The organism is Paraburkholderia sediminicola (assembly GCF_046026855.1).
Lineage (GTDB): Bacteria > Pseudomonadota > Gammaproteobacteria > Burkholderiales > Burkholderiaceae > Paraburkholderia > Paraburkholderia sediminicola_A.
In genome coordinates this window covers 1-84,284 of sequence record NZ_JAQQET010000044.1, presented here as the reverse complement: position 1 = coordinate 84,284, position 84,284 = coordinate 1, and the positions used below count along the sequence as shown (strand labels likewise).

Annotated in this window: 80 protein-coding genes and 3 pseudogenes; 44 read left to right on the top strand and 39 right to left on the bottom strand. The window is 60.7% G+C overall.

The genetic code is table 11. The features are described from left to right. Positions 1 to 26: 26 nt before the first annotated feature. From PQR40_RS34745 to PQR40_RS34730, 4 genes are all read right to left on the bottom strand, one after another. Complete coding sequence (locus PQR40_RS34745) at positions 27 to 1,736, bottom strand: J domain-containing protein (RefSeq protein ID WP_408510836.1); 1,710 nt, start codon at positions 1,734 to 1,736, stop codon at positions 27 to 29. Positions 1,737 to 1,742: 6 nt separating this feature from the next. Further along, entirely contained in the window at positions 1,743 to 3,452 is a 1,710-nt protein-coding gene (locus PQR40_RS34740; RefSeq protein WP_408388454.1) for an Hsp70 family protein, read from the bottom strand. Positions 3,453 to 3,720: 268 nt separating this feature from the next. Then, positions 3,721 to 4,182: a GNAT family N-acetyltransferase gene (locus PQR40_RS34735; RefSeq protein WP_408337881.1), complete on the bottom strand. Its 462-nt coding sequence runs from the start codon at positions 4,180 to 4,182 to the stop codon at positions 3,721 to 3,723. Between the two features lie 50 nt (positions 4,183 to 4,232). Beyond that, positions 4,233 to 4,526 (bottom strand): hypothetical protein, encoded by a 294-nt coding sequence (locus tag PQR40_RS34730; RefSeq protein ID WP_408510835.1) that lies wholly within the window; start codon positions 4,524 to 4,526, stop codon positions 4,233 to 4,235. Positions 4,527 to 4,612: 86 nt separating this feature from the next. Here PQR40_RS34730 and pdxR (PQR40_RS34725) point away from each other — a divergent pair, with 86 nt between their 5' ends. Then, on the top strand, positions 4,613 to 6,118 hold the full coding sequence (pdxR, locus tag PQR40_RS34725; RefSeq protein ID WP_408388450.1) for a MocR-like pyridoxine biosynthesis transcription factor PdxR: 1,506 nt from the start codon (positions 4,613 to 4,615) through the stop codon (positions 6,116 to 6,118). On the opposite strand, the gene PQR40_RS34720 is transcribed toward pdxR (PQR40_RS34725), so the two are convergent. From PQR40_RS34720 to PQR40_RS34710, 3 genes and pseudogenes are all read right to left on the bottom strand, one after another. After that, entirely contained in the window at positions 6,115 to 7,218 is a 1,104-nt protein-coding gene (locus PQR40_RS34720; protein ID WP_408510834.1) for an NAD(P)/FAD-dependent oxidoreductase, read from the bottom strand. The genes pdxR (PQR40_RS34725) and PQR40_RS34720 overlap by 4 nt on opposite strands. Before the next feature lie 147 nt (positions 7,219 to 7,365). Then, a complete protein-coding gene (locus tag PQR40_RS34715) occupies positions 7,366 to 7,569 on the bottom strand; it encodes a DUF3562 domain-containing protein (RefSeq protein WP_408233836.1) in 204 nt (67 codons plus the stop codon). Between the two features lie 308 nt (positions 7,570 to 7,877). Next, positions 7,878 to 8,051: pseudogene (locus PQR40_RS34710) on the bottom strand (EamA family transporter); the annotation flags it as partial. A gap of 163 nt (positions 8,052 to 8,214) precedes the next feature. Between PQR40_RS34710 and PQR40_RS34705 the strand changes: the two are divergent. The 8 genes from PQR40_RS34705 (at position 8,215) to PQR40_RS34670 (ending at position 16,426) form a co-directional block, all read left to right on the top strand. Then, entirely contained in the window at positions 8,215 to 8,991 is a 777-nt protein-coding gene (locus PQR40_RS34705; protein WP_408388446.1) for a DUF1295 domain-containing protein, read from the top strand. Between the two features lie 65 nt (positions 8,992 to 9,056). Then, positions 9,057 to 10,160: an SAM-dependent methyltransferase gene (locus PQR40_RS34700; RefSeq protein ID WP_408388444.1), complete on the top strand. Its 1,104-nt coding sequence runs from the start codon at positions 9,057 to 9,059 to the stop codon at positions 10,158 to 10,160. A 25-nt stretch (positions 10,161 to 10,185) separates the two neighbouring features. Then, positions 10,186 to 10,785, top strand: a complete 600-nt coding sequence (locus PQR40_RS34695; protein ID WP_408233845.1) for a uracil-DNA glycosylase family protein — start codon at positions 10,186 to 10,188, stop codon at positions 10,783 to 10,785. Positions 10,786 to 10,961: 176 nt separating this feature from the next. After that, the gene (locus PQR40_RS34690) at positions 10,962 to 11,561 is read left to right on the top strand and encodes a cytochrome b (RefSeq protein WP_408233848.1); all 600 of its coding nucleotides are present in this window, start codon (positions 10,962 to 10,964) and stop codon (positions 11,559 to 11,561) included. 58 nt (positions 11,562 to 11,619) lie between these two features. Beyond that, positions 11,620 to 13,071 carry a glycosyltransferase family 2 protein gene (locus PQR40_RS34685; protein WP_408233851.1) on the top strand — a complete coding sequence of 484 codons (1,452 nt, stop codon included), beginning with the start codon at positions 11,620 to 11,622 and terminating at the stop codon, positions 13,069 to 13,071. Positions 13,072 to 13,259: 188 nt separating this feature from the next. Beyond that, the gene (locus tag PQR40_RS34680) at positions 13,260 to 14,498 is read left to right on the top strand and encodes a Rieske 2Fe-2S domain-containing protein (RefSeq protein ID WP_408233854.1); all 1,239 of its coding nucleotides are present in this window, start codon (positions 13,260 to 13,262) and stop codon (positions 14,496 to 14,498) included. Between the two features lie 158 nt (positions 14,499 to 14,656). Then, positions 14,657 to 15,646 (top strand): alpha/beta hydrolase, encoded by a 990-nt coding sequence (locus PQR40_RS34675; protein ID WP_408233857.1) that lies wholly within the window; start codon positions 14,657 to 14,659, stop codon positions 15,644 to 15,646. 363 nt (positions 15,647 to 16,009) lie between these two features. Beyond that, positions 16,010 to 16,426, top strand: coding sequence for a rubredoxin (locus tag PQR40_RS34670; RefSeq protein ID WP_408388434.1), 417 nt, complete (start codon positions 16,010 to 16,012; stop codon positions 16,424 to 16,426). Here the strand turns inward: PQR40_RS34670 and PQR40_RS34665 are convergent. Then, a complete protein-coding gene (locus PQR40_RS34665; protein WP_408337873.1) occupies positions 16,423 to 17,268 on the bottom strand; it encodes an oxidoreductase in 846 nt (281 codons plus the stop codon). The genes PQR40_RS34670 and PQR40_RS34665 overlap by 4 nt on opposite strands. 57 nt (positions 17,269 to 17,325) lie before the next feature. Next, complete coding sequence (locus tag PQR40_RS34660) at positions 17,326 to 18,255, bottom strand: LysR family transcriptional regulator (protein ID WP_408233866.1); 930 nt, start codon at positions 18,253 to 18,255, stop codon at positions 17,326 to 17,328. 112 nt (positions 18,256 to 18,367) lie between these two features. On the opposite strand from PQR40_RS34660, the gene lysA reads away from it, so the two are divergent. After that, positions 18,368 to 19,609 carry a diaminopimelate decarboxylase gene (gene lysA, locus PQR40_RS34655; protein ID WP_408510833.1) on the top strand — a complete coding sequence of 414 codons (1,242 nt, stop codon included), beginning with the start codon at positions 18,368 to 18,370 and terminating at the stop codon, positions 19,607 to 19,609. A gap of 225 nt (positions 19,610 to 19,834) precedes the next feature. On the opposite strand, the gene PQR40_RS34650 is transcribed toward lysA, so the two are convergent. Then, positions 19,835 to 20,755: a LysR substrate-binding domain-containing protein gene (locus PQR40_RS34650; protein ID WP_408337867.1), complete on the bottom strand. Its 921-nt coding sequence runs from the start codon at positions 20,753 to 20,755 to the stop codon at positions 19,835 to 19,837. A 116-nt stretch (positions 20,756 to 20,871) separates the two neighbouring features. Here PQR40_RS34650 and PQR40_RS34645 point away from each other — a divergent pair, with 116 nt between their 5' ends. Together PQR40_RS34645 and PQR40_RS34640 are read left to right on the top strand one after the other, a co-directional pair. After that, positions 20,872 to 21,639 (top strand): transporter substrate-binding domain-containing protein, encoded by a 768-nt coding sequence (locus tag PQR40_RS34645; RefSeq protein WP_408510832.1) that lies wholly within the window; start codon positions 20,872 to 20,874, stop codon positions 21,637 to 21,639. Between the two features lie 39 nt (positions 21,640 to 21,678). Next, positions 21,679 to 22,797, top strand: coding sequence for a succinylglutamate desuccinylase/aspartoacylase family protein (locus tag PQR40_RS34640; protein ID WP_408510831.1), 1,119 nt, complete (start codon positions 21,679 to 21,681; stop codon positions 22,795 to 22,797). A gap of 29 nt (positions 22,798 to 22,826) precedes the next feature. Here the strand turns inward: PQR40_RS34640 and PQR40_RS34635 are convergent, their stop codons facing one another. The 4 genes from PQR40_RS34635 to PQR40_RS34620 all read right to left on the bottom strand — a co-directional run bounded on the left by PQR40_RS34635 (position 22,827) and on the right by PQR40_RS34620 (position 27,021). Next, positions 22,827 to 23,261, bottom strand: a complete 435-nt coding sequence (locus PQR40_RS34635; RefSeq protein ID WP_408510830.1) for a hypothetical protein — start codon at positions 23,259 to 23,261, stop codon at positions 22,827 to 22,829. Between the two features lie 228 nt (positions 23,262 to 23,489). Next, entirely contained in the window at positions 23,490 to 24,206 is a 717-nt protein-coding gene (locus tag PQR40_RS34630; protein WP_408510829.1) for a hypothetical protein, read from the bottom strand. Further along, complete coding sequence (locus PQR40_RS34625) at positions 24,203 to 26,590, bottom strand: hypothetical protein (RefSeq protein WP_408510828.1); 2,388 nt, start codon at positions 26,588 to 26,590, stop codon at positions 24,203 to 24,205. The genes PQR40_RS34630 and PQR40_RS34625 overlap by 4 nt, the downstream gene beginning before the upstream one ends. Positions 26,591 to 26,595: 5 nt before the next feature. Next, positions 26,596 to 27,021: a hypothetical protein gene (locus PQR40_RS34620; RefSeq protein WP_408388418.1), complete on the bottom strand. Its 426-nt coding sequence runs from the start codon at positions 27,019 to 27,021 to the stop codon at positions 26,596 to 26,598. Positions 27,022 to 27,295: 274 nt separating this feature from the next. On the opposite strand from PQR40_RS34620, the gene PQR40_RS34615 reads away from it, so the two are divergent. Then, positions 27,296 to 27,775, top strand: coding sequence for an immunity 8 family protein (locus PQR40_RS34615; protein ID WP_408388416.1), 480 nt, complete (start codon positions 27,296 to 27,298; stop codon positions 27,773 to 27,775). A 25-nt stretch (positions 27,776 to 27,800) separates the two neighbouring features. On the opposite strand, the gene PQR40_RS34610 is transcribed toward PQR40_RS34615, so the two are convergent. The 4 genes from PQR40_RS34610 to PQR40_RS34595 all read right to left on the bottom strand — a co-directional run bounded on the left by PQR40_RS34610 (position 27,801) and on the right by PQR40_RS34595 (position 31,487). Continuing rightward, entirely contained in the window at positions 27,801 to 28,067 is a 267-nt protein-coding gene (locus tag PQR40_RS34610; RefSeq protein WP_408388414.1) for a cupin domain-containing protein, read from the bottom strand. A gap of 76 nt (positions 28,068 to 28,143) precedes the next feature. Then, the gene (locus PQR40_RS34605) at positions 28,144 to 28,539 is read right to left on the bottom strand and encodes a hypothetical protein (protein WP_408388412.1); all 396 of its coding nucleotides are present in this window, start codon (positions 28,537 to 28,539) and stop codon (positions 28,144 to 28,146) included. Positions 28,540 to 28,961: 422 nt separating this feature from the next. Next, a complete protein-coding gene (locus tag PQR40_RS34600; protein ID WP_408510827.1) occupies positions 28,962 to 31,115 on the bottom strand; it encodes a phosphocholine-specific phospholipase C in 2,154 nt (717 codons plus the stop codon). Between the two features lie 63 nt (positions 31,116 to 31,178). Next, entirely contained in the window at positions 31,179 to 31,487 is a 309-nt protein-coding gene (locus PQR40_RS34595) for a hypothetical protein (RefSeq protein ID WP_408510826.1), read from the bottom strand. A gap of 211 nt (positions 31,488 to 31,698) precedes the next feature. Here PQR40_RS34595 and PQR40_RS34590 point away from each other — a divergent pair, with 211 nt between their 5' ends. The 5 genes from PQR40_RS34590 (at position 31,699) to PQR40_RS34570 (ending at position 39,959) form a co-directional block, all read left to right on the top strand. Next, positions 31,699 to 33,798, top strand: coding sequence for an amylo-alpha-1,6-glucosidase (locus tag PQR40_RS34590; protein WP_408510825.1), 2,100 nt, complete (start codon positions 31,699 to 31,701; stop codon positions 33,796 to 33,798). A gap of 51 nt (positions 33,799 to 33,849) precedes the next feature. Continuing rightward, positions 33,850 to 36,645, top strand: coding sequence for an MGH1-like glycoside hydrolase domain-containing protein (locus tag PQR40_RS34585; protein WP_408510824.1), 2,796 nt, complete (start codon positions 33,850 to 33,852; stop codon positions 36,643 to 36,645). A 165-nt stretch (positions 36,646 to 36,810) separates the two neighbouring features. Continuing rightward, a complete protein-coding gene (gene zwf / locus PQR40_RS34580; protein ID WP_408337855.1) occupies positions 36,811 to 38,412 on the top strand; it encodes a glucose-6-phosphate dehydrogenase in 1,602 nt (533 codons plus the stop codon). Positions 38,413 to 38,447: 35 nt separating this feature from the next. Continuing rightward, positions 38,448 to 39,248 carry an ROK family protein gene (locus PQR40_RS34575; RefSeq protein ID WP_408388405.1) on the top strand — a complete coding sequence of 267 codons (801 nt, stop codon included), beginning with the start codon at positions 38,448 to 38,450 and terminating at the stop codon, positions 39,246 to 39,248. Positions 39,249 to 39,389: 141 nt separating this feature from the next. Then, positions 39,390 to 39,959: a YbhB/YbcL family Raf kinase inhibitor-like protein gene (locus PQR40_RS34570; protein WP_408337853.1), complete on the top strand. Its 570-nt coding sequence runs from the start codon at positions 39,390 to 39,392 to the stop codon at positions 39,957 to 39,959. Between the two features lie 85 nt (positions 39,960 to 40,044). Here the strand turns inward: PQR40_RS34570 and PQR40_RS34565 are convergent, their stop codons facing one another. Continuing rightward, on the bottom strand, positions 40,045 to 41,040 hold the full coding sequence (locus PQR40_RS34565; RefSeq protein ID WP_408233911.1) for an aldo/keto reductase: 996 nt from the start codon (positions 41,038 to 41,040) through the stop codon (positions 40,045 to 40,047). Between the two features lie 590 nt (positions 41,041 to 41,630). Between PQR40_RS34565 and PQR40_RS34560 the strand changes: the two genes are divergently transcribed. The 5 genes from PQR40_RS34560 (at position 41,631) to PQR40_RS34540 (ending at position 46,404) form a co-directional block, all read left to right on the top strand. Continuing rightward, positions 41,631 to 43,823 carry a TonB-dependent receptor gene (locus PQR40_RS34560; protein WP_408233914.1) on the top strand — a complete coding sequence of 731 codons (2,193 nt, stop codon included), beginning with the start codon at positions 41,631 to 41,633 and terminating at the stop codon, positions 43,821 to 43,823. A 52-nt stretch (positions 43,824 to 43,875) separates the two neighbouring features. Beyond that, on the top strand, positions 43,876 to 44,559 hold the full coding sequence (locus PQR40_RS34555) for a Fe2+-dependent dioxygenase (protein WP_408510823.1): 684 nt from the start codon (positions 43,876 to 43,878) through the stop codon (positions 44,557 to 44,559). Continuing rightward, positions 44,556 to 45,278, top strand: a complete 723-nt coding sequence (locus tag PQR40_RS34550) for a PepSY-associated TM helix domain-containing protein (RefSeq protein WP_408510822.1) — start codon at positions 44,556 to 44,558, stop codon at positions 45,276 to 45,278. The genes PQR40_RS34555 and PQR40_RS34550 overlap by 4 nt, the downstream gene beginning before the upstream one ends. A 92-nt stretch (positions 45,279 to 45,370) precedes the next feature. Then, positions 45,371 to 46,060 (top strand): nitroreductase, encoded by a 690-nt coding sequence (locus PQR40_RS34545; RefSeq protein ID WP_408510821.1) that lies wholly within the window; start codon positions 45,371 to 45,373, stop codon positions 46,058 to 46,060. 29 nt (positions 46,061 to 46,089) lie between these two features. Further along, positions 46,090 to 46,404 (top strand): high-potential iron-sulfur protein, encoded by a 315-nt coding sequence (locus PQR40_RS34540; protein ID WP_408233926.1) that lies wholly within the window; start codon positions 46,090 to 46,092, stop codon positions 46,402 to 46,404. 29 nt (positions 46,405 to 46,433) lie between these two features. On the opposite strand, the gene PQR40_RS34535 is transcribed toward PQR40_RS34540, so the two are convergent. Continuing rightward, on the bottom strand, positions 46,434 to 46,784 hold the full coding sequence (locus PQR40_RS34535) for a DOPA 4,5-dioxygenase family protein (protein WP_408510820.1): 351 nt from the start codon (positions 46,782 to 46,784) through the stop codon (positions 46,434 to 46,436). Positions 46,785 to 46,830: 46 nt separating this feature from the next. Then, positions 46,831 to 47,304 carry a GNAT family N-acetyltransferase gene (locus PQR40_RS34530; RefSeq protein ID WP_408510819.1) on the bottom strand — a complete coding sequence of 158 codons (474 nt, stop codon included), beginning with the start codon at positions 47,302 to 47,304 and terminating at the stop codon, positions 46,831 to 46,833. Between the two features lie 929 nt (positions 47,305 to 48,233). On the opposite strand from PQR40_RS34530, the gene PQR40_RS34525 reads away from it, so the two are divergent. Next, complete coding sequence (locus PQR40_RS34525; RefSeq protein WP_408510818.1) at positions 48,234 to 48,707, top strand: hypothetical protein; 474 nt, start codon at positions 48,234 to 48,236, stop codon at positions 48,705 to 48,707. Positions 48,708 to 48,810: 103 nt separating this feature from the next. On the opposite strand, the gene PQR40_RS34520 is transcribed toward PQR40_RS34525, so the two are convergent. Then, on the bottom strand, positions 48,811 to 49,704 hold the full coding sequence (locus PQR40_RS34520) for a glutamate/aspartate ABC transporter substrate-binding protein (protein ID WP_408510817.1): 894 nt from the start codon (positions 49,702 to 49,704) through the stop codon (positions 48,811 to 48,813). Positions 49,705 to 49,968: 264 nt separating this feature from the next. On the opposite strand from PQR40_RS34520, the gene PQR40_RS34515 reads away from it, so the two are divergent. After that, complete coding sequence (locus PQR40_RS34515) at positions 49,969 to 50,244, top strand: hypothetical protein (RefSeq protein ID WP_408510816.1); 276 nt, start codon at positions 49,969 to 49,971, stop codon at positions 50,242 to 50,244. Continuing rightward, positions 50,241 to 50,693: a type II toxin-antitoxin system RatA family toxin gene (locus tag PQR40_RS34510; RefSeq protein ID WP_408510815.1), complete on the top strand. Its 453-nt coding sequence runs from the start codon at positions 50,241 to 50,243 to the stop codon at positions 50,691 to 50,693. Before PQR40_RS34515 ends, PQR40_RS34510 begins: the two co-directional genes overlap by 4 nt. A gap of 228 nt (positions 50,694 to 50,921) precedes the next feature. On the opposite strand, the gene PQR40_RS34505 is transcribed toward PQR40_RS34510, so the two are convergent. The 5 genes and pseudogenes from PQR40_RS34505 to PQR40_RS34485 all read right to left on the bottom strand — a co-directional run bounded on the left by PQR40_RS34505 (position 50,922) and on the right by PQR40_RS34485 (position 56,444). Continuing rightward, complete coding sequence (locus tag PQR40_RS34505) at positions 50,922 to 52,001, bottom strand: Imm72 family immunity protein (protein ID WP_408233945.1); 1,080 nt, start codon at positions 51,999 to 52,001, stop codon at positions 50,922 to 50,924. Positions 52,002 to 52,085: 84 nt separating this feature from the next. Beyond that, positions 52,086 to 52,736: pseudogene (locus tag PQR40_RS34500) on the bottom strand (contractile injection system protein, VgrG/Pvc8 family); the annotation flags it as partial. A gap of 145 nt (positions 52,737 to 52,881) precedes the next feature. After that, on the bottom strand, positions 52,882 to 53,910 hold the full coding sequence (gene trpS, locus PQR40_RS34495; RefSeq protein ID WP_408510814.1) for a tryptophan--tRNA ligase: 1,029 nt from the start codon (positions 53,908 to 53,910) through the stop codon (positions 52,882 to 52,884). A 203-nt stretch (positions 53,911 to 54,113) separates the two neighbouring features. After that, entirely contained in the window at positions 54,114 to 56,075 is a 1,962-nt protein-coding gene (locus PQR40_RS34490) for a hypothetical protein (protein ID WP_408510813.1), read from the bottom strand. A gap of 213 nt (positions 56,076 to 56,288) precedes the next feature. Next, positions 56,289 to 56,444, bottom strand: a complete 156-nt coding sequence (locus PQR40_RS34485; RefSeq protein ID WP_408234139.1) for a glycine zipper 2TM domain-containing protein — start codon at positions 56,442 to 56,444, stop codon at positions 56,289 to 56,291. Between the two features lie 264 nt (positions 56,445 to 56,708). Here PQR40_RS34485 and PQR40_RS34480 point away from each other — a divergent pair, with 264 nt between their 5' ends. The 5 genes from PQR40_RS34480 (at position 56,709) to PQR40_RS34460 (ending at position 59,992) form a co-directional block, all read left to right on the top strand. Further along, positions 56,709 to 57,062, top strand: coding sequence for a YciI family protein (locus tag PQR40_RS34480; RefSeq protein ID WP_408233954.1), 354 nt, complete (start codon positions 56,709 to 56,711; stop codon positions 57,060 to 57,062). Between the two features lie 153 nt (positions 57,063 to 57,215). Beyond that, positions 57,216 to 57,629, top strand: a complete 414-nt coding sequence (locus PQR40_RS34475) for a YciI family protein (protein WP_408337837.1) — start codon at positions 57,216 to 57,218, stop codon at positions 57,627 to 57,629. A gap of 61 nt (positions 57,630 to 57,690) precedes the next feature. After that, positions 57,691 to 58,218: an SRPBCC family protein gene (locus PQR40_RS34470; RefSeq protein WP_408388385.1), complete on the top strand. Its 528-nt coding sequence runs from the start codon at positions 57,691 to 57,693 to the stop codon at positions 58,216 to 58,218. An 84-nt stretch (positions 58,219 to 58,302) separates the two neighbouring features. Beyond that, the gene (locus PQR40_RS34465) at positions 58,303 to 58,710 is read left to right on the top strand and encodes a VOC family protein (RefSeq protein ID WP_408233963.1); all 408 of its coding nucleotides are present in this window, start codon (positions 58,303 to 58,305) and stop codon (positions 58,708 to 58,710) included. Between the two features lie 4 nt (positions 58,711 to 58,714). Then, positions 58,715 to 59,992: an RNA polymerase sigma factor gene (locus PQR40_RS34460; RefSeq protein WP_408510812.1), complete on the top strand. Its 1,278-nt coding sequence runs from the start codon at positions 58,715 to 58,717 to the stop codon at positions 59,990 to 59,992. A 12-nt stretch (positions 59,993 to 60,004) separates the two neighbouring features. Here the strand turns inward: PQR40_RS34460 and PQR40_RS34455 are convergent. The 6 genes and pseudogenes from PQR40_RS34455 to PQR40_RS34430 all read right to left on the bottom strand — a co-directional run. Next, positions 60,005 to 60,091, bottom strand: a pseudogene (locus PQR40_RS34455) (LysE family translocator); the annotation flags it as partial. Next, on the bottom strand, positions 60,092 to 60,670 hold the full coding sequence (locus PQR40_RS34450; protein WP_408233969.1) for a DUF4337 domain-containing protein: 579 nt from the start codon (positions 60,668 to 60,670) through the stop codon (positions 60,092 to 60,094). A gap of 157 nt (positions 60,671 to 60,827) precedes the next feature. Next, entirely contained in the window at positions 60,828 to 61,013 is a 186-nt protein-coding gene (locus PQR40_RS34445) for a DUF1427 family protein (RefSeq protein ID WP_408233972.1), read from the bottom strand. A 46-nt stretch (positions 61,014 to 61,059) separates the two neighbouring features. After that, entirely contained in the window at positions 61,060 to 62,025 is a 966-nt protein-coding gene (locus tag PQR40_RS34440) for a quinone oxidoreductase family protein (protein ID WP_408510811.1), read from the bottom strand. Between the two features lie 166 nt (positions 62,026 to 62,191). Next, positions 62,192 to 63,031 (bottom strand): AraC family transcriptional regulator, encoded by an 840-nt coding sequence (locus PQR40_RS34435; protein ID WP_408233978.1) that lies wholly within the window; start codon positions 63,029 to 63,031, stop codon positions 62,192 to 62,194. A 205-nt stretch (positions 63,032 to 63,236) separates the two neighbouring features. Continuing rightward, positions 63,237 to 64,181 carry an AEC family transporter gene (locus PQR40_RS34430; RefSeq protein WP_408510810.1) on the bottom strand — a complete coding sequence of 315 codons (945 nt, stop codon included), beginning with the start codon at positions 64,179 to 64,181 and terminating at the stop codon, positions 63,237 to 63,239. A 125-nt stretch (positions 64,182 to 64,306) separates the two neighbouring features. On the opposite strand from PQR40_RS34430, the gene PQR40_RS34425 reads away from it, so the two are divergent. Together PQR40_RS34425 and PQR40_RS34420 are read left to right on the top strand one after the other, a co-directional pair. Then, positions 64,307 to 65,173 carry a LysR family transcriptional regulator gene (locus PQR40_RS34425; protein WP_408510809.1) on the top strand — a complete coding sequence of 289 codons (867 nt, stop codon included), beginning with the start codon at positions 64,307 to 64,309 and terminating at the stop codon, positions 65,171 to 65,173. A gap of 152 nt (positions 65,174 to 65,325) precedes the next feature. Further along, on the top strand, positions 65,326 to 65,862 hold the full coding sequence (locus PQR40_RS34420; protein WP_408510808.1) for a GNAT family N-acetyltransferase: 537 nt from the start codon (positions 65,326 to 65,328) through the stop codon (positions 65,860 to 65,862). A gap of 117 nt (positions 65,863 to 65,979) precedes the next feature. Here the strand turns inward: PQR40_RS34420 and PQR40_RS34415 are convergent, their stop codons facing one another. Then, positions 65,980 to 66,720, bottom strand: coding sequence for a GNAT family N-acetyltransferase (locus tag PQR40_RS34415; RefSeq protein WP_408337825.1), 741 nt, complete (start codon positions 66,718 to 66,720; stop codon positions 65,980 to 65,982). A gap of 108 nt (positions 66,721 to 66,828) precedes the next feature. On the opposite strand from PQR40_RS34415, the gene pdxR (PQR40_RS34410) reads away from it, so the two are divergent. The 3 genes from pdxR (PQR40_RS34410) to PQR40_RS34400 all read left to right on the top strand — a co-directional run bounded on the left by pdxR (PQR40_RS34410) (position 66,829) and on the right by PQR40_RS34400 (position 69,728). Then, a complete protein-coding gene (gene pdxR, locus PQR40_RS34410) occupies positions 66,829 to 68,322 on the top strand; it encodes a MocR-like pyridoxine biosynthesis transcription factor PdxR (RefSeq protein WP_408510807.1) in 1,494 nt (497 codons plus the stop codon). A gap of 253 nt (positions 68,323 to 68,575) precedes the next feature. Continuing rightward, positions 68,576 to 68,908, top strand: a complete 333-nt coding sequence (locus tag PQR40_RS34405) for a hypothetical protein (RefSeq protein WP_408233996.1) — start codon at positions 68,576 to 68,578, stop codon at positions 68,906 to 68,908. A gap of 145 nt (positions 68,909 to 69,053) precedes the next feature. Then, positions 69,054 to 69,728: a flavin reductase family protein gene (locus tag PQR40_RS34400; RefSeq protein ID WP_408510806.1), complete on the top strand. Its 675-nt coding sequence runs from the start codon at positions 69,054 to 69,056 to the stop codon at positions 69,726 to 69,728. Positions 69,729 to 69,734: 6 nt separating this feature from the next. On the opposite strand, the gene PQR40_RS34395 is transcribed toward PQR40_RS34400, so the two are convergent. Next, positions 69,735 to 70,220, bottom strand: a complete 486-nt coding sequence (locus tag PQR40_RS34395) for a GNAT family N-acetyltransferase (protein WP_408510805.1) — start codon at positions 70,218 to 70,220, stop codon at positions 69,735 to 69,737. A 116-nt stretch (positions 70,221 to 70,336) separates the two neighbouring features. Further along, positions 70,337 to 71,239, bottom strand: coding sequence for a DNA-binding transcriptional activator PunR (gene punR / locus PQR40_RS34390; protein ID WP_408234005.1), 903 nt, complete (start codon positions 71,237 to 71,239; stop codon positions 70,337 to 70,339). Between the two features lie 202 nt (positions 71,240 to 71,441). Between punR and PQR40_RS34385 the strand changes: the two genes are divergently transcribed. The 6 genes from PQR40_RS34385 to thrS all read left to right on the top strand — a co-directional run bounded on the left by PQR40_RS34385 (position 71,442) and on the right by thrS (position 77,225). Then, entirely contained in the window at positions 71,442 to 71,882 is a 441-nt protein-coding gene (locus PQR40_RS34385) for a DMT family transporter (protein ID WP_408234142.1), read from the top strand. Between the two features lie 199 nt (positions 71,883 to 72,081). After that, a complete protein-coding gene (locus PQR40_RS34380) occupies positions 72,082 to 72,711 on the top strand; it encodes a phosphoribosyltransferase family protein (protein ID WP_408234008.1) in 630 nt (209 codons plus the stop codon). 1 nt (position 72,712) lies between these two features. Next, a complete protein-coding gene (gene guaA, locus PQR40_RS34375; protein ID WP_408234011.1) occupies positions 72,713 to 74,257 on the top strand; it encodes a glutamine-hydrolyzing GMP synthase in 1,545 nt (514 codons plus the stop codon). An 88-nt stretch (positions 74,258 to 74,345) separates the two neighbouring features. Further along, positions 74,346 to 74,837 carry a putative molybdenum carrier protein gene (locus PQR40_RS34370; RefSeq protein WP_408234014.1) on the top strand — a complete coding sequence of 164 codons (492 nt, stop codon included), beginning with the start codon at positions 74,346 to 74,348 and terminating at the stop codon, positions 74,835 to 74,837. 5 nt (positions 74,838 to 74,842) lie between these two features. Further along, entirely contained in the window at positions 74,843 to 75,730 is an 888-nt protein-coding gene (locus PQR40_RS34365; protein WP_408510804.1) for a DMT family transporter, read from the top strand. A 280-nt stretch (positions 75,731 to 76,010) separates the two neighbouring features. Beyond that, entirely contained in the window at positions 76,011 to 77,225 is a 1,215-nt protein-coding gene (gene thrS, locus PQR40_RS34360; protein WP_408510803.1) for a threonine--tRNA ligase, read from the top strand. 43 nt (positions 77,226 to 77,268) lie between these two features. Here thrS and PQR40_RS34355 read toward each other — a convergent pair whose 3' ends face one another. From PQR40_RS34355 to PQR40_RS34345, 3 genes are all read right to left on the bottom strand, one after another. After that, positions 77,269 to 78,069 (bottom strand): SDR family NAD(P)-dependent oxidoreductase, encoded by an 801-nt coding sequence (locus tag PQR40_RS34355; RefSeq protein ID WP_408234023.1) that lies wholly within the window; start codon positions 78,067 to 78,069, stop codon positions 77,269 to 77,271. 80 nt (positions 78,070 to 78,149) lie between these two features. Then, positions 78,150 to 80,030 carry a TRAP transporter large permease gene (locus tag PQR40_RS34350; RefSeq protein ID WP_408234026.1) on the bottom strand — a complete coding sequence of 627 codons (1,881 nt, stop codon included), beginning with the start codon at positions 80,028 to 80,030 and terminating at the stop codon, positions 78,150 to 78,152. A gap of 6 nt (positions 80,031 to 80,036) precedes the next feature. Continuing rightward, positions 80,037 to 81,056, bottom strand: a complete 1,020-nt coding sequence (locus PQR40_RS34345; protein ID WP_408234029.1) for a TRAP transporter substrate-binding protein — start codon at positions 81,054 to 81,056, stop codon at positions 80,037 to 80,039. Between the two features lie 378 nt (positions 81,057 to 81,434). Between PQR40_RS34345 and PQR40_RS34340 the strand changes: the two genes are divergently transcribed. Beyond that, entirely contained in the window at positions 81,435 to 82,601 is a 1,167-nt protein-coding gene (locus tag PQR40_RS34340) for an acetyl-CoA acetyltransferase (protein ID WP_408510802.1), read from the top strand. Positions 82,602 to 82,668: 67 nt separating this feature from the next. Next, positions 82,669 to 84,270: an acyl-CoA synthetase gene (locus PQR40_RS34335; protein WP_408510801.1), complete on the top strand. Its 1,602-nt coding sequence runs from the start codon at positions 82,669 to 82,671 to the stop codon at positions 84,268 to 84,270. The last annotated feature ends 14 nt before the right edge of the window (positions 84,271 to 84,284 follow it).

Below are 84,284 nucleotides of genomic sequence, written 5' to 3'. Positions count from 1 at the left end.
TGTTGACGGTATCTTTAGATGCGACCTTACGGCGCCGTTCGCGGCGATAGCCGACGTTGCTTCAGCTCTTCGATAATCCAGACACTCATCAGCCCCGCGCTCACGCAAGCGATGATGTCCGGCTTGGAGAGTGCGAACGCGAACCAGGCGAGATGGACATAGCCACGGAAAAACCCCGGCACAGCCCGGCGCAGATCATTCCAACGCGTCGTCGCCAATACACCGCCCGCCGCGGCCATGACCGTAAAGAGCGCCCATGCGAATTGCGTCGAACGCTCGTCCCGCTGCAGCAGCAGAACGATCAACGCGGCGAAACCCGCAAACCACATCGCTGCCCCAAAGCGCGCGAGGTGCGGCCGACGTGCGAGCCAGCCGCGCCACTCCCGTTGCGCAAAAGAGAAGAAGAAAGCGAACAGCATGCCGTGCGCGAACGGCATCGGCCATGCGCGAGGATCGGTGGCGAGCCAATGGCCGGCGAAACCAAATCCGATCGCACCGACGGCGGCCAGTATTACGAACTGCTTAATACGCGGCCATCCGTAGATCAACGCGGCCCACATCGTGCAGATGCCGAGCGTGTCCATTGCGATCGAGGTCAAGCGTCCGCTGCCGTCGTCGCACAACGAAGCGGCAGTCGCGCCAAGCCAAACCGGAACCCAGCCATAACGCAGCCAGCCCATCGAGCGTAGCGCCCGCAGTCGCTGTTGCTGCGGTTCGGACAGCAGGACAGTTGTCGCGGCGCTGGCGACCAGCGTCACCATCAGCGTGGCCAGAAGCACGGCCCACTGAACGGGCGTCCATTGATCGAACCACTGATCGCGATTGAGGCCCATCGAAGCGTTCGCGAACAGCAACCCGCACCAGGCGCTTAGCGTGAGCGCTGGGCCGAACAGTCGGCCTGCGCCAATCCGGAACGTCAGGCAGCGGGTCCAGAATTCGACCTTCTCGCTGTCGAGCCGCAGGCGCACGACATTCGGATGATAGCGATTGAGCGCAGTCAGCAACTGTTCCATCCCGGTACGCACGCCTGCGCGAAGCAGAGCGTGTGCACCGGTCGCCAACGGCGGCTGCGGCCCTTCGAGCAGGACCATGGCATTCGTGTAGCGCAGGCGCAGCGCGTTGTAGTCCTCGTCGGCGAATACACGGTCCAGTGCGAGGGTCGCGATGGCCGCGTTGCGGCGATGCAGATGGGCGGCATTGTCCCGCCATCCCAGGACCGCGCTCAGGTTCATGCGTAGCGTGGCCGGCGCATCCTCGTTCAGGCAATGAATCAGCGCTTGCCATTCGAGCTCGTCGCGCGTCTGAATGTTAACGACGTCGGCGAACAGATCCTGCAGGGAACGGCGCGACTCGAGTTGGTCTGGTTGCGCGACGAAGTTCTGCCACAACTGCACAGCGCGTTCGAAGGCATCGGGTTCGCGAGAGTGCGCTTCGGACTCGGGCTGCGCTGGTGTAAAGCTGGATGGTTGTGACGTCTGTTGCGTTGCAAGTGTCGCACGCGAAGCCTGCATCGTTTCTGCGCTTGGCAAGGGTTCGACGGCGGCCTCGGTGCTCGCGCTCGCCATCTGCAAAGCCGACTCATACGCATACCGCAGCCGCTGAAATGCCTCGGCGTCTTCATCCGGGCGTTGCTGTTTCAGGAGACGCGCATAAGCGCGGCGCACGCTGCGTTCGTCGGCGTTCGCGGCAATGCCGAGCACATTCCACGGCCAGTGATAGGCAGAAGTCGTATCCATGGCCGATCAGTAAGTCACATGCACGTCGAAGCGATCCAGCAGCACGCTCAGTTCGCTGCGCACATGCGCGATTTCCTCGGCGTTCTGCCGCTCGAGCAACGACTGGAACCGCGAGATATATGCGGCCAGATACTGCCGATGGTCGCCGAGCGTTTCCTCATAGACACGATCCGCGCGCGTGAGCAGCGTGCGATTCTCCAGTTGGTCGCGCGGATGGATCTTCAGCGCAGCCAATGTGGCGAGCCGTGCGCTGATTTCCGCCGGTGTCAGCACGCCAGGATTTTCTTCGATCACCATCGCCCGTTTCACACCACCGGGAAAGGCCGTGGCTTCCACTTCCAGCACGCCGTTGATGTCGTAGGTAAACCGGACATCCGCGCCTGCCTGCCCTGCCGGCTTGACAGGCACGTCGAGCGTGAATTCGCCGAGCGGCACGTTGTCAACGGTCAAACGTGCTTCGCCCTGGAACACCTTGATGCTCAGCATCTGCTGACGCTCGCTCACGGTGAAAATGCGCTGCATGCGGCTTACCGGCACAATCGTGTTGCGCTCGATGATCGGCAGAAAGTGCCCCGGCACATATTGACTGGCACCAAGCGGCATCGCGGTATCGATGCCGAGGCTATATGGCGCGACGTCGGTCAGCACCATTTCCTCGAGGCCGGCGTCCCGCGTGACGAGCCCTGCCTGGACGGCGGCGCCGAGGGCCACGACTTCGTCCGGGTTCAGATTGACGGCGGGCAAGCGGCCGAACATCTTCGAGACCAGCTTGCGTACCATCGGCATACGCGAGGCGCCGCCGACGAGGATGATTTCTTCGAGCGCATCGACGGCGATCTTCGAATCGCGCAACGCACGCTCGACGGGTTTGCGCAGCCGTTGCAACAGGTGCTCGCAGGTTTGTTCTGCGGTGGCCGCGTCGAGTTCGAGGATGTGCTCTGCGTCGCCGACCGTGAGCTTGAGCGTGACGCTCCCAGCACCGTTTTGCGTGAGCAGACGTTTTGCACGTTCAGCCTGCTGATGCAGACGTTGCGCGGCAATCGGCGTGAGCGATTTGATTCGAAGGCTATTACGCTGGCAGAACAACTCGACGAGCGCTTCGGTGAAATCTTCGCCGCCCAGAAAATTGTCGCCAGTGCTGGCGCGCACTTCCATCACACCTTCGAAGAAGTCGAGCACCGAGACGTCAAATGTGCCGCCGCCCAGATCGAAGATCAGGAATTTGCGTTCGCTATCGCGTTGATGCACGCCGTACGCGAGCGACGCCGCGGTCGGTTCGTTGACGAGGCGCAGCACATTGAGGCCGGCCAGTTCGCCGGCGATGCGGGTGGCCTTGCGTTGCGCGTCGCTGAAATAGGCCGGCACGGCGATCACGACGTCGCGTACCGCTTCGCCGAGAAACGCCTCCGCATCGGCTTTCAACGATTTGAGCACCAACGAGGACAGTTCTTCCGGACGCAGTGTCCGCACGCCGAGCGACACGTTCCGATTCGTGCCCATGTAGCGTTTGAAGTTCGCGGCGGTGCGTTCGGGATGCGTATGCAAGCGATCGTGAGCGGGCCGGCCGACGAGAATTGAGCCGTCGTCGTCGATAGAGACACACGACGGCGTCAGCACGTCGCCCAATGCATTTGGGATGAGGACAGCCTTGTTGTCATGCCAGAGCGCGGCAAGACTATGCGTGGTTCCAAGATCGATGCCGATGATCGAAGGCATGTACAGTTTCCGATTCGTTTTGCGGCCCTCCGTGAGGAGATCGCCCAAGGTCGCGTGGGAGCCAGATGGTGCTCCGTCCAATGGCGATAACGGCAGGTTGCATGCAAACTTGAGCGGTGAGGGCGTGGCTGCGAACCGAATCGGTGCAAGAGATGCGACTCACATGGCGGCCGGACAAGGGGCCGGGCATGCGAATGCTGCGCGCCGCCCATGGCGGGCGGCGCGAGGAGGGGGTCGAACGCCTTCTATGCGAGCGCGTAATTCGACGTTACAACGCCTTGCGGTACACCACGAAACCGGAGTGCTCCGCGACCTTGTCGTACAGCTTCATCGCCGTGTGATTCGTCTCATGCGTTTGCCAGTAGACCCGTTGCAAACCGTCGGCCTTGGCTCGGGCATACACCGCTTCGATCAGTGCACGGCCGACGCCTTTGCCGCGTTCCGACTCCAGCGTGTAGAGATCTTGCAGATAGCACGTTGGCGCGATCATGGTGGTGTGACGGTGGTACAGGAAGTGCACGAGGCCGAGCAACTGGCCGTTGCGGTCGGCGACCATCGCGTGCATCGGCTCGTAGCCGTCGAAAAAACGCCCCCACGTAACCTGCGTGATCTCGCGCGGCAATGCCGTTTCGCCGGAACGGCCGTAGAACGCGTTGTAGGCGTCCCACAGCGGCAGCCAGGCGTTGAAGTCGGCCGGCGTGACGGGGCGGATTTGAATCGAATCGGACATGAGTGTGGCTCCTTGTCTGGTTATGGTTGACGGCGAGCGGATCGCCACCGCTAGGGCTGCGTCGAGCAAGCGTAGAGGGCGGCGCTGAATGCCTGCTCACGATCTTCCTCGCTGGCGGTTGTTGCGGTAGCGGCGCCGGCCGTGCTACCGCGTTGCCCGAGAGTTTCGTTTACGCAGGCGTCCAGCCTTGCTCGCGCGGTTGCTGTGGGGTCGAGCGCGCCATAGGCATAGGCCATGCAAGCCAGCGCCACACACCCCTTCACTGCGGCGCCGTAGCTTAGGCGTGAGGTTACGGTGCGGCGTGCATGCGTGTTCATGGCATCGGCCCCTCTCGTGATATTCATGGGTGGCGACTCTGGAACCGTTAGCATAGGAAATTTGTGGCACCATTGTTAGCTCCACAATGCGACCAGAATTTGGAGCCACGAATTTGGACTACGGCCTGTTGATGTCGAATGTCGAGCGTGCGATGGGCGGGCGCAAGCTCACGCAGCAGGACTTGCTCTACGAGAGTTTGCGCCGCGCGATTCTCGATGGCGATATCCGCCACGGCAGCCGCCTTCTCGCCACGCGAGCGCTCGCCGAACAATTGGGCATTGCGCGCAACTCAGTGCTCTACGCATACGAACGGCTCACCGAAGAGGGCTTCATCACGGCGAGCCGGCATGGTTCCGTCGTCAGTATGGTGAGCGGTTCGGGCGCTTCGATTTCCACAGCGAGCGGCGGCGTGCAGGCGCCCGAAAACCGCCTGTCGCGCCGCGTCGCTGATCTGCCGCGCGAACGCGCGAGCCCCGACGACCCTACGCCGTTTCGTCCCGGTGTGCCCGCACTCGATGAATTCCCGCTCGCGCAATGGCGTGCCTCGATGGAGCGCGCATGGCGTTCGGTCGAGCCGAGCGAACTCGGCTACGGCAATAACGCCGGGCACCCCGCATTGCGCCGCTCGATTGCGGAATACGTGCGCGTGTCGCGCGGCGTGCGCTGTTCGGCGGGGCAGGTGTTCGTCACCTCGGGCACGCAGGCGAGTCTCGATCTATGCGCCTGTATGCTGGCCGACCCCGGCGACAGCGTCTGGGTCGAGGATCCCGGCTATCACGGCGCGAAGGCTGCGTTTCAGGCAGCCGGTTTGCAACTGGTGCCGATTCCCGTCGATGCCGCCGGCATGGCGCCGACGCCCGATCACTGGGAGCAGACGCCGCCACGCCTGATGTACATCACGCCCTCGCATCAATATCCGCTTGGCAGCGTGCTGAGTCTGGAACGGCGCTGGTCGATCATCGAGAATGCGGTGGCGCGCGGCGCATGGATTATCGAGGACGACTACGACAGCGAACTGCGCCACAGCGGTCCGCCGTTGCCGTCGATCCAGGGTCTCGCGGCCGACACGCCGGTGATTTACCTCGGCACCTTCAGCAAGACGATGTTTCCTGCGCTGCGTATGGGCTTCATGGTCGTGCCGGCGCATCTCGTCGCCGATATCGACGAGGCGCTCAGCGAGATCGCACGGCAAGGGCGCGTGGCGGAACAGATCGCCTTGGCGGATTTCATCGACAGCGGAAAGTATGCGCGGCATCTGCGGCGCATGCGGCGTCTTTATCAGCAGCGTCGCACCGCGTTGGTAAACGCGATTGGGCGGCATATGGGCGACCTGGTGACGGTCTCGTCCGACGGCGGCGGCATGCATCTGACGGTGCGGCTCGATGTGCCGCTGCGCGACCAGGACGTGAGCGCAGCGACGCGAGAGCACGGTTTGCGTATCGCTGCGTTAAGCGCTTTTTGTCAGGCACCCGCTAAAGACGCCGCGCGCTACAACGGCTTCATGCTTGGCTACGCGGGTATCAAACCGCACGAAGCCGACGCGCTGGTGACGCGACTCGCCGCCGTGGTGCGTGGGCTGGACCGCGAACGTCTTATTGCCATGAAGAAAGAAAGCTAAACCGTTTCCGCCCTGAGCCAACGCGCGAGCATGGCGTCGTCATCGGTATCCAGCGCTTGCGCGACCCGGCGTCCGATCGCGGCGCCGAATTTATAGCCGTGGCCTGAGCATGCCGACACAACCAGCGTGTTGCCGATGCGCTTCGAAAAAAAGCGTTTGTCCGCCGTGAACGTGTAGGCGCAGGTTTTGACTTCGGTCACCGTATATTCGTCGATACGGCCGAACGGCGGTGAAAACAACCGGCGCAGACTGTCGCCTTCTCCGGGCGCCGCGACGCGATTGGCGTCAGGATCAGGCGCACTGGATCTGTGCACACCGGCGCCGAACTTCAGGCCGACACCTTCGACCGGCGGCAGCACATAACCGTCGCTATCGCCACCGATATCGACGATAGCGGGCGCATTCGACCATGCGTCCTCCAGATCCGCAGGCGGCTCCATATACGCGACCGCATTGCGATAAGTCATCAGGTTTTCGGCGAGCGCGGGGAACAGTTGCAGCGTCCATGCACCGGCGGTGACCACGAGCCGGTCGGCGGCAATGAGGGTGTCGTCTTCGAGCCGCACGGAGGCGGTGCGCGCATCGACCGCGAGTACCTTGGTATGCGTGCGAATCTCGGCGCCGCGCATCTTGAGCCACGCTTTCATGTCGCGTGCAATGCGTTCGCTAAATAGAGCGCCGCCATCATGATCGAGGTAGGCATAGCGAAACGTGGCGGGGTCGAGAAATGGATAGCGCTCGGCCGCTTCGCGCGGATCGAGTTGTTCATATTCGAATTTCATCCGGTCGAGGCCGGCGCGGAATAGCTCGGCGCCATCGCCAGCGCGCTGCGAAATACCGAGCACGCCGCAGTTCGCATAGTGGGATACACCCAGGTCATTCCACAGCAGATCCCAACTATCGAACGCCTCGGCGATGGTGCGTGCGTAGCCGTCGGCATCACCATACGCACGACGGATCATTCGATGCCGGTCGCCGGAGGCGGCGAGTGGATTCGGAATCGAGCCCTGCTCGATCAGCGTGATGTCGTGTCCGAGCTTTGCGAGCCACCACGCGGTGCTCAAGCCGGCAATGCCCGCGCCTACGATTGTCACCCGCATGCCATCTTCCCCCGAGTCGATGTATCCGGGTCAAAGTCTAGCAGTGGGAAAAATAAACCGGTACGTGTTCTGGCGAATCGCCACGCGAGCCAGCGGGGTCGATTCATCGTGCTGCCAGGCAGGCGGTGGTCTCCGCGCGCCGCCGTATCAATGTTGTTGCTTCGACGGATGGCGCAGCTTGTCGCGTACTTTCTTCGCGGCGAACAGCGGCACGTAATCGAACACACGCGCTTCGTGCCGGTAGTCGGCGAGTGTGTCTGCATACATCTTCGAGACCGTTTCCGTGGGCGTGTCGGTTTCCTCTGCGATGCTTCTCACCACTTCGTCGACGTTAGGCTCGGGTTGGGACATGGATTTCTCCGGGGAAAGCGGGGTGGGTAGGGGAATTGCAAGGAACAGGCACGCACGACAGGAGTTTCATTACAGGATGCGATTGGCCGCGATACCAATTGAATCGATCTATCGCGTGAGTCGTCCCACAGAGATTTTTGTCTTGCACTGCCGCAAACGCCCGCAGTGCGCGGTGCCGGGAGAAATCAATGCGTATGCCGGTGATGAATATCGGGGAAATGCGCGTGCGCATGCGTGACCGGCGCATGGGAATGCGGATGCGTGTGCGGCTCGTCGCCGTCCCAAGCGAAATCGTGCGCGTGGCCTTTCAGGCGGCGCGCCAGAATCACAGCGGCAAGGCCGACACCGCTGCCGAGGTAGAACAGGCCGGCGAGCAGAAACGACGACAGCGAGCCGAGCAGCGCCTTGGCGAGCGGGGTGGTCGCGCCGAACAGGGCGGCGGCGAGCAGCGCGGTGAACGCTGCGTTGAAGCGGGTAGGCATGAGCGGGAAATTCGGTGGAGGCGGGCGTTGCCGACACGATACCGCTATCGGGCCGCGGACGCCTAACGCCGTGGAGCAGGTGTTTGGACCGGAAATCCCGCTCGCGCGCATCCGATCGCGCCCTTACAGCGTATAACTCGCATCGCCATTGAACGGGGGTCCCATGCCGCCACTTGCCGCCGCCGCGATTGCCCTGATCGGGCTCGTCGTGATTTTCAGCGCCGTCTGGGCATGGCAGTTGAAGACTGCGAACGCCGGCATGGTCGACCCAGTCTGGGCCTATTCGCTTGGCCTGGTCGCGGTGCTCTACGCCGTGCTCGGCACCGGCGACCCAGTGTCGCGCGCACTGACTGCGCTGGGTGGTCTGGTGTGGGGCGTGCGGCTCGGCACGCATCTGTGGAAACGCAACTACGGCAAGCCTGAAGACGCACGCTATCGCCGCTTCCGTGAAGAATGGGGCAACAAGGCCGCCAGCAAGATATTCTGGTTTTTTCAGGCGCAAGTCGCGGTGTCGATGCTGCTGTCGATCGCATTTCTGGTGCCGTCGTACCGGGGCAGTCCGCCGGCTATCGGATGGATCGCGCTGGCGTCCGTGCTGTGGATCGTCTCGGTAGCCGGCGAAGGTATCGCGGACCGGCAACTAAAACGCTTCACGCAGGATCCGGCCAATCACGACAGCGTGTGCCGCGTCGGCTTGTGGCGTTATTCAAGGCATCCGAACTACTTCTTTGAATGTGTGCATTGGGTGGCTTACATCGCGCTGTCGATCGGCACACCCTGGGGTTGGTTGACGTTGTTGCCGCCGGTGCTGATGGCGTTTCTGCTGCTGAAGCTTTCCGGCATCCCGCTGCTCGAAGAAAGCATGGCGAAAAGGCGTGCCGGTTACGCCGATTACATGCGCACGACCAGCGCGCTGATTCCGTGGCCGCCGCGGCGTTGAAATGAGTCAGCTACGACGTGAGTGAATGTTCAGAAAGTCCAGAAAAACGATAGGGAGTCAGTCTCATGAGCCTTTCCACTACCGACCATACGATGCCGCCATCGTCGCCAACTGAGCATGGTGACGGCTGGCTGATCCAGAGCTGCGAACGCGGCTGGCTGCCCGACAGTCTGATCCGTTTCGGCATGCGTCAACTGATGCGCCAGCGTTTGCGCGACGAAGCGATCGGCAACGGCGAGTTGCGCGCGCAACGGCTCAACCGTCTGCTGGACGACTTGCGCGCGAGTCCGATCGCCATCGAAACACAGGCCGCCAACACGCAGCATTACGAGGTGCCGGCGTCGTTTTTCCATGCGCATCTCGGACCGCATCTGAAGTATTCATGCTGCTTGTACCCGAGCGGCAACGAGACGCTCGCACAAGCCGAAGTGGCGATGCTCGAACGCTACGCCGAACGTGCGGAACTGGCCGACGGTCAGCGGATTCTCGATCTCGGCTGCGGGTGGGGTTCGCTGTCGTTGTGGCTGGCGGCGCGTTATCCGCGTGCGCAGATCGTCGCGCTATCGAATTCGCACGGGCAGCGCGCGTTTATCGAAGCGCGTGCGGTGGAGTCCGGTTTGCGCAATCTCTCGGTAGTCACGGGCAATGTCGTCGATTTCGAATTCGATGAAGCGCAGCTTGGCGGTGGTTTCGATCGCGTGGTGTCGATCGAGATGTTCGAGCATATGAAGAACTATGGACTGTTGCTTGCCAGGATTTCGCACTGGATGCGCGATGAAGCGAAGCTGTTTGTGCATATCTTCGTGCATCGCACGCTTGCGTATCACTTTCAGGTGCAGGACGGCAGCGACTGGATGTCGAAGTATTTTTTCACGGGTGGCACGATGCCGTCCGAGGCGCTCCTGCTGAACTTCCAGGACGATCTGCGCATGGAGCGCCAGTGGTGGGTGAGCGGCACGCATTACGAACACACGGCGAATCAGTGGCTCGCCGCCCTCGATGCGGCGCGTGATCGCGTGATGCCGATGCTCGTCGACACATATGGCGCGCGCGATGTGGCTGTGTGGCTGCAGCGGTGGCGAATGTTTTACATGGCCGTGGCCGAGTTGTTCGGCTACGCGAACGGGAATGAGTGGGGCGTGGGACACTATCGGTTTGTGAAGCACTAAACTGAATCCTGACCCGCGCCATGGCATGAACGTAAGGAAACCCATTTTACTGACCACGCTATTGCACGACATTCGCGCCTGTACGGTGTGCGCGCCGGTACTGCCGCATGCACCGAGGCCGGTCGTGGTGGCGTCTGCTGACTCGCGCATTCTGATCATCGGCCAGGCACCCGGTGCGCGCGTGCATGCTTCGGGCATTCCATGGAGCGATGCGAGCGGTGCACGTTTGCGCAAGTGGCTCGAGGTTTCCGACGAGACCTTCTACGACGCCTCGAAATTTGCCGTCGTGCCGATGGGTTTCTGTTTTCCGGGCAAAGGCGCGAGTGGCGATCTGCCGCCACGCCCCGAATGCGCCGCGCACTGGCATCAGGCCTTGCTCGCCCAGTTGCGCGAGGTGCGCCTCACGTTGCTGATTGGTCAATACGCGCAGCGTTTTGGTCTCGGTGATGCATTCGGGCCGACGCTGACCGATACGCTACTGCGCTGGCAGGAATATGGCCCCAACGTGATGCCGCTTCCGCATCCATCGCCGCGCAATATTGCCTGGTTCAAACGCAATCCGTGGTTCGAAGCGGAGGTGTTGCCGACTTTGCGAACCCGGGTTGCCGCGGCTCTCCGGACGTGAATCCACCGCGCCACGTGCCGTCGAAATAATCTGAAACACATCGCTCAGCGCCCGGTGGAATAAAACGTCACACTAATGCGTTTGCCTCATACCGTCGGCGCGAGCAGATATCGCGGCGGTAGGGCTGCATTTTCAAACAGCTTTCGCAAGAAACCCATTTGCAGACGGAACGACCGATGAACACTCACGCCGACTCCCTGTCCGATTCGACCGGTGCGCCGCTGCTGTCGCGCTATACCCGCACGGCGATGACGCTGCACTGGCTGATCGCGCTGCTCATGATCGTCAACGTTGTGCTCGGGCTGACTGCCGAATCATGGCCGGACGACTGGGTGCGTCCGGTGGTCGATACCCATAAGTCGATCGGCATCACGGTGCTCGGTCTCGCGCTGATGCGCATCTTGTGGCGCGTCTCGCACAAGCCGCCGCCGTTGCCGCGCGAGTTTCCGTCGTGGGAGAAGATCGTCGCGCATGTCGCCCATTTCCTGCTGTATCTGCTGATGATTGCGCTGCCGTTGTCCGGCTGGTTGCACGATTCCGCGTGGAAAGATGCGGCCACGCATCCGATGCGGCTGTTCAATCTGTTCCCCTGGCCGCGCATCGGCTATGTGATGAATCTCGATCCGGCGCTCAAGGAGACCTTGCACGACCGCTTCGGCGCCTTGCATACATGGCTCGGCTACGCGCTGTATGCGTTGCTGGCAATGCATATTGGCGGCGCGTTGAAGCATCAATGGATCGACCGCAAGTCGGTTCTGAAACGCATGGTGCCGTAAGCACCGTCACGCTACTTTCCATCTAACAACCGCACACTCGACGGACTCAGCAGTCATTTTGAAGAAAACTCTGGAACACGCGCTCGCCCTTGCATCCCCGCGCATTCTGCCGCGTCCCACTACGCTTCTGAGCACGCTGATCCATTTGAGCGTCGTCGTGTTGTGGTTGCTGCTGTTCGCCCGCGCATTCTTTCTCCAAGGCGTGGTGGCGTGGTCGACGGGTCTTGCCTATGTCGTGTATGACACGTTGCTGCTTGCCTTCGTCACGTGGAAAACGCTGCCGCTGATGCGGCCCACACCGCCGCTCGAACCTGATTTCGATGCGCGGCGCTTGCCAGACATGGGTGTGATCGTTGCGTCGCATAACGAGGCGGCGGTGTTGCCGGTCACGCTCGCGGCGCTGCTACGTCAGACGCATGGCCCGGCGCAGATTGTGATCGCCGACGACGGTTCCACCGATGCCACCCACGCGCTGCTCACTGAACGCTTCGGCCTGGTTGCCGCAGCCGACGGGGTGCTGAGCGCGCCGAGTTCGCTCTATCCGAATCTGTACTGGCTGCGCGTGCCGCACGGCGGCAAGGCCCGCGCGCTGAACGCAGCCATCACGATCATGACCACCGAGACCGTCATGACCGTCGACGCTGACACGCTGCTCGACGACGACGCCACCTACGCGATGCGCGCCGCCTTCGCGAGCGAGCCGAAGCTGGTCGCGGCGGCCGGCATTCTGGTGCCCGTGTGCGGCAAATCGGTGTCGGGCCGCGTGTTCCAGTGGTTCCAGACCTACGAGTACATGCGCAACTTCATTGCCCGCTTTGCGTGGATGCGTGCCGATAGTCTGCTGCTGATTTCAGGCGCCTTCGCGTCGTTCAAACGCGACGCACTGGTGGACGTGGGCGGCTTCGATCCGCAGTGTCTGGTCGAAGACTACGAATTGATTCATCGGCTGCGCCGCTATTCGGTCGACCACGGTCTCGGCTGGGACGTGCGCGTGGTGGGCAATGCCCATGCGCATACCGATGCACCGGACAACCTCGGCAGTTTCTTGCGGCAGCGCCGCCGCTGGTTCGCGGGTTTCCTGCAAACCCAATACTGGAACCGCGACATGACCGGCAACCCGCGTTACGGCACGATGGGCATGCTGATGCTGCCGGTCAAGGCCATCGATACGATGCAACCGATCTACGGACTGACCGCCTTCGCGCTGCTGCTCGGTTTTCTGTTCGGCGGGCATGGCGCGATCGTCGTGTCGATTTTCAGCGTGATCGGCCTCAAAACGGCGATCGATCTCGCGTTTTATCTCTGGTGTATTCATCTGTACCGCCGCTGGACCGGCGAGCGTACCCGCGCCAGTTTGTGGATGGCGATGCTCGCGGCGATCGCCGAGCCGTTTACGTTCCAGTTGGTGCGTCATGTCGGCGCACTGCTTGGCTGGCTGCATTTCCTGCGTGGTGGACGCTCGTGGGGCGTGCAACGCCGCTCCGGGCTCGTGACGCACGACGAAAACTAGCAGCCGGCGCCTTATTTGACGAGCAGGGTGTCAGGCCGACGCGATTGCGCCCAGGGGCGGCGCAACGGGGAATGGCGTGCGGCGGATGGAACCATGCCGCTGCAGGTTCGAGTAGACTGTGCAACGATGTCGGCCTGCGAAATGCAGGGCGCCAACCTTCTATCCGCTCGTGCACGGAGGCTCCACCTATGCATGCTGTTCCCCCGCTCGAACAAGACACCGTCGATGCGCCGGTCGATACCTCGCCTGCTCATGCAGCCGCGCAAACCCACGCCCCAACAGCCGCGCATGCACACGCGCCGGATCAGGCCGTCAGCGGCGCCCCGGTGCGCGATCTGCGCCGCGTCGGTATTCACCCTGACTACTGGTATCCGCTGGCGTGGTCGCATGAAGTGAAGCGGGGCAAGACGCATGGTGTGACGTTCGCAGGCGACCCGATCGTGCTGGCGCGTACGGAGTCCGGCAAGGTGTTCGCGCTCGAAGATCGGTGCGCGCATCGTCAGGTGCCGTTGCATCAGGGCGTGGTGGACGGCGAGTCGATCCGTTGCGGCTATCACGGCTGGACCTACGACTGTTCGGGCACGTGTATCGACGTGCCGTATCTGGGCCGCGATCGTCTGCCGAACGGCGTGCGTTCTTATCCGTGCCGCGAAGTCGAAGGCCTGATTTTCGTGTTTCCCGGCGATGCCGCTTTGGCGGAAGAACGGCCGCTGCCCGCGTTCGGTTCCGTAGCCGACAAGAAGTACAAGACGCGCCGTTTCGGCCGCCCGGTGAATTGCCATTATTCGTTCATGCACGAGAACCTGATGGATATGAACCATCAGTTCCTGCATCGCCGGCAGATGGGTCAGATGCGTGCGCGATCGCTGGGACGGCGCCGCGGCGAAGGCTGGGTCGAAGTCGATTACACGTTTGCGCGCATGGCCGGCCAGCAGCCGATCGGCGAAGCCATCGTGTTCGGCCAGAGCCGCAAGACCGGTGGCGACAACGACAAGGACGTGATGACGATCCGCACCGAGTATCCGTATCAGACGCTGCAGATCCGCACGTCCGAGCAGACGCTGGTGATGGATTTGTGGATTGTCTACGTGCCGCTCGATCGCGAGCAGCGCACCAACCGCACGTTTGGCTTGCTGTCGATTCGCAAACCGGGTATTCCGGGCGTGCTGAATCTCGCCTGGCCGCTGCTCGTGTGGTTCACCGAACGCATCTTCAAGGAAGACCGCGAGATCGTCGAAGCTGAACAACGCGCGCACGATTCGCAGGGCGCGGACTGGAATCACGAGGTGTTTCCGGTCATCAACGAACTACGCGCCCTGCTGCGCGAGAGTGGTGCGCCGGATCAGGTGGTGGGTGCCGGCACTGGTGGCGGCGCGGTGATCCGTTTCTGGGATTCGCGCCACGGCAACCCCTTGTCGAATACTTGATATTCGAGTTTTTTGGCGCCACGCAGGACCGTACAATCGCCGGCGACGATGAGCGGCGAGCCGGCGGCGCCTATAAAAATACGCATAAGGTGCATGAAACGCAGGCTCATCGATCGGGAAATCCAAAATCATAATTAATCGCCTGAGGGGTCCATTCGATGAGTACCGAACTGCATGCAGTGATGCCGGTTGTCGTGTTCTGTGTGGGCCTCGCCATCATGGCAGTGGCGCTGGTGAAGGGCGGCCCCAAACAGCCGCCGCCGCTTGCGTCGATCAATGAGCCTTTCAAGTCGGTCGATACTTCCGATTTACCTCCAATTGAACGCTACACCGCGCGCGATAACACAGCGCTCGCATATCGGTGTTATGCGAGCCGGATAACGGGAGTGCGAGGCAGCGCTGTGCTGATTCACGGCTCGTCGGCGAGTGGCGTGAGCCTGCATACCCTGGCGAAAGCGCTTGCCGAGGCCGGTTACGACATCTACGTGCCCGACATGCGTGGACATGGCGAATCGGGCAAGAAAGGCATGATCGCGTATATCGGCCAGCTTGAAGATGATCTGAGCGACTTCCTCGAGGCGGTTCAGCCGGCTGGGCCGCGCACGTTGGCAGGTTTCTCGGCGGGCGGCGGCTTCGCGCTGCGGTTCGCGGGGGATGTCCGGCAAATGGCATTCGACCGCTATGTGCTGCTTGCGCCGTTCATTCATCAGGACGCACCGACCACGCCGCCTGCCGTCGGCGGGTGGGTGAATGTCGGGTTGCCACGCGTGATCGTGCTGGTGATCCTCAACAAGCTGCGCATCACGCTTTTCAATCATTTGCCGACTGTGGCCTACGCGTTGTCGCCTGAGGCGGCGGCCAAGCTCACGCCGCAGTACTCGTACAACCTGATGCAGAACTTTCGTCCGCATGAGGATTACCGCGCGGATATCCGGGCGACGCGGCAGCCCGTTGAAGTACTGGTCGGTGCGGACGATGAGGCGTTTCACGCCGGGAAATTTGCCGAGGTCTTTGCGGAAGCAGGGCGTGCGGTGCCGGTCACGATCGTGCCTGGCGTGGCGCATATTGCGTTGACGCTCGATGCTGCGGCCGTTGCCGCGATTGTGGGGGCAGTGTCTGAGCAGGCCAGCGAGGTGGCTTTTTCGTAGGCAGGCTTTCCGGCCGGTGGGGAATGAATCCATCTCCACCTGGTAGGGAATCCAGACCGGTCGAGCAGCGATAATGGCATCTAACACACGCAGGTTTGCGCCAATCGAGATGCGCCGGCCTCACTCCCGTGTACCATTTCGCTTTTTCCGACATTTAAGAACGCCCGTGACTACGCAACACATCCCCTCCGCATCCCGTAAATCCCTGACTCTGCTGCAATTGCTGGGCCTCATTGGCGCCGCCGGACTGATCGCCGCCATCGTGCTGAACCAGTTCGCCTAACCCCGCCACGAAGCCCGCGCTTCAAGCATCCGACCCTATGCCGGCGCTCGCTGCCGGCTTTATCGATATTCCGATTTGCCATGTACAAGAAGGGCGTAGCCGTAGAAATCCAGTTTTCTCCTGAGCGGCTCAACGACGGCGCCGGCGATCCGTACTGGATCGATTTGACGCAGGTCGAGGCGCAACGGTTGTTGGAAAGCCTGCAGGCACGCCTTGCTGAAAGCAGTGTGGGTACGGCCGCACCCTTGGTGGTGAGCCTCGACGACACGCCCGCCACGCAAGCGGTCGCTGCACCGCATGCAGCACTGCAAAGCACCACGTCTGCGGACGACTTCAAACAATGGGTCTGCGTAATCTGCGGCTGGATCTACGACGAAGCCGCCGGATTGCCGGAAGAAGGCATTGCGCCGGGCACCCGCTGGGCAGATGTCCCGGCCGACTGGCGCTGCCCACTGTGCGACGTGGGCAAGGAAGATTTTGCGCTGGTCGAGTTTTAAGCCGGAAAATCCGCTCCGACCGTCGTGGCTTCCCAGCCATCGAAGTCGCCGCGCATGAAGTCCAGCTTCTTGCGCGCCAGTTCGAGCGCAGCCTTGCCGAGTAGCAAACGCAGCGGCGGCTGGTCCGACAGCGCCGCGTCGATGATGGCTTGCGCGGCGCGCACCGGATCACCCGCTTGCTTGCCGCTACGCGCTTCGGTCTGCTTGCGGCGCTCACCGGCCGTGCCCGCATAGTCATCGATCACCGTTGCCGATTGCTTGATCGACGGACCTGCCCAGTTCGTGCGGAACGGGCCGGGCTCGACGATCAATACGTCGATGCCGAGCGGCTTCACCTCTAGGGCGAGCGATTCGGACAAGCCTTCCACCGCGTATTTGGTGGCGTGGTAGTAGCCGGTTGCGGCGAAACTGGCAATGCCGCCAATCGACGACACATTCACGATCAAGCCGTTGTGCTGCTCACGCATGATCGGCAGCACCGCCTTCGTTATGTCGACCAGGCCGAACACGTTGGTCTCGAACATGGCGCGGACTTCGTCGTCCTCGCCTTCTTCGATCGCGGCCAGATAGCCGTAACCCGCGTTGTTGACGAGCGCGTCGATGCGCCCGAAACGCTGTTTGGCTTGCGTGACGACGTCTTCGATCTGCTTGCGGTTCGTCACATCGAGCGGCAGAACCAGTGCGCGATCGCCGTGCGCTTCGGCGATATCTTTCACTTTCGACGGATCGCGTGCGGTGACCACCGCGCGCCAGCCTCGCTCCAGCACCAGCTTCGCCAGTTCGCGGCCGAAGCCGGTGGAACAGCCTGTAATCAGCCAGACGGGGTTGTCTCGATTCATCATTTGGGAAACTCCTGTTGATGGGCCAACGTGGCGCGGACTGATCGTCGAACAGCGCCCTTAATTCTGCTTACGTCTTGTGTGGGTTTTTAATTGTAGTCGTAGCGCGTCGGCTTCGCTTTGCAGCGCTTCAACGAACGCGCCGGCCAGCGGATGGCTCGGACGATGCTCCGGATGAACCACGCTCACCCGAAACGGCAGTGACACGCCGAGCGGCCGGATATGGAGATTGCGGCCCGCGAAATCGAGTGCGGTAAGCGGATTGACGATGGCCACGCCGAGGCCTTGCCGCACGAAACTGCAAACGGAGACGGCGGTGGGCGTCTCGATGATCTGGCGGCGCGCGATGCCCGCTTGCGTGAAGGCTTCGTCGATCTGAATCCGATACGGATCGTTCGACGACAGGCTGATGAACGGCTGATTCGCGAAATCCTTCAACTCGATCACGCGCTTTGCGAGCAACGGATGCTCATCGGGCAGCACGCAGACTTCGTCCACTTCAAGCAAAGGCGTGAGACGTGTTCCAGCAGGCGGCGCGCCGTGTTCGGTCAGGCCGAGGTCATAGCGCTGCGCGGTCAGCCATTCTTCGAGAAACGGCGATTCTTGCGTCGCGATCGAAAGGCTTACGCCGGGCTGCGCATCATGAAAGCGTTTCGATGCACCTGGCAGGATCGAGTGCGAAAACGCGGGCAACGCGATGATGGAAAGCTGGCCGCCCTGGAATTCGCGCAGGCTTGCTGCCGTGGACGCTACCCGTTCGAGTCCGACATACGCGCGCTTGATTTCATCGAACAGCGTCAACGCGGACATGGTTGGACGCAATCGGCCCTGCACACGTTCGAACAAGGCAAAACCGATGCTCTGTTCCATACGCGCAAGTTCGCGGCTTACCGTGGGCTGCGAGGTGAAGAGCATCTCGGCCGCTTTGGTGACGCTGCCTGCCGTCATCAGCGCGCGGAAGACTTCGATATGTCGATGAGTGAGCGCCATGATGCCTATATCAGGAATGAATGGATTGGCAAAGAATAGGTATTTTACTGAATGAGCGGTTTTCAGCATTATGTGGTTCACACCTATGCCTCGATATAGAGAACCGCGAATCGTGACCACTTTCAATCCACGACAACTCGTCGAACTCGCGCAACAGCACGGCACGCCCCTTTGGGTCTACGACGCCGACGTGATCCGCCAGCGTATCGCCGAACTGCGCAGCTTCGACGTGATTCGCTATGCGCAGAAGGCGTGTTCGAACGTGCATATCCTGAAGTTGATGCGCGACGAAGGGGCGATGGTCGATGCCGTGTCTTTGGGCGAAATCGCGCGCAGTCTCGCGGCGGGTTTCACGCCGGATGGCGATCCAGAGGGCGTGGTTTTTACCGCTGACCTCGTCGATCACGCGACGCTCGCCACGGTGCTCGAGCATCGCATCACGGTCAACGCCGGTTCGCTCGATATGCTTGAACGCGTGGGGCAGCATGCGCCTGAAGGTCACCGCGTGTGGCTGCGGATCAATCCCGGTTTCGGCCACGGACACAGCAACAAGACCAACACGGGCGGCGAGCATAGCAAGCACGGCATCTGGCTCGATGACGTGCCGCTGGCGATAGCCATAGTGCGCCGTTATGGCCTGAAGCTGGTCGGCTTGCACATGCATATCGGCTCTGGCGTCGACTACACGCATCTGTCGCGCGTGTGCGATGCGATGGTCGAAGCCGTGCAAGGCCTGGGCCACGATATCGAAGCGATTTCGGCTGGTGGAGGTCTATCGGTGCCATACAGCGAAGGCGAACCGCGGATTGACGTTGAGCATTATTTTCGTCTTTGGGACGCGGCGCGGAGGCAGATCGAAGCGCATCTCGGACATCGCGTGAGACTGGAGATCGAGCCGGGGCGTTTTCTGGTTGCGGAAGCCGGTGTGCTGGTTGCCGAGGTGCACGCACTGAACCGGCGGCCGAATCGCCAGTTCGCCCTGGTTGATGCGGGTTTCAACGATCTGGTGAGGCCGTCGTTTTACGGCAGCCATCATGAGATGACGGTGGTGAAAGGTAATGGCATGCCGAGCGAAGCGCCGCGTGGTGCTTTCGCGGTGGCCGGGCCGTTGTGCGAAGCGGGCGATGTGTTCACTCAAGCGGCGGGTGGGGTCGTCACGAGCCGTTCCATGCAGGCGCCGGAAGTGGGGGACTTCATTGTTTTTCATGACGCGGGGGCGTACGGCGCGTCGATGTCATCGAACTACAACAGCCGGCCGTTGGCGCCGGAGGTGTTGGTGGAAAACGGCGCACCGCGGTTGATTCGGCGCAGGCAGACCATCGAGGAGTTGATCGCGCTCGAAACGCTGGACTGAGCACGCCGATAGCCACATTGCTGGAATTGCGGCATTAAGCCGATGGTCGCCTCAACTCGGTCGTCGCGCCGTCCGGCCCAGCCACGCACAAGATCAAAGCGCCTGCGTGCGGCCCCGCGCTAACGGTCTGCGGCGAGCCTTGCGCGTGCCGGCCGTACTGCGCGAGATAGGGCAGTGCGGCGTGCAGGTCGTCGACGTTCAACGCCACGTAGCATCAATCTGGCCTTATCGCGCCCGCACCGTGCGCGTGTACGACGCAATCATCGTCGCGAGTTCCTGTGCCGCGGGCGTGACGGGAATCGCCGCGCGCTGCAGCAGACACACGTTCTGTTCGACCGCTCGCTCGCGCACATTGATCGACGCAAGCGTGCTCGCAAACGGCCCGCGCTTCGCGACGATCGATGCCTCCAGTGACAGGCAGTCCGTCGCGCCGACCAGATGCAGCGTCTCGTACAGGCCTTCTACTGTCGCGATGATTTTCGGCGGCGGCAAACCGTGGCTCTCGAACAGATGGTTCAGACGGTTGAGTTGCGGATCGTCGGTGAGATTCGGCGAGCGCGTCGCCACCCAGGTGCAGTCGACGAGTTCGGCCAGCGAGGTCGCGCCGGCTTTCGGATGGCCACGACGGCAGACGATCACGGGATCGGACGGATAGAGCGGCGTCACGGACAGATCGGCCGTGTCAGTATGCTTCGATACCAGCGCGACCGCAAAATCGAGTGTGCCTTCGCGAATCCACGAAATCATCATCCGCGAGGTGCCGGTGCGCAAATGCACTGCGACTCGCTCAAAGCGCGCGCGGAATTCCATCAGCACTGGCGCGAAGGCGTCGACGAGCGGCTCGGTGGTCATGCCGAACGTGACCTCGCCCGCGTAATCGCCACGCAGTTGCCGCACTTCCTGCTCGGCCCGTTCGCATTCCCCGAGAATTGCGCCGGCGCGCTGCAACAGGCGCTGGCCGAGCGCGGTCAGCGCGATTCCGCGGTTCGTGCGAGTGAATAAGGTCGCGCCCAGCATCGATTCGAGGTTCTGCAACTGCTGCGTGATACCGCTCTGGGCGATGCCGAGCGCCCGCGACGCCGCACGGAGGCTACCGTGCTCGGCAATGGCCGTGAACGCGCGTAACTGGGAGATCGTCAACGCCATGGAGAATCTCAGTGATCGGTAAAAGTGATCATGATATTACTTTCGAGACTTCTTTGAGGCGCGGAGGCGGCATAGGATCGCTCTGTAGTAATCCGCCCAACTCACACCCGTCTCCCATGAAAATCCCGCTGATGATCTTGAGCGCCACGCTGGCTTTCAGCAGTGGTGCGTTTGCCGCCGACCCCGCCACGTTGCGCCTCGGTATCGATCCGAGCTATCCGCCGATGGACGCCAAAGCGCCCGACGGCAGCTTCAAAGGTTTCGATGTCGATCTCGGCAACGAAATCTGCCGGCGCATTCATGCGCGTTGCCAGTGGGTCGAACTCGAGTTCTCGGGAATGATTCCCGCGCTGCAGGCGCGCAAGATCGACGCGATTCTTTCGTCGATGGCGATCACGGAGAAGCGTGAGCAACAGATCCTGTTTTCGTCGAAGCTGTTCCAGTTCAAATCGCGGCTGATCGCGCGTCAAGGTTCGGCGCTCGCGGGCGGTATGAATGCGTTGGCTGACAAGCAGATCGGCGTGCAGTCGGGGACGCAGTTCGAGGGGTACGCGTTGAAGAATTGGGCGCCGATTGGCGTGCATGTGGTTGCGTACAAGAGTCAGGATGAGGTCTTCGCTGACTTGCAGAATGGCCGTCTTGATGGGGCATTGCTCGGTTCCGTTGAAGCCGACTACGGATTTTTGCGCACGCGAGCGGGGAAGGGATTTGCGTTTGTCGGCGAGCCACTTTCGATGGGTGACCGTGGCGTAGGTATCGGTTTGCGCAAGGATGAGACTGCGGTACAGGCGTCCATTAATGGGGCGATTGCTTCGATGCTCAAGGACGGTACCTACGCGCAGATCGCGAAGAAGTATTTTGACTTCGATCCGTACGGCAATTGATTTTCCGTTTTACTTCTCTTTTACAGACCTCTCGCTCTCATGAACAAGCAATCGATTCCGCTCTTATCGCCAGCTATCGGCACGCACCGCGAACTGGTGTCGTTTCATTTTGGCCCTGTGGATAGTGGACAGAAGATTTATATCCAGTCGTCGCTGCATGCTGATGAAACGCCGGCGATGTTGACGACGGTTTTGCTTAAGCGTCGATTGCTGGAACTGGAGAAGCGGGGCGCGCTGAATGCTGAGATTGTGCTGGTGCCGGTGGCGAATCCTGTTGGGCTTGGGCAGTACGTGCTCGGGCAGTTTCTTGGGCGCTTCGATCTGGGTAGTGGCAAGAACTTCAATCGACATTTCATGCAGTTTTCTAAGTTGGTGGCACGGGCTAAGGAGGCTTTGGGTTCTGATGCTGACGAGAATCGGCAGATTGTTCGTGAGTTGATTGCTGGTGAGTTGGCGGAACAGAGACCGTTGACTGAGTTCGAGTCTTTGCAGTTAGCGTTGCTGAAGCTTTCCTTCGATGCAGATGTCGTGATCGATCTGCATTGTTCTTTGGAAGCGGCAATGCATCTGTATACCAGTGAGGCTGCGTGGCCTGAGTTTGAGCCTTTGTCACGGTATTTGGGTGCGCAGGCTTCGTTGCTTGCTACTAACTCGGGCGGTGAGGCGTTTGATGAGACGCACAGTTTGTTGTGGTGGAAGTTGCAGCAGGAAATACCTGCAGATAAGCCGGTGCCCAATGGGACGATTGCTGTGACGGTGGAGTGTCGTGGGCAGCGGGATGTTTCTTATGAAGTCGCGCAGGAGGATGCTGACGCGATCGTGGATTATCTTGGTTGGCGGAAGGCGATTCGGGTTGATGCTGTTAAGCCGTTGCCTGAGTTGTTGTCGCCCGCGACGCCGCTTGCTGGGAGTGAACAATTCTATGCGCCTGTTAGCGGAATTCTGATTCATCGCGCCAAGATCGGGGAAACGATTCGTGTCGGGCAGGCTTTGTTCGATATCGTCGACCCGTTGACTGATGAGACGACTACGCTCGTTAGCAACACCGAAGGGGTGTTGTATATGCGGCGCGCGATTCGGTTTGTGACGGCTGGGGCGCCGTTGGGGCGGGTGACCGGGAAGAAGGCGTTTAGGACTGGGGTTTTGTTGGGGGCGTAGTTTTTTGCCTTGGCACACTTCGCCTCCGATCATCGGCTCGGAGGCGCTGCGCTGGTTGCAGCACTGGCACTTGTCGGCAGCGGTGTATCGACAAACTCGACCGATTCGAGGATCGCCTTGATCTTCCACAACTGATTGCGTTTAGGCTTGGCAAGCCATACAACAGGCGTGTACCCACACAATGCGTGCGCGTTGTGTATCAGGCAAAAGTAAAAAAGGCGTGCCCGGCGCTTCTCGTCGCCAGTTGTGTCATCTGTGGTGTACGCTCTTCCAATCCAATTTTTGCCGTTTAGATGGATCGTCTGGAAGTGGGCTCGTTTATCAAAATGAATGAATTCGGGGCCATTCACTGGTCCGTAAGTTAGCCAGCGACCGTCGACATACTTTGCATTCAGCGCGATAGTTAATCGCTCTTCGGTAGCATCGGTACAGAGAAGACTAAAGCCGTCATTGAGCGCCGCCATTGGACCTGTTAGCGGGAGATAATATCCCCCACTTGAGGTGGTGGGGCGGCTGGGTACGCTACGTCTAGATGTCCGCCGAACATGTCAGCGATTTTGAAACGGCATGAACCCACTGAATACTCCAATTACGCATCACGAAATGCTCGGAAGAATTCATATCGAGCAAGCCGTTTGTGGCACGATCGGCGTCTTTCGGCGCGCCTCTACCGCGGATGGCATTTCGTACATTCATTCTTCGTTGAAGCGGATAGACTTGATCATTTGCATGAAAAAGTCATAGCTAAAACCTTCATCAAGATTGGTGGTTTTCTTACGAAGCAGGCATGCGCCGGTAAGTTCTACAGACATTTTTTTGTTGCCTACGAGCAGGTGCACGCAGCGGTTCTTTGGCGCATATATCCTGCAATAGTCGTTGTTGCCTCGATTACTCGCCTTCCCATAGACTTCTTCAGCAATCCAACCGTGCCAGTTAGATCCGGAAATTGGTTTTATCAAGGTTCGAAGGAGGTTATGACACTCATTGCCGAAGCTGTACTTGGGTAGAAGCCGAACTCCGTTGCTCGTCTGCTCGAACGCAGCATCATGCTCTTTGTCAGCGGCAAGCCAATCATCGATTCCCACGGGATTTATCTCCATGGAGATAAATCTGCTTGTCCGTTCTGGGTCGTTTGGATAGCGTGAATAATCGATGCCCAAGGAGGTGCCGTGGGCCTCTTTGTAGGAGCCTATACAATTAAGCGCTATGTCTTCATCGTACGAATTCTTTAGTGCGGGATAGGACAAGGTTAGTCCACAGTTTTTAACGTTACTGCTCGCCAATGGCTTCATTGGCGGCGTAGCGCCGTCCGGGAATGCGGAGGGCATAGACGATGCGCCGGTGGGGATGGCGAGAAGCGCCGCCAAGGCCCAGTGTCTAAGTGTTGGGTGAAATCTCATCGCAATCATTCTTCCTTCTGTCTCGTTAGCGTCGGGACGGCGGGCATATCCGGGGCATCGCCCAAAATGAAGTTGACATAGCGAAAAAATTCCTTGCGTTCGAGAAGACCAGTGCTACCGCCATTTACTGGGGTTGTGATTGCTGAAACGTTGATATCACCAACGCCGACGTCGGTGCGGCGATTGATATTCATGCCACTACGTAATGCACCGGTATTGGGCGACTGCATCACTTTGCTGACCCAGAAATACCCTGCTGAGTCGGCAGCCGCAGAGGAGTCGGTGGAGAGTTGTTGCGGGGCCGGGTCCGTGATGAAGTCGAGACGGCGATAGCACCCGTAGGCGTTATAGCTGCTTCGACCAGTAAGATGGATCAAACCACGGCCACGAAATCTCGGCCCGTCTCCAGGTTGCGTGTTTCCGAGCGCAAGTGCTTTTTGGGTGATCTCGCCGGGATGTTGTGCAATATAGGTTGGACGGTCCCGGCCTTTAAGAAAACCCATATTCTGCAACCAGGCGAAGTTGTGGTCGAAATCCTGTCCAGCTTCCTGAGGGGTTAGCACTTCGTACATGGTGCGGAAATACCGCATTTCATTGTTCCCGCCTATTTCAACAGTCGCCCGAAGGGCTCCCGTCTCCACAAAGATTTGCGCCAGGAAATGACCTCGCCGTTGAGGCGTGTTAAACCCGTATTTTGCCCACATGCGATTGATTGTCGTGTGCATGTTGGATGGCATAACGCCATAGCTGTCGTTGTTGCCTCCCTGCCAGCGTCTTCCCGCTTCCAACCATTGAATGGTTCCTCCGGCATTGATGGATGAGCGCCGTGGCAACGTTTGCGTTAGCTCTCGGAGACTGTGCCACCCACATCTCCTAAAATGCCGAATAAACGCAGCCGGATGAAAGAACCAAAGCTTCTCGCCACTAGGCAATCCTGTGTGGTCCCAGAACTGAAATGACTTCAGCAGGTTGAGAAATTTCGTGTATCCCGCATCGTTGCCATCGTAGAACTCACCCGGGTCTTTCAACTTCCGGTAACGATCCTCGTTGTGCGTGCTGTCCCATTCACTCGGCGCTTCACATACGAATCCACGCAATTGCTCGCGCGCACCATCGGTCGTCTTCACATAGCGAACGAGCACATCTTCTTTCTGATACTCCTCAGTCAGCGCTGCTTCGTGCGGCGTCTCATGTTCCTTCGCGTCCTTCAGGATTTTCTTCAAGGTGTCGATATCGCACAGTCCGTCTGCATTGAATGGTCCGTTACCCTCGCTGATTTTCTTCCAGCCCTTGAAGAACGGAAAATCCGCATCGGACAACTTCAGCACGGTGCGATTGTTAATGTCGATGTAGCCCTTCCGGCCCGTAGCAAAGGCAACCTGCGCCCAGGTAGTACGCGCCGCTTCCGTCAGCGTGGTCGGTGTACCGAGAATTCGTCCGAAGCGCAGCAGTTCATACCCGTCGCTCGGACAGGTCGCATACAGCGCGGTTGCACGTTTGTAGAGGTCGTATTCGTAGTTTGGTTCGCGGAGCGGCTGCTCAGTTAGCAATTCGAGCCGACCACCGCCCGCATCGCGCCAGACCTTTGTGAACTTTGCCCCTTTGTGAAACCAGACCTCGACGTACAGCGTGTCGGTATTTTGTCCCGCGTCCAGTTGCTCGAAGGGGATGCCGTGAAGCTTCTTATTCGCGTCCGTGCCCGGCGGCAGTGGTAGAAACTGCTGCTGTGGCGGAATGATGTAGTAACTGCTGCCCCAGTAGTCGGTCGTGGCAGGTGTGACGACCTGTTCGTGGCCCAGTTGGGTAGCACCAAAATACGCGTCGAAATCCGGCTTCGTCATGAAGATTTCGAAGTGCAGGTGCAACTGGCCGTGGCATCGCCCGGCCAGGCCGAGGATATCTTTCCGATAGATCTTTCGACCGCCGCCGGCCTGAGCTGAAGCGACAGCCGGCGGATGCATATTGGGTCCAGGTGACGCTGTTCGCAGGAACGACGGCAACACGTCCGTGTGAAAACCATGGTCGTTATAGCCATCGAGTTCCAGCAAATGCATGTAGAGCGAATAGAACGTCAGCTTGCGTCCTTCGCCTGTATCGGTCGTGTGTTTGAGCAGCACAAAGCCGGCATTGCTGTCCGGCACGCCGCCGCCGCTGTCGAAGGCGTGCTGGCACACCCGATAGGCTACGACTTCGCCGTCCGCAATCGCGCGAACTTTCTCATTCTGCAATCTCGGTGCCAGATGCATGCCGGGATGCCAGCGGCGATCGAACGCTATGGGATAAATACCGTGGGCCAATTCAAATTTGTCGACCGCATCCATCATCGGATCGATCGCGTCCGGATCGTTGGACGCGAGAGCCGCTTCGGGCAGGAAAGGAGGGCTGATAATCATCGTTATTAGCGTGTGAAGCTGTAAAAATCCGTTGCCTTGAAGTCGCTCTGCGGCAGAACCGGCATTGGAGCATTAAGACTTTGGAGACCCTCGGAATCTGAATGACGCCTTCTCTTGGTCTTCGAGAAGCGGATAATGCAGCCGGAGTACTTTCTCGGCGCAGCGTCCTCGTGGACGATCGAAAACACCGCGTCCTTGCTGAGGTCGTCTGATCTTGACAACCTGTCCGAGTGCGCAAGGATGATCGTGATCCGGTGCGGCTCGCCCATGCGCTCGGTTGCCTCTAATGACACAACCGACAGGTCCTTTGAGTTCGCCGTGCCCGCCACGTCGACGAAGTACGACTGCCGTCTGGTCATCGCCTTACTCTGATTTGCGTACATTCCGACTTGCCTCGGCAGCTCCGCCATCGTCTCATTTTCGGTTTTCATCGCAACCGACCGGACGAACGTGCGGTTCGCCTATATCGATTCAGTGCGTGTGTTTGGGGTCAGAAAGGTAAACATTTTTCGCAGTCCTGTGAACTACCTTCAATGCTTTTGTCGAATTTTGACAAAAACCATATTTTTCCTACACGCAAATCCACAGATCTCGTGATATCAATTGCGTCTTATCGTGATTGATGACGCGCATTGTGGAGAAGTCTCTGCGCGATGTTGATACAGGAAAGCCAACTTCCCCTACTCAACGCATGAATAATTTTTTATGAAATTGGAAATCAAGAATATCTATTCTTCAGATTTTGACGCAGATATCGCCGAGTGTCGGCCCGAAGAGTTGGATAACTTTGGTCTGTGGTTTTGTATTTCAATAGGGCCAGCCGGCACGGAAGCGGCAGATAACTACCAGCTACTCGTATGTACGCCGACGTGGCTATCCGCGTATGTCGAACACGAGAAAGACTTCGCGGCGTGGGGTCGTCACATGCTTATTGTGTCCGAATTCAACGCAGACCGAATACGAGCGAGCATCGAGCGACTCCTCAGTCGATGCTGCGGCGCTGATTGGCAGACTATTGCGTTGAAGTTCAGCCGCTTCGCCGCCTGGGAATTTGAAGACTATCAGGAACGAGCTATCACGCATGCTGAGGCTGTAAGTCCCCCGTCGCTGTGCTGCCGACTCAAGAAAATAGTTTTAAAGGGCGGCTGGTTAACGCAAAAGCGGAGCGGCCGAAAGCATGATTGACGACAAGGCGTTAGCCTCGGAAGGCCTACTTCCTTCCCACCAAATACGTCACACCGTTCGGCCCGTAGCGCTCTGAATGCGGTTTGTTTGCAGGCAAGTGGAAGACGTCGCCGACTTTATACGCCTGCTCGGATTCGCCTACGCGTATGTGCAACTCGCCTTCCAGAATCAACGCTTTCGCTTCGAATGAATGCTCATGCAAATCCATCTCGATGTTCGCCTCCCGCGTCACAACGACGGCCTCAGGGAATCCATCTTTCGTCAGGCTTTCAGTGAATGCTTCGCGCTCCATGGCGTCTCCATCGGTAAGCAGTTGCGGAGATTCACTGTAACGCTATTCGTCAGTTCGTGCAGAGCGCAGCCGCGTGTCATGCCGGTGCTGTTACGCCAGCGTCGACCTTCCTGCGCGTTCTCGTGGCTGGCGCCACTGATTCACCCATCCCTTTCCTGCGGCGCATAGCATTCGATTCCGCTTCTTCCGCATCGGCCATCACGACCGACATCTTTCCTCGCTCGATGTTCGCCTCGGTTTCGTACTGATGCGCCGTCCGTTCCAACAACTCCGCAAGTAACATCTGGTCGCGGCGATCGCAATGGTTCATCGCGATACCTTTGCGCAGCATCCTGGCTAGCATAGCCAGCGATGAAAGCCGTTCCACATACGTGCGGGTTGCTTCCAATACCTCTCCGGCAAGTCGCTTATATTCAGCGGGTTTCACCGAAAGACGAGGGTTCATAAATGGAGCTTCAGCGGGTTTTCTCATGGCGCGATTTCCGGTTGATTCTCGAAATCGCCCGACACTCGCTGCGAACGGGTGGGCGGGCATGTAACGAGGTTGACAGGCCGGCGCTAATTCCAAAACCGGCGAACCTTGCGGTTCCCTCGCCACGGCCCGCCCATTAGAAAGGCGTGCAGAAGCTCGCGCATGGCCTGCGGAAAGGTTGCGCGGGAATTAGTATTCAGGCTGTCAAACCCGGCCGTCGAAATTGCTTCAACAGCAGCCAAAATTATAAGTGCGCCACTTTCTTAAAATTAATTTTGTTAGGCAAACTATCTAACTTTGGCCATTCGGCCTAGGGCTGATCCAACATTCCCTCAGCACAACGACATCGCACCTCTGAGCTTCGATCAAGCACCCCAAATAAAGCAGCTGCCCAACCGAAGCCCATCCCTTTTCGCCAGCCCTTAATTCACCACCAACACCGGAGCCACAGCCGCCGGATCACTAATACTCGGCCGTCCATTCTCAACGTGTCCAGCCAAACGACGCGAGAAGCTGGCGTCATCATTACTCGTCACCGTCAAGTCATACCAGTGATGGCTCGACGCCAGCACCCAGGCCTCTTCGATATGCGACTCCGCCGGCACCAGCACCGGACGCGTCCGCGCACCATACGCGTTATCCGTCACCGTCAACCGCGCCACACCACCGCCCTTGTTGCTGAACTTCAAAAACACATTCCCGTTAGCAACATCGTATTGCACCTTGATCTCCGGCAGCGCGGGCGTATCGTGACCATGCCAACCCGCAGCCTGCGTCGTCTGCGCACTCGCCGGCTGCGTATTCCCCGCAAACTTACGCACGAAACCATTCGGCCCAAACACTTCGAACGCATACACGCCGTTCGTCGACGTCAGATCGAACGTCTCACGAAGTGACTTACCCGCCTCGACGGTATAACGCCACGGACCATCCGTGCGATTCGTCGAGTACACGTAGAAATGCGCACCCTGATCGCCGCTGTCGGCAAGCACGATCTCGAATGTGTTCTTCTTCACATCCGCGTGACCGTTCACATGAAGCTCATACGGCAACGCGCGCGCAAAACGAATACCGCTTTCCTGCGGATCGATCGCGCCCGGTATTGCGGGCACAGTCGGTTTCGGCTGCGTCGCGCACTGGTTGTCGGCGATGCTCTTGTAGTTGCTCGTGTCCGGCAGCGGCGGCACCTTCGAATCCGGCGTGCGGAAGTCGAACGCCGTGGTCAAGTCGCCGCACACCGCACGACGCCATTGCGTGATGTTCGGCTCATGCACGCCAAAGCGTGTTTCGATAAAGCGAATCACCGACGTGTGATCGAACACTTGTGAGCACACGAAACCGCCCTTGGTCCACGGCGACACGACGGTCATCGGTACGCGCGGGCCGAGGCCGTACGGCAAGCCGTCCGCGGTGTAACTGCCGCCGCGCGCCGGATTCACCACATTGTGAATTTCGCCGTCGGTGCTGACCGTCGACTGGCCTTGCGCCGGCGTTGTCGCTGGTTGCGGCGGCACGAGGTGATCGAAGAAGCCGTCGTTCTCGTCGTACATGATGAACAGGACGGTCTTGCTCCACACTTCAGGATTCGACGTCAACGCATCGAGAATCTGCGATGTGTATTCCGCGCCGTATGCGGGCGTATAGCTCGGGTGCTCGGAGTACGCAGCCGGCGGGCACAACCACGACACTTGCGGCAACTTGTTGGCCAGCACGTCGGCCTTCAGGTCGTCGATAGTGCGCACGGTTTGCGCGCGCTCGTACAACGGCGAACCCGGCTGCGCGTTGATGAAGTTCGTGAAGTTCTGCAGGACGTTGGTGCCGTAGTTGCCGTTCAACGGATCGGCGCCGGTCAGCCCCTGCTGATACACCTGCCACGAAATCCCCGCAGCTTGCAGACGTTCCGGGTACGTGGTCCACGAGAGCAACTGATAATTCGGCGGACCGTCGCCGTCGACGAAATCGTTGTTGTCGAGCAGCGGACCACCCAGCGTACCGCTCGGATCGACCATGCCGGTCATCAGATACGAACGGTTCGGGTGCGTCGGTCCCGGCAGCGAGCAGAAGTAGGCGTCGCAGATGGTGAATGCATCGGCCAGCGCGTAATGGAACGGAATGTCGCTGCGCAGGTGATAGCCCATCGTCATGTCGGTCTTGTTCGCGGGCCACTGGTCGTAGCGGCCGCCGTCGATCGCGGCATGGGTCTTGTACCAGGTATGGTCAAGATCGCCGACGCATTGCGCGCTGGTCGTCGCCGTGTTCAGATGGAACGGCAGCACCGGCTGGGTCGGGTCTTCCTTCGACGGTTGATACCACACCGGCTTGCCGCCCGGCAGCGGAATCGGGAAGCGGTCGTTATAGCCACGCACGCCGCGCAGATGGCCGAAGTAGTGGTCGAACGAACGGTTCTCCTGCATGAACACGACGATGTGCTCGACATCGTTGATCGTGCCGGTGCGCGAAAACGCGGGCACGGCAAGCGCATTGCGAATGGACTCGGGCAGTGCGGTCAGCGCGGCAGCAGCGCCGGCGGATGAAGCCACGGTCTGCAGGAAACGGCGACGGCTATTTGATGTCATCGAATATCACCTTCTGCGGGTGGGGAAAGAATAGCGCGCCTCGCGCGCGCCGGTGGAATCAAGTTAGTTGCTATTGGCGTTGTCGCCCGGTGCGTAATGCATCACGGGCGCGATTTGCTGGTTGTCGGCGGCGAGGCTGGCTTGCATGTTTTGTGCGATCGCGTCGGACGCTGCGGCAGGGCCAGCTGCGAGTGGCGTTGATGCGTTAAGCATGTCGGGCGCGGGTTTGATGACCGGGGTTTGCGAGGTATCGTTATTGGCCGCGCTCGGCGATGGAGATATTGACGCGGAGTCGTCCGCGCCACAGCCGCTTAGCGTGAAAGTTGCGAGTGCAACAAAAACGAGGGTAGCCAGGCGTGTATCTCTTCTCATGTCCGCATCCAGTTTCGTGATGGCGGATGCAGTCTCCAGTCCTTTCAAGAAATAATTGTGAAACGTTTGCGAGTGTTTAAACTTGCGTCGCAATGTTAGTTATTCGAAAGGAAATGGAAAGCAATAAGCAGGAGAATGGTCATGTCAGTGCCATACGGTTGAAGCCCAGGCACACCGAAAGATTTGCGGCTTTGCATACTGCGGTAAGTTCATGACACGCATCGAAAGACCTTTCGACATCACGCGTCTCGAAGACGAATGGCTCGAAGCAGACGGCTTTGGCGGTTTCGCATCGGGAACCGTCGGCACGCTGCGCACGCGCCGCTATCACGCGTTGCTGCTCACCGCCACGCGCGCGCCTGGCGGGCGTGTAGTGCTCGTCAACGGCATCGAAGCCTGGCTCGAGGCGGACGGCAAGCGTTATCCATTGAGCATGCAGCAGTACATGCCGGACGTGATCTATCCGGATCTGACAGCGAGTCTTCTCGAGTTCACCACGGAGCCGTGGCCGACGTGGCGCCTCCAACTCGATGCGCAGAAGTCCCTGACGGCCGATGTGTTCGTGAACAAGGCGACGCGCGAAACGGTTCTGCGTTGGCGGCTGGAAGGTTCAGAAGCGGCATTTGGCGCGGGCGCGTTCATCCTGAAGGTGAGGCCCTTGCTTTCCGGTCGCGACTATCACGCGCTGCACCACGAAAACCCCGCGTTCAACTTCAACGCGCAGACAAGCGGCGACCAGGCCTGTGTGAGCTGGCAGCCCTATGGCGACTTGCCGGTCATCAATGCGGCGACCAATGGCGTCTACACGCACGCACCTGATTGGTATCGGAACTTCTGCTACGTTCGCGAGCGCGAGCGTGGCCTCGATTTCAGCGAAGACCTCGCCACGCCCGGTGTGTTTAGCTTCAATCTCGCCGATGGCGAAGCGGTGATGATCCTCAGTGCGTCGATCGCATCCTCAGCGTCGGCGTCGGCGAGGGACCCGGCCGGAACGAAGACAGCCTCCTATGCAGCGGACTCAGTTGGCACCGCCGCCCTTGCAACGAAACCGGCAGGTGTGAACATCGCAACGGCTCGGGCAATGGACTCGGCAAGCGCAAACCCCATCGTCGCCCACGCAACCGAACTCGCGCGCATCGAACAGCAACGCCGCAGCGCACTCGGCTCGCGCCTGCAGCGTTCCGCCGATGCCTACGTCGCAGTACGTAACGAAGGCCGCACGATCCTCGCCGGCTTTCCTTGGTTCACCGATTGGGGCCGCGATACGTTCATCGCCATGCGCGGCTTGCTGATCGCCACGCGCCGCCTCGCCGAAGCCGAAGCGATTCTGCTTGAATGGTCGGGTACGTTGTCCGAAGGCATGCTGCCGAATCGTTTCCCCGACTATGGCGACACGCCGGAATACAACTCCGTCGATGCATCGTTATGGTTCGTCATCGCCGTCCACGACTATCTGGCGACGAACCACGCGAAGGCCGACACCCGAACACGCTTGCAGCAGGCAGTCGAAACCATCCTCACGGGCTACACGAACGGCACGCGCTTCAATATCAAGGCATCCACCGACGATGGCCTCCTGAGCGCCGGTACCCCCGGCGTGCAACTTACGTGGATGGATGCAAAGGTCGGCGACTGGGTGGTCACGCCGCGCATCGGCAAGCCTGTGGAAGTGCAGGCGCTCTGGATCAACGCTTTGCGCATTGCAGCAACGTGGAATCCGCAGTGGCAACCGCCTGCGGAACGCGCGTTGCAAGCGTTTCATGACCGCTTTACCGATCCATCGACGCAAGCGCTTGCCGACAACGTCGACGTGGATTTCGTCAAAGGTAAAGTGGACCGTTCGATCCGCCCGAATCAGATCTTCGCCGTAGGCGGACTGCCGTTTTCGCTACTCGAAGGCGAGGCGGAGCGCGCAGTGGTCGATCAGGTCGAAGCGCAGTTGCTCACACCTCTCGGCCTCCGAACGCTCGCCCCGTCTGATCCGGCCTACCGCGGGCACTATGGCGGTTCGCCGCTGGAGCGCGATGGCGCCTATCATCAGGGTACGGTCTGGCCATGGCTGTTAGGACCGTTCGTCGAAGCATGGCTGCGGGTTCACGGCGCCGAAGCGGATGCCCGTGCACAAGCCAAAACGCGCTTCCTCGACCCTCTGTACGCGCATCTCGATCACGCCGGCCTCGACCATCTCCCTGAGATCGCCGATGGCGATGCGCCGCACACACCCGCCGGTACGCCGTTTCAGGCGTGGTCGCTGGGGGAGTTGCTACGCATTGAACACCTGCTTGCCCGGTTGGAGTCCGTCGCCGCTTAAACCGCGCTACGATGTGAGTCCCGCCGCCAGGCCCGACGCAAGGACGTAGTCATGCCACCGCTGCGCGCTGCAAATCTGCTCGCCACTATTGAAGGTTCACGCCTGCACTCCGCCGATTGTGCCCATTGGCAGCGCTGGGGGCCGTATCTCAGCGAGCGTCAGTGGGGTACGGTGCGCGAGGATTACAGCCCGGACGGCACGGCCTGGGACAACTTCCCGCACGACCATGCGCGCAGCCGCGCCTACCGCTGGGGCGAAGACGGCATTGCCGGTTTCGGCGACGACAAACTCAGCTGGTGCGTGTCGCTCGCGCTGTGGAACCGCAAAGACGCGATCCTGAAGGAACGCCTGTTCGGCCTCACCAACGCGCAGGGTAATCATGGTGAGGACGTGAAGGAGTTGTACTTCTACGTCGACGGTACACCTACACATTCGTACATGCGGATGCTCTACAAGTACCCGCATGCCGCCTTTCCATACGACGACCTGGTGCAGGAAAACGCGCGACGTGGCGGCGACATGCCCGAGTACGAGATCCTCGACACCGGCGTATTCGACGATTTGCGTTACTTCGACGTGCAGGTCGAATACGCGAAACATGCGCCCGACGACATCCTGATGCGCGTGACCATCGAGAATCGCGCGGATCAGGCGGCCTCGCTCGATGTGCTGCCGCAGATCTGGGCGCGCAATTCCTGGTCGTGGAAGGAGAACAAGGACAAGCCGTCGCTCGTCGCCAGCAAAGACCACAACGGTGAAGCCCAGGTGGTCGGGCGGCAACATGGCCACGAGCCGATCGTCGTGACAGCGTGGTCGAAAGACGCGCCGCAGATGGCGTGGCTATTTTGCGAAAACGACACCAACGTCAAGCGCCTGTTCAACATGGACGGCACCGGGCCGTTCAAGGACGGCTTTAACGATTACCTCGTGCACGGCGAGGAACAGGCGGTACGCCGCGACGCCGGCACCAAGGCGGCCGCGCACGCGGCGATAGAACTCGGCCCGCAGGGCCGCGCTGTGCTGTACATGCGCTGGCGTCCACAGTCGAGCCCCGATGACGCGCAACTCGACGCCGAGGCGGTGTTCGCTCACCGTATTGCCGAGGCCGATGAATTCTATGGCGCGCTGCAACACGAGATCGTCGATCCCGACGCACGCCTGGTACAGCGCCAGGCGCTCGCCGGCATGCTGTGGTCCAAGCAGTATTACCAGTACGACGTGCAGCGCTGGCTCGAAGGCGATCCGCTGCAACCCAAGCCGCCTGAGTCCCGCAAACGCGGCCGCAATTCGGAGTGGCGGCATCTGTGCAACGCGGACATCGTGTCGATGCCCGACAAGTGGGAATACCCGTGGTACGCGTCGTGGGACCTGGCGTTTCACGCGACTGCGTTCGCGCTGATCGACCCAACGTTTGCCAAACGTCAATTGCTGCTATTGGTGAAGGACCGCTATCAGCATCCCAACGGCCAACTCCCGGCCTATGAATGGGCGCTTGGCGACGCGAACCCGCCTGTGCATGCCTGGGCCGCGTGGCGCGTCTATGAAATCGACCGTGCGCTCACCGGCAAAGCGGATCGTGATTTTCTGGAACTCGTCTTCCACAAGCTGTTGCTGAATTTCACGTGGTGGGTGAACCGCAAGGATGCCGACGGCCGCAACGTTTTTCAGGGTGGCTTTCTCGGGCTGGACAACGTCGGCATCTTCGACCGCTCGTCGCCGCTGCCGACCGGCGGTCATATCGATCAGGCCGACGGTACCGCATGGATGGCCGCGTACGCGCTCGACCTGATGCGGATCGCGCTCGAACTCGCGTATGCAAACCACGTGTTCGTGGATATCGGCGTGAAGTTTTTCGAGCACTTCCTGTATATCGCCGAGGCGGTGAGTTGCGACGACGATTGCGATACCGGTCTGTGGGACACGGAAGACGAGTTCTTCTACGACAAACTGCGCCTGCCCGACGGCAGCAATATTCCGATGCGCCTGCGCTCGATCGTCGGCCTGATTCCGCTGTTCGCCGTGCACGTTCTCGAAGAACGGTTGCATGGTAGCTTGCCCGGTTTGCGCGAGCGGCTCGTCTGGTTCCTCGAACATCGCCCCGATCTGGCGAAGCTGGTGTCGCGCTGGAATGAGCCCGGCAAGGGCAATGCGCTCCTGCTCTCGCTGTTGCGTGGGCATCGGATGAAAGCGTTGCTGCGCCGTGCGCTCGACGAAAGCGAATTTCTCTCCGATCACGGCGTGCGGGCGCTGTCACGATTCCATCGCGACAATCCGTTCGTGTTCAACCACAACGACACCAGCGTTACCGTCAAGTATTTGCCGGCCGAATCCGACACGCGCGTGTTCGGCGGCAATTCGAACTGGCGCGGTCCGGTGTGGATGCCGGTGAACTATCTGCTGATCGAATCGTTGTACGAATTTCATCGCTATTACGGCGACGATTTCCGCGTCGAATATCCGACCGGCTCAGGGCAGAAGTTGTCGCTCAGCGAAATCGGCGACGACCTGGCGCGCCGGGCAACCACCCTGTTCCTGAAGGACAAAAACGGCGAACGTCCGGTGATGGGTGCGTATCCGCTATTGCAGGCCGACCCGCGTTCGCGCGATCTCGTGCTGTTTCATGAGTATTTTCATGGCGACAACGGGCGTGGCGTGGGCGCGTCGCATCAAACCGGCTGGACCGGGCTGGTGGCGTTGCTCCTCCAACCGAGGGCGATGGCCGCGTCCGGTAATGTGCCGCTGGCAGGCGAGCCGGACCGGGCGCCTATGCCCGCGTCGACTTCCGCGCCAGCGCCCGCATGCCCGCCCGGATCCACGCCTGAACCTGCACCGGCGGTGACCAAGTAGCGAGCGGTGACCAGGTAGCGAGTAGCGACCCAACCGCGCGAGGTTACATAAGCCCTACGGCGCGCGGGGCGGCCAGGTTTAGTGCTTGTTTTTGAACTGTGTGGGTTCAAGCGTGGTCTTTCATGTACCGCCACGTCCGTTCCATTGGCTTCTTAAGCGAATCCCATGTCGACTACTCCGAACACCCCAACTTCCACCACCCGCGAACCCAGTTGCAAAGTCAGCGCGAGCCCGCATGATGCGCCGCCGTCGCCGGCCGGCAAGCGGCCTGCGCCGCCGTGCACACTGGTGATCTTCGGTGCGGGTGGCGACCTGACTAAACGGCTGCTGATGCCGGCGCTCTACAACCTTGCCGTGGATGGCCTGCTCGACGGTGGCATGAAGATCGTCGGCGTGAATCACGGCGAGCGCGAGACGAGCGAATGGCGTGACGACTTGCACAAGTCGCTGCAACAGTTCGCCGCCGACAAAGCCAGCACCTTCCACGCCGGCAAGCTCGACGACAAAGCGTGGGACTGGGTCGCACAGCGGCTCGAATATATGGCCGGCGAGTTCGAAACCGACGACACCTTCACGAAGCTCAAGCAAAAGCTCGATCAATCGCCGGGCGGCAACGTCATTTTTTATCTGGCGGTCAGTTCGCATTTTTTCAAACCGATCGTTGAGCATCTCGGCAAGGCGGGTTTGCTGAAAGAAGGCGAGGGCGGCAGCGGCGGCTTTCGCCGCATCGTGATCGAGAAGCCGTTCGGCACCGATCTCGCGTCGGCGCGCGATCTGAACGCGCACATTCTGTCGTACGCGGACGAGTCGCAGGTGTATCGCATCGATCACTTCCTCGGTAAGGACACCGTGCAGAGCATTCTCGCGGTGCGTTTCGCGAATGCCTTGTTCGAACCGATCTGGCGGCGCGAATATATCGATAGCGTGCAGATCACCGCGGCCGAAACGATCGGCGTCGAGGGGCGCGGCAAGTTCTACGAGCAGACCGGCGCGTTCCGCGACATGCTGCCGAACCACCTGTTCCAGTTGCTCGGCATGGTCGCGATGGAGCCGCCCAATTCGTTCGATGCCGAAGCCGTGCGCGACAAAAAGGCTGAAATCTTCGACGCGATCCAGCCGCTGACTGCCGACGACGTCGTCTTCGGTCAATACGAAAAGGGTCCGGCGGGCGTCGGTTATCGCGAGGAACCGGACGTCGCACCAGGCAGCACGACCGAAACCTACGCCGCTGCACGCGTATATGTCGAGAACTGGCGGTGGGCGGGCGTGCCGTTCTATCTGCGCACCGGTAAGCGGCTCGCTGCGCGCCGCACGGAAATCTCGGTGCAACTGAAGCCGGTGCCGTTCCGTCTGTTTCGCGATACGCCCGTCGACGCGCTGACGCCCAATGTGCTGACCTTGCGTATCGATCCCGCGCATGGCACGAGTTTCGACTTCAATGTAAAAACACCGGGGCCGGTGATGCAGATCGGCGCGGTGCAATCGTCGTTCGACTATGCGGACTTCTTCGCGGAACAGGCCAACGTTGGCTACGAGACTTTGCTGTACGACTGCATGCTCGGTGACGAGACACTGTTCCAGCGGGCCGACAGCATTGAAACGAGCTGGGCCGCGGTAGACGACGTGCTGCACCCGAAGACCGGTGGCGCGATGCCGGTACGCGGCTACGCCGCCGGCAGCGAAGGCCCTGCGGAAGCGGATGCGCTGCTCGCACGCAACGGCCACGCGTGGCGGCCTTTGCAAAAGAATGCCATCGAAAAGAAGTAACTCCATGAGATGCACCAACACAATCGGGGGACACCGTGGCCACACGTAAGACGAAAGTAAAAAGCAGTACCGAGCGGATTCTGGCGATCGATGTCGGCGGCACTGGCTTGAAAGCCGCAATCATCGATGCAGACGGGCAGATGAAAACCGAGCGTTTGCGCGTGGCGACGCCGCATCCGTGCACACCGGATCAACTGGTGGATGCATTGGTGAAGCTGGTCGAGCCGCTTGTCGAAAAGGAGCCGCCCACGCTGATGTCGATTGGTTTTCCTGGCGTGGTGCGCAACAACCGCATACTGACGGCGCCGCACTTTGGCGTTGAAGGCTGGCACGACATTCCGCTAGCGGATTCACTGGCGCAGCGCCTCGGCGGTCTGCCGGTGCGAATGATCAACGACGCGGAGATGCAGGGCTTTGCCGCAATCGAAGGTCATGGGATCGAGCTCGTGCTGACGCTCGGCACGGGCGCGGGCACGGCGCTGTTCCGCGATGGCGAGTTGATGCCTCATCTCGAGCTTGCGCATCATCCGGTCAGCAAGAAGGGCGTGGCATACGACGAGTACATTGGCGACGCGGCACGCGACAAGGCAGGAAATAAGCGCTGGAATCGCCGGGTCCAGAAAGTGATCGAGATTCTTGATTCGCTGGTGAACTACGACAAGCTGTGGATTGGCGGTGGCAACGCGGCGCGGCTGACGATCAAGTTGCCCGCGAACGTCGCGACGGTATCGAACGATGCAGGGATCGAAGGTGGCGCACGCCTGTGGCATCCGAAGTCTTTGCGTGAGACGCGGCAGTTGCCGGAAGCCAATAAGCGGACCGGCCCGTTCAAGTGATAGGGGATTGGCTGACGGATTCGTTGCGCGTCGGCGGAATAAAGCACTCGGTCAATACGTTTGGCATCAATGGTCGTGGCGCGCCTTTGCTGCGCTACGGCCCTTTTCAGGTTGGCTAACTTTTACCGGGGACGACCTACGATGATTCGAAGCGAAAACACTGGCGTTGCACGACGCCTGTTATTTTCCGGCTTGTGTGCTGTGCTGATTTTTTCTGCGACCGCTGCCCGCGCGGCGGATGCATTCGCGCTGTCGTCGCCGGGATTGGCCGACGGCGGCACGCTGGATTCGAGCCACGCGGCGAGCGCGAATAATTGTGGTGGCGGGAATGTGTCGCCCGCTCTGCAATGGCGAAATACGCCTGCCGGCACGAAGAGTTATGCGATTACTATTTTCGATCCGGACGGCGCCAAGGGATTGGGAATCGTGCACTGGGTGCTATATGGCGTCGCGCCTTCGGCCACCGGGCTGGGTGCCGGTGCCGCGCCGCCAGCCGGTAGCGTGGCGGGAACGAACCGGACTGGCGGCCCCGGATATTACGGGCCGTGTCCACCGGTCGGCGAGGTTCCGCATCATTATGTCGCGCAGGTTTATGCGCTTGATTTATTGCCCGACGCATTGCCGGCAGGACTGACACGGGACGCGTTGCTGGCAGCGATGAAGGATCATGTGCTGGCTGCCACCAGTACGGTGCTTCGATATGGGCGGTGAGATTTTCTGCCTTTGCGGCGGCGGCCGGGTAAATGCAGCCGCCGTCAAAGGCAACACTCGAAGGCGGCACTCGAAGTGCTGCACATTATCTGGCCGCGTCACCCCATCGATATTCAAAACTCACTTCATCAAGCTGCGCCTTGACTTGCGCATCGAGCACAAGCTCCGAAGCCGCGAGCGTATCGCTCAACTGCTCTGCGCGACTGGCGCCGATAATCGCCGACGTAATCAGCGGATTAGCCAACACCCACGCAAGAGAAACCCGAGTCAAAGACTCGCCGGTCGGCGCAGCGATCGCCTTCAGCTTCTCGATCGTTTCGAATTCGCGCTTATGCCAGTACCGCTCCTGGTACATCGCCCCGGCCTTCCCGACGACATCGGTAAACCGCCCGGACGCCGGCGCGGCATCCATCCGATGCTTACCCGTCAGCAAGCCACCTGCCAGCGGGTTATAAGGCATCACGGCTAAATGCTCTTCGGCCGCCAAGGGCAACAATTCCCTCTCGATCTGCCTGAACAACAAGTTGTAGCGCGGCTGCACGGATACGAACCGCGACACGCGCAAAACGTCAGCGCGACCCAACGCCCGCGCCAGCCGATAGGCGAGGAAATTCGACACGCCGATATAGCGTGCCTTCCCGGATCGTACGATCGCGTCCAGCGCCTCTAGCGTCTCATCGAGCGGGGTATTCGCATCGTCGGAATGGAGTTGGTACAGGTCCACGTAATCCGTGCCGAGCCGCCTTAGCGATGCATCGACCGCATCCAGTAGATGCTTGCGCGATGCGCCTTGATCCCATGCTGCCGGCCCCATCTTGCCCACGGCCTTCGTCGCCAGAATGAAGCGGTCGCGTTTGCCCTTCAGCCACCGTCCGACGATCTCCTCCGTGCGGCCGGCAATACTCTCGCCGCCACCGAGCGGATAAACATTGGCGGTATCGATGAAATTCACGCCGGCGTCCGCTGCCGTATCGAGAATGCGATGCGAAACGTCTTCTTCAGTCTGCAGGCCGAAGGTCATCGTCCCAAGACACAGGCGCGAAACGGTCAGGCCGGTGCGGCCGAATTTGCGGTATTGCATGGTCAACTCCGAAGATGGGCGGAACAGTTGCGGTATGCGGTGTTGCAAAAAGGATAAACGGTGTGGCGATTTCGTGTTCGGCCGCCGACGCTTTCTGGTTTGACAAATCGTCAGGATTTAGAAAGTTTGTCGTGCTGTTCAATTTATCGGCGCGAGTGGAAACGCCCTTGCCGCTGAGGCACATTACTTGGGGCGTGGCGTCGGCTCCGTCATCAATTGGCAGAAGTTGACGCGCTTATCCCTGATATACGCCCGCTTACATATTCATCTAACGAATAGCTAAAACCGTCTTGTAGTGGGCCACTGAATATTACAGATACGTAATACATAACTCATGACGAGGCATTGAAAATTACATATCCCATACGTTAGTAAAAAACGGAAATAATCCGATTACGCCCGGTAAGGTTTAGCGCGATTGATGCGTCTTTATGCATGTGGAATGATAGCGATTCTCATTTAACCACCAGCCAGCCATCCCGTCGTCTTCGCTTCGAGCAGGAGACAGGCAGCCAGCCAAATTGCGACTTTGTCATTGATCCCATGTCGAGCATGCGGAGCTGGCAAGCGCACTTCCGACGGGATTTCCCATGTTCAATCACACGCCGCTTGCGACTGCGTTAGCGTTAGCTTTTGCCGTTCCATTCGCCACGCCCGCCGTAGCGCAGACCGCTCCGCAAACCGCGTCGCAGCCGTCGGCTCAAAACGCGGCGCCGAGCGCAGCAACCGATAACGCGACCTTGCCGACCATCGGCGTCGCGGGGCAAGCCGAACAACAGGATTTCCAGGCGGAACGCTCGAGCGTCGGCGCGAAGACGCCCACGGCGTTGCGCGACATTCCGCAGACCGTCACCGTTATCAACAAATCCGTGCTGGCCTCACAAGGCGCCACGTCGTTCCAGGACGCGTTGCGCAATGCGCCGGGCGTGACGATCGGCGCGGCCGAAGGCGGTCAGATCGGCAACAACATCAACCTGCGCGGCTTTACCGCACAGAATGACATCTATCTGGACGGCTTCCGCGATCGCAATCAGTACTATCGCGATACCTTCGACCTCGAGGAACTCGAAGTGCTGTACGGCCCGTCGTCGATGTTGTTCGGCCGTGGCTCGACTGGCGGCGTGATCAACCAGGTGAGCAAGAAAGCGAACCTGAAAGATTCAGCGGAAGTCACGACCATGGTGGGTACCGACGATCGCTATCGCACCACTGTCGACGTGAACCATAAGCTGACGGATACCTCGGCGATTCGCCTGAACGCATTCGGCCAAAGTCTGGGTTCGACGCGCGATGTGATGAAGAACAAGGACTACGGCATCGCACCGGAAGTGCGCTTCGGCATCGGCACGCCGACCGAAGTGACGATCTCCGCGCTGATCCAGCACAACTACGACATGCCCGACTACGGCGTGCAGGCGTTGAACGGGCATCCTTCGCCCGTGCCCAAGAACACCTTTTACGGTCTGACCACTGACCGCACGATCCAGGACGTGCAAACCTTCACCGCCGCGATCAAGCACAAGTTCTCCGACAGTCTCACGCTGAGCAACCAGACGCAGTTTTCGCATTCACTGACCGACGCGCGCGAAACCGCGCCGCAGTCCGTGTTGACGGGCCCGCTGGCCAGCAGCACGGCGCTCACTAACGGCAATTACACGACGCTGTCGCCGTCGCAACTGTTTATCAAGTTGCAGAGCCACGACCGTGTCATCGAAAACCATTCGCTGTACAACGACACGATGCTCGAATACAAGTTCGACACCGGCCCGGTCAAGCATGACCTGATCGCCGGCATCGAACTCGGCCACGACAGTTATTCGAACCAGGCGTACACGCGCAACAATTTGCCGGTTGTATCGATGGTGAATCCGGCGTATCTGTCGTCGCCCGCGGGTGTGACTACGACAGTCGGCAATTACGCCGATTCCGGGTCGAATGAAATCGCGGCCTACCTCAACGACACCGTATCGCTCGGTCAACACTGGAAGGTGATCGGCGGTTTGCGTTGGGACCGCTTCCAGGCGCAGATCCACAACTCGATCACCCTGCCGAATTACGCGAGTCAAACCAACTTCTTTACCAGTGTGCGCGCCGGCGTGATTTACCAGCCGACCGACTGGCAGTCGTACTACGTGTCGTATGGCACCTCGTTTGATCCTTCGCTTGAGGCGTTGACGGTGACCAACCTGACGCAGAACCTCGCACCGGAGTCGACCCGGTCGTATGAAGTAGGCGGCAAGTGGGACCTGTTGGGCGGCAATATTTCGGTAAACTCCGCGTTCTTCCGCGAGGAGATGACCAACGCCCGCACGCAAGTTTCGCCGACCGAATATGAACTCGACGGCGACGTGCGCGTCGACGGATTCCAGGCGGGTGTCACCGGACACATCACCGACAAGTGGCAGGTGTTCGGCGGCTATACGTATATGGACGCCGTCATCCTGAAGGCGCTCGACGGAACCCAAGGGCACGTGCCGGCCAACACGCCGCGCAACACGCTGACGCTCTGGACCACCTACGCGATCACACCGCACTGGGAAATCGGCGGCGGCCCGACCTATATGTCACCGCGCTACGCGTCGAATACGAACTACGTGCAGGTGCCGGGCTACACCCGCTGGGACGCGACTGCCGCGTATCACGCGAAGCAATACGACGTCCGTCTGAATCTGCTGAACCTCACCAACAAGCAGTATTACGACGCGCTGATTCCCTCGGATGGTGGCCGTTCAGTGCCGGGCATTGGACGCACGCTGCTGGCGACACTCGACTACCGCTTCTGATGTCGCGTTCGACCGGACGCCGCGCACAGGAAGCACGCAAAGGAAACCCAACATGCTGCTGCACATTCCAAATGTACTGAACGCCGAGCAGTTGCGCTTCGTGCGCGAGCGGCTCGACAGCGCCGGCGACGCATGGGTCGATGGCCGGGCGACCGCTGGTTACCAGGGCGCGCCGGTCAAGCGCAATCAGCAGATCGCCGAGCATTCGCCGCTCGCGCGAGAGATCGGCGACGTGATCCTCGCGTCGATCGAGCGCAACCCGTTATTCATCAGCGCGGTGTTGCCGAATCAGGTGTACCCACCGCTCTTCAATCGTTACGAAGGCGGCATGGAGTTCGGCAGTCACGTCGACGGTGCGGTGCGTGTGCTGCCCAACGGCGTGAAGCTGCGCACGGATGTCTCGGTGACGCTGTTCATTTCCGAGCCGGGCGAATACGACGGTGGCGAACTCGTTGTCGAAGACACCTACGGCGTACAGCAGGTCAAGCTGCCGGCGGGCGACATGATCGTCTATCCGGCCACCAGTTTGCATCAGGTCACGCCGGTCACACGCGGCGCCCGTCTTGCCAGTTTCTTCTGGGTGCAAAGCCTCGTGCGCAGCGACACGCAGCGCGCTTTGCTATTCGATATGGACACGGCGATTCAACGTTTGAACGCCACGCATGCCGACGATGCTGCGCGCCGCAGTCTGGTCGGCTGCTATCACAACCTGTTGCGTACCTGGAGCGAAACGTGAGCGTACCCGAGGTTATTGAATTCCAACCCGCCGAGGTCGTCGACGTCGCGGCGAGCGAACCGCGGCGGCCAGGCCGCGGCGAACTGAAAGCACGGCAGCAGCGCTCGCGCCGCGCGACCTTCGTCAAATGGCTGCGCAAAGTACATGGCTGGATCGGCTTGTGGGGCGCGGCGTTGGGTTTGCTGTTCGGCACCACGGGCTTTTTCCTGAATCATCGGGGCGGGCCACTCAAAGTGTCGACCGGCGAGCCGCAGGTGTCGGTCGTGCAGGTGCCGCTGCCGCAACCGGCGCCGCAGACGCCGCGTGAACTTGGCAAGTGGCTCAAACATGAACTCAACCTGACCGGCAACCCTGGACGCGCACAGAAAGAGCCCGCCCATCCGGTCGCGTGGGGCGAACGCAGCGTGATCCAACCCGAGCACTGGCAGCTCAGCTTCGCGTCGCCGCATGAAAACACGTCGGCCGAGTATTGGGTCGGCAACGGTTACGTGACCGTCAAGCGCAGCGAAAACTCGTTTCTCGCGACGCTGACGAATCTGCACAAGGGCGTCGGCTTGAGCGTCGGCTGGGTGCTGCTGATCGATACCCTGGCGGGCAGCATCATTCTGCTGTCACTTACAGGTGTCCTGCTTTGGACAGAGCTGAACAAACGCAAAACGGTTGGCGCAGTGCTGGTGATGGGATCAATCGTCGCCGCCGTCTGCATGGGGTTGATTTAAAAACGTGCTGCAAGCCTGCAAGCGGAAAACCCGCTGCTCGCGCTAGAATCTTCGCAGACCGCCAAACTGTTGGCCCTGCCGGGATTCCGCTGATGACCACACCTGCCAACCAAGTCGACGCCGCACTGATGTCGCGGCGTTCGATCCGCGCCTTTCTGCCCACGCCGGTTGCGCGCACCGATATCGAAGCGATTCTCGAAGCCGCCAGCCGGGCGCCCTCCGGCACCAATACCCAGCCGTGGAAAGTGTACGTGGTGACGGGTGAGTCGCTGGCGCGCCTGTCGCAGGCTTTGGTCGCAGCGTATGACGATCCTCAGCGCGACGCGCTGTATCAGGAAGAATATCGCTACTACCCGCATGAATGGGTGTCGCCCTATATCGACCGCCGCCGCAAGATCGGCTGGGATCTGTACGGCCTGTTGGGCATCCAGAAAGGCGACAAGGCGCGCATGCACGAACAGCATGCGCAGAACTACCGGTTCTTCGGCGCACCGGTCGGCTTGTTCTTCACGATCGAACGGGTGATGGAGCGCGGCAGCTGGCTCGACTACGGCATGTTCCTGCAAGCGATCATGACGGCGGCGCGCGGCCGTGGCCTCGACACCTGTCCGCAGGCTGCGTTCACGCCGTTTCATCGGGTGATTGCCGAGCATCTCGGACTGCCGGCCGAGGAGCAACTGGTGTGCGGCATGTCGCTCGGTTTTGCCGACGAAAACGCACAGGTCAATACGCTGCGGACCAACCGGGAACCAGTTGAACGGTTCACGCAGTTTCTCGATTGACGAGCGTCACTTCTCCCCATCGGACCACCATGAAAACTTCGCGCCGCAATTTCCTGATGCTGAGCGTGGGTGTGAGCTCATCGCTCCTGCTGTCTCGCGTCGCGTTCGCCGACGACACCGCAAACAAACTGAGCGAAGCCGATCCGAAGGCGCAAGCCGTTGGCTACACAGAGGACGCATCCAGGGTCGACAAGGCGAAATTCCCCGACTACGCCGCCGGACAAACCTGCGGCAACTGCTCGCTGTTCCAGGGTAAGACCACCGACGCCTACGGCGGCTGCACGCTGTTCGGCGACAAGCAGGTCGCCGCGCGCGGCTGGTGTAGTTCGTATTCGAATATCTGACCGGGCACGCGGCCGCGCGCCGGTATGGGTCAGTTCAAGGCGCTCAGCACCAGCTCGTGCGAGTGACCGATCCACACCGCTGCATCACGGTGGTCGCGCAAGGCATCGCCGGTATTCGGATGCAGAAAAATATCGAGTGCGTCGTGATTCAGCGTGAGCCAGCCGACCAGTTCGGCGAACTGCTCCTGCGTGAATGCGAGCTGATACGACCACATCGGATGCGGCCCGACGGGGCGCTCGTGAAAGCGGCCCATTTGCAGCTTGCCGTTCCAGTGCGCCTCGATTTGCTCGCGAAAGGACCACGCGGCGTCGCGGCTGCCTGAATCGAAATAAACGTGAGCGTGCCAGCTTTCGATCGCCGAGGTGTCGCGAAAGGTCATAACAGGGTCCATTGCGTGTCGCTCTGTATAAGCGGTTATCAGACACTCATTCTGCTTGAGTTTCCGCCGACGCGCTCGGCGCGCGTCTCATGTGGAACTGTATTTCATCTTCGCCGACGATCTCGAAGCCGAGGCGTTCGTACAGGCGCCTTGCGGGATTGCCTTTGAGCACCTTGAGCGAAACTGGCAACGCGTCGCCCTGTGCGGCCAGCAAGACCGTCCGCAGCGCCCCCGCGCCGATACCGCGCCCTTGATGCGCCGGCGCGATCTGCAATTGCACGACGACCCATTCGCTCTCGGTACGATGCGCTTTCAGCAAACCGGCTGGCGCACCGTCGATGCAAATCACCTGTGCCGCGTCGTAACGGTGCAGCAGACGCGCGCGATGTCCGGCATCGTCAGCGGGTTCGCCGGCACGCGTCAGGTGCTCCGTCATGGTGGCCTTGCGCAAGTCGAACAGAAAGGGCTCGTCCGCCGCTAGCGCCGGACGCAGGGTGAGCGAAGGTTCTTGAGCAGACATGCTGGTAACGTTTCCAGTGTGCGGGTGGCTAGTAAGAATGGTCGTGAATTGTCGCGCCTGCAGCGTTTTTTTACCACGCTTCCCACGCCCCTATGTACCGGCCGCTCAACTTCATCGCCCGACGCACGCGCGGGTGCTGGCAGTTGGAGTAATCGGGCCGGATGATGTGTCGCCGTACGCGTCTTTTTTCTGGCTCACATCTGACGAAATCGCCCCGCTGCGCCGATTCAGCGAACTAGCCTGCCAATTCCCCTCCTTTCGCGCAATTGCACTCGGGCGTGCTCACATAAACTGTTTTCCATGGAGCGACAAGTCACCGCGCCCATCGACGCGGTCTTCCCCCGCGTTGTTTTGAACCGTACCGTTGATGGCAGTTTGCCGCGGTTGTCTGACGTGGCAGGGCAGTAAAGCAGTAGGAAGTCGAAGCAATGCAGCAGCGCGCAATCAAAGCAACTATGCGCGCGAATCAGCAGGGGGTTGCAGCGAGGTGAGGTTGAATACGAGGGGCCGAGCTGTAACGCAGTAGCAGTTCAGGTAGCAACAGCTTTATTAGTTTGTGATGGTTATAAGGCCGGCAAGCATCCACGCGCCTGTACGGCTCTTCCATCCTGTCTGACCCTGTTCCCTCGCGGGAACGGGGTTTTTTTTCGTTAGTGCGGCCAATGCGACTTGTATTTAGCCGGTCCGAACTTATATGGCAGCGTTGCATGTCGGGTGCACCGTAGCGGAAAATCTGCTCGGGCATGGCGAGATGCCACGCAATCGAGATTTTGGTTTGTTTAAGTCTGTCTTAATAGTTGCTTGCCATGATGGTTATACAGACTCACGTTAGGGGCCTGTCAAGCCGCCGGCACATCGGCGGCGTTTGCCACCGGAGAGCACAGCATTCGGCGGCAAAGCCGAGAGTTAGCGAAGGAGGTTGAATCGATATGTCCAGTAAATCGCGAGTCCGCAAGCACACCCAGCCGGCCATGTCCCCGCTATTGCGGGCGCTGACCTTTAGCCGTACCGCCCACGAGCCGGTCACCGCAGCCATGCTCCTGCAGTGCTACACCGCCCTCGATGCATTCCGGCGCGGCCAGGGCTCGCGGGATTTGCACCTGACCCTGAGCCGGCATCTGCTGGTGTCGCAGGAGTTGGCGCGTCTTGGTCTTGGCGAAGACGTTATTGCCGATATCGAAAGCGCTCATGCGGCGATGGTGCAGCTCGACGCGCGTGAGCATCACGACGGCGCCTGGATTCTCGATGACAGCGAATACGCCCGCCTTTGCACAGGGCTGGCGATTCTGGACGGGCAACTGTCCGTCGCGTCGTTGAGCGAGATCGCGAGCGCGGAAGCGAAGATGATCGAGGGACTGATGAGATCTGCCCACACGAAAGCGATCGTCGAAGCGGTGGTTTAAAACCCACGTCTGTTTTTTAGGCCGAGAACGCGCAAATCTACGCGAGCACGCTGAAACGAAAACGCCCCGCATGGGGCGTTTTGCTATTTCAGCGTTCATTTCCTTAATCGAAAGCCTTGTCGTTCGGTGACGCATAGAGCTTGTGCATCGCGTCACTCATCGGGAAATCGAAGTTGATGTTTTTCGGCGGCACCGGCTTCATAAACCACTTGTCGTACATGGTTTTGATCTCGCCGCTCTTCATCGCGGCAGTCATTGCGTCGTCAACCAGCTTTTTGAACTCGGGGTCATTCTTGCGAAGCATGAAACCGTACGCTTCCGAGGATTGAGGCGTCCCCACGATAACCCAGTCGGCCGGCTGGGCGGTCAGCGAACGTGCACCGGCAAGCAGAACGTCGTCCATCATGTAGGCGACGGCGCGTCCCGTTTCGAGCGTGACACGGCCTTCACCGTAGTCTTTCGCGCTAATGATCTGCATGTTCATCTTCTTCTCCTCGTTCATTTTCCTGAGGAGGCGTTCAGACGTTGTGCCCTGATTGGTCACCACGGTTTTTCCGGCAAGGTCGGAGAAATCCTCGATTCCGGAGTCTTTGCGCGTCAGCAGTCGTGTCGTGGCAACAAAGAACGTATCGGAAAACGTGACCTGATTTTGCCGTGAAGTCAGGTTGGTGGTGACGCCGCACTCAAGGTCGACGGTTCCGTTCTGAACCAGCGGAATCCGGTTTTGCGAGGTGACAGGTATGAAGCGGACGCGTAGGTCTGGGTGTCCCGTCTTTGCCTTGACCGCGTCGATAATCTTGTTGCACAAGTCTTGCGAGAACCCGATGACCTGGTTATTGGCATCGACATAGGAGAACGGCACAGACGTCTCCCTGTGACCGATTGCAATCAGGTTCACGCTCTGAACCTTCGCCAAGGTCGGTTGTGCATCCTGGGCCGGGACGGCTTGCGAAAAAATCGCAAAAGCTGCGAGAGCCAGTAGCGACGCGTATTTCATGACAATCTCCTATCGGTTTCAGCAGAACTATAGATCGAATCGACGCCCCGCCTGATACATATGTTGCCACATAAAAATTATCAACAACATATGTTAACTACCAATATGAGACTTCGACCGCCTGTCGTGCGCGAGCATCGAGCATCGTCAACCGGCCGAACCGCATGCCTTTAGCGCCCGCGCTCCGCGTCTCTGGCGCTGTCAAAGACCTGCGCTAAACTCCAGAAACATTCGGCGACGACGATTTATAAGGAGGTTGATGTCATGGCGCCCTCTGATTTTCTTGTGGCCACTCGACAACTGGCCGCCGCCGCCGAGCTTCTGGCCAAGGCCGGTCCGCAGGACCGCCGGTTCGATGCGTTCGAAATGCTCGCGTTCTTTCGCCGATACGACCAGGTTGGTTTCGGTTTGGAGGCGGTCGTGGTGTCGAATGACGAGCTGTTCGCTCTTACTGCGCAGGCCGCGCTTACCATGGCGGGGCGTAACGAATTTCTGGCGTCGCACGCGCTTCTTGAACAGGCCCGGTCGCTTTTGCAATGAAATTTTCCGTCAGCACAGTGGTGTCAGGAAGCGCCGATTGGCTCTTCGCGCTCTCTCAGGACTACTCCCGCCGACGAGAGTGGGACCCGTTTGCATCTCGCTCTGAATTACTCAATGGGGCGGCGGTGCCTGCGGTCGGTGTCGAGGAATACATCGAAAGTGCCGGTGGCCTGGTTATGGTGTCGCGCTATGTGTCGTTCCAGCCACCGCACGTGGCGGCGGTCTCGATGATTGAAGGACCACGTCTGCTGGCCCGCTTCAGCGGGGGATGGAAATTCCGGCAGATATCTCCCATGCACTGCCGTGTAACGTTCACATACAACTTCAGGACGTCGCCGATTTGGCTTCGCTGGGTGATGGAACCGATTGCCGGCCTCTGGTATCAGAGACAGACACGCGCACGGCTGAATTGTTTCAAGGCGTGGGCCGAGGCCGACTCTACCGAATAAACGAATAGCAGAGTCAGCACCGAAATGGGATACGACGTTTCTTTGCGCAAATCCTAAAAGCCTATGAGAACAACCTAAAAGCCTATGAGAACAACACAGATGCGCAAAGGATTTGTAGTTGGCTAGTCCGTTTCTCTGGCAAGATGGCCTCGTGGACACACGTCGCATAGGTGCGGCCGCGATGCGCGGCGTCAGGAGCGAAGCTTCGAGAAAACCACCAGGATATTGTCACGTTCTCTTGACCAGGTGCCAGGTCACCCAATGCATTTTCTTCTCACCCAGGTTATCCGTGACCATCAGGTCTGGCATCACCGCTCCTGCAGCTATTTGAATAGACGAATCGTCGTATTTTTCCGCCCGCCACACTCCGGAAACTGGACAGATGTCTCCCGTCTTGAGATCTGGAGCATCAGCCAGTTCGGCGGTCGCTTCTTCGGGCCTTGCGTCCAGGAAGTATTGTGACTCGTCCGGAACGACCCCGTCTTCATATCGCGTGTCCTCCCACAAAAGGCGCCAGGCGGTGCCGTCGACTGTGGCTCGGGAAGTGGTCGCATCGAAGCCTTTCAGATTTGGAGCAGTTGTCTTCGCAACGAGATAGTTGAAGCAGCCATTGTTTGAGAATGTTTTGGCACCGATGGGAAGAACTCCAAGCATTTTGCTTTGCTCGACGATAACTGGCTCCCAGATACCGTCGCAAGATACCTCCTGGCCAGAAAATATAATCGGGCCGGGTGCCTTCGGCAATTCGGGGAGCGTTTCAGGAAAGTTCGGGTAGCTCAACTCATAAAACTGATATCTATATCGGTCGACGTCGAGGAGGAGCGCTGCGGAACGCAGTTGGGCAAGGTCGTCATTGGACTGCGCGATTTCCAAGGGAGCATGCTCCATCTGAAATTCGGAAGCACGCATCAATTTTGCGAGCACGTCGACCTTGGCTGGGTAGGGTGCTACCTGTGCGCCCCGGTCCCAACAGGCCCAATCCGTGTAGAAGTTCTTCGTTAGATGGTCATATCTGTCGAGTGCACGATTGAATGGTTCCCCGTCCCTCCAGATAAACCGGTACCCACGTGCGAGTTCAATCAAGCCTTTGTCATAAAGGCCCAGAACCTCATAAATGGTCGCCAGGTTGTCCGCCGGCATCTGCTCCGGCTGAGTGGCGGGCCAGGTCTTCACTGCAGTTTCATATGCCGCTGCAAACACAGCAAAGGCCTCACGCTTTGTCTGCCAAAGGGTGAAGCTTGTTAGCCTCTGCAGCAACCAGAAAACTTTGCGCCGCGTGATGTCGTCCTTCATGTCGTACTGATTCATCGTTTCCGTCGCTAATTCGTGTGAGGTAAGTGTCCACCAGTACTGTCGCTGGATTGCTCCAGCCTGCTACTTTTTCTGCACTTCCTCTTCACCGACTCTCGGTACGTGAACACCACCATAGGAACCACCCGTGTCGGAGTAGGCGACACGGACCCAACAGGACGCCGTTTCATTTCCACCGTTTAAGCGGTCCCAGTGGAAATGCAGCTTGATGCGATTCAGCTCATCCGTGTAGACCTCGGCATTGGCCGGTCCCGCGACGGTAGCCGTCTGCAGGTTCATCAACGGTTTGACGTGCTCGAACGGGCTGCGGAACGGAACCGTTCGACGCTGAGTTTCGACCTCAACGAGATAAAAACCTTCGCTCCCGTCGACATGGGACACAGCGAACGCGGCCGCGGCGCCTGCGTGCGCTGTGCGCACCTGCGCGAGTTCTGCCTTGAGGCTATGCGGCAAATCTGCAGTTGCCGAGACCGGCAGATTGTTCTCGATATACCAGCGAGCCTCGATAACCGCGAACTGCCGCTGCTGTTCGGCGTCCCGGTCATGTTCGGGATGGCCCTGAAGTTCGAACCACTTGCCAGCGTCGATGTTTCGTACGCCACCGACAGCCGTGAAGCGCTTCGCCCGTGACTCCCATCCCTCCATCCGGATTTTGGACAGGTGGTCACCCCGGTCCTGAGTCATATGCGTGTACGCACCGGTGTATTCGTATGCCTCAGTCTGGGCGGGCATACTTGCACTACATGACTGGCAACTGGAGCACGCTCCCATCAGCGCAATGCTGGAAGTGCAGAGGCGGCTCGCGCGTTTCGTACAAAGCGACAAAGAGTCACCTTGGCAACACATCGAAGGATGAGAGCCGACGACTGTCGGCCACTCAATTCTCAAAGTAGTTCAAACCGAGCGCACCTTTCACCTCCGATACCGTCGCACCTGCTACTTCCCGCGCGCGCAGGGTCCCGCGACGCAAGACATTCAGCACCTCCGCGCGGTCAGTTTCGAACTCGCGGCGGCGCTCCCGAATGGGTGCGAGCATCGCCTGCAGACGTTCGTTCAGCGCACGCTTGACCACGCTGTCGCCAAGACCGCCACGGCGGTAGTGCGCTTTGAGTTCGTCCACCGTCGGTACGTCCGGCTCGAACGCGTCGAGGAACGCGAACACAACGTTGCCTTCGACCTGGCCTGGGTCGTTGACGCGGAGATGGTTGGGGTCGGTGTACATGTTGTTCACGGCCTTGGTGATTTCGTCCGGGCTCGCGCCCAGCGTAATCGCGTTACCCAGTGACTTGCTCATCTTGGCTTTGCCATCGATGCCCGGCAGCCGCGCCACGTGCGAGAGCACCGCTTCGCATTCCACCAGCACCTGCCTGTCGACCGTGTTGTTGAAACGGCGCACCAGTTCATTGGTTTGTTCAATCATCGGCAACTGGTCGTCACCAACAGGTACGCGGGTCGCCTTGAACGCAGTGATGTCGGCGGCCTGACTGACCGGATACGTCAGGAAGCCGGCGGGGATATCCCGCTCGAAACCGCGAAGCACGATTTCCGCCTTGATGGTCGGATTGCGTTCGAGGCGCGCGACCGTCACAAGGTTGAGCAGATACTGCGACAGTTCCGCCAGCTCCGGCACCTGCGACTGGATAAAGATGGTCGATTTCGCCGGGTCGATGCCGACCGCGAGGTAGTCGAGCGCCACCTCGATGACGTTTTCAGTGACTTTCTGGTGCCGGCCGACGTTGTCGGTCATGGCCTGCGCATCGGCAAGCAGGAGGAATTGCTGCGCTTCGTGCTGGAGTTGCACGCGCGAGCGCAACGAGCCGATGTAGTGGCCCAGGTGAAGCGGGCCGGTGGTGCGGTCACCGGTGAGGATGACGGGTTGCTTTTCAGATTCGGTTGCGTGCGACATGGTCAATTATCCGTGTTTGCAACACCACCAGTCGTCGGCATGCAGAAACAAAAAATGCCGCCAGGACTGGCGGCATCACGTTTTCGATGTACGAAGAGAATCGGGCCGCTCAGGTCAGGCGTGCCACCAACGATGCAGATTCAGCGAGGTCGGGTTCGTATTCATGGAGCGAGTATAGCGCAGCTATTCTGGCTTGCTCCAATCTAGTCGTTGTACTTCGTAATATCGAAGTACGCGGTCCCATTGCGCCCACCACTCAACTGCACGAGCCGCGAACCACCCGCTGTCAACGCCGGGAACGGACAGTTCGTGCAAGTCTGCACGCCCAGGGAATTGACCCCGGCATAGACCGTCGTTTGATACTGACCAAACGTGGTGTTGTTCGGTGCGCCGGTCGAGAACCCGTCCACTTCCGTCGTTGAGCCGATGGCCGTTCCGGGGTAGGCCTGAATCTGCACAGACGTCACCGGATACGCGAGATTCTGTCCGTTCATGAGGCTCGACCACGTCACGCTCATCGCGTATTGCGCGCTCGCCAGCGAGCCGCCCGGTGTCAGGAATTGCGTCGCGAAGTCCGGCAGCAGCGTCGGCCACGCGACCGTGCTGCCCGCCGCCGCGTTCAACGGGCTGCCCGGATTGATGATCGACGATTGGCCGAGCTGTGCGCCGGTTTTGTCGTAGAACGTCACGGTGTAGGTCGCGTAGAGCGGCACGGTGCTCGCGTCGATCGACTGCGCCGAGTAATAGCCGCTCGAAGCCGTCGGCGTGAAGTTCGCGGTCGACGACAGCGATTGCCATGACCAGCGATACAGCGATGTGTTGCTACTGGTGGTAGCGGGCGAGACCGGTGCCGCGCTCATTGTCAGATCGGACAGCCCCAGCGTGCTGCTGCCGAGCGCATTTCGCTGCATTAGCCAGACCGGCGCAGCGAGTCCGGGTCCCGTGACGGAAGCTGAATATACCGTCGGATTCGACACGGTCGGAATCGCAATCGTGAGACCCGACTCGTAGCGGTTCACGTCGTTCAGCTTCGTATCGAGGAAGGTGCGGCGCTGGATTTGCGACATGATCGATACAGCGAATTGCGACTGACTGCCGATCAAGTCCCAGCCGAGCTGCGTGCCGTTGGCGAGCGTGACGGGTGTGGGCAACTGTTGCGCGATGGTGTAGAGCACGCCCGCTGCTGCGCCACTCGCCAGTGTGACCGGCAACTGCACGAGCGCAAACTGCTTGCCGTTGCGCGTGAAGAACGCAAGCGTCTTTGGCGAACCGAACACGGCGCCACTCAAGCTCGCATCGGTCAGACCGTGGCCGACGGCCAGATCGGATGAACCGTTTTCGAGGAACGTGGCGTCGACTGCCGGCGAGCATGACGTGTTGAGCGTGCCGCTCGCCGCGCAGGCAGTCAGCAGGGACGCAAGCGGCTCCAGATAATTCGCCGCCGCTGAGGGCGCTGCCAGCGTAACCGACTGGGCAGTCTGATTGTTCAGCACGACGGTCGCGCCCGGCGCAGCATTCGACACCAGCAACAAGCCACCGTTGGCAGCCGACACCAGCGACACCGTGTCGATCACCGCATCGGCGCCGGTGTGGTCCGGCGTAAAGGCCATGCCGATGGGATCGAAGCCCGCCGTCTGGATGCCGTTCTGCGCGAGGATTTTCGCCAGCATCGTGTCGAGCGTGATGGTGGCGATCTGCACGGACGGCAGGGTCACCTTGGGCAGTGCGGTGGTGGATGCGAGGTCGATCGGGTTGCCGAAGGCCGTCAGCATGGCGGCAATCGCGGTGGTCAGCGTCGTGACGTTGACGACAGCCGGCGCCGTGCCGCTTGGCAGCCTGGCGAGCACGGAAACGAGCGGACCGGAGACGCCGGTGGCATCCGTGGCGACGATCAGGAACGGCGCGGTCATACCCTTCACCGAGATCGTGTAGGCGCCCTGGGTGTTAGTGGTTGCCGTGGCCTGAGCGCCGGTCGCGTCGGTCAGCGTAACGGTCGCGCCCACGACGGCGGTGCCGGTGGCGACGGTGCCGCTCACCGAGGTGGCCGTGACTGCTGGCGTGCTCGATGATGTCGAGCCGGAACCGCCGCCGCCGCAACCGCTCAGCTGGATCAAGGCAAAGGCCACGGCGGCCGCGACGCCGGTGCGCGCTAACGATCGATGCATGAATTTCCCCGATGCTCTGTTTATATGAATCGCTTGTTATGCCGGCAGACTATGCCATGCGCCTGGCTCAGTCAGCCGCGCAGTATCGCCGGATTGAATCCGGATTATCCACTGCGATTAATCGATAAACGGCAAATTCATGACGAGCTTTAGCGCGCTCGGAGAATACTTTTAAGCGGCGGTCTTGTGTCTGGAAGCAGTTCAACGCTTCGGTTACTTGCCCAACTCGTGTCCAATAATCCCGCCGGCTACCGCGCCGCCGACGGTACCGACCGCGCTGTGATTGGTGGCCTCGTTGCCGATCACGCCACCCGCCGCCGCACCGCCAAGCGTGCACCCGGCTGTGAAGGTCAGTAAAGTCAATAACATGGCGACGATGCCCAGACCAGATCGATTTCCCATGATGTCACCTCGGATGTGTGTCGATACAAGCGGAGCAGCAATCCACATGCCACGCTTGTATTACGAGTGTCCGTAGGGGCCCGCGCGCCTTCGGCGCCGGGGCGGTGAAACGGGTTTGCTGGAGTCCCCCGCGCTTGCTAGACTGCCTTTCGCTACCTAGCTGTAAGCGCGTTTTTGCCGTCGTACGCCCGCCTGGCGTTCACGTCCACGGCGCGATAAATCGGAGACGTCATGTCTTATATGCTGCTTATCGTCGAACCCCCGAATCAGCGCATCGAACGCGGCGAACAGGCCGGGCGCGAGGTCTACGACCAGATGCTGCGTTTCGCCGCCGACCTCAAGGAGCGCGGCAAGCTGGTCGCAGCCGAAGCGCTGACCTCCTCCAGTGACGCCGTGCGCGTGCAGGTGCGCGACGGACAGCCGAAACTGCTCGACGGCCCGTTCGCCGAAGCCAAGGAAATGATCGGTGGCTTCTATCTGCTCGATTGTGAAACCCGGGAAGAAGCGGTGGCGATCGCGCAAGCCTGTCCGGCGGCCTCGTGGTGCACCGTCGAAGTCCGCAAGCTCGGTCCGTGTTTCCTATAAGCGGGTCCGCCCCGTCGGGACTATTTGCCTAGGGTTTTCCCTAGACCAGCAACAAATATGTCGATCCGGTCGCGTATCGCTCGTCGTGTGAGTAAGGAGCCAGCAATCAAAGAACGGCTCGCCGCCTGCCACACCCCCCAAGGAGCGATCGCGATGCGATTCATGATCATAGTGAAGGCGACTGCCGTCAGCGAAGCCGGCGGCCCGCCGGACGATGCCCTCATGGCTGCGATGGGCAGCTATCACGAAGAACTGGCCAAGGCCGGCGTGCTACTCGACGCAACCGGCTTGCAACCGAGTTCGAAAGGCTGGCGCATCCACTACAGCGGCGGCAAGCGCACGGTGCTCGACGGTCCGTTCGCGGAAACCAGGGAACTGATCGCCGGCTACACGCTGATTCAGGTTCGCTCCCGCGAAGAAGCCGTGGAATGGGCGCGGCGGTTTCCGGCACCGTTCGGCGAGCAGGCCGAAGGCGAAATCGAAGTGCGGCAACTGTACGAACTCGAGGACTTCGCGCCGAGCCCGGAACTGGACCGTTTCCATAAGCTGGACGCGGCCAAACATTGATCCTGACGCCGATCCGATTGCCGAACGAGGCGTCGATCCGGCTACATCGAAAGGACTCGTCATGCTCAAAACCATTCTGATTACCGTCGTTGCGGCGGTAGCCCTGCTGCTCATCTATGCGGCGACGCGGCCCGACAACTTTCGCATTGAACGCAGCGTGCGTATTGAGGCGCCGCCTGAGCGGATCTACGCGTTGATCGACGACATGCATCAATTCAATCGCTGGAATCCATTCCTGCGCAAAGATCCCGCGACGCAAGGCACCTATAGCGGCACGTCGAGCGGCAAGGGCGCGCGTTATGCATGGCAAAGCGAAAAGATTGGCGTGGGGCAGATGGAGATCGTGGATACGACGGCGCCGTCGAGCGTGACGCTGAACCTCGATTTCCTCAAGCCGTTCGAAGCGCATAACATTGCCGAATTCGAGTTGAAGCCGGAGGCGGGCGCAACGCGAGTCACGTGGGCGATGCATGGGCCTGCGCCGTTTCTGTCGAAGCTGATGCAGGTGTTCGTCAGCATGGACAAGATGGTTGGCAAGGATTTCGAAGACGGCCTGAGCAATCTGAAAACGCTTGCCGAGGCGAGCTGAACACGCTGGATCGCTGCCTGGGCGGCACACGGCGACGCAAGGCGCTGCCCCAGCGAGCCCACAACTGGATCAATGGATTTCATCATGCATAAGCAGATCTACGTCAATCTTGCCGTCGACAATCTCGAGCGGTCGAAGGAATTCTTCAGCACGATCGGTTTCAGCTTCGAGCCGCAATTCACCAACGAGCAGGCCGCGTGTCTGGTCCTCGGCGAGAACCTCTTCGCGATGCTGCTGGTCAAGGACCTGTTCAAATCCTTCACGCGCAAGTCGCTTTGCAATCCGAAGGAAAGCACCGAGGCGTTGGTGGGCCTGTCGTGCGAGAGCCGGGGAGAGGTGGATGCGCTGGTCGCGAAGGCGCTCGCCGCTGGCGGCACGGTGCCGCGCGCGCCGCAGGACTACGGCTTCATGTACGGGCACGGCTTCGAAGATATCGACGGACACATCTGGGAGCTGATCTACATGGACCCGAACGCCAAGGCAGCGGGCTGATCCCGTGACAATACCGGCCACCCATCGTGCCATCGAGGCAGTCTGGCGGATCGAATCCGCCAAGGTCATCGCCCACGTCGCACGGATCGTGCGCGACGTGGGGCTCGCCGAAGAGCTGGCGCAGGATGCGCTGGTGGCGGCGCTGGAACATTGGCCGGACGCGGGCGTACCCGACAATCCGGGAGCATGGCTGATGGCGACAGCGAAGAACCGCGCTCTCGATCGCTTGCGCCAGGAAGCGCTGCATGCCCGCAAGCGCGAGGAGCTGGGCCACGATCTCGACGCACAGGAGGCGCACCTCGTGCCGGATTTCGTCGATACCCTCGATGCCGCACGTGCCGACGATATCGGCGACGACCTGCTGCGGCTGGTGTTCACAGCGTGCCATCCGGTGCTGTCCACCGACGCACGCGTCGCGCTGACGCTGCGCCTGCTCGGCGGCCTCACTACGGACGAAATCGCCCGCGCGTTCCTCGTGCCTGAGCCGACCATCGCGCAGCGCATCGTGCGGGCCAAGCGCACGCTGTCGGCGGCCAAGGTGCCGTTCGAGGTGCCGCAAGCGGATGCGCGCGCGCCGCGGCTCGCATCGGTACTGCAGGTGATCTATCTGATTTTCAACGAAGGCTATTCGGCCACCGGCGGCGACGACTGGATGCGCCCGGCATTGTGCGAGGAAGCGCTGCGGCTGGGGCGCGTGCTGAGCGGGCTCGTGCCTGACGAAAGCGAAGTGCATGGCCTCGTCGCGCTGATGGAAATCCAGACGTCGCGCACGCACGCGCGTACGGATGCCGAAGGCAGGCCGGTGCTGCTGCTCGATCAGGACCGCAGCCGCTGGGACCCGCTGCTGATCCGCCGCGGGCTGGCCGCGCTCGGCACCTCGCATGCGCTGGGCGGCGCGAGTGGCGCGTATGCGTTGCAGGCGGCGCTGGCCGCGTGTCATGCGCGCGCCCGCCGCGCCGAAGAGACCGACTGGGCGCAGATCGTCGCGTTGTACGACGCGCTGGCGCAGGTGGCGCCTTCGCCGGTGGTCGAGCTGAACCGGGCGGTGGCAGTCGGTATGGCGTTTGGACCGGCTGCCGGTCTGGAAATCGTTGACGCACTAGCAGCCGACGCCGCGCTCGCCAACTATCACTGGCTGCCGAGCGTGCGCGGCGATCTGCTGGAGAAACTCGGCCGCGTGGAAGAGGCGCGCGCCGAATTCGAACGCGCGGCCGCCATGACGCGCAACGCGCGCGAGCGTGAGCTGTTGCTCGAGCGTGCTGCTCGCGGCATCGCGCATTGAAGAGTCTGCAAGTTATCGGATCAGCTGACGCACACCCAACGCCACGATCAGCCCGCCGCACACGCGATCAATCCACGCCTTGCCGCGCCGTTCGCACGATCAAGCCGAAAAGAACGCTACGGCCGCAGTGACCACACCAGCCGCCGCAATACCGAACGACAGATTGCGCAGCCATTTCTTGCGGGTCAGCAACGTGATCGCGGACAGGGCGATCGCGACCTGAATCAAAGTCGTGGCCTGCGCCCAGCGATGATGGCCGTGCAGCAGCGCTTCACTTTTAGCGTCGTTGTCCACGACGTCCTTTTCGATCGCTTCAGCCTTCGCGCGAATCGGCTCTTTCTGCTGCTTGTATTTGTCGACGTCGGCGAGGAACTTTGCGTGTGCATCGGCATTGCCGAGCGACAACGCCGCGCCGAGTTCTGCGAGATTTTCCTTCTCGCCCTTGGCCTGGTAGTAGTTCCATTGATTCGACGCTTCGGTCTTCTTGATGGCGGCTTCGTTCTTGTAGTACAGCGCCAGATTTTCGCTGTTGCCGCTCTGGTAGGCGCACAGTGCGCCGATCGTCGCGAGGATCGCCGTCATCACGGCCATGCGGCTCGCAAAGGGATCAGCGTCGTGGTGGCCGGCGTGTTCAACCGCATGGTCGTGCGGACCATGCACTTCATATTCTTCAGACATCCGATTCTCCGAGCGAAGCTTTTCTTGTGATCTTTCGGGCGGCGCGCATGCTGACGACACATGCGCGGGCAGCGCTGCTTACGCGGCGCGCCGGCCCAGCGGCCTCGATCTTAGCGTGAGGTGCCCGGTGATGGAAAAGGTATCGCGCGAGGATGCGTCAATGAATGCCGGCGGTCAGCCATGTTCGTACGAGCGGGATCACATGCTCACCGGCGAGCATGCCGAGTAACCCGACCAGGGCGACCGTCGGCGGCGCGGGCGATTTCACCTGCATCACGCTGTAGATCAAACCGACCACGACGCCGGCAATGAGCGAGATCAAATACGCTTTCATGTTTGTCATACCCATCTGAAATGCGGGCAGCCACGCCCGCCGGTCGTTTTGGCAATTACATCGTGATGACGACCCGGCCGCGCGTGCCGGCCGCCACTGCCTCATAAGCCTCGCGTGCCCGTTCGAGCGGGAATTCCTGTGCGATGGCCGGCCCTTGCAGCTTGCCGCTTTCGAAGCCTTCCACCAGCGCCGTCATCAACGGCGCCGATTCGGCGACGCCCAGCTTGGCGCTATCCACGCCGAGCAGTTGCGTTTCGTTGTGGTAGAAGTCGATCAGGTCGAATTCCACACGGCGCTTACCCGTGGCGCTGATTTCCAGCACCCTGCCGCGGCGTCCGGCGAGACTCAGTGCGGTCTCGAACGCGACGCCACCCACCGAGTCGTACACCACGTCCGCGCCGGCGCCGCCGGTCAACGCCTTCAGGCGCGCGGTGACGTTTTCGTCGAAGGGAACGTAGTCGTCGATTAGCCGGCCCGCGGGCGTATCGGCAGAAAGCGGATGACGGTCGATAGCGATCACGCGAGCGCCCCGCGCTTTCGCGATCTGCACCACCGCGCCGCCGACTCCGCCGCCTGCGCCAATTACGGCAATCGTCTCGCCCGCTTGCAGGTGGGCGTACTCGACCGTGCCGAGCCACGCGACTACGAAGTTCACGCCGATCGCGGACGCCTCGGCGTGACTGAGCGTGGCCGGCTTGCGCGACAGGGCGGCGAGCGGGATCTTGATGAACTCGGCGTGCGTGCCGTCGCGCGTGAAGCCGATGTCGCCGCCGGTGCCCCAGACTTCGGCGCCAAGCCATGCCTGCGGGCCTTCCACTACGACGCCGCTGAAGTCGCGGCCGGGCGTGCGCGGCAGTGTCGTGTGTTCGAAATGGCCGGACACGTTCTTGACGTCGCTCGGATTCACGGAGGCCGCCTTGATCTGCACAACGGCGCTGTCCGCGTCGGCCTGCAGCGTCGGCAGGTCGACGTATTCGAGCACCTCGGGATTGCCAGAAGTCTTGAACTGAATCGCTTTCATTGCGTGTCACTCCTGTCGGGTCGTTCGCTGCGTCGTGCAGCCAATGAGCGTAGTCTAGATGGCGGGTATGAAGGCGTTGAGACAAAGACTTTCGAATTTCGGACAAGACGTGTCGGGTTAGCTTACGGACCGCGCTGGGAGCCGTTTGGCCGTTAGCGCGAAGGGCTCACCCGTTAGGGGACAGCTTGTCTTGCGCCTGCTCCAGCAAAACGTCAGAAACCGCCTCGCCGAGGGTCGCGCTCGGATCGAAACCGCTTGGCGGCGCGCCTAACTCGCGCCTGAACATGTCGCTGAAGCTGCTTGGCCGGAAACCGAGCGAGTGCGCGATGCTGCTGACCGGGCGTCCTTCGGCGAGGCCGGACACGGCCACCGCCAGTTGCACCTGGCGCCGCCATTCGGCAAAGCCAATTCCCAACTCACGCGTAAAGAGGCGCGCCAGCGTGCGCACGCTCGCACCGACTGACGCCGCATGCTGCTCGAAGCTGATCGCGTTCGACGGGTTGTCGATTACCGCGCGGCACAACGCATCGAGCCGCCGGTCCGACGCATCGGGCAGTGCGATGCGCAGCGACGAGCGCGGCGCGTGCTCCAACTCCAGCATCGCGAGGCGATACGCGGCTTCGAGATAGGTTTCGTCGCGAGCATGGGTGTGCTCGTATTCCGCAATCGATGTGATGAGCTCGCGCAGCAGGCCGTTGATTTCGAACACGTCGCTGCGCCGGCTCAGATGGCCGACGTTGCGCTCGTGCAGATAGATATTGCGCATCTCTACTTCGCTCATCATATGGATGGAGTGGACCGTACCGGCGGGCAGCCACACCGCGCGCTGCGGCGGCACGACCAGCGCTTCGCGGCCGGTTTCCACCCACATCACGCCCGAGACCGCATACAGCACCTGCGCCCACGTGTGCGAATGCGGGTCGATGCGCAGCCCACGCGGGTAGCGCCGCGCAAGCGAGCGGGCGTTGTCCTCGTCGTGGAGTTCGGGTGGGCGGGCTTTGGGCACGGCGGTTCGGTTCGCTGTTCGCGGTCGCGCATGGAGAGTGCGGACCCTGACGGTCCGTGTGCGAAGCATAACGCGAGGCGTGAAACGGTGGATATTCGCGCGTTCCGCAACCGGATGAGCGGTCGGCTGCGGTGCAGCGGCGATGCCGGCTCAGGTGCACGTACCGCGCTGAGGGCGTCCAAGAGATGCAGCGCCCCCGGTCCGCTTACGTGCGATGTCCCATTACCAGCAGCAGCAACGACAGGGTCACCACCGACCCCACTGTCGACAGCAAAATCGTGCGTGACGTGATGTGCGCCTCGCGCCGGTAGAACTCGGCCAGCATGAACGGGCCGGTGCCGGTGGGCAGCGCGGCCAGCACGACGGCCATCTCGACCAGCGCGGGAGAGAGTCCGAACACGCGCGCCGCGAGCCACCAGGTCAGCGCCGGCTGCGCCAGCAGCTTGACGCCGGTCAGCAGCAACGAGATGCCGCGCGCGCCGGCTTCGGATGGACGCTTTTCCGCGAGAAACAAGCCGAGGCTCACCAGTGCGCAGGGACTGGCGGCGCCGCTCAACAGTTTCAGAAAGGTCTCCGCACTTTGCGGTAACACGACGTGGATGCTCGCGAACAGCACGCCCGCGATCGGCGACACGATCAGCGGATTACGCGCCAGCGAGCCCAGCACTTTCAACCCCAGCTTGTGCGGCGTGCGTTCGGTCTGCAAGCCGACTTCGATCAGCACGATGGCAAGCGCAAAAAGCACGCACGCGACGAGGATCGTGGCGATCGTAGTCGGCGTCAGGCTGGCTGAGCCGAACGCGATCACGCCGAGCGGAAAACCGATGTAGCCGGTGTTTGGATACGAGGCCGCAATCGCGTCGACGCTCGCGTCGGCCAGATGCCGGCCGCTTATCATGCGTATGACGAGAATCGGCAGAAACACGCCGATGCACCCGATCGAAAACGCCGCGACGAAGGCCGGCTGATAGAGCTGCTGCCACGTGGCATGCGCCATCGTATCGAATAGCAGCGCGGGCAGCGCCAGCCAGACCACGAAGCGATTCAGCTCGGACGCGCAGTTCGGTCCGAGCACGCCGCACCGGCGGCAGGCAAAGCCCGCGAAAATCAGGCCGAACACGGGAAGCAGAATTTCAAGAGTGGCTAACATCGGTGCAAAAAGGCGTGGGCGGACAGAGCGATGCGCCAGCGTAGTGGCTTGCGTTGATACAATCCAATACTGTTTTTCGCCTTCAATAATACCTTTTTTGCATCGTCATTCAGCCTGAGGGCGTCGTGATCGACATCAAGCCGCTACGCTACTTCGTGACACTCGCCGAGATGCGCCATTTTGGCCGCGCGGCGGCACGCCTGAATCTGTCGCAGCCGCCGTTGAGCCGGCAACTGGCGGCACTGGAGGCGAGCCTGGGTGTGACGCTGCTCGAACGCAGTCCACGCAGCGTCACGCTGACCGCGGCAGGCGAGCGCTTTTACGTCGACGCGAAGGCGATCCTCGCGTCGGTGGAACAGGCGGTCAGCAACGCGCAAGCGGCGGCGCACGGAGATGCCGGCAAGCTCACTATCGGCTTCACGATGTGTGCCGCGTACAACGTCGTGCCCGGCTATGCGCGTGTTTTCGGCGCCGCGTTTCCCGAGGTCGCATTGAATCTGCGCGAGGTCGTCTCGAACGATCTGGCCTCGCAAGTGCTGGCCGGCCAGATCGACGCGGCGATCATGTTTCCGAACGTGCCCGACAAGGGCATCGCGACGCGGACGATCCTCCGCGAACCGCTGTGCGTTGCGTTGTCGCGCAGCCATCCGCGGGCACGTGCACGGCGTTTGAAGATCGCGCAACTGGCGGGCCAGCCGTTCGTGCTGGCGTCCGAGGAAGTCGCCCCCACTTTGCGCGCAACCATCCTTGAGCATTGCCGCTCGGGTGGCTTCGAACCGGATATCCGCTTCGAAGTGCAGTTGCAGCAGACCGTCCTCAGTCTTGTCGATGAAGGTGTGGGGGTGGCGCTGGTGCCGGCCTCGATGCGCAAGGCGCAACTCGCGGGTGTGGTGTTCCGGCCGCTGGTCGACGCGCCGCTGATCGAGCAGGTGCTGGCGTGGTCGCCGGCGAATCGCAATCCGTGTCTGGCGCGGTTTCTTGAGCTGGCGTGAGAGGCGGAAGCATTGATGCACGGCGCGAGCGCCGCCAGGATTTTGGCATCGAACCTGGCGCGCAAAAAATCTGCGATCATCGCAGGCACTCTTCGACGCCTTTCTTCAACGCCTCTTAACCCCAAGCGTTTGCGCCAACCATCGGCCCGCCTATGCCCACCCGCCCCACGCTCCTCGCCACCGACCGCCTGATCATGCGTCCACACACGCGCGACGATTTCCTCGAGAGCTATGCGATGTGGTCCGATCCCGAGGTGATCCGCTACATCGGCGGCAAGCCGTTCACGCGCGAAGAAGTCTGGGCGCGCCTGCTGCGCTACGCCGGACATTGGGCGATGCTGGGATACGGTTACTGGGTGGTGCGGGAAAAGGATAGCGGCCGTTTCCTGGGCGAAGTCGGCTTTGCCGACTACCACCGCGAGATCGAGCCTTCGTTGATGGATACGCCCGAAATCGGCTGGGCACTCGACCCCGCCGTGCACAATCGCGGCTACGCGACCGAAGCCGTACTCGCCGCACTCGCCTGGGCCGATGAGCATTGGCCGGACGGCGACACCGCCTGCATCATCGCACCGGAAAACCAGCCGTCGCTGAATGTCGCGCACAAGTGCGGTTACCGCGAACAGCACCGCACGACATACAAAGGCAAGCCGACCATCGTGCTGCGGCGAGCGGCTGGCGTTGCCTGATCCGTCGCGCGGCGCGTCATTTGAAGTCTCGTCAGCCTGCGAAGCCTCGGCATCTCGTCGAGCCGTTGCATGCCGGCCGTCTAGCCGGCTTGCAACCCGCCCGCGAACCCGCCCGCCTTATCGACCGCCTTCGCTCGCCGCAGCCCGCTGCCGTGCGATCAGATCGACCAGCCGCTCAACCTGCTTGCCCTGCGCGTCGAAGTTGCCGGCGTCGAGCCAGCGCACATAGCTCGGACGCAGCGCAGGCCATTCGCTGTCGATGATCGAAAACCACGCGGTATCGCGATTGCGTTCGTGATACACGATCGCCTGCCGGAAGATCCCCTCGAACGTGAAGCCATAGCGCAACGCCGCCGTGCGCGACGGTCCGTTAAGCGAATCGCACTTCCATTCGAAGCGGCGATAGCCGAGGTCGTCGAATACGTGGTTCATCAGCAGGAACATTGCTTCGGTGGCGATGCGCGTGCGCTTCAGGCGCGGGGAATAGGTGACGTGCCCGACTTCGATCACGCCATTCGTGCGGTCGATGCGCATCAGCGCGAGCGTGCCGACTGCCTTGCCGGTCGCCAGATCGATCACCGTGTGGTGCAGCGGATCAGGCGATGCAGCCATACGCGTCAGATGCTCGCGATACGCGGCAAGGCTCTCGAACGGCCCGACATTCAGATAGGTCCAGTCGCGACCATCGGGCGCCGAGCTGTAGGCCTCGTACAGGTCGGCCGCGTGGCGTTCGACGTCCACCGGTTCGATCCGGCAATAACTGCCCACCAGCGGCTCGCGCCCGGGCGCCTGAGCGCCTCTCCAGCCCGGGACGGGGACGCCGATGGGCTGCTCGAATGCGTTGCGTCTGGGTTCCATGCCTGCTCTCCTGCGCGTTGTTGGTGATCGTCGGTTATAGAGAACAATACGGCAAACGTGGTATGTTAAAAAGATCCACGGGAACAGTATTTGATAGGTCCAGCCGACATGATCGAGATCATTGGCCCGCTTGGCAATCCGGCCGCCGCGGCGACTACCAGCAACGGCGAAAGGTCCGCGCCGCTGCAAAAACAACTGATCGAGCGTTTGCAGCAGGCGATTCTCGCGGGCCGTTTGCCGGCAGGGTCGCTGCTGCCTTCGTCGCGCTTGCTGGCCGCGGAGATGGGCGTGTCGCGCAACACGGTAGTGATCGCTTACGAGCATCTGGCCGCGGTCGGCTATGTGGTGGCCGACAAAAAGGGCACGCGCGTGAGTCCGCTCTCCAGCCCTGCGGCACGTGGTGAACCGCAGACGCCGTCGGCCGCGCCGGAGGTCGCTTACGCGGCGCGCGTCGAGCAATTCGCGGCGACGCGCACCCACGCCGACAACACCTTGCCGCTCACACCGGGCACGCCCGCGCTGGACCGCTTTCCGCTGGCCGCCTGGCGGCGCGCGCTAGAACGTTCGATGGAGCGCGCGCTACCCCTCGCGCTTGGCTACGGCTCACCGGCAGGCGAACCGGCGCTGCGCGACGCGATCGCCGCGCATCTGCGTATGGCGCGCGGCGTACGCTGCGAGGGCCCGCAGGTGGTGATCACCGAAGGCGCCCAGGAAGCGCTGAACCTGTGCGTGCGGCTGTTCACCAATCCTGGCGACATCGCCTGGGTCGAAGATCCGGGCTATCGCGGCGCCAAGGCCGCGTTCAATCTCGGCGATCTGACCATGGTGCCGATACCGGTCGATCCCGAGGGCATCGCGGTACCGCCCGACGCGTGGCACACGCATACGCCGAAGCTGATCTACACGTCCCCCGCGCATCAGTATCCGACTGGTTCGGTGTTGTCGGTGGCACGCCGTCTGGAGCTGATCGCGCAGGCGCGCCGCTGCGGCGCCTGGCTGATCGAAGACGACTACGACGGCGAATTCCGCCATACCGGCGAGCCGATCGCCAGCATGCAAGGCCTGGTCGAGGATGCGCCGGTGTTGTACGTCGGCTCATTCAGCAAAACGATGTTTCCGGCGCTGCGCATCGGTTTCGTGGTGCTGCCGCGCGCAATCGCCACGCACACGGCTGTTGCGCTGCAGGAAATGCTGCGCGGCGGGCATCGGCTGGAACAGTTGGCGCTGGCGCATTTCATCGACAGCGGTGAGTTCGGGCGACATCTGGGCCGCATGCGGCGTTTGTATCGTGAGCGCCAGCAGGCGTTGCGCGATGCGCTCACCGCGTATTTCGCGCCGTCGCAGATCCTGGGCGGCAATTGCGGCATGCATCTGACGCTTCGCCTGCCGCCGCACATTTCCGATCGGACCCTCGCCGAACGCGCGCTCGGCAGGCGGTTGAACCCACGTGCGCTTTCGGGTTTTGCGTTGCAGCAGCGCGAGGAGGCGAACGGCTTGGTGATCGGCTACGGCAGCACGTCAGCCGAGCAACTGGGGCTCGCTGTCCGCGTTCTGGCCGAACTGGTGCGCGAGATGGCGTGCGCGTCGGGCAGCGGCCGGTAAGCCTGGCGAGCGCCAGACACGTCGTGTAAGTTTTTACGTTTGTCCGCGTGACCCATGTCGCGCTATCGTGTCGATTATGCGCGGCGATTCGGAAGTACGTGACGTCGACGAATTGCCCGCAGGTCATGCCCAGCGCGCAGCCGTGCAGCACCGCGTGATATGCGGCGTCCGCCTATCGGGCCGCTATCGAGTTCGGGCATGAAGAATGCCTTTGTTGTGGTTATCTATGACGATCTATCCGACCGGAGACGACATGAAGGAAATCGAACCGACTGCGTGGTTTGAGCTCGCCGCTCACACGCCCGTCCGTGAAGGCTGGTACGAAGTGCAGTTGACGAGCGGGGACACGGCATTTGCGAAATATGGCGAGGGCGTGTGGACCGAGAAACCGTTGCTGGTTTTCACACACTGGCGCGGCTTGTCCGCCGACCCAGCGAAAGCGGCCGAAGGCGAGACCGAATCGATCGCCGCGGAGGCCACCGCGGCTCAGGGCGTGCGCGCCGCATGGAACGCATTTTTCCCGGGACTCGGCGAGGAACAGCACAAACCGCTGGACGCCATGCCCAACGGTAAAGCCCCGCATTGACCCAAGCCGGTGCGGCGGCTTACCGGTTGCCGCGCCGCGATGTCTGCCAGTATTGCCGGTACGCCATGTTGGCGTACCGGTAACCAATCCGCTTTGCGCGTCCCCGCTACAATCTGCCTGATCCATTTGAGGCGGAAGAGCACGTATGAAAATCACCCGGGAACCCGTCGCATTGTCGCGGGCCACGCAGTTACTGAATCATGGGCCCGTCACGATCATTACCAGCGCGCACGGCGGCCGCACGAACGTGATGGCGGCATCGTGGGCAATGCCGCTCGATTTCACTCCGCCGAAGGTTGTCGTGGTGGTGGACAGCCGCACGCTCACGCGGCAATTGATCGAAGCGAGCGGCGTGTTCGGGCTGCAACTGCCGAGCCGCGGGTTCGCCGCGCAGACGCTGGCAGTAGGCTCGAACGCGGGTGCGGAACTCGACAAATTCTCCGCCTTCAACCTTGAGACCTTCCCCGCACAGGAAATCGATGTGCCGATGCTCGCCGGCTGCATCACGTGGATGGAATGCAAGGTGATTCCCGACGATAGCCAGCGGCACGATCTGATCATTGGCGAAGTGGTCGCCGCCTACGCGGACAGCCGTGTGTATTCGAACAACCGCTGGCATTTCGGCGACGACCCCGATCTGCGCACGTGCCACTACGTGGCGGGCGGGACATTCTTCGCCACCGGCGATGCGTTCGAGGTTGACCCGGTAGCGAGTGGGGTGGCAGACTATTCGGCCGTCGGGCTGCGCAGGCGGTTCTTGCTGCAGATAAACAAGGCGCGCATCACTGATTACCTGCCTATGTTCCTGTTCCGCGCATAACGCACCTCACGTATTGCCGTCGGCAAACGCGGTGAGTGCATCGCCTGCCAGGCGGTAGCGAACCCATTCGCTTTGCGCGCTCGCGCCAATCGATTCATAGAAGCCGATTGCCGGCTCGTTCCAGTCGAGCACGCTCCATTCGAAGCGCCCACAGCCTGTTTCGCATGCAATCTGTGCGAGGTGGCGGAGCATCTGTTTGCCCGCACCGCTGCCACGCGATGTCGGCGATATGTACAGGTCTTCCAGATAAAGCCCCTGTTTGCCGAGCCACGTCGAATAAGAAAAGAAGTAAACGCAGAAGCCTATCGGCTCGCCGTTCATTTCGCAGATCAAAGCCTTCGCGGTGGACGTGGGGGAGAAAAGGCTCGCTTCGATATCGCTAACGGTTGCGACAACTTCATGCTCCGCTTTTTCATACACCGCGAGCTCGGTGATAAAGCGGAGAATCAAGGCGGCGTCAGGTGTGTGGGCGGGGCGGATGTGGATGGTCAAGATGAGATGCTCGGTCGGTTTATGTTGCGGATCGAAGGGGCCGCTATGCGTGGCGGCCAATCTTCTGCCCCGCTATAGTACGTGACGACGGCTTCCGGGTAGTGAGGCCGGCCCGCTCACGAGATCCATTCGCGATGGAGTTTCTCGCTGTCGCCAAGATAATCGAGCACCCATTCCAGCACCGGTGGCGTCTTGCCCCCATACCAGGCGACACAACATGGCGCGGGCGCCTTCGGATGCTCTACCGCTTTCTCCACCAGCGTGCCGGACTCGATATAGGGTCGCGCAAGATGTACCGGCATGTAGCCGATCCCCAAACCTTCGGTGAAGCAATTGATTGCACGTTGCCAGTCCGGTACAACGAGTCTGCGTTGATTCGGCAGCAACCAGGTGGTCCGTTTCGGAATATCCCGGGACGTATCCTCAAGACAGATCGACGGAAACGCGGCCAGTACTTCATTGCTTAAAGGTGTTGTGACTTCAGCGAGCGGATGATTTCTGCTCACCAGAAACGCCCACTCGATCGATCCCATGTCTCTGAACTGAAAATCTCCGCCGACCGGCACGGCCGTGGTCGCGCCAATCGCGATATCGCTGCGGCCGGTGGTCAGCGCCTCCCATACGCCGTTGAATACTTCGATCCTCACGATGAGTTCTACATTGTCGAAGTGCCGGTAAAAATCCGCCATCAACGCGCTGATTCTGTCCGCACACACGATGTTGTCGAGTGCAATAGACAGGCTCGGCTGCCACCCGTTGGCCACGCGCAGCGTCTCGCGTTTGATCTCGTCGATCTTGTTGAGCATGCCGCGCGCTTCGTTGACGAAATGACGGCCTGCCTCAGTCAATTCGACAGTTCGATGCAGGCGGCGAAACAGCTCGACGCCGAGTTCCTCTTCGATGTTCCGGACTGCATAGCTGACCGCCGACGGTACCCGATGCAACGCCTTGGCCGCAGCGGTAAAGCTGCCGGTTCTGGCAATCAGGTCGACCAGTTGCAGCGATTCTATCGACAGCACAAGGGTGCTCCTCACTGTGAAACGATTTAACGGCACAAGTGAAAATATAGCGTTTCAGGTTTTAACCGGACAAGTAGATACTGTGCCGAGTTCGCTTATACGACAGGCATACGGGCCTGGCAATCGATAAATCGCGCATCGTCTACGGAAAAATAAAAATTCCGTTCTGTCAACTTATGCTGATGATTTGAATGTGGATATTATGTCAGGCAATGTGATTGGATTAACTGCGGTTGCTGTACTGGGCGGATGCGCCGTGGCATTACAAGGCCAGTTTATGGGCGTCATGGAAAAGAGCATCGGAACCACCGGCGGTATTTTCGTCAATTACGCGAGTGGTGCTTTGCTGGCGATCGTTCTGCTTTTCACGCTTCGCGACGGCAGCACGAGAGCATGGATGGCCGTGCCCTGGTACGCGCTGACCGCCGGTGCCCTCGGACTCGTGATCGCCGGTTCGATCGGCTATACGGCTTCGCGGCTCGGCTTGACCACGGCATTCACGATTATCGTAGGCACGCAGTTCATCGTGTCGCTGTTACTCGACCAGTTTGGCTGGCTGGGTGCGACAGCGCGCCCAGCGGACCTCACGCGGTTCGCTGGCGTGGGTGCGATTATCTTCGGAGTTTGGCTCACGTCGAAGTAGCGGCTCATCTGATCTGCGAGGGCATCGCCCGCTCGCCAAAACCGCGTCTTGTAGCCGACGCGGTTATCAACCCGGTTTTTCGTGACCTCCAGGACGTGCCATGCGGCGCTTTGCCGGGGCACGCGCGCGTCGTCGTGCCGACCATCGAAACGTATGACCGGCTACGACGACTTTAACTTTAAAGAAAGCAGGAGGCCAAATGTCCCCCAGCGATGTGGCTATCGATCTGATCCTCAACACAGAAGATGTCATTGCGTATCGTGCCGAGCGTTATATCGAAGTGAAACCAGGTCGACGCTCACCCATTCATATTAATTTCAAAAATACGCTTCCGCATAAACCGGTAAGGGAAACGCTGGCCAATCTGTTATCCGAGCAGATGGAGAAAGACGGCATTACTTATGTATGCGGACTGGAAAGCGGAGGCAGCTATTTTGCGTCGCGTTGTTCCGACAATCTGGCGGCACCCCTGTCGCTCTATCGGAAGGACGAAAAGCGGCATGCGGAAGGCGGGCGGCTAGTGGGTACCGATCCGAAACCCGGCAGCAAGGTTGCGATTGTCGACGACACGCTCGTGTCGGGCCGGACAGTCGAGCCCGTGGTCGACTATCTGCGGCAGTTCGCCGGCGAAATTCACTTGTACACGATCCTGAGTTACGGTCTCGACGCCCTCATCAAACGCCGTTTGCAAGTGACGAAAATCACGTCGATTGCGCAGATTGGCTGCCTTGTGAGAGCGGGTGTCGAGAACGGCAAATTTGGCTTGCAGGATGCCGAAGAGATCGAACGATTTATTGAAAAACAGGCAAAGGAAAACGGAGTAAATTGAAATGAGCCAGGACATGATTGTTGTACTCGATTTCGGTAGCCAGTACACCCATTTGATCAAGGTTGCGTTTGACTCAATCGGCGTGCCCACGGAGATCGTGCCCGCGGATTTGAAGTATCGCGACTATGTCCGCGACGGCGGCCGGCAGTTGAAGGGTGTCGTATTTTCTGGCGGCGCGTCGTCGGTGAAGTTGAACGAGATTGCGTTCGACCGTGATTGGCTCGAAACCGGTTTGCCGGTGCTGGGGCTTTGTTATGGCCATCAGTTGCTCGCGAGCTTGTATGGTGGCAGCGTCGGCAAGGAGCAATCGGAGTTTGGCGATACCAAAGTGGACGTGCTCGAAACTGGCGAACTGTTTGCGGGCGTGCAGCAACAGCAGATTACCGTGTGGATGAGCCACAACGATTCCGTGTTGTCCGTACCCGAAGCGTTCCGCGTCATTGCGCGTAGCGCAAGCGGGGCGATTGCCGCGCTTGAAGATCCAAAGCGGCGCTTGTACAGCTTGCAGTTCCATCCGGAGGTGTCGCACACCGAATCCGGTACGACGATGCTGACTAATTTTGCCTTCCGCATCTGCGGCGCGCAGCCGGCAGAAAAGTGGACCCCGCAGGCGTTCGTCGAACAGAAGATTCCGGAGATCCAGGCGTTCGTTAAGGATCGTCGCATCATCGTTGGTTTGTCGGGCGGCGTCGATTCTTATGTGATGACGAAACTGATTCGCCGCAGCGTCGAAAAAGATCAACTGGTCGCGATTTATGTCGATAGCGGCTTGATGCCTACTCAGACCGAATTCGAAGTTGAGCGATTCTGCGCCGACAACGATATTCATCTGCAGATCATTCGCGAGGCTGACCGGTTCTTTGGCGACCTGACCGGTGTGACCGAATCGTTCCAGAAGTGCAAGGTTATCGGAAAAGCGTTTATCGACGCATTTGAAGTCGTCGCGAAACAGCAGTGTGCCGAAGTATTCGCACAAGGTACGATCTGGTCGGACGTAGTGGAAAGCGGTGTCACGAAGTTCTCTTCTCAGATCAAGCCGCACCACAATGTCGGCGGCCTGCCTGAGCGATTGAATTTCGACATGCTGGAGCCGCTTCGCTATCTGTTCAAGGATCAGGTGCGCAAGATCGGCGCGTACTTCGAATTGCCCGACTATGTCGTGCACAAGAAAGTGTTTCCAGGTCCGGGCTTCGCGATTCGCGTGCAAGGCGAAGTGACGCGTGAGCGGGTCGCGTTGGTTCGGCAGTCCACCGAGATTGTCGAGGACGTGATCAACCATTCGCCGGTGTCGCGCGACGTGTGGATGGCGTTCAGTATTCTCGTCGACGTGCCGAGCCTTGGCGTGAAGGGCGACAAACACGTGAAGAATGAGCAGGCCATTGTGGTTCGCGCGGTGGAATCGACCAACTCGATGACCGCGAACTTCTCGCGTAAGGTGTTTCCATATCTGGCGGAAATATCAAAGAAAATTACCGATCAGATGGATATTGGCCGGGTCGTCTACGACATCACGGATAAGCCGCCCGCAACGATCGAGTGGCAATAAGAACGGCGCGCTGAACGGACGCGCGATGGAGACCGGACGCTCCGCTGGATAGCGCGGGGCGTCGTTAGAAGGATATTCGGGAGCAAAGATGGCAGCCCTGTTGAAACGAATCGTTTCCGGCGGACAGACCGGCGTAGACCGCGGCGCGTTGGACGCTGCATTGGATATGCAATTTCCCTGCGGTGGGTGGTGCCCTGCGGGAAGACTGGCGGAGGACGGATCGATACCGAATCGGTATCCGTTGACCGAACTCCCGAACGCAGGCTATGAAGAGCGGACGCTGCAGAATCTGCTCGATAGCGACGGCACCGTGGTGATTCACTTCGGCGTTCTGAGCGGCGGCACGCTCGAAACCTGCGAATGGTGCGTGGCGCGAGGCAAGCCGATGAAGATCATCGACGCTGCCACGATGCCGCAAACCACGGCCGCTGAAGAGATTGGACGGTTCACGGAGCGATATAACATCGAAACGCTGAACGTGGCCGGTCCTCGGACGAGCAAGGCGCCGCAGGCACAGCAATACACGCGCGACGCTCTCACGCTGATGCTGGAGCGCTACGTCAAGCCGTTTCTGAAGTGACCCGTATGGGCGACGACCGTAACCGTGGTGTTCTATACGCATGTGCCGGCGTGCTGATTCTGAGCGTGGACACCTTGCTGGTCCGTCTCGTCGGCCCGGTAGATCCGTTTCTGATCGCCTTCTGGCGCGGCGTGTTCATGTGCGCCGCCAGCGTGGGTATATGTCTTTGTTTTGCGCGCGGAAGAATGCTGTTGGCGTGCTCCGTCAGGCTGCGTCTGTTCTGGTTGGCCTCGCTTTGCTACGGGGTCGCTTCCTTATCTTTTGTGTGCGCGCTGCGTCGCACCGACGCCGCAAGTGTGCTGTTCATCATTTCCGCGGCGCCGCTGTTTGCGGCGCTGCTTTCTCGTCTGGTGTTGAACGAACAGACGCCCGCGCCGACCTGGCTGGCGATGCTGGTGGCGCTCGGTGGCATCGGCCTGGTTCAGCACGGCAGTATCGGGGAGCTTCAGACTTCGGGGAACGCCATGGCAGTGGCGAGCGCATTGGCAATGAGTGCTGCCTTTGTCGTTTCCCGTAAGAGCGCCCGAAACATGGCGCTGGCGCCTGCCGGCGGTGGTCTGTTAAGCGCGTGTGCGGTTCTACCGCTACTTGGTCGCGTGGGCTTTGTTGAAGACGTGCAATGGCACTGGATGAGTATTGAGGCCGGTGTGGTGGTGCCGGTCGCGTTTGGCCTGATCGGTTTGAGCACACGCTTTCTTGCGGCGCCGCAGCTCGGTCTGATTCTGTTGCTCGAAACGCTGATCGGGCCGGTATGGATCTGGCTGATTTTAGGCGAGCGCCCTTCGGCGTTCGGGCTGATCGGCGGCGCGGTCGTCCTGAGCGCGCTTACGTTTAACATCGGCATGTTGGCGTCGCGTTCGAGGTTCGCGCCGCAGCGCAGTCGCGCTGGCTGAGGCGCATCCCATGCGTTCATCGAAATTACGATTGACGTCCCCTCGCAAAATCGTTTACTGTCGATCCATGGACTTCCACTCGATTCCCTTTGCTGCCGTCACCACCACGACGACCACCTTCACAGGCGGGTCGTCTGGAGGTTGCGCGCGCTAGAAGCAGGAAGCAGTGGCAGACCACCAAAGGCCCCGCCGGAAACGGACGGGGCCTTTGGCGTTTCTGGACCTCCGTTTGCGGCAGCGATCCGCAGTATCTGCAAATCAAATCGAACGGAGCGTCATCGTGAACGACATCGACCATCGTGTACTGGGCAACAAACTCGACCTTTTCCATCAGCAGGAAGAAGGCGCCGGCATGGTTTTCTGGCACCCGCGCGGCTGGGAACTGTACCGCGTGCTGGAGGACTACATTCGCGCCCGCATGCGGCGCGCGGGCTTTCGCGAGATCCGTACGCCGCAATTGCTCGCGCGTTCGTTGTGGGAGAAAAGCGGGCATTGGGAGAAGTTTGGCGCGGCAATGTATTCGCTGGCCGACGCGGAAGAAGGGCGCGCGCTGTGTCTGAAACCGATGAGTTGTCCGTGTCACGTGCAGGTGTTCAACCAGCGCGTGCGGTCGTATCGCGAGTTACCGGTTCGGTATAGCGAATTCGGTGCGTGTCATCGTGACGAACCTTCGGGGTCGCTTGAAGGGCTCAAGCGTACGCGTTCTTTCGTGCAGGACGATGCGCATGTGTTCTGCACGGAGGCGCATATCGAAGCTGAAGTCGGCCGTTTCTGTTCGCTTTTGCGTGCTGTCTATGCGGACCTCGGTTTCCCCGGCTTCAAGGTAGCGCTAGCCACGCGGCCCGCGATGCGCGCAGGCAACGATCAAACGTGGGACCGCGCGGAAGAGGCGTTGGCAAATGCGGCGCGTGCGGCAGGCCTCGAATTCGACGTACTCGAAGGCGAGGGCGCTTTCTACGGGCCGAAGCTGGAGTTTCATCTGACGGACAGCCGCGAACGCAGTTGGCAATGCGGCACGATCCAGCTCGATTTCGTGCTGCCCGAGCGGCTCGACGCTGAGTATGTCAACGAGCGCAACGAACGTGAGCGGCCGGTCATGATTCATCACGCGGTGCTCGGCAGCATGGAGCGTTTCATCGCAATGCTGCTCGAACATCACGAAGGATGGCTGCCGGTCTGGCTCGCGCCGGAGCAGATCGTGATCGCGACGATCAGCGATGCGAACGCGGCTTACGCGCAAGAGGTCATGCAGGCGTTCGACGAAGCCGGTATCAGAGCGCTGCTCGACGGCCGACCCGAGCGGCTGGAAAAGAAGATCGTCGACGCACGCGAAAAGCAGGTGCCGATTTTTGTCGCGGTAGGATCGCGCGATGAGCGCGACCGGACGATCAGCATTCGTATGCGTGACGGGCAGCAGTCGACGCTTCCAATCGCAGCGGGTGTCGAACATCTGCGGCTGGCCGTGCTGCCACCTCCATTGCGATCCAGTCTGTGACGGTCGCCATCACCGATCGGCGCGGTGCAAGGGCGCCGTCCTCCTAGATCTCCAGCACGCCCGCCGCCATGAAGCCGCCGTCCACCGGCACCGTCTGGCCGTTCACATACGACGCCTGCTCGGAGCACAGGAAGCGGACCACGGCGGCGATTTCCGCGGGGGCGCCATAACGCTTCGCCGGCACCGCGCGTGTGTAATTGTCGCGCGCGACTTGCGAATGGAGGTCGAGTGTCATCGGCGTGTCGATCGGTCCTGGCGCGACGCCGTTGGTCGTGATGCCGTATTCGGCGAGCTCGATTGCCATCTGGCGTGTCAGTCCGACCACTGCGGCCTTAGACGTGCCGTAGGCGGTGCGTCCCGAACTCGCCCGCAGTCCGCTGACCGAGGCGATATTCACGATCCGTCCCCAGCCGTTCTTGCGCATCAGCCGCGCAGCGTGTTGACCGCACAGCATGGGTCCAGTGACATTCACATCGAAGACCTTGCGCCAGTGCTCGACCGGATAGTCGAGAAACGGAAATGTCTTCGCGATCCCGGCATTGTTCACCAGGATGTCGCAGCGGCCGAACTGGCTCTCGATAGTGCTGAACGCTGCGTCGATTGACGCGGGCGCTGACACGTCGAGCTGCATGGCATACGCCTCGTGACCGGCTGCGCAGAGCGAGCCGGCGAGATCATTCGCGGCATGCCCGTTGATGTCGCCGATGAAGACGATGTGCCCGGCTTCAGCAAGCTGCTGTGAAATGGCCGCACCGATGCCGGCGCCGCCACCGGTGACGAGCGCGACGCGCGGATGAGTGAGGGCAGACTGGCCACGGCGGGCAGTTTCAGTAATCAGGTTCACTGCGAACTCTCGAATGATTGAAAACAGCGGAAAGAAATGGGCTTGAAAGGAGACTTCAAAGCGCAGGTATCAAAGCGCATTCACTTCAAAAAACCGATCGACAGCCACGGCACGAACGCGACCACCAGCAGCGCGATGAACAGCGCGCCGAGATAACCCCACACGCGGCTCACGACCCGATCCGGAGACACCTTGCCGATCGCGCACGCGGCATAGAAGCCCACGCCCATGGGCGGCGCGAACAGACCGAGTCCCATCGACAGGATCACGACCATCGCGTAGTGCACGTCGTGAATGCCGAGTGCCCGGGCCACGGGAAACAGCAGCGGGCCGAACAGCACGATTGCGGGAATGCCTTCGAGCACGCTGCCGAGCACCACGAACAACACGATCGACACGCACAGAAACGCGCGTGGACCGCCAGGTATCTGTTCCATCGCCGACACTAACGACGCGGAGAAACCCGATTGCGTGAGCGCCCAGGCCATCGCGGTGGCTAAACCGATGATCAGCAGAATCGCGCCCGACAGACTTGCGGTGTCGAGCAGCAGCGAATAGAAGCGGCGCCATTCGATCCGGCGTCCGCACAGGTGCAGCAGCACGCCCGCAATCAGCGTGTAGGCGATACCGATGGTGGACACTTCGGTGGCGGTGGCCGCGCCTTCGATTACCACCGCGCGAATCAGCATCGGCAGTGCGAGCGCGGGCAGTGCGATCACAAAGGTGCGCAGGATCGTGCGCATCGGCGCGCGCGTGCTGTTGCTCGGCGGTTCGTGCCGCGCGCGCCGCCAGCAGACGAAGCCGATCGCGATCGTCGCGACCACCGCCGGCATGATCCCGCCGACGAACAGCGCGGTGATCGACACGCCGCACACCGCGCCGATCGTAATCAGCACGAGGCTCGGCGGAATCGTTTCGGTCATCGCGCCGGTTGATGACAGCAGCGCGACCAGTTCCTCGGGCTTCGCGCCGCGCCGCTGCATTTCGGGGAAGAGTGCGGGTGCAATCGCCGCCATGTCGGCGGCTTTCGCGCCGGAAATGCCCGACACCAGAAACATCGCACCGAGCAGCACATATTGCAGACCGCCGCGCACGTGGCCGAGTAACGCGGCCATGAAGTCGATCAGGCAACGCGCGAGACCGCTCAACTCCAGCAATGCGCCGAGCAGAACGAACAGCGGCACCGACAGCAGCACTAGATTCGCCATCCCTTCATCCATCCGGCTCACGACGATGCCGAGCGGCGCATGCGTCATCAGCACCAGATAGGCGAGTGTCGCGGTGCCGAAGCTGAATGCGATCGGCACGCCGCCCGCCACGCACAATCCCACCAGCACGACGAAGAACACGATCAGGTTCAGATTGCCGAGCGCGAGCAGATAAGGTTGTGCGATCCACAACGCGGCAGCGATCGCCCCTGCGGTGAGCAAGGCGCCGACGAACTGCCCCGGGCTCACTTCACGCGCAATGCGGGCGAGCGCCGCCATCAGCATCAACGCCGCACCGACCGGCAACGCAGCGCAACGCCAGCCGTCCGGCAGTTGCAACGCGGGCGTGCTGACCGGCATCTGCAGGTTCATGTGCTCGATTGCCGGCGTGATGATCAACGCGACGAAGGTGCAGACGGTGAGCGCGCTGACCGCTTCGAGCCAGCCGCGCCATTTCTCCGGCAAGCGCGTCACGATCGCGGTGAGACGCATATGCGCGCCCCGATGCAAGGCGAGCACGGCGCCCAGCATCGCCAGCCAGCTAAACAGGATCGACGCGAGTTCGTCGGACCAGATCAGCGGCTGGTTCAACCCATAACGAAAGATCACGCCGCATAGCAAGATCACCGTTTCGGCAACGACAAGGCAGGCCGCCACCGCGCCTACGCCGTGCATAACCCAATCGACGGCCGTCGTCAGGCCGCGCGCGAGCCAGCCGTCGTTTTCCAGTTTCTTCGTCAAGGTTAGATGCATGGCGCGTCAGGCGAGCTTGCCGGTGTATTTTTCGAGGGCGGTCCACGCGTCGTCGCCGAACTTTTTATGCCAGTCGGCGTAGAAGCCCGTCGTGGTCAACTGACGGCGGAACGCATTGATATCGACGTCGTTGAATTGCAGGCCTTTCGCTTTCAGTTCCGGCATCAGGGACGCGTTCAACTTCGCGACGTCCACGCGTTCCTGCACGGCCGCGTCGTTGACGGCGTTCTGCACGATGGTCTGCAGGTCCTTCGGCAGACGCGCGAACGACTGCTTGTTCGCGAGGAACCAGAAGCCGTCCCACATGTGATTGGTCAGCGAGCAATACTTCTGCACTTCGTAGAGCTTGGCTGCGGTAATCGTGGCGAGCGGATTCTCCTGGCCTTCGACCACGCGCGTTTGCAGCGACGAATACACCTCGGAGAAATTGATGCTTGCCGGCGACGCACCTAGCGCCTGGAACATCGACGTCCAGATCGGACTCATCGGCACGCGCAGCTTGATGCCCTTCAGGTCGCCCGGCACGTGGATCGCCTTGGTGCTGGTGGTGGTTTGGCGGTAACCGTTGTCCCATATCTTCTCGAACGCGAACACCGAGGTCTTCGCGATCTCCTGGCGCACGCGCGCACCGAGTGCGCCGTCGAGCGCGCCCCACACCTGGTCGTAGTCCTTGAACGCGAAGCCGACGCCGGTGATCTGCGCGGCCGGCACGAGGGTGCCGAGAATCAGCGGAGATAGCGTGAAGTAGTCGATCGCACCCGAGCGGACCTGCGACAGCATGTCGGTGTCGCTGCCTAGCTGGTTGTTCGAATAGACCTGGAAGTCGATCCGTCCTTTGCTTTCCGATGCGATGCGCGCGGAGGCTTCTTTCGCGCGGATGTTCATCGGATGGGTGGCGGGCAGGTTGTTCGCGTACTTGAGAGTGAATTCGGCAGCGCGCGCGTAGCGGCCATGCAAGCCGGCAAACGACGCGGCGGCGGCAAGAGAGGCACATTTGAGAAAGTCGCGCCGGGTGGTAACGCTCATCGTCTGTCTCCTGAGTTTTATGTTTGCCGTATCGAAGGCCGGCGTTCAGTTAAAAGCAAATTGGATGCCATTTGGCGCGAGCCGCGCGGGCGTTAGCGTTGCCGCGACAGATGAGGGTTATTGCCAGGCGGCATAAGCCGTGCAGGTGTCGAGCGGATGCGACACCTGTCGCATGCTTTGTGTCGCACGCGTTGGCTGTGACGAGCGGTATGCTCAGGCGCCGCGCGCGAACGGCATTGCACGCTGTTTTCCTTGCCTGGCGAGCGTTGCTGCGGGGCGCTACGGCAAACGCGGCGCGTCCACTGCATCGTGGCCGTGATCGATTGGCCTGGCTCTTGCATAGAGAACTGCCATTACCAAGCCAAGGAGTCGTTCGCAATGCAACCCACCATCATCGGATGGAGCCATATCCCGTTCGGCAAACTCGATGCGTTAGACATCGAACGCATGATTGCCGATACCGCGCTCGGCGCGCTCGATCATGCCGGCATCGAAGCTGGTCAGATCGATTCGATTCACGTGGGTACCTTCAACGGCGGTTTTGTCTATCAGGATTTCCCGTCGGCACTGGTCTTCAATGCGATTCCTGAATTGCGCTTTACCTCGACGGTGCGTTGCGAAAACGCCTGTTCCACCGGCTCGGCCGCGGTGTATTCCGCGCTCGATGCTGTCCGCTCGGGCCGCTCGGCCTGCGCGCTGGTGATCGGCTACGAAAAGATGACGAGCCTGCCGACCGCCGAAGTCGGCAAGGTGCTGCAAAAGTGCTCGTATGCGATTGAAGAGGCGGACGTGCCAGGTGGTTTCGCGGGCATTTTTGGGCAACTCGCGCAAACATATTTCGACCGCTATGGCGATCAGTCCGACGCACTGGCGGCGATTGCCGCGAAAAACCATCACAACGGCGTGTCGAATCCCTATGCGCATATGCGGCGCGATTTCGGCTATGACTTCTGTCGCACGCCGTCGGAGAAAAATCCGTTCGTCGCCGGGCCGCTCAAGCGGACCGATTGCTCGATGGTTTCGGACGGCGCGGCTGCATTGATCATTGCGTCGCCGGACATCGCGCGGCGCGCGCGTCATGCGGTCGAGTTTCGTGCGACGGTGCAGGTGAGCGATTACCTGCCGCTGTCGCGGCGCGACCCGATCGCGTTCGAAGGCGCGCGGCTCGCGTGGAAGCAAGGTCTCGCGCAAGCAGGCATGACGCTCGACGATCTGTCGCTGGTCGAAACGCACGATTGCTTCACGATTGCCGAACTGATCGAATACGAAGCGATGGGTTTGGCCGAACCGGGCCAGGGCGCGCGCGTGATTCTCGACGGTGTGACCACGAAAGAGGGGCGCTTGCCGGTCAATGCATCCGGCGGGCTGAAGGCAAAGGGGCATCCGGTCGGCGCGACCGGCGTGTCCATGCACGTGATGGCGGCGATGCAGGTGAGCGGCCAGGCCGGCGCGATGCAGATTCCGAATGCGCGTACGGCCGGCGTCTTCAATATGGGCGGCGCGGCCGTGACCAACTACCTGAGCATTCTCGAAGCACGCCGCTGAAAGACATCAACTCGCCCGGATCAACGATGCGCGTCTCTCCCCATCTCTCTCTTCAAAGCACTGGCTTATGTTGACTACCATCATGAACCTCGGGAATCTGCTGACCGATGCAGCCCGACGCCACGCCGATCGCCCCGGCTTCATCCACGCCGAGCACAGCACGAGCTGGCGCAACATCAACGCGCGCGTCGACGCGGTCGCGCATGGTCTGAGCCGGCTCGGCATCGGCAAGGGCGACAAGATTCTCGTGCATTCGCGTAATAACCTGCCGCTCTTCGAAAGCGCGTGGGTCGCGTTCAAACTCGGCGCCGTGTGGGTGCCGACCAACTGCCGGATCACCGCAGCGGAAGCGGCGTATCTCGGCGAATCGAGCGGTGCGAAGGCGATGATCTACGAAGCAGGCTTCGTAGATCATGTCGATGCGGTACGCGCGGCGTCGCCCGCATTGCAGCATGTGATCGCGATCGGCAAGCCGCGTGTGGGCGAACTCGCCTACGAGACACTCGCGCAGCAGATGGACGCGCCGCCGTTTGCCGCAGTGGACGTGGACCGCGACGATCCGCTGTGGTTCTTCTATACGTCCGGCACCACCGGCCGCCCGAAAGCCGGCGTGCTCACGCACGGGCAGATGGCGTTCGTGCTGACCAACCATATTGCCGATCTGATGCCCGGTTTGACGCACGAATCGCGCTCGCTCGTGGTGGCGCCGCTCTCGCACGGCGCGGGTATTCACGCAATGGTCAACGTGGCGCGCGCGGCGGCCAGTATCCTGCCGGCCTCGGAGAAGCTCGATGCGGAAGAGGCATGGGCACTGGTGCAAAAACATCGCGTCGACAATATGTTCACCGTGCCGACGATTGTCAAGATGCTGACTGAGCATGAATCGGTGGACCGTTACGATCACAGTTCACTGAAGTATGTGATTTACGCTGGCGCGCCGATGTATCGCGAGGACCAGAAGCATGCGCTGCGCAAGCTCGGCAACGTGCTGGTGCAGTACTACGGACTGGGCGAAGTGACCGGCAACATCACGGTGCTGCCACCCGCGCTGCACACCGCCGACGATCAGGCTGCCGACAGTCGCGTCGGCACCTGTGGCTATGCGCGCACCGGCATCGAAATCGGCATTCTCGACGACGAAGGCCATCGCCTCGCGGCGGGCGCGAGCGGCGAAATTTGCGTGCGCGGACCGGCGGTGTTCATCGGCTATTACAACAACGTCGAGGCGAACGAGAAGGCCTTCCGTCACGGCTGGTTCCATACCGGCGATCTAGGCCACCTCGACGAACAGGGCTTTCTGTACATCACCGGGCGCTCGTCGGACATGTATATTTCCGGCGGCTCGAACGTCTATCCGCGCGAAGTCGAAGAAGCGATTCTCACGCACAAGGCCGTGCAGGAAGTCGCGGTGGTCGGTATGCCCGATCCGAAGTGGGGCGAAATTGGTGTCGCGGTGGTGGTGCGGCGCGAAGGCTGGGCGCTCGAGGAGGACGCCTTGCTCGCGCATCTCGAACCGCATCTCGCGCGCTACAAGTGGCCGAAACGCTGCGTGTTCTGGGACGTGTTGCCCAAGTCCGCTTACGGCAAGATCGTCAAGAAAGATATCAAGGCGTTGTTGGCCGCGCCGCAAGAAGCCGCTGCGATGGAGGAGCGGATGGTGAGTCGCTGACGCTTCGGGTTGCG

What these genes read in the sequence shown, in the direction of transcription:
- PQR40_RS34340 (WP_408510802.1), top strand. Translation starts at nt 81,435, where the DNA reads ATGCAACCCACCATCATCGGATGGAGCCATATCCCGTTCGGCAAACTC.
- PQR40_RS34715 (WP_408233836.1), bottom strand. Translation starts at nt 7,569, where the DNA reads ATGTCCCAACCCGAGCCTAACGTCGACGAAGTGGTGAGAAGCATCGCA.
- PQR40_RS34560 (WP_408233914.1), top strand. Translation starts at nt 41,631, where the DNA reads ATGTTCAATCACACGCCGCTTGCGACTGCGTTAGCGTTAGCTTTTGCC.
- PQR40_RS34350 (WP_408234026.1), bottom strand. Translation starts at nt 80,030, where the DNA reads ATGCATCTAACCTTGACGAAGAAACTGGAAAACGACGGCTGGCTCGCG.
- PQR40_RS34600 (WP_408510827.1), bottom strand. Translation starts at nt 31,115, where the DNA reads ATGACATCAAATAGCCGTCGCCGTTTCCTGCAGACCGTGGCTTCATCC.
- PQR40_RS34480 (WP_408233954.1), top strand. Translation starts at nt 56,709, where the DNA reads ATGTCTTATATGCTGCTTATCGTCGAACCCCCGAATCAGCGCATCGAA.
- PQR40_RS34535 (WP_408510820.1), bottom strand. Translation starts at nt 46,784, where the DNA reads ATGACCTTTCGCGACACCTCGGCGATCGAAAGCTGGCACGCTCACGTT.
- guaA (WP_408234011.1), top strand. Translation starts at nt 72,713, where the DNA reads ATGAGCCAGGACATGATTGTTGTACTCGATTTCGGTAGCCAGTACACC.
- PQR40_RS34470 (WP_408388385.1), top strand. Translation starts at nt 57,691, where the DNA reads ATGCTCAAAACCATTCTGATTACCGTCGTTGCGGCGGTAGCCCTGCTG.
- PQR40_RS34440 (WP_408510811.1), bottom strand. Translation starts at nt 62,025, where the DNA reads ATGAAAGCGATTCAGTTCAAGACTTCTGGCAATCCCGAGGTGCTCGAA.
- PQR40_RS34445 (WP_408233972.1), bottom strand. Translation starts at nt 61,013, where the DNA reads ATGACAAACATGAAAGCGTATTTGATCTCGCTCATTGCCGGCGTCGTG.
- PQR40_RS34645 (WP_408510832.1), top strand. Translation starts at nt 20,872, where the DNA reads ATGAAAATCCCGCTGATGATCTTGAGCGCCACGCTGGCTTTCAGCAGT.
- PQR40_RS34700 (WP_408388444.1), top strand. Translation starts at nt 9,057, where the DNA reads ATGAGCCTTTCCACTACCGACCATACGATGCCGCCATCGTCGCCAACT.
- PQR40_RS34670 (WP_408388434.1), top strand. Translation starts at nt 16,010, where the DNA reads ATGTACAAGAAGGGCGTAGCCGTAGAAATCCAGTTTTCTCCTGAGCGG.
- PQR40_RS34505 (WP_408233945.1), bottom strand. Translation starts at nt 52,001, where the DNA reads ATGAATCAGTACGACATGAAGGACGACATCACGCGGCGCAAAGTTTTC.
- PQR40_RS34420 (WP_408510808.1), top strand. Translation starts at nt 65,326, where the DNA reads ATGCCCACCCGCCCCACGCTCCTCGCCACCGACCGCCTGATCATGCGT.
- PQR40_RS34705 (WP_408388446.1), top strand. Translation starts at nt 8,215, where the DNA reads ATGCCGCCACTTGCCGCCGCCGCGATTGCCCTGATCGGGCTCGTCGTG.
- PQR40_RS34430 (WP_408510810.1), bottom strand. Translation starts at nt 64,181, where the DNA reads ATGTTAGCCACTCTTGAAATTCTGCTTCCCGTGTTCGGCCTGATTTTC.
- PQR40_RS34335 (WP_408510801.1), top strand. Translation starts at nt 82,669, where the DNA reads ATGTTGACTACCATCATGAACCTCGGGAATCTGCTGACCGATGCAGCC.
- PQR40_RS34615 (WP_408388416.1), top strand. Translation starts at nt 27,296, where the DNA reads ATGAAATTGGAAATCAAGAATATCTATTCTTCAGATTTTGACGCAGAT.
- PQR40_RS34510 (WP_408510815.1), top strand. Translation starts at nt 50,241, where the DNA reads ATGAAATTTTCCGTCAGCACAGTGGTGTCAGGAAGCGCCGATTGGCTC.
- PQR40_RS34675 (WP_408233857.1), top strand. Translation starts at nt 14,657, where the DNA reads ATGAGTACCGAACTGCATGCAGTGATGCCGGTTGTCGTGTTCTGTGTG.
- zwf (WP_408337855.1), top strand. Translation starts at nt 36,811, where the DNA reads ATGTCGACTACTCCGAACACCCCAACTTCCACCACCCGCGAACCCAGT.
- PQR40_RS34690 (WP_408233848.1), top strand. Translation starts at nt 10,962, where the DNA reads ATGAACACTCACGCCGACTCCCTGTCCGATTCGACCGGTGCGCCGCTG.
- PQR40_RS34630 (WP_408510829.1), bottom strand. Translation starts at nt 24,206, where the DNA reads ATGATTGCGATGAGATTTCACCCAACACTTAGACACTGGGCCTTGGCG.
- PQR40_RS34730 (WP_408510835.1), bottom strand. Translation starts at nt 4,526, where the DNA reads ATGAATATCACGAGAGGGGCCGATGCCATGAACACGCATGCACGCCGC.
- PQR40_RS34570 (WP_408337853.1), top strand. Translation starts at nt 39,390, where the DNA reads ATGATTCGAAGCGAAAACACTGGCGTTGCACGACGCCTGTTATTTTCC.
- PQR40_RS34345 (WP_408234029.1), bottom strand. Translation starts at nt 81,056, where the DNA reads ATGAGCGTTACCACCCGGCGCGACTTTCTCAAATGTGCCTCTCTTGCC.
- PQR40_RS34365 (WP_408510804.1), top strand. Translation starts at nt 74,843, where the DNA reads ATGGGCGACGACCGTAACCGTGGTGTTCTATACGCATGTGCCGGCGTG.
- PQR40_RS34520 (WP_408510817.1), bottom strand. Translation starts at nt 49,704, where the DNA reads ATGAAATACGCGTCGCTACTGGCTCTCGCAGCTTTTGCGATTTTTTCG.
- PQR40_RS34720 (WP_408510834.1), bottom strand. Translation starts at nt 7,218, where the DNA reads ATGCGGGTGACAATCGTAGGCGCGGGCATTGCCGGCTTGAGCACCGCG.
- trpS (WP_408510814.1), bottom strand. Translation starts at nt 53,910, where the DNA reads ATGTCGCACGCAACCGAATCTGAAAAGCAACCCGTCATCCTCACCGGT.
- PQR40_RS34385 (WP_408234142.1), top strand. Translation starts at nt 71,442, where the DNA reads ATGTCAGGCAATGTGATTGGATTAACTGCGGTTGCTGTACTGGGCGGA.
- PQR40_RS34745 (WP_408510836.1), bottom strand. Translation starts at nt 1,736, where the DNA reads ATGGATACGACTTCTGCCTATCACTGGCCGTGGAATGTGCTCGGCATT.
- PQR40_RS34680 (WP_408233854.1), top strand. Translation starts at nt 13,260, where the DNA reads ATGCATGCTGTTCCCCCGCTCGAACAAGACACCGTCGATGCGCCGGTC.
- PQR40_RS34380 (WP_408234008.1), top strand. Translation starts at nt 72,082, where the DNA reads ATGTCCCCCAGCGATGTGGCTATCGATCTGATCCTCAACACAGAAGAT.
- PQR40_RS34405 (WP_408233996.1), top strand. Translation starts at nt 68,576, where the DNA reads ATGAAGGAAATCGAACCGACTGCGTGGTTTGAGCTCGCCGCTCACACG.
- PQR40_RS34605 (WP_408388412.1), bottom strand. Translation starts at nt 28,539, where the DNA reads ATGAGAAAACCCGCTGAAGCTCCATTTATGAACCCTCGTCTTTCGGTG.
- PQR40_RS34485 (WP_408234139.1), bottom strand. Translation starts at nt 56,444, where the DNA reads ATGTTATTGACTTTACTGACCTTCACAGCCGGGTGCACGCTTGGCGGT.
- PQR40_RS34530 (WP_408510819.1), bottom strand. Translation starts at nt 47,304, where the DNA reads ATGTCTGCTCAAGAACCTTCGCTCACCCTGCGTCCGGCGCTAGCGGCG.
- PQR40_RS34740 (WP_408388454.1), bottom strand. Translation starts at nt 3,452, where the DNA reads ATGCCTTCGATCATCGGCATCGATCTTGGAACCACGCATAGTCTTGCC.
- PQR40_RS34590 (WP_408510825.1), top strand. Translation starts at nt 31,699, where the DNA reads ATGACACGCATCGAAAGACCTTTCGACATCACGCGTCTCGAAGACGAA.
- PQR40_RS34555 (WP_408510823.1), top strand. Translation starts at nt 43,876, where the DNA reads ATGCTGCTGCACATTCCAAATGTACTGAACGCCGAGCAGTTGCGCTTC.
- PQR40_RS34450 (WP_408233969.1), bottom strand. Translation starts at nt 60,670, where the DNA reads ATGTCTGAAGAATATGAAGTGCATGGTCCGCACGACCATGCGGTTGAA.
- pdxR (WP_408510807.1), top strand. Translation starts at nt 66,829, where the DNA reads ATGATCGAGATCATTGGCCCGCTTGGCAATCCGGCCGCCGCGGCGACT.
- PQR40_RS34415 (WP_408337825.1), bottom strand. Translation starts at nt 66,720, where the DNA reads ATGGAACCCAGACGCAACGCATTCGAGCAGCCCATCGGCGTCCCCGTC.
- PQR40_RS34640 (WP_408510831.1), top strand. Translation starts at nt 21,679, where the DNA reads ATGAACAAGCAATCGATTCCGCTCTTATCGCCAGCTATCGGCACGCAC.
- PQR40_RS34490 (WP_408510813.1), bottom strand. Translation starts at nt 56,075, where the DNA reads ATGCATCGATCGTTAGCGCGCACCGGCGTCGCGGCCGCCGTGGCCTTT.
- PQR40_RS34650 (WP_408337867.1), bottom strand. Translation starts at nt 20,755, where the DNA reads ATGGCGTTGACGATCTCCCAGTTACGCGCGTTCACGGCCATTGCCGAG.
- PQR40_RS34735 (WP_408337881.1), bottom strand. Translation starts at nt 4,182, where the DNA reads ATGTCCGATTCGATTCAAATCCGCCCCGTCACGCCGGCCGACTTCAAC.
- PQR40_RS34545 (WP_408510821.1), top strand. Translation starts at nt 45,371, where the DNA reads ATGACCACACCTGCCAACCAAGTCGACGCCGCACTGATGTCGCGGCGT.
- PQR40_RS34660 (WP_408233866.1), bottom strand. Translation starts at nt 18,255, where the DNA reads ATGGCGCTCACTCATCGACATATCGAAGTCTTCCGCGCGCTGATGACG.
- PQR40_RS34525 (WP_408510818.1), top strand. Translation starts at nt 48,234, where the DNA reads ATGTCCAGTAAATCGCGAGTCCGCAAGCACACCCAGCCGGCCATGTCC.
- PQR40_RS34635 (WP_408510830.1), bottom strand. Translation starts at nt 23,261, where the DNA reads ATGGCGGCGCTCAATGACGGCTTTAGTCTTCTCTGTACCGATGCTACC.
- PQR40_RS34620 (WP_408388418.1), bottom strand. Translation starts at nt 27,021, where the DNA reads ATGAAAACCGAAAATGAGACGATGGCGGAGCTGCCGAGGCAAGTCGGA.
- PQR40_RS34370 (WP_408234014.1), top strand. Translation starts at nt 74,346, where the DNA reads ATGGCAGCCCTGTTGAAACGAATCGTTTCCGGCGGACAGACCGGCGTA.
- PQR40_RS34515 (WP_408510816.1), top strand. Translation starts at nt 49,969, where the DNA reads ATGGCGCCCTCTGATTTTCTTGTGGCCACTCGACAACTGGCCGCCGCC.
- PQR40_RS34585 (WP_408510824.1), top strand. Translation starts at nt 33,850, where the DNA reads ATGCCACCGCTGCGCGCTGCAAATCTGCTCGCCACTATTGAAGGTTCA.
- PQR40_RS34565 (WP_408233911.1), bottom strand. Translation starts at nt 41,040, where the DNA reads ATGCAATACCGCAAATTCGGCCGCACCGGCCTGACCGTTTCGCGCCTG.
- PQR40_RS34465 (WP_408233963.1), top strand. Translation starts at nt 58,303, where the DNA reads ATGCATAAGCAGATCTACGTCAATCTTGCCGTCGACAATCTCGAGCGG.
- PQR40_RS34475 (WP_408337837.1), top strand. Translation starts at nt 57,216, where the DNA reads ATGCGATTCATGATCATAGTGAAGGCGACTGCCGTCAGCGAAGCCGGC.
- PQR40_RS34610 (WP_408388414.1), bottom strand. Translation starts at nt 28,067, where the DNA reads ATGGAGCGCGAAGCATTCACTGAAAGCCTGACGAAAGATGGATTCCCT.
- PQR40_RS34540 (WP_408233926.1), top strand. Translation starts at nt 46,090, where the DNA reads ATGAAAACTTCGCGCCGCAATTTCCTGATGCTGAGCGTGGGTGTGAGC.
- PQR40_RS34665 (WP_408337873.1), bottom strand. Translation starts at nt 17,268, where the DNA reads ATGATGAATCGAGACAACCCCGTCTGGCTGATTACAGGCTGTTCCACC.
- PQR40_RS34595 (WP_408510826.1), bottom strand. Translation starts at nt 31,487, where the DNA reads ATGAGAAGAGATACACGCCTGGCTACCCTCGTTTTTGTTGCACTCGCA.
- PQR40_RS34625 (WP_408510828.1), bottom strand. Translation starts at nt 26,590, where the DNA reads ATGATTATCAGCCCTCCTTTCCTGCCCGAAGCGGCTCTCGCGTCCAAC.
- PQR40_RS34695 (WP_408233845.1), top strand. Translation starts at nt 10,186, where the DNA reads ATGAACGTAAGGAAACCCATTTTACTGACCACGCTATTGCACGACATT.
- PQR40_RS34400 (WP_408510806.1), top strand. Translation starts at nt 69,054, where the DNA reads ATGAAAATCACCCGGGAACCCGTCGCATTGTCGCGGGCCACGCAGTTA.